The organism is Salinimicrobium soli, assembly GCF_048323655.1.
Lineage (GTDB): Bacteria > Bacteroidota > Bacteroidia > Flavobacteriales > Flavobacteriaceae > Salinimicrobium > Salinimicrobium soli.
Genome location: NZ_JBLUWW010000003.1, coordinates 57,672 through 171,848, shown reverse-complemented (window position 1 = coordinate 171,848; position 114,177 = coordinate 57,672). Strand labels below are relative to the sequence as shown.

Here is a 114,177-nt window from a genome sequence, read left to right as displayed (position 1 = left end):
AGCAAATATTCTGGAAGCAGCAGAGTATGGTCTCGATGGCTCCGAACATCTTTATTATGTTCTAAAATCCTGTTCGCCAAAAGCCGATAGCCTTACACAAGTGGATCCCGGCTACGGAATGATGTCCGAAATTCTGGCCACCTACGATCCTGAACTGGCCCGGCAGGTTTTTGATCAACTACAGAAAGAAAATGTATTTATAACCCCAACCCTTTTTATAGGTAAAACCCTTTCAGAAATTCTGGAGGTGGATCATTCCCAGGATACGCTTCTTCAATATGTGAGTTCCGGGATACAGGAAACGTATCGTGGCAGGATCGAAAGTGCGAAAAGAGCCAGGGATGCCGGAAGTACCATGAGACAGGAAATGGAGAAGCGTTCCATGCAGGTGATCAAACCCATGTATGATGCCGGAATTCCATTACTGGCAGGATCAGACACCGGCCCTTTCAATTCCTTCGTTTACCCCGGAAGCTCTTTGCTCGGGGAACTTGAAATGTTAGTGGAAGCAGGATTGACTCCACAGGAAGCCCTGCGAACTTCGGTGATCAACGGACCGCTTTTCTTCGATCTGGAAGATTTCTACGGAAGCATTGCACCCGGCAAAATGGCCCACTTACTGATCCTGGAAAAGGATCCGCTCAAGGATATTAAGAACCTTCGGGTACCTGTAGCCGTGATCAAAAATGGTAAAGTGTACGACCATAAAAAGATTCAGGAAATGATTAATAACTAGAGACATGAAAATACTCCTTACCGGCGCCACCGGCTATATCGGCAAAAGACTGCTCCCCGTCCTACTGGATGAGGGACATGAGGTGGTATGCTGTGTAAGGGATAAAGACCGATTTCCTACTGAAGGCATTTATACAGATCCAAAAATCAGCCTTTTTGAGGTAGATTTTTTGAAAGAGCTGCCTTCTTCCGAAGATATCCTGGAAATTGATGCCGCATATTACCTGATACATTCTATGAGTTCGGGGAAATCAGATTTCAGTACTCTGGAAGAGACCTCAGCCCGGAATTTTATCAAACTCATTAAACCGACTTCTGCACAACAGATCATTTATCTTACCGGAATTGCTAACGAAAAAGACCTTTCCAAGCACCTTGCTTCCAGGAAGAATGTAGAGGAAGTCCTGGGAGAAAGCGAAATTCCCCTCACTTCGATTCGGGCGGGAATAATTGTTGGTTCGGGCAGTGCATCTTTCGAGATCATAAGGGACCTGGTAGAAAAACTCCCGGTCATGATCACTCCCAAATGGTTAAAGACCCGCGGGCAACCAATTGCGATCAGGGATATTCTGAAATACCTCTCCGGAGTCCTTCTTAGAAAAGAAACCTTCGGAAAGGCTTATGATGTAGGAGGACCTGACATTCTCACTTATAAAGAAATGCTGCTTCAGTTTGCTGAAGTGCGCGGGCTGAAACGTTACATTTTTACAGTACCGGTAATGACACCTCGCCTTTCCTCCTATTGGCTGTATTTTGTGACATCCACCTCCTATAGGTTGGCGGTCAACCTCGTCGACAGCATGAAAGTGGAAGTCATTCCTGAACAAAATGATCTGGATGAGATGTTGGGAATAAAACCCATTCCGTATAAAAAAGCGGTAGAACTGGCATTTCAGAAGATCGAGCAGAACAATGTGATCTCCAGCTGGAAAGATTCACTTGCCTCCAGTTATGCTGACAACTCCTTACTGGAACATATCACCGTTCCTACAGACGGATGCTTTTCAGACAAACGCTTAAAGAAAATCAAAGGAGATCCTGAAAAGGTATTCCAGAATATTTGGTCCATTGGCGGGACCAAAGGCTGGTACTATGGTAACTGGATGTGGAAAATTCGTGGTTACCTGGACAAACTGGTGGGCGGCGTTGGTTTGAGACGTGGCCGCACCAATCCGAATACCATCAATACCGGCGACACCCTTGATTTTTGGAGGGTATTGGCGGCCGACCGTAAGAACAAAAGACTGCTGCTGTACGCCGAAATGAAATTGCCGGGAGAAGCCTGGCTGGAATTTAAGATCCTGGAAAAGGATGGCGAAAACTACCTGCAGCAGATAGCCACTTTCCGGCCCGTTGGTCTGGCAGGAAGGCTTTACTGGTATGCAGTCCTTCCATTTCATTTTTTTGTCTTCGACGGAATGGCTGAAAACCTGACACTTGAACATCCAAAGCCCTGAACTTTGATTTCAGAAGCAATAAAAGTCTTTTAGGTAAGGCTTATTGTAATATTTTCGTGCAGCATTTAAAACAATCCTGATGAGCACAAGCATTAGCCTTTCCAAAAATGGCAATTCTCCCTTTGAAAAATTATTGGGTCACAACGATGAAATTCTTCAAAAATGGAACGAGCTCGAAAATGCCTTTTTTGAAACCTCAGGGTTGGACTCTCATTTGCTGGAACAGGTAAGAAGAACCTTGGCCTTTGGCAATGGCTGTGAGTATTGCATGGCCAAGGCGGGAAAACCCGATTTCGATGAAAACAACCAGCGAATAAAGGCTGCTACTGCCTTTGCCGAGCTCTTTGCTATAGATCATAAGGCAATTGCGGCACCACACTTCGACTATCTTCGGGAGTATTTTTCAGAGAAAGAGATCTCTGTCCTATGTTCTTTTATCTCCTTTTTGACCGCTTCCCAGCGCTTTGGTAAGATCATGAATCTTACAGAAGACCTGCAGCCAGAAAAAGGAGCTATCCAGAATTGATCTAGCCTCCCTGCTTTCCTTGAAAAACCGCGGATTTTTTCTTAACTTAAAGAATAGCAGAAAAATTTTCTGCCTTTATAAGTTGAATAAAAAAATCCAACCAATGAAAGAGAATGTAGGTAAAAAAGATCAGTTAATTCGAAGTTTTATTGGCCCGGGGTTAATGGTGCTGGGTTATTTTTTTCTGAACGGAAAAAATGGAAACCTTGGTGGCCTTACCTCTATTGTTGCCGGCACTTTGATCACTGAAAGCGCTATTACCAAAGTTTGTCCTGTAAATGAATTCTTTGGTATAGATACCCGTAAGAAAAAGAAAAGTCCTGTCAAGAGGATAAAAGAAGCACTCATCTAAAAGATTTCGTTTCTTAGCTGTAGATTATTTCCAAAAATGGCAAAATCGCGGCTAATTTTACCGGTAATTGTAGTGGCACAGTTTTGCTGTACCTCCCTCTGGTTTGCCGGAAATGCGGTGATGAGCGACCTGCTTACCACTTTTGATCTGGATCCCGAAGCCCTGGGTCATCTTACTTCTGCTGTACAATTCGGGTTCATTTCCGGAACACTCTTGTTTGCATTCTTAAGTGTTGCCGATCGCTTTTCCCCCTCAAAAGTCTTTTTCGTTTCTGCCCTTTTTGGAGCAGCTTTTAACCTCGCTTTTCTACTGGAACAAAACACCTTTGAAACTTTGCTTCTGCTAAGGTTCCTGACCGGATTTTCGCTTGCAGGAATTTATCCCGTAGGCATGAAGATCGCGGCTGATTACTTTGATAAAGGTCTGGGAACTTCCCTCGGCTACCTCGTAGGAGCTTTGGTGTTGGGAACCGCTTTTCCGCACCTGCTCAAGGCTTTTACCTCTACCCAGCTACCATGGAAACTGGTATTGATCTCCACTTCTACACTTTCAGCTGTAGGTGGTTTCTTGATAATATTCCTGGTTCCCGATGGTCCTTTTAGGAGTCCGAAACTCAAGAAAGATTTCACTTCCTTTTTAAGCGTGTTCAAAAATCCCCCTTTTCGGGCCGCTGCGTTCGGCTATTTCGGTCATATGTGGGAACTGTATGCCTTCTGGGCCTTTGTGCCGGTCATTTTAATGGCCTTTCAGAAGTTTCATGCAACAGCTGAAATTCCCGTTTCACTTTATTCCTTTTTGGTCATTGGTGCAGGCGGCCTGGCCTGTGTCATTGGCGGGTATATTTCACAGACCGCAGGCACAAAAAAGACCGCGGCCACTGCCCTATTCCTTTCGGGCTGCTGCTGCCTCTTATCCCCTTTTGTTTTCTTTTATGCTTCGGAAACTATTTTGCTCCTGTTCCTTATTTTCTGGGGCCTTGCCGTGGTAGCCGATTCTCCATTGTTCTCAACTTTGGTAGCCCAGAATGCTCCCGCCGAAAATCGGGGCACAGCACTGACTATTGTAAATTCTGTCGGCTTCGCGATCACTATCTTCAGTATCCAATTGCTCAACGTCCTGTTTCTGGAGATCACTCCTTTTTACCTGTTCGTTGTTCTGGCGCTGGGTCCGGCTTTTGGTCTGTGGTCGCTCTACAAAAAAAGAATTCCTGTTTCTGTCAAAAAACAGTAGTTTTAGGTTCAGATCTTCCTCCTCATGAAATTCGATTACGACTATATTATAATTGGCAGCGGCTTTGGCGGCTCGGTGAGCGCACTTCGGCTTTCTGAAAAAGGCTATAAGGTGCTGGTCATTGAGAAAGGAAAATGGTTTAAGGCCAAAGATTTTCCGAAGACCAACTGGAACCTCAAAAAATGGTTGTGGATCCCGGCACTACGCTTCTTCGGAATCATGAAACTCAGCATCTTCAGGCATGTAGCCGTGATCTCGGGCACCGGCGTGGGCGGCGGATCTTTGGTCTACGCCAACACACTTCCCATTCCAAAAAAGGCTTTTTATACCTCCGGTAGCTGGAAACAGCTGGCCGATTGGGAGAAGGAACTGAAACCATTTTACCTTGAAGCACTCAGAATGCTTGGAGCCGCACCCAATCCAAAACTGTTTGACGGTGACCTTGCCCTGAAAGAACTGGCCTCAGAAATGGGCAGGAGTGAATATTTTGAACGGCCGAATGTCGCGGTCTACTTCGGAAAGGAAGGCGAAACAGTTAAAGATCCTTATTTTGATGGTAAAGGTCCGGACAGGACCGGGTGCAGGTTTTGCGGAGGCTGTATGACCGGATGCAGGTATAATGCGAAAAATACGCTGGACAAAAATTACCTGTGGCTGGCACAGCTGCAAGGTGCAGAAATACTTGCCGAAAATGAGGTTTTTGATGTGCAGGTTTCCGGGGAAGGATACAGGGTCCTCACAAAATCCAGTTCTTCTTTTTTTCCGAAGAAAAAGGAATTCACAACCAAAGGAGTGATCTTTTCCGGCGGAGTTCTGGGAACTGTCAAATTACTGCTGAAGCTGAAAAAGTCGAGCCTGCCAAATCTTTCCGACAAAGTTGGAGACGAGATCCGCACCAATAATGAAACTCTCATTAGTGTCTCCACAAAAGATCATCAAAAAGACCTTTCCAAAGGGGTCGCTATCGGTAGTCTGTTGCACACTGATGATAACAGTCATTTAGAGATCGTTCGCTACTCGAAAGGCTCCGGATTTTGGAAACTGCTTCACCTTCCCATGACCTCAGGGCAAAATGTAGTGACGCGCGTTTTTCACATTTTTGGGCAACTAATTTCTTCTCCCCTTAGCTGGTTCAGGACGTATTTTATCAACAGTTGGTCACGAAGTACGGCCGTGTTGCTCTTTATGCAATCTGTCGACAGTACTTTAAAGCTGAAGCGAAATATCTTTGGTTGGCTGAGCACCGGCGTGAGCACAGGAAAAAAACCAACTTCAGATATTCCGGAGTCAAAAGAACTCACTAAAAGGTACAGTAAGATCATCAATGGCAAAGCCACTTCCTTTGCCCTGGAAAGCCTGGCTGGAATTCCTACTACGGCTCATATCCTTGGCGGAGCGGTAATGGGAAGTGATGCTTCAACAGGTGTGATCAACAGCAAAAACGAGGTTTTCAACTACCAAGGTCTTTACGTGATCGACGGGGCCATGATCTCCAGCAATCCCGGCGTGAATCCCAGTCTTTCCATTACCGCCATTGCAGAAAGGGCAATGAGCTTTATACCTGGAAAACAAGAGGTGTCAAAAATGTCATTTTCGGAACCTCTTCAAAAAAGCAGCTGACCTGCAGTTTTGGCGCTTCCTCAAAAAAGGGCGCGGATTTTGCATTTTACCTGGCAAAACTTAAAATCATGACAGTAGATATTTGGTCAGACGTGCGCTGCCCGTTTTGTTATATAGGAAAACATAAATTCGAGAACGCTTTAAAGAAATTTGAACACGGCGGGAAAGTAAAAGTGAACTGGCATAGTTTTCAGCTGGACCCTAACCTGGAAACTCAACCGGATATTAGTACCATGGACTATTTCGTGGAAGCTAAAAATGTTTCAAAGGAACAGGCCCAACAGATGTTTGAGAATGTCGAGAAAATGGCCGCTGAAACAGGTCTGGAAATGGATCCTAATTCTTCGGTAGTGGCCAACTCATTTAGGGCCCATCTCCTGCTCCAGCTTGCCAAGGAAAAAGGTAAGGCCAATGAGTTAAAAGAAGAGCTCTTTAAAGCCCATTTTTCAGAAGGAAAGAATATAGACGATCACGAAACGTTACTGCAAATAGCAGCTTCAGCAGGCTTGGATTCCGAAGAAGCCGAAAAAGCACTGACTTCAGAAGATTTCGCTTATGCCGTTAAACAGGATGAGATGCAGGCACAGCAAATTGGCGTGCGCGGGGTGCCGTTCTTTGTTTTTGAAAATAAGTATGGCGTCTCCGGAGCTCAGCCTTCCGAAACCTTTTTGGAGGTCCTGCAGAAGGTATGGGAAGAACAGAACTAAAAATCTCTTAGCTGTTAAATAGTAAAAATCTATTACGATTTAAAACTTAATAGATTTTACCAAAGTATTTTTACATCAGAAACCTATCGGAATTGAGAAGCCCCCCTACACTCTCGTCCTTTAGGTTTTTTTTATGCTTTATTGTAACATCTGTCACTGAAAAAGCCTTTTTATATTTCCATTTTAGCAGTACCTTATTAATCCTTTAAAAACCAACATTATGAGTTACTACTATACCAAAAAATTAGACACCGATTTTGATTCGGCGATTGAAAAAGCCACTGAAGAATTGAAGAAAGAAGGATTCGGAATTCTCACAGAGATCGATGTGAAAGAGACCCTGAAGAAAAAATTGGACGTAGACTTCAGGAAATACAGGATCCTGGGCGCCTGTAATCCTGCAATGGCACATAAGGCTCTTCAGGCTGAAGGTCATATTGGTACCATGTTGCCCTGTAACGTGATCGTGCAAGAACTGGAAGATGGAAAAACAGAAGTTTCGGCAGTTGATCCTGTAGCTTCCATGAAGGCGGTAGAAAATGATAAACTTGAACCTATCGCTTCAGAAGTGAGGGACAAACTTCGAAAAGCCATCGATAATCTTTAAACTTATTAAGAATGCCAATGAAGATCCGGGGACAAATTCCCGGATCTTTTTTGTGTAACAAATGTAACTGTGCAAAGGATGTAAGCAGCCTATTTTTGCCTTCATAAATTTTAAACAACACCTATGGAAATAAATAATGCAATAAAAGAGAATAAAGCAAGTATAATAGATGTGCGTACCCGCGGTGAATTCAGCGGAGGGCACGTTGCCGGCTCCATAAATATACCATTGAACGAGATTCCGCAGCGAATGGAGGAATTAAAAGAAATGCAGACCCCGCTTATCTTTTGTTGTGCTTCGGGAATGCGCAGCGGGCAGGCCACAGACTTTGCACAAAGACAGGGAATTGATTGTTATAACGGCGGTTCCTGGCTGCAGGTAAATTATCTTCAATCTCAATCTGCTTAACCAATGATGAAATTATTTAAGGCCCTTTTTGGCATGGGCGAATCCCCCGATTATTCAGAATTAGTAAAAAACGGCGGCGTTATCGTGGATGTACGAACAAAAAGTGAATTTTTGAGCGGCCATATTAAAGGTTCTAAAAACATTCCGTTGAACAGTTTAGGCAGTAATCTCAAACAGATAAAGAACAAAGACCTCGCGGTGATCACCTGCTGTGCTTCGGGAATGAGAAGTGCGTCGGCCAAAAACCTGCTGGAATCTTATGGCTACACAAAAGTGTACAACGGGGGCGGATGGCGCAGCCTGCAAAATAAAATTTAATATGAAAGAAAGATTGCTGACCGGTTGGAGCTGGGTAAGATTTATTTACCTGTTGATGGGCCTGCTTGTGCTTGCCCAGGCCATTTCTGAAACCCAATGGTGGGGCGTAGGCGTGGGTGCCTATGTATTCCTGATGGGACTCTTTGGATTTGGCTGTGCAGTAGGAAATTGTGCCGGCGGAAGCTGTGAAGCTAAACCTGACAGGGATCAGAAAATATAAGAACAATCTACCATAACTTTAAAACACAACTAATCGCACTACTCATGGAACATTATTATAAAGTAGATCTTGAATGGAAGTCAGACCGTAAAGGAGAGATATCTTCCCCCGAACTGGATCAAAAAATAGAAGTGGCCACTCCCCCGGAATTTCCGAAGGGAATGGAGGGAATATGGTCTCCGGAACATTTATTTACGGCGGCAGTTAACAGCTGTTTTATGACCACTTTTCTCGCCATTGCTGAAAATTCGAAACTGGAATTCCAAAACCTTAGCTGTCCTGCAACAGGAAAACTGAGCAAAGTTGACGGAAAATTTGCCATGTCTGAAGTAACTCTGGAACCAGTTCTAACCATTGTGAATGAAGAAGACCGTGAGAAAGCTTTGAAGATCCTTGAAAAGGCTGAAAAAGCATGCCTTATCACCAATTCATTAAAAGCTGAAGTATTTTTAAAACCGGAGATCGAATTGGCAGGCTCTTTGGTGTAAAATAAAATCCCTACATGTGAATCCCGTATGAAGATCTTTCTTCTGCGGGATTTTTTTTTGAAATTATTTTGCGTCTTTTCTGCACTCCTGCTGTCCTGAAAGTGTAAACCTTAAAACACACAAAAGATGAAAACATTTCATGTACACGTAAGAGTAAAGAATCTTGAAGAAAGTATAGAATTCTATAACAATCTGTTCAACATGCAACCTACACTGGTAAAGCCAGATTATGCAAAATGGATGCTACAAGACCCGCGCGTGAATTTCGCGATTTCCAACGGACATCAAGAAAACGGAATTGAACACCTGGGACTGCAAACAGACAATGAAACAGAACTAAAAGAACTGTATGGGCAACTTCAAAAAGCCAAGGGTACAGTTCGGGAAGAAGGACAATGCACCTGCTGCTACTCGAAATCTCAAAAAAGCTGGATCACAGATCCGCAGGGAGTGGATTGGGAAGTATTCTACACTTTTGGGAATGCAACTGTGTATGGCGAGGGAATAAACGCTCGTCCGGCTCCCGAAGCAATGGAACAGTGGAACGGAAATGACGGCAAAGCAGTAGAGATCTAGTATTGAAAAATAATTTAAAACTCACTGTAACAAAAAGACTGTTGAAAAGTCTTCTTTTTAAATACTCTGAAAAAGAATAATTGTTTGACCTGAAACTGTCCCCGGCCTGTGCCGGGGCGTTTCTATTTTAAATCAATACGCACGGAATGAAAAAATTCTTTCTTTTGGCAGCTCTTCTTTTTATTTCTATTGCCCTAAAGGCAGAGGAGAAAAAGATCATGACCTCAGACGGGGTCGAATTGTACGTAAAAATTCAGGGCAAGGGAACTCCGCTTTTATACCTTCATGGCGGACCGGGCTCAGGTAGTTACTGGTTAGAACAGTTCTTCGGAAAATTCATGGAAGAACACTTCACCGTGATTTACCTGGATCAAAGAGGAGTGGGACGTTCCGCGAGTGCACAAGACGGGAACTATTCAATGGACAGAATGGTGCAGGATTTTGAGGAGATCCGTGAATCCCTGGGGATCAAAAGCTGGCTTACCCTTGGTCATTCCTTCGGCGGACTGCTGCAAATGGGTTATGCTGAGCGGCATCCCGAAGCTATAAAAGGAATGCTGATGATCAACTGCACACTCAATATCACGGAGACCTGCTGTGAAAGCTGGTTTCCAAAAGCAGCCGAATTTTTAGGAGAAAATTATGTTTCCTGTGCTCAGGATAGTATCCCTGTAATGGAACGTATAGGATATTTTGGGAACAGACTTCGGGAAGAAGGGGTTTTCTGGAAAATGGGGTATCTCGATCCAGGCAATGAAGAGGTCATGAATAAAACTTATGAGCCGTTCGAAAACTGGAACTATGACTTCGGAAATGCCGCCATGAGCAATCCTGAATTCTGGCAGAATTTCAAGCCTCTCTCCTCAAAAATGCAAATGCCGGTACTCTTTTTCTACGGAAGCCGGGATTGGATGATTGGTCCTGAGCATTACAAAGGAGTGAATTTTCCGAATATGATGCTGTGGGAAAGTGAAGTGGGCCACATGCCATTTTTGGAAGCGAAAGAAGATCTGGGAAAAGCCATTTTGGCCTTTACTGAAAAATACAAGCTTTAAAAAATGCCCCGTTTATCGGGGCATTTTATTTATCTAACTGTTTCTAATCCTTCTTCCGGAGGCATCGCAAGCATCTGCTGATCAAGATTTTGGGAAGGTGCAAAATTTCGATTATCCTTTCGGTATTCAGTCACATATTTTCTCAAGGTTTCCTTTTCTTCACCGGTTAAGTCAGTAGCATCAGGATCACTGGCCAATGACAACCACGGGCGTGGCTTTTCGTGATCATAATCACCAAAGACCATGAACGGGGTTCCGTTCCTTTTGATCACCTGTTCCCGGGAATCAAGTTCCCACTGGTCTGCCCAGTTATAGATGGTAACGGCCTCTTCTTTTCTCAGCCTCACACAACCATGACTGGCCGGATATCCGGGTAAGGTATATTCATGGGTTCCAATCCCCTCGTAATTCATGAAATTAAAATAAAAGGGCATTATCCAGTCTTTGTCGATCGTACTGATCTTTCTCTTCGACTTATAATTTCCATAATATATTCCCTTTGGTGTGGGTGTAGACTGTTTCCCGGTACTCGCCGGGCCCCAGGTTTTCAACTTTCCGTTCTCATAGAGCCCCACCCCCTGAACTCTTATGGAGATAAGAACAACTTTAGGAATGGAGTCCAAAATATCCAACCTCTTCGGAAATGGGGAATAGTCCAGAAAATCATTTGTGAGAGTATCTGGCACTACCAGTTCATTACCAATCCGCAGCCGTCGTGCATCCATACGGTTCAACGCGTAGATCAGTTCTTCTTCGGCGTCAGAATACTTAGTTTTGAAGCTATCTACTTCTTTTTTTGTTCTCAGGGTATCACGGTGATAAGTAATGTATAGCTCGGGTTCTTCTTCCTTGATCTCGTTCGAAACTTCTAAAGAATCATCATTTTTAATATCGAAAGTCTCGGGTTGTTCTTTCACCGGTGCCGGTGAAGAATTGTCTACACATGACACTACCGAAGAAAACAGTAGTCCAAGAAAAATTGGTTTTATAAGAATCTGTAACCCTTCTTTAGGCTTCATTTTGGGGACTTTAATAATGTACTTCATAGCGTGTACTAAAATGGGAATTTTCGGCCTTTCAGTAAGTTAAGGTACCGCCAAAGCTTTTATAATCTTATCTAATAATTTTGTCGATGAATTACCTCTTACACTATACAATACCTGACATTCCCTAGACGTTATACCAGTCGAGAAGGAATTTTATACTTGAAGAACCAATTTTTTCTTCCTAAAGTTTTCTAAAAATTCCTACCTTGTAACCTCTAACAGATTGATCTATGAGACTCTTTATCCTTATGTTATTTGTCCTGATGGGAACAGGTGCTATGGCACAACAAGCTCCCGTTAGCTTTCAGAACAATGATATTTCCTTTTCAGGAGACAGGAATATTGCTACTGAAGACAAACAGGTAATAGAGCTGACCGGGAATGTAAAGTTTTCCACCGCTATAGTCGAAATTGAAAAGGCTGATAAGATCATCTATGATCGAAAGACGAAAACCTTTACCATTAGCGGATTTAAGGAATTGCGGTTGAATGGAAAGACCAAACTGGCTTCAGATCTTGGTGAGACCACCCTTAAAGTTGAATTAGGTGACTGTGTAGCATATCTTGTAGCTAACGTGAAGGCCTGCAACGGTAAGGACTGCTAATAATTTTTCAGAATCTTTTTAATGAACCTTTGCCTTGACGAAAGTTTTAAGGCTGTTGATTTTTCTACGGAAAAACTTCCGGCCCGGGAATTTGAGAATTGCAATTTTATAAACTGTAATTTTGCAGGTACCAATCTACAGGGCTTTAACTTTGCAGAATGCAGCTTTGAAGGCTGTGATCTTAGCAATGCCCTAACTTCAGGAACCATTTTTAGAGAAGCCGAATTTACCGACTGTAAAATGTTAGGATTGAGACTGGATCTTTGCGATCCTTTTTTACTTTCCTTCAGGTTTAGTAAATGCCAGCTAAATTTTTCATCCTTTTATAGATTAAAACTGAAAGGCACCCGGTTTTCCGGATGCAATCTGCAACAGTTAGATCTTTCAGAGGCAGATCTCAAAAATGCCATTTTTGACACCTGTGATCTCAGCGGAGCCATCTTCAGCAACACCAACCTTGAAGCAGCTGATCTTAGCACCTCCCACGGATTTTCTATAGACCCCGAAAAGAACAGGATCCAAAAAGCCGTTTTTTCGAGCACTAATGTTTCCGGCCTGCTGGACAAATACCACATTGACATCAAATAAGCTCTTCGCGGCCCGCTTTTTGACTAATGTAATACCAAAGGTAAAAAGCTTATCTTTGTCCTCTTCTTTACACAAAAACACGGCAGGTTGTAAGCCGGTTTAGAATGAAAAAACCCACGCTGATTCAGAAAATGCAACGTCTTTTCCAGCATTTCACATAAACATATTGAATGTCATTTAAAAATTTAGAATTAACTCAGCCTATCCTGAGGGCTATAGATGCTCAGGGCTATACCACTCCTACTCCTATTCAAAAACAAGCTATTCCCCTGGTATTACAGGGAAAAGACCTGTTGGGAGTTGCCCAGACCGGAACCGGTAAAACTGCCGCTTTCGGAATTCCGCTCTTGCAGCTGCTGGACGAAAAGAACAATCCAAAAAGGGGAATCAAAGCCCTTATTTTAACACCTACCCGCGAACTTGCTATCCAGATCGATGAAAGCCTCGCGGCCTACGGAAAATATACCAAACTTTCGCACTCTGTGATCTTTGGGGGAGTTTCTCAGGTGAACCAGGTTTCGAAACTTAAAAGAGGAGTCGACATTTTGGTCGCTACTCCCGGTAGGTTACTGGATCTCATGAACCAAGGATTTATTAACCTTAGTCAGCTTGAGATCTTTGTACTTGATGAAGCGGACAGGATGCTCGACATGGGCTTTATTCACGATGTAAAAAAGGTCATTAAAGTATTGCCTGAAAAGCGACAGACCCTCTTCTTCTCGGCTACTATGCCCGAAGAGATCCAGAGCCTCGCCAAAATAATGCTGAAGAATCCGGCTAAGGTGGAGGTAACTCCTCCTTCGTCAACGGTTGATAAGATACAGCAACGTATTTATTTTACCAATAAACCCGACAAGCGAAAACTGTTACTGCACCTTTTGGAAACCAACGGAATTTCTACCGCCCTGGTATTTACACGAACCAAGCACGGGGCTGATAAAGTAGCCAGGTTCCTCGATAAAGCCAGGATCAAATCGGCAGCTATTCACGGAAACAAGAGTCAGAACTCGAGGCAGAACGCTTTAAAGAACTTCAAGAACGGAAATCTCAGTGTACTGGTTGCTACTGATATCGCTGCAAGAGGAATTGATATTGACGAACTTAAACACGTTTTCAACTTCGACCTTCCGAATGTACCGGAAACCTATGTTCACAGAATTGGACGTACCGGACGTGCAGGAAATGAAGGAATGGCAATTTCTTTTTGTGCGGCAGACGAACGCCAGGAATTAAAGGATATCGAAAAACTGGCAGCCATTAAGATCCCGGTTGTAGATGAACATCCTTTCCCAATGGACCTAAACGCACATCCTGCTCAGGCAGCGGCCCCAAAAGGCAGAAACCGGAATAACTCTCAAAGAAGAAGACGCTAAAATGTCATTTTAGAGACCGCTTCTAAAATATACTCCAAAACAAAAAGAGCCCTTCAGTATTGAAGAGGCTCTTTTTTATATGCACTACTTCGTCCTTCTAACTTCGTACTTCTAACTTCCCTTTATTTGGAAAGATAACCACCATCTATGGAATAATAAGCTCCGGTGGCGAACGAAGATTTATCGCTACCCAGCCAGAAGATTAGTTCGGCTACTTCTTCGCTTTTTCCGAATCTTCCAATAGGATGCAGCCCCACAAGTTGTTGTTTAAGCTCGTCATCCAACTGGTCCAGCAACGGAGTGTCGATAAAGGCTGGTCCAACACAATTGATGCGGATATTCTCTGCGGAATACTCCAAAGCAGCAGTTTTGGTGATTCCGAGTATGGCGTGCTTGGAAGCCACATAGGCCGCAGAGCCCATAAAACCAACTTTTCCCAGAATGGAAGAAATATTGACAATACTGCCTTTCCCATTCTTTTGCATCGCGGCCAATTGATATTTCATTCCGTAGAAGATACTGTGGAGGTTCACATCGATCACCTGATGCCATCCTTCCAAGCTCATATCGACGATCTTGTTTGCCTCTCCTCCAATTCCGGCGTTATTTACAGCGATATCCAGTTTTCCGAAGGTTTTGACGGCAAAATCTACCAGCGCCTTATTGTCTTCCGCTTTGGAAACATCGGCTTTGAAGAATTCTGCTTTTCCGCCGGCTCCTGTGATCTTATCTACCACCGCACGTCCGTTCTCTTCCTGTATATCGGAAACCACTACTTTGGCTCCCTCTTTTGCAAAAAGTATTGCTGCCGCCTCTCCTATCCCCGAAGCTGCTCCGGTTACGATGACTACATTATCTTTCATTTGTTTCAAATTTCCTCTGAAAGTACATTGAAAAATGCCATTTTTCAATGACATTTCTCATCCGGAAAAATGCCGCAGATTTTTCTTATTTTTAAGTAAAACCGAAGCAGCTATGGAAAAAAAGATCTCAGGAGTGCAGATAGAATGCCGGCATGGCGATATTACGAACCAGGACGATTGTGACGCCGTTGTGAATGCGGCCAATGCCCGGCTGGAAACGGGTGGCGGAGTAGCCGGTGCTATTCACAGGGCAGCCGGACCCGAACTGGCAAAAGAAGCCAGGCCATTGGCGCCGATCAAACCGGGTGATGCAGTCATTACCAAAGCTTACCGCCTGCCAAATAAATACGTGATCCATTGCCTTGGGCCTGTTTATGGAAATGACAAACCTGAAGACAAATTACTCGCTGACTGTTATTCGAACGCTCTAAACCTGGCTGAGGGAAATCAAGTTAAAAGCATCGCTTTTCCTGCCATTTCTACAGGTGTTTTTGGATATCCTATTCAGGAAGCAGCCTCTGTGGCCTTTGATACGATCCTCAAAATGGCACCCACTCTAAAAAGCGTAAAAAAGATTGTGTTTGTGCTGCACAGCATTCAGGATCTTGAAGTTCATGAAAAGGTGTTGGAAGAAGAATTCAAGAACTTCAGCTGAAAAACTTCTTCTAAACCTTAACAACCATTTTCCCAGTGTTCTTTCCTTCAAAAAGGCCAATAAAGGCTTCCGGAAGTTTCTCAAAACCTTCCACCACAGTTTCGTCGTATTTCAGTTTTCCTTCCTGTAGCCAGGCTCCGAGTTGCTTTAAGGCAGTTCCAAAGTCCTTTGCGTGATCTCTTATCAGGAAGCCCTGCATCAAAGCCGTTTTCTTGATGAGGATACCTTCGGGCCTTGGTCCTGTAGGCACTTCAGTTTCATTATAAAGGGAAATCGCCCCGCAATTGATAATACGTGCGTCTTTGTTGACATTCTGCAGCACGGCATCCAAGATCTCCCCACCTACATTGTCAAAGTAAACATCCACTCCGTCGGGACAGGCTTCAGAAATGGCCTTTTTCATGCTCTTTGTCGTGTTGTAGTTAATGCCTTCATCAAAACCGAACTTCTCCTTAATATGATCGACTTTTTCATCACTGCCGGCAATTCCTACCACCCTGCAACCTTTGATCTTACCTATCTGCCCCACGATGCTTCCTACTGCTCCTGCAGCTCCTGAAACCACCAGGGTCTCTCCTTCTTTGAGCTTCCCGATCTTATCGAGCCCGAGGTATGCAGTTAGACCGGTCAATCCCAACACACCTAAAAATGCGGAAGGCGGGGCCAGTTCTTTGTGCACTTTGTTCAAGCCTTGTCCATTGCTGGTTTGCAGTTGCTTCCACTGTAGCATCCCGCTTACATATTCACCTTTTTCAAAGTTTGAATTATTGGATTCCACAACTTCGGCCACCACCATAGATTCCAGCGGTTTCCCAAGTTCGAAAGGTGGGATATAAGATTTCTCGTCGCGCATTCTTCCGCGGAGATACGGATCTACGGAAATGTATTTTGCCTCAAGCAATATTTCTCCTTCGGCGGGTTTTGGATCTTCTTCGGAAATTATCTCGAAATCGGAAGTGGCAGGCTTTCCTTTGGGCCTGTTTTTAAAAAGAATAGTTTTTGACATTTTTGGAAAGTTTCCTTTGAAGATACGGCTTCCGAAGAACATCTGCAAAACCGGAAATGATAAAACTTTTTTAAATCACGGGTAATAAAAAAACCTCCCCGGTTGCCCGGAGAGGTTTTTAATATTTAAAAATGTTCAGGAATTACTTCTTCCCTTCCATTTTATCTTTCAACGCTTGAAGTTCTGCGTTCACATCACCCATAGTGGTGCTGTTTTGAGCTTGCTGCTGAGCGGCTTTTTTCTGAGCCTGCTTAACAATTTGTTGCTCTTCTTCCTTGTGAATAGCGGTGTGAGATGCTACCACTCTCTTGAATTCTTTGTTGAACTCAATGATCTGGAATTCTGCAGTTTCTCCCTGCTTCAATTTGCTTCCGTCTTCTTTTTCAAGGTGACGTTGCGGTACGAATGCAGTGATATCTTCATTAAAGTCTACAGTTGCTCCTTTATCTACGATCTCTGTAACTGCAGCTGTGTGAGTAGTACCTACAGCGAATTCAGTTTCGTATTTATCCCAAGGGTTAGCCTCTGTTTGTTTGTGACCTAAGCTCAATTTACGTCCTTCCACATCAAGCTCAAGAACTACAACGTCAAGTTTATCACCTACGTTAGTAAATTCTGATGGATGCTTGATCTTCTTAGTCCATGAAAGGTCAGAGATATAGATCAATCCGTCGATTCCTTCTTCAAGTTCTACGAACACTCCGAAGTTAGTAAAGTTACGAACGATACCAGTGTGTCTTGAACCTACAGGATATTTAGAAGTGATGTCAGTCCATGGATCTGGAGTCAATTGCTTGATACCAAGAGACATTTTTCTGTCTTCACGATCTAAAGTAAGGATCTGTGCTTCTACCTCATCTCCAACGTTCACGAAGTCCTGAGCTGAGCGCAGGTGAGTACTCCATGACATTTCAGAAACGTGGATAAGACCTTCAACACCTTCAGCAACTTCGATAAATGCACCGTAATCTGCGATCACAACTACTTTACCTTTTACTTTGTCACCAACTTTAAGGTTCTCGTCAAGAGCTTCCCATGGGTGTTTGCTAAGTTGTTTAAGACCTAACTGGATTCTTGTTTTAGCCTCATCAAAGTCAAGGATAACAACGTTCAGTTTTTGATCAAGTTCAACGATCTCATTTGGATGGTTGATACGTGACCAGCTAAGATCAGTGATGTGGATAAGTCCATCAACACCTCCAAGGTCAACGAATACACCGTAAGAAGTAATGTTCTTAACAGTACCTTCAAGTACCTGACCTTTTTCAAGCTGCCCAATGATCTCTTTTTTCTGCTCTTCGATATCTGCTTCGATAAGCGCTTTGTGAGATACAACAACGTTTTTGAATTCGTGGTTGATCTTAACCACTTTGAATTCCATTGTTTTACCTACGTATGCATCGTAATCCCTGATTGGTTTCACATCGATCTGTGAACCAGGAAGGAAAGCTTCAATACCAAATACGTCAACGATCATACCTCCTTTGGTACGACATTTAACGTAACCATTCACGATAAGACCTTCGTCATGCGCTTTGTTCACACGGTCCCAAGCCATGATAACACGGGCCTTACGGTGAGAAAGGATCAACTGACCTGTAGCATCTTCACGAACGTCGATCAACACCTCAACTTCATCTCCTACTTTAAGATCCGGGTTGTAACGGAACTCGTTCAAAGAAATAACACCTTCACTCTTCGCGTTGATGTCAATGATCGCGTCACGATCTGTAATGTTGATCACTTTTCCTGTAGTAACCTCGTCATCTAAAGTGTCAACGAAATTCTCTGCTACAAGTTTCTCAAATTCTTCCAGCTTTTGATCGTCGATAGGATCAATTCCTTCTTCGTAGTTGTGCCAGTTGAATTCCTTTAAGAATTGCTCAGGGTTTTGCTGTTGTTCTACAGCCTCAGGTTGAGACGCAGTATCCATCCCAGCTACTTCCTGAACTTCTTTGTTTTTGTTTTCTTCAGCCATTGCTGATAATTAATTTGTATCCTGTATTCTTCGGAAGAAATTCTGCAATAAAAGAACACAGAAGTGTTTATAATATTGATTTTCAACCCTTTTACTCTTCCGGGTATTGCTAAAAGGAGTGCAAAAATACAACTATTTATGACAATTAACAATGGGCAGTTAACAATTATCAAAATTTTGGTTCTGAAGGGGTTGCAGGTTGTCGGTTGCGGGTTGCGAGTGGCGAGTTGCGGATTGCGGGTTGCGGGTTGCAGGTCTTTGTTCTTGGTTCTTTGCTCTCTGTTCTCAAAGGTATATGTCAGGCTGAGCCGGCGGCAGCCGAAAAGTCGAAGCCGGTTACCTGTTACGGGTTCCAGGTTGCAGGTTGCAGGTTACGAGTTGCTGGTTGCGGGTTGCGGGTTGCGGGTCGTGGGTTGCGAGTTGCGGGTTGAAGGTTCTTGGCTTTTGGCTCTTGGCTCTTGGTTCTCAAAGCTACATGTCAGCCTTAGCCGGCGACAGCCGAATAGTCGAAGCCGTTTACCTGTTGCGGGTTGGGCGTTGCGAGTTGCGGGTTGCGAGTTGCGGGTTGCGGGTTGCGGGGAATTGTCTCCCCGAGCGGTTTTTTGCCACGAACCCGCCTACCGGCGGGCAGATGCACTAATAGTTCTTCTTTTGACAAAAGGTTTTGAATTTGGAATTTGGAACTTGGTGCTTGGAATTTTTATGGACTTCGACTTTTCCTCCCTTTGGTCGGGCTCAGTCTGACAATCGCTGTTTATTGTTAATTGCTTATTGCAGCATTGTACAATTCAAGGATCTTCTCGAATTGTCCCGATAAAGTAAGGTGGGAATTATCGATCTCCTTTGCGTCGGAAGCTTTTACCAGCGGCGAATCTTTTCGGGTGGTATCCAAATGATCCCTTTCCTGCACATTTTCGAGCACCTCTTTATAAGTGACCTCTTCTCCCCTTTCTGAAAGTTCTTTGAACCTTCGCTGGGCGCGTTCTTCGGCAGAAGCTGTCATAAAGATCTTAAGCTCGGCATCTGGGAAAACAACGGTTCCAATGTCGCGGCCGTCCATGACAATACCTTTTTCCTTACCCATTTCCTGCTGCTGGGCTACCAGCATCTCACGAACTTCAGGAACAGCAGCGATCTTGCTCACATACTGGGAAACTTCCATTTGCCTGATCTCTTTTTCTACATTCTCGCCGTTCAGGTACATTTCGGCAAAACCACGATCTGGGTTGAAGATAAATTTTAGCTTCACAGCCGGCAGGGAAGCCACAAGGGCCTTACTGTCAAAACTGTTTTCAGAGATAAAATTCTTCCGCAGGGCGTAAAGGGTGACCGCGCGGTACATAGCCCCGGTATCTACATAAACATAACCCAACTCCTTTGCCAGTTGCTTTGCAACGGTACTTTTACCGGTTGATGAAAATCCGTCTATCGCAATGGTGATCTTTTTGGTCATTAGGAATGGCTTAAGCTTTGTTTATTTTTGCAAAAATAGAAAATAGGTCGGGATACCCCAGCTTTATTAGTATCTATTCCCAATGAGTTTGAACTACATCATTTGGTTTTATTATCTTCAATAAAAATCCATTTTTGAAAAAAATAATTTCTTACCTCCTTCTTGCCTGCGTCCTTATTGTAGTTGTCATTGGCAGCGTCAAAGCCTGGGGTATCTTCGAAAGCAAGTTTCCAAATTTTTTTGTGAGTAACAAGATCGAAAAAGAGGTGAAGCAGGAAGTACTGGCAGTCTATGACCCCGGGGGTGGAATTCCCGTAGTACCTCAACATTACCGGCTTCAAATAAAAAGTTATTCGGACTGGCAGCTAGATAAGAACGAATTAAAAGATGCGCCTGCAGAACAACCCGTTCTGCTCACAGTGGAGATCTGGGGCCATAGAGTTCTCGACAGTATTGCTGGAGGCAATTATAATGAGGAATTGGTCGCGATGCTCAAACCTCTTGCTCACCGCCAAGACTTGTTATTACGTTTTAATCCGGAAATGGAGATCCCGCAGAACGATAACGCCTGGAGCAATTGGGGAGAGATCTACAACCATGCATTTTTAAAGTTTTCTGAAACCGCCCGAAGGATCCTCCCTGAAGCAAAAATTGTCTGGGGACCGGCAGGAGCTTTAGGCAATATGGAATATTTCCCCGGAAAAGACAATTTTGAAGTGGCCAGTATAAGTCTCGATAAGAAAGATAAAACCGATCTTTTCCTGGAAAACAAAGAACTGTCAGAATTACTGGAACGAAAGCTTTCCAGGATGCGTTTTTTGGATACTCCGATAATTATTCTTGGTCAGAGAAGGGCTTCCCAAGCAGTCAAAAATGAAGTATTTGAAGAGGCCTTCAGAAAGTATGAGGAAGTAAAAAGATTCACGAACCTCGACGATCTTCAGCCAAAGGCAAAAATCGAAAGGAAAACTACGCCGGGAATTGGTCTTTACGATCCTCAAAAGCTACTGGTAAATAATGACGCCGTCTCGATCGAACATATTTTTATAGGATTAGATGACATTCAGGACGGATCCTTTAAAAAGCAATTTTTGGATATCCTTTCCAGGAAGCATGATGTAATAATAACCGTTGAGCCGGTAAATTTGAAAGACAATCCTGTTGAACCCAATGTTCTAAAAGGAATAATTAACGGAAATTTTGATGAGCTGCTTCAGAAATTTTACCAGCTTATACCTGAAGATGGCCCTGTAGTATATCTTCGTTTTGCTCACGAAATGGAGGTCCCGGTGGATCGCTATCCGTGGCAAAAACAGGATCCTTCCCTCTACATTAAAGCCTTCCGGTATTTTATGAAATTTCCGGGAAGTGAGAAGTCCAATATCAAAAAAGTATGGGCTCCGGCCGGAGATCGTGGTTCGGTGGAATGGTGGCCAGGGAGTGATGTAGTGGACTTTATCAGCATGTCCATTTACGGCCTACCCGATAAAAATATTACCGATTACAAAGAACAGGACTCCTTCGGAAAGATCTACCTGAGAAAAAGAAGAAGACTTGACCTTTTTGGGAAGCCTTTTCTAATAGCGGAGTTTGGAGTAACCGGCCATGAGGAATACCAAAAACGGTGGATGCTCGATGCCGCCGAAGTTATCAATAAGCATAAGGAGATCTTTGGTGTCAACTACTTTAATTACCAGGACCTACCCAATGCCTGGGGTGAGATCGAACCTCCGGACTGGAGCATTAAAAAAGAGGTTTTCGAAGAATTTACCGGAGCCGTTAGCAACCAACCATAAAAAAACCCCGGCTTTTACCGGGGCTTTGTATTTAGTTCCTTAAAGATTACAATTTCTTCGGATTCTTTACTTTCTCTTTTAGAATAGCTATATCAATCACTTCTTTCATTTCCTTCACATAATGGAAAGTAAGACCTTTGAGATAGTCCGGCTTGATCTCCTCAATATCTTTTCGGTTCTCTTCGCAAAGAATGATCTCGGTAATATGCGCTCTCTTTGCGGCAAGGATCTTCTCTTTGATTCCACCAACGGGAAGGACTTTTCCACGCAGCGTGATCTCCCCGGTCATGGCCAGGCTCTTCTTCACTTTGCGCTGAGTGTACAGAGAAACCAGAGATGTGAGCATGGTAATACCGGCACTTGGTCCATCTTTAGGAGTTGCTCCTTCAGGCACGTGAATGTGAACATTGTATTTCTCGATCACCTCGGGATCAATTCCAAGTTCTTCCGCGTTTCCTTTGATATATTCCAGGGCAATAGTAGCAGATTCCTTCATTACCTTCCCAAGGTTCCCGGTAATGTTCAACGCTCCTTTTCCTTTTGACAGGATAGACTCTATAAATAAGATATCACCACCAACCTGGGTCCAGGCAAGTCCTGTCACTACTCCTGCAGTTTCATTATCTTCATACTTATCTCGCTCCATTTTTGGACTTCCCAGCACTTCCTCAATGTCAGCATCAGTTATTTTTACATTGTATTCAGTCTCCATCGCAATATTCTTGGCCGCAAAACGCACCATTTTCGCGATCTTCTTTTCAAGACTTCTTACCCCCGATTCCCGGGTATAACCTTCTACGATCTTCTCAAGTTGTTTCTTGCCTATCTTCAGGTTTTCTTTAGTAAGACCGTGTTCTTTCAATTGCTTCGGAAGCAAATGCTGCTTGGCAATTTCTACCTTCTCTTCAATAGTATACCCTGTTACATTGATCATTTCCATACGGTCACGCAGGGCAGGTTGTATGTTGGAAAGATTATTAGCCGTAGCAATGAACATCACTTTTGAAAGATCGAACGGCATCTCCAGGAAGTTATCGTGGAATTCACTGTTCTGTTCTGGATCCAATACCTCCAGCAAAGCTGAAGATGGATCACCGCTGTGGCCAACACTCAATTTATCAACCTCATCCAGCACGAACACAGGGTTACTGGTTCCTGCCTTTCTCAAACTCTGAATAATTCTACCCGGCATAGCACCAATGTAGGTCTTTCTGTGTCCGCGTATTTCAGCTTCATCTCTCAAGCCTCCAAGCGACACTCTCACGTATTCACGTCCAAGCGCTTCAGCAATTGATTTACCAAGGCTGGTCTTACCTACTCCAGGAGGTCCGTAAAGACACAGAATAGGTGATTTCATATCATTCCTGATCTTTAAAACAGCCAGGTACTCAATGATTCGCTCCTTCACATCTTCAAGGCCGTAGTGGTCCCTGTCAAGAATGCGCTGAGCTCTCTTAAGATCGAATTTATCTTTACTGAATTCATTCCATGGCAATTCAAGGAAAAGATCCAGGTAATTGCGCTGAATGGAATATTCAGCAACCTGCGGATTCATACGCTGCATTTTCGCAAGCTCCTTCTCAAAATGCTTCTGGATATTTTTCGGCCACTTTTTCTTTTTAGCACGGGCCCTCATTTCTTCAAGCTCCCCTTCATGAGAAACACCACCCAACTCTTCCTGGATGGTCTTCATTTGCTGTTGCAGGAAGTACTCCCGCTGCTGCTGGCTCATGTCACTTTGTACCTTTGACTGGATGTCATTGCGCAATTCCAGTTTTTGGTATTCCATGTTCATGAACTTGAGTGTGGAAAGGGCACGCTCTTTAAGATCATTTGTCTCCAGTAATTTCTGCTTTTCTGCAACAGAAAGGTTCATGTTTGAAGACACGAAATTGATGAGGAAGGAAGGACTCTCAATATTCTGAATGGCAAAAGAAGCTTCTGTCGGAATATTTGGACTGTTCTTGATGATCTGTAGCGCAAGCTCCTTAATAGAGTCGATAATTGCAGAAAATTCCTCATTATCCTGGGCAGGACGAGCTTCGGGTACTTCTGTGATCTTTGCCTTCATGTAAGGCTTTTCAGAAATGATCTCCGAAACCTCGAATCTCTTCTTACCCTGAATGATCACCGTAGTGTTTCCATCAGGCATCTTCAACACCCTCAGGATACGGGCTACCACTCCTATTTTATTAATGTCTTTAGCAGTAGGGTTCTCAACTTTTTCATCCTTTTGAGAAACCACTCCAATTACTTTATTGCCATTATTGGCTTCATTAATAAGCTTTATAGAAGTGTCCCTTCCGGCAGTAATAGGTATTACAACTCCGGGGAACAGTACAGTATTGCGTAGCGGCAGGATGGGAAGCACCTCGGGGAGGTCTTCCTTATTTATTTCTTCTTCATCTTCAGGAGTCATTAAGGGAATTAATTCTGCATCCTCATCGATTCCCTGTAATGACAGACTGTCAAGATTTGTAAATTTTGTTCTGGCCATATCTATAATTAAGTCAAACTGTCATTGCAGTTATTATTTTCTATTTATCAGGTTATGCTTTTATACCTTTACAATTGCTGTATAACAGGCGGTTAAGGCAGATAACTCCTGCATTATTTCAATTGTTATGCCAACGATTTAAAAAATTTTAAAGAAAATTCTCCAAAACTGTAACAATCGGGTTTCAAACCTATCTTTATTATAAAGCTTGATATTTTGACACTAACCACACAACATATTGATGAGCTTTTGGATAAATGCCGTCGTGGAGACGGCCGAGCCCAAATGGAAATTTACAATAAATACAGCAAAGCTATGTATAACACTGCTTTACGTATTGTAAAACATTCTGCGGAAGCTGAAGACATCATACAGGAGTGCTTTTTAAAAGCCTTTGATAAACTGGATACATACGAAGGGACTTCCACTTTTGGAGCCTGGCTCAAAAAGATCGTTGTGAACTACAGTATCAATGTTTACAACAAGAATGTAAAATACCAGGAGGTGTCCTACAACGATCAGTTCAGGAATGCAGCTGATGAAGGTACAGGGATCACTTCCGAAGAGGAAGAAGGAAATCCGAAGGTGAAAATGATCCTGAAGACGCTGGATTCCTTAAAAGAAAATTACAGGGTTGCCCTCACCCTGCATTTGATCGAGGGATATGATTATGAAGAAATTTGCGAAATACTCAATATTTCCTACGCTAACTGTAGAACAACCATTTCGCGGGCCAAAGAAAGCCTTCGGAATAAATTGATGAGCTATGAAAACTGATAATTTAAAAGACCTTTTTGACGGACTGGACTTTGACGTTGCCGAACCGGCAGCGGGACATGAAGGGCGGTTTCGTGATAAGCTGAAAGAGCACAAAAAGGAAAAGACAAATCATTCAGGAGTTATTTCTCTATGGCTCCCCATTATGTCTGTGGCTGCCAGTTTGCTGGTCGCATTCCTTCTCTTCCAGGGTCTGGGCAATCCATTCTCCTCAGAACAGGAACTGGCAAATGTCTCACCAGAGATGAAGCAGACCCAGAACTTTTATGCCTCTGTCATTAAAACTGAGTTGGAGAACCTGGAAGAAATGAAGACTCCGGAGACTGAAGCGGTTATAAACGATGCGCTTCAACAGCTGGACATCCTGGAAAAGGATTATGAAAAACTAAAAAAAGACCTCAATAAAAGCGGTCAGGATCAACGGGTGATCTACGCTATGATCACCAATTTCCAAAAACGAATAGATCTATTAAAATCAGTCCTCGAAAAAGTAAACACAATCAAAACCCTAAAAAACACACCCCATGAAAACAATATTATATAAGGTACTATTTGCACTCGTCCTGGTGCCGGCAATTAGCTGTGCAAACAATGGGTATAAAGGAAAATATACCAAACAGAAAAAACTCAAAAAAGAGTATACTGTTTCTGCTAAGGATCTTCTAAAGATCGATAACAGCTATGGAAATGTCGATGTCACTACCTGGGACCAAAACCGGGTTGTCATTGAAGTATTCATTGAGACCAACGGAAACAATGAAGAGAAAGTGGAAGAACGCCTAAAGGAGATCGATGTAAGATTTCAGCAATCAAATGGAACCGTTAGCGCCAGAACCCTTTTTGAGAAGGAAAATAATTCCTTCTGGAACAGCCTTTTTGGAGGAAGCAGTAATGTAAATATGGAGATCAACTATAGAGTTAAAGCTCCTGTGACCAACAATGTAGATCTAAGCAATGATTACGGAAGCATTAACCTGGACAGGCTTGAGGGTAACGCCAAAATTTCCTGTGACTATGGAAGAATAATGGTGGGCGAACTGCTTGGAGATGACAATATGCTTAGCTTCGACTACACCAGGAACAGTTCCATCCATTATGTGAAAAGAGCTAAGATCAGTGCAGACTATTCTGAATTCAGCATTGATGAGGCTGGAACGGTTAACCTGAATGCCGACTATACGGATTCCTATTTTGAGAAAGTGGAAAACCTGGGCTTTAGCTGTGACTATGGTTCTCTAAAAGTTGAAAAACTGAGGAATATTAAAGGAAGTGGAGATTACCTGGGAGTAAAACTGGGATTGATCTACGGTAGTGCAAACCTGGGAATGGACTATGGTTCCCTCGCTATCGAAAAATTGATGGGCAGTCTTAAAGAACTGGACCTAAGTACAGATTATACCTCAGTGAAAATAGGGTATGACAGGGATGCACCTTTTAGTTTTGAAGTAAGAACTTCGTACGGAGGAATCAAGGGATTGGATAATTCCGGATTTACACTGAATAAAAAAAATCAGTCTTCTACAGACAGGCATTATGAAGGCTACTACAAATCAGCAAACGCTGGTGGAAAAGTAAGAATAAATTCCAGCTACGGTAGCGTTTCTTTTGAAGACTAAACAAACCGATTCATTAATCAGTCAAAAATTTCAAACATGAAAAAATCAATTTTACTACTTGCCCTTCTTGCATTTTCTTATAACTCAGCAAATGCACAATGGTGGCAAGGCAATAAAGAGATCGACGGAAACGGCAAAATGACAAAGGAAACCCGAAACGTGGGCAGTTATGATGAAGTATCTCTTCTTGGATCGATGGACGTGGAACTGGTAGCAGGCAAAGAGGGAAGACTCGAGATTGAAGCCGAAGAAAATCTTCTTGAATATATTGTTACCGAGGTCAAAGGAGATCAATTAAAGATATCTACCAAAAAAGGATATAACCTTGACCCTTCCCGAAACATGAAACTGAAGGTGACTGTTCCTGTAGAAGAGATCAGCTCTGTTTCCCTTGTGGGATCGGGTGACATATACTCTACCAGAACTTTGAAAGCTGAGAATTTTGAAGCCAGCCTTACCGGATCAGGAAATATTAAACTTCCCGTGGAAGCTGCTAACGCCAGGGCTAACGTCACCGGCTCAGGTGATATAGAACTCAAAGGAAGTGCAACAGACTTTCAGTGTAACGTAACCGGATCTGGAGATATTGCAGCTTTTGAGTTCAAGTGTCAGAATGTTAAAGCAACTTTGATCGGTTCCGGAGATATTCAGGTCTATGCTTCCGAAGTATTAAAAGCTACCATTCCCGGTGCAGGAGATATAGAATACAAGGGGAATCCTAAAAAAGAAGATTTTAAAACTATGGGAATTGGTTCTATTTCCAAAAGATAAACTTGTTCCTTTCATTATACGAGACGGCTTTAGGCCGTCTCTTTTTTTGGCTCCAATTTTTCTTTAGGGACTCTGAGTAAAAGGACTACTCCTACTAAGAAAAAGGCCGTTAAAAACAGTATAGAAAACCTGATACTACCAAAGACTTCAGCAACGACCCCGTAAAGAACCATTCCTATCACTATTCCAATTTTTTCAGAAACATCATAAAAACTGAAATAACTGGCGGTATCAAGAGTGTTCTCTGGAAGCATTTTTGAATAGGTAGACCGGGAAAGCGTTTGAATTCCTCCCATCACCAGACCTACTAATCCAGCCGCAATATAGAATTGAACAGGAGTCTTAACGAAAAAGGCATAGACACAGATCATGATCCAAATGATATTCACCATAATGAGGGTCGGAATATTTCCCATGCGTGCAGATAAACGGGAAGTAATAGTCGCTCCGGCCACCGCTACCAGCTGGATAAGGAGAATGCTCACTATTAATCCGGTGGTTGCATCCTGTCCTGACCAATTGACCTCTTCGATCCCGAAATAAGTCGCGATCAACATTACGGTCTGCACCGCCATACTGTAAACAAAAAAGGCTCTGAGGTATTTCTTCAACTGCGGATTGTGTTGCAGGCTTTTCCATATCAGTTTGAGTTCTTTAAAACCGTTGAACATCACATCCCTGGTGAGGGTCTGCTTTTTATTTCCCTTCGGAAGATAATAATAGGTGATCTGGCTGAAACCTATCCACCAGATTCCGGTCAAAACAAATGACAATCGCGTTGGAAAACTTTCACTTTCAAAACCAAACCATTCATAGTTCATGATCATTCCGAGGCAAAGGATCAACAGGATCACACTCCCTATATAGCCCATAGAAAAACCTCGTGCACTCACTTTATCCTGTTGATCAGGAAAAGCGATATCGGGCAGATAAGAATTATAGAAGACCAGGCTGGACCAGAACCCTATAAGGGCCAGAAAGTAGCAAAGGAGTCCAAAAAGAAGGTTTTCAAGATTGAACCAGAAAAGGCCTATACACGACACAGCACCCAGGTAACAGAAAAATTTCAGGAAGTTCTTTTTATTCCCCACGTAATCTGCAATCCCTGATAAAAAAGGACTCATGATCGCCACCACCAGGAAGGCCAGAGCCGTCACATAGCTGATTAACGAATCATTATTAAAATTAAATCCCAGAAGGTAAACAGAATCATCAATAATATCTCCCTGCTCATTTTTCACGATCGTTAGGGCGGCATAAAAGATCGGAAATATGGTAGATGCTATTACGAGGCTGTAAACAGAATTCGCCCAGTCGTAAAAAGCCCAGGCATTCAAAAGCTTTTTGCTTCCTTTTGGGAGGTGTTTCATAAAGGCTGAAATTAAAAGAGCTGCCAATTGGCAGCTCCTAAAGTACAGTTTTTATAAAACTTTCTATGATTGGAAATTGGTCACCCCGAATTTTTTGGCTTCGGCTTTTGCCTGAGGGGCCCATTTTTCAATATTTCTAATTCGCGTATCAGAGGACGGGTGAGTACTCAGAAATTCAGGTGGTGCCTGTCCACCCTGAGCTTTCATTCTTCTCCACAGGTCAGCTGCCACCATAGGATCATAACCTGCAATCGCCATCAACGTTAATCCAATTCTGTCTGCTTCAGACTCATGCCCACGGCTAAAAGGAAGCATCACTCCCACAGTGGTACCCAGACCGTACGCCTGACTGATGATCTGTTGGGTGCTTTCGCTCTTACTTCCCACTGCAGCTCCCACTACGGCGCCACCAACCTGTTGAAGTTGTGCTGCACTCATACGTTGCGCACCGTGATCTGCAAGAGCGTGAGCCACCTCGTGAGCCATAATTGCTGCTACCCCGGGTTCATCCTTTGCAATAGGCATTATTCCGGTATAGAAAGCGATCTTACCTCCGGGCATAGCCCAGGCGTTTACCTGGTCATCCTGTATAAGGTTATACTCCCATTTATAATCGTCAAGATATCCCTGATATCCATTTGCGTCAAGGTAGCGCTCTGCGGCAGTCGCAATTTTGCTTCCTACCTTTTTGATCATTCTTGAATCTTCAGTTCCCGTTACTACCTTATTCTCAGCCATTATCTGGTTGTACTGCTGAAAAGCAGCAGGAAAGATCTGGGAATTGGGGTAAAAATTTAAATTTTTCTCTCCTGTAAAAGGATTGGTCTTACAGGCCACCACTAGGAGAAAAAAACTTACTACTATCGTTATTTGTTTAAGTTTCATAATAATGGTTTTTGTTAAAGTTACTAAATAGGTGCCTCTCCTCTGACGCCTTTAAATTAGGTTTAACAAAATACCTGCCAAAATTGTAAATCCTTTTAAACATGCGGCTTAAAAGCTTGTGGAATTCGTAAATTGCGGTTTTCAATAAGTTATGACCCAGCAAAAAAAAGATAAAACCCCGGTACAGAGGCTATTAGTGCCAAAGTATATTCTCGTCACCGGAAAGATCCTTACCGCACTTTCTCCTTTTCTCGCCAGCCGTTTTGCAGCGAAGCTTTTTCTAACCCCTTTTAAATATGAATTACCGGAGCGTGAGAAAGAAATGGATGAGAAAAGTAAGCAGCACAGAGTCAAAGTGCCTTCCATAAATCGGGAGATCGTGGTTTACGAGTATGGTGATTCCCCTAAAAAGATCCTGCTGGCCCACGGCTGGAGCGGCAGGGGTACTCAAATGTCGGTCATGGCAGAGGAACTGGTAAAGAACGGGTATAGCGTGGTAAGTTTTGATGCTCCGGCGCATGGCAAAGCCCCGGGAAAAATGAGCATGATGCCATTTTTCATTGACTCCATTCACTATCTGGATAAACATTATGGCCCTTTTACAGCTGCCATAGGCCATTCCCTGGGAGGGATGTCTTCGCTTAGAGCAGTCAAAGAAGGACTACAGATCGACAAACTCGTCATAATCGGAACAGCGAACAGTGTCACCAGGATCACCCGTGAATTCGCCTACAATATGAACATGAACGTCAAAGTTGCTAAGAAGATGAAACACTACTTTGATGAAAAATTTGGCGCTGATATGGACACCTACTCCGGAGCTGTTTCAGCAAAACATGTTAAAATTCCTACATTAATTATCCATGATGAATACGACGTGGATGTACATGTAGGCGCTGCCCACGAGATCCATGAAAGTATGGAAAACAGTGAGATCTTCATTACCAAAGACCTTGGCCACCGCCGTATTCTGGGAGACAACAAAGTAATCCGGAAGATCCTGGATTTTCTTACGGTATAGTTCTTGAGATAACATGGAAAAGCATCATCATGAAAAGATTCCTTTTCCTTGCCGGTATATTTCTTTTCCTAAGCTGCGATAGCACTGCTCAACAGGAAAAGAGGGAATTCCCTGTGACTAAGACGGAAGCTGAATGGAAAGCCGAGCTTTCCCCGGCCGAATTTATGGTGCTGCGAGGCAAGGGCACAGAAAGAGCCTTTAGCAGTGAACTCCTAAAAGTTGAAGAACCCGGGATCTTTATTTGCGCGGCCTGCGGAAACCCATTATACAGAACAAAGGACAAATTTAATAGCGGAACCGGCTGGCCCAGTTTTGACCGGCCAATAGACGAAGATAATGTTGTTTACAGACCCGACCGAACAGGAGGTTTTCCGGCCACCGAAGTGGTTTGCGCAAGATGCGGTGGACATTTAGGACACGTCTTTAATGATGGCCCAAAAGAAACCACCGGGAAAAGACATTGCATCAACGGCGTTGCCCTTGACTTTGCAGCGGGTAACAAGTAGAGAAAGTTTACCAATAGTTTAAGATAAAATAGAGGTCCGTTTTTTTATTTTTAGTTGAAACCAGCAAATGAGAAAGAAATATCCCATAGAATATTCAGAGCAGGAATGGCGTGAAAAGCTTTCAGAAGAGCAGTATCGCGTTCTTCGACAAAAAGGAACGGAAGCTCCCCATTCAGGAAAATACAACCTTCATTTTCAGAATGGAGAGTATCATTGTGCCGCCTGTAACGCCAAACTTTTTGAAAGTGATCAAAAGTTTGAAAGCGGTTGTGGTTGGCCCAGCTTTGATGATGCGATTGAAGGCAGTATCGAATATGTGCAGGACCGCAGCTTTGGAATGTTGCGTACAGAAATATTGTGCGCCAACTGCGGTAGCCACCTGGGACATATCTTTGACGACGGCCCCACCGAAACAGGGCAACGCTATTGCGTAAACTCTGCCAGTATAGAATTTGAACCAAAATCCAAATAGATATGAAAAAAATATTCTACTTACTCACGCTAGTTTCATTCACTCTCGCCTCCTGTTCTGATGAAGGCCCTCCGGGACCTCCAGGTGAACCCGGAGTCAACATTGTAGGCCAGACCTTTGAATTTGAAAATGTAGATTTTAATTACGACGGAGATTTCAATCTTTATAGCTATTTCATTACAATACCTGCCGAAATCGAAGTACTCCCTTCAGACGCTATTCTCGTTTACAGAAGAGAAATATTAGACGGTGCCGAAACCTGGAGCCTTATTCCTCAGAACTTCTTTTTGGATGAGGGAATCATTCAGTACGTGTATAACCACACCGATGCCGATATAGAACTCATCATTGACGGAAATTTTGACCTCAGCACCCTGAGTACAGCCTGGACAGATGATCAATTCTTCAGGTTCATAGTCATTCCTTCAGATTTTGCTTTAGACACCGGAGTTGATGTATCTGACATGAATGCCGTACTTTCGGAACTTGAGAATTAGGCCTTTTTAGCTGTTAATCAAATAACAGCGAACCTAAAACTTTAGAAAAAATCCCTTTTCCCAACCGGAAAAGGGATTTTTTTTGGATTTTCTCTTCTACAAATCAGGTTTCGCTGAATTTAAATCAGTGCATTAGCTACTGATTGCTTTCTGTTTATATTGAAATTCCGTAAATTCGCTGTCTTTAAATCCAGTTACAAAAATTTCCAAATATGAGTAAATACGATATCATTGTTTTAGGAAGTGGCCCGGGAGGTTACGTCACCGCTATCAGGGCTTCCCAGTTAGGTTTTAAGACCGCAATTGTTGAAAAGGAAAACCTTGGAGGCGTTTGTCTTAACTGGGGATGTATCCCAACCAAAGCCCTTCTTAAAAGTGCGCAGGTATTTGACTACCTCAACCATGCTGCAGACTACGGTTTGAAAGTAGAAAAGGCAGAGAAAGATTTCGGAGCTGTCATTAAACGCAGCCGCGGAGTTGCCGACAGTATGAACAAAGGGGTGCAGTTCCTTATGAAAAAGAATAAGATCGATGTGATCGAAGGCTTCGGAAAACTGAAGGCCGGAAAGAAAATCGATGTTACCGATAAAGACAATAAGACAACAGAATATTCAGCAGACCATATCATTATCGCTACCGGGGCGCGCTCCAGAGAATTGCCAAATCTTCCGCAGGACGGTAAGAAGGTAATTGGATACCGCGAGGCGATGACCCTTGAAAAACAACCAAAATCTATGATCGTAGTTGGTTCGGGAGCCATTGGAGTTGAGTTTGCTCATTTCTACAACAGCATGGGAACAGAAGTTACCATCGTGGAATTCCTTCCCAACTTGGTGCCGTTGGAAGACGAAGAGGTTTCAAAACAATTTGAACGCAGCTTTAAGAAAGCCGGCATCAAAGTGATGACCAGCTCTTCTGTAGAAAGCGTTGATACTTCAGGAAAAAGTGTGAAAGCTAAGGTGAAAACCAAAAAAGGGGAAGAGACCCTCGAGGCAGACGTCGTGCTTTCAGCAGTAGGTATCAAGAGTAACCTTGAGAATATCGGACTGGAAGAACTAGGTATCAAGACTGACCGTGATAAGATCCTTGTGAACGATTGGTATCAAACCAACGTGCAGGGAATTTATGCCATCGGGGACGTTGTTCCGGGTCCTGCGCTTGCCCACGTTGCTTCTGCGGAAGGGATCACCTGCGTTGAAAAGATCAAAGGTCTTCATGTAGAGCCGATCGACTACGGAAATATCCCGGGTTGTACGTATGCCACTCCTGAAATTGCTTCTGTTGGAATGACCGAGAAGCAGGCCAAAGAAGCCGGATATGAACTGAAGATCGGGAAATTCCCGTTCTCAGCTTCCGGAAAAGCGAAAGCTGCCGGTACTCCTGACGGATTCGTTAAAGTGATCTTTGATGCGAAGTATGGAGAATGGCTGGGATGCCATATGATTGGCGCCGGAGTGACTGATATGATCGCCGAAGCCGTTCTTGGCCGTAAACTTGAAACTACAGGACATGAGGTTTTGAAAGCGATCCACCCACACCCAACTATGAGTGAGGCTGTGATGGAAGCTGTGGCAGATGCCTATGGAGAAGTGATTCATATCTAATAAGACACCTCAATACTAAAAGACCCTCCAAAAATGCCTTTTTTGGAGGATCTTTCTTTTCCCAGCTCCAAAATTACAGTCCGCTGATGTAACTGCCGTAGATGTCTTTGAACTGCACACCTTCTGCAAATCTGTACTTGTTGAGCTTCTTGTACTCCACCAGACCCCACAGAACGAATTCCTTTAGAAAATAACGATCCTTATCTGCTGTTTTAGGCTGGTATTTATTAATCAGCCTGTCCAGCGCCGGAATGGAATCAAGAGCCTGTTTGTATTCTTCATCTGTAGTCTCATCCAGCAATTCAAATCCGGATTCGGAGAAGAACCACTCAACAATTTCCGCGTATGGATCTTCGTCCCCCTCTTTCGTTAGTTTTTCTATCTTGGGGAACAACTTCGGAAAAAGTGTTTTTACAGCCTCTCCAATAAGTTGCTGTGCCACCGCAGCACTTCCCTCCTGCTCACCTTCGTAAACCAATTCTATCTTTCCGGTAATACTCGGTATCACTCCCAAAAAGTCACCAAACCTCAATAAGGTTTTATCTTCCCCATTTTTTATAGCCCTGCGCTCTGCAGTACTTAAAAGGTTCTCGTAAGCTGTAATACTTAATCTGGCACTTATTCCACTGCGCGCGTCAATGTATTCATTATCCCGGGCTTCAAAACTTATCTGCTCCAGCAGGTCTTTTGCCAGTTCGGGCACGTGAACCATTTCCACCTGTTGTTCATCCAGCTTGGCCTCTTGCTTAGTTATTGCCTTGGCGGTCTCCAGGTTCAGCGGATAATGGGTGAGTATCTGAGAACCTATCCGGTCCTTTAAAGGAGTTACTATACTACCCCTGTTGGTATAATCCTCAGGGTTTGCCGTAAAGACAAACTGCATGTCCAGCGGCAGTCGCAGTTTGAATCCGCGGATCTGGATATCCCCTTCCTGCAGAATATTAAAAAGTGCGACCTGGATGCGCGCCTGCAGATCGGGAAGCTCATTGATTACAAAGATACTGCGGTTGGCCCGGGGGATCATTCCGAAGTGGATCACCCGGTCATCGGCATAGCTCAATTTTAGATTGGCTGCTTTAATGGGATCTACATCTCCAATAATATCGGCTACGGTGACATCGGGTGTGGCGAGTTTCTCGAAAAAACGTTCCTCCCGGTGCACCCAATCAATGGGAGTATCATCTCCTTTTACGGCAATAAGTTCTTTTGCGAACCTGGAGATTGGATGAAAAGGATCATCATTGATCTCAGAACCTTTTACAACAGGCATCCATTCATCCAGCAGGTTGACCATCATCCTGGCAAGGCGTGTCTTGGCCTGCCCCCGCAGTCCCAGCAGGTTAATATTATGCCTTGACAGGATCGCCCGCTCCAGTTCGGGGATCACGGTATTCTCATACCCGTGAATACCTTCAAAAGCAGGTTCATTCTTCCTGATCTTCTCCAGCAGATTCTGCCGAAGTTCTTCTTTGATGCTCTTACTCTGGTAGCCTGATTTTTTTAATCCTCCAAACGTCTTTATATCTTCTCTCTTCATTCTTCTGATTTTATTACTATTCAAAAATGGCATTTTAGCCCTTGATCCTTTTTTTCCTGTTGGTCTCGTAATCTTCGAATATCATTTCTCCCAGACCTTTTAATCCTGTAAAAAATGCTTTCCCCTGGTTGGCCTGGGTGAATTCCCGAACAAACCTTTCCAGATATGGATCCCTCGCGATCATAAAAGTGGTGATGGGAATGTGCAGCTTCCTTGCCTGCCTGGCGGCATTGTAACACTGCTCCACAATAAAGGGGTCCAGTCCCACACTATTCTTATAGTATGTTCCGTCACGCTCTCTAACACAGCTGGGTTTACCATCGGTGATCATAAAGATCTGTTTGTTGGTATTCCTTTTTCTGCGCAGCAGGTCCATGGCTAGTTGCAGGCCGGCCACTGTATTTGTATGATAAGGCCCTACCCTCAAATAAGGCAGGTCGCCAATACTGATGGCCCAGGCGTCATTTCCAAAGACCAGTATATCGAGTGTATCTTTCGGGTACCGCGTTGTAATGAGCTCTGCCAGCGCCATAGCCACTTTTTTGGCCGGGGTTATCCGGTCTTCGCCATACAGTATCATACTATGGCTAATATCGATCATGAGCACCGTGCTCATCTGGCTTTTGTGATGTGTTTCCTCTACAACTAGATCATCTTCGGTCATCCTAAAGTCATCAGCGCCATGGTGGATCTGTGCATTTCTGAGAGATTCGGTCATAGAGATCTTTTCCAGCGGATCCCCGTAATTGAAATTCCGGAATTCTCCCGTATGCTCATCCCCAAGTCCCTGGTGTTTGGTTGAATGACTGCCGGAACGGCTTTTCCGAAGCTTTCCGAAGATCTGGTTCAATGCCTGTTGTCTTATGGCACGTTCGGTCTTGGCAGTAATAGCCATACCTCCATTCCCGTCAGGATCGATCTCCTCGCGGATGTAGCCTTTCTTCTTCAGGTCTTCAATAAAATCGTCTATGCTGTAATTCTCGTCGGTAAGGTTGTACTCCTCATCCAGTTGCCGAAGCCAGTCAATAGCCTCCTCAAAGTCGCCCGAGGTGTGGGTAATCAGTTCCTTGAAGATCTCAAAAAGCTTATCAAAGGGAGTAATATTCTCGTCTTCGTACTTTTTAAAAACAAAACCTCTTCTCACTTCATTCTTCTTTTTCATTTTCTAAAGTTAAGGGATTCGGCACATAAACTAAAGTAAGTTACCGCCGTGAAGGAATAAAGTTATGTTAAGGAACCAGGTTTTTAGCCTTTCTGATGCTTCGGAAGCAGATCACAATACCAGAACCGGGTGTCCCAGGACGGTTGTTTTCCAAGACTTTTCTGCTTTTTGTCCTTTTTGGGAGCTCCGGAAATTTTTTCTGAGACCTCTCCTCTTCGGAAAGCAACCGGTTCCTTAAAATAAGGTCCGTCATAAACGAAACTGTGGTATTCTCCATTTTCTCCTGCAGGATCCACTCCTTCCGGAAGGTCGGCAAGAAAAGTTTCATTTATGATCCTTCCGCAGAAAGATCTGTCCAGGTCTTTTGCATTGACGCTCACTGTGATCGCTTTAAAACCGGCTTTCAGAAAATCGCGCATCAGAGTTTGAGTATCCATCTTCCAGAGCGGAAAAACCGCGGTTAAACCCGCTTTTTTAAGCTGCTCCTCCCGAAATTCCCTCAGATCTTCCAAAAAAATATCCCCGAAAACGCTGTGAGTGAAGCCTTCTGCTTTTAACGAATCCATTTCTCTTTTCATGATCCTGTTATATTCCTCAACCGGAACAAAACCATCCAGAGAAATGAGATGCAACGGAATTCCAACAGCGTTTACTTGCTGCAAAAGCAGCTCCTTCCGCAGGCCGTGCATTGAAACCGTGGAAGAAGTGGCATCTATAGTGGTGACCAGTTTTTCCACAGAAAAGTCGTTTCCCTGTTGCAGCTCAAAAAGGGCAAAAGCCGCATCCTTTCCAGAACTCCAGTTTAAAAAGGCCTTTTTCATACCGGTATTTGATTAGTCATTTTTAGACACCCTTGTTTAGATTAGTAAATGGCACCACTCTTTATTTAAGATTTAAAAAGGAATTTGAACCACTGCCCGAAATTCTTTTGGGCAAGAAAAAAGGAAGAGGGTTTCAAGTTTTTCTTTGAAAGGTCCGTCATACATTCCTTTAATGAACCTCCTTTTACGAAGTCCAACGATTTCCACTTTTCAGGTTCCAGATAAAAGAAATCTTTATAGGTTTTATAGTTCGTTCCATCCACCATTTTCCATTTTTCCAAAAATTCCTGAATGTTAACCTGGTGAGCATGGCCCCAGTTCGAAAGCTTTGTCTTGATTTCATTTTCGCTACGAGACATGCATTCGTGAACGACGATATTGGACACAAAGATTACCCGTTCCCTGGTGTTTCTTCCAACCTTATAATTAGGATAATTAGTCGCAAATTTTTGATTTCTCAGCTTTGACACATACAATAACCCGTCATCTGTGTATTTGTACAGATTCACATAAAAGCCTGCTATTTGAATCTTATTTTTTTCAGGATTAATTAAATAGTGGTTCCTTCTTTTTAACTGCTGAGTAAATTCTTTAAAATTGACAAAATATTCATCACTATCAAGTTGAATTATCCAATTCCCGATTCCCATAGAGTTGGCTAACATCTTTCTTTCTCTGACCTCGTTCTCCATAGGATCCAAACCGGAATCGTAAAAATTGTCTTTATACAATTTGATCTTATTCTCGGTATCAAATTTTTTTAACCATTCAAAAAAATCATTATCAACCTTAAATTTTTCACCTGTCCAGGTTCTAAAGTTCTCGTCAAGGGCAATTGTTATAGCATCGGAATGATCATACACAAAAGGAATAGAGTTTTTCAACAACTTATAATCGTAAGACATTAAAAATCCAACTTGAATTTTACTCATCATATTTCTTTTACCTGTTCAATTTTGACCTCCAAAAATTGGATTGAAATGCCTTAACTGATTTAGGCCTTAAAATAAAAAAAGCGGGAGAAATCTCCCGCTTTTGAATATCTATTTTAAATTCTGTTTATAGTCCGAATTCAACTCCAACATTTACTGAGGAAACTGTTCCCCCATCCATACTGTAATTCTCGAAAGAACCAACAACTCCAACTCCCATGAAGTCAAATCCTAATTTGGGTCTCCATAAGAATCCGCCATCATTGCCGTCGTTCACTCCAATCCCGTAACCAAGATCAAGACCTACAAAAACAGCATCTCCTAAAGAGGCTCTACCTGTGGCGGCTATTGGCAGAAACTGGGCATCAGGATAATCAAATTGAATTCCTCCTTCATCAACCGAATCGCCAAAGTAGTGAGAGTACCCCACCATACCTCCAAATTGGAAGACTCCCATAGGATTGAACATATAGGAAACATGTCCTCCAATGTCAAAATTATGGGTATCAGAAACGTCACCTACAGGCACTCCTCCATGCACTCCAATTCGGAAGCTCTGAGCAGAAGCTGTGGTTAGACCAACTGAAAGTACAAAGACTAATGCAATCAGTAATTTTTTCATAATCAAAAGTTTAGGTTGTTAATAGATTAAAACTAAAAAAAAATACTTGAACTCTTACTTAAACGCCAGTATATCGGACAAAATTGTCGCTATTATCGACGAAAAGCACATTTTTATAGTTAAAGTTCTGTTATTTTGAATAAAAAAGAAGCAATCTATCTCAGTTTCAGGAGGATTTTATAAAAATCAGGGATTACAGGAAACTAGAAAGTGCGAGTTCATAACCTTTAAGTCCGAAGCCCAGAATAACGCCCTTTGCATGTGGAGCAATGAACGAATTATGACGAAATTCTTCCCGGGCCGTGACATTGGAAATATGAACTTCCACAACCGGAGTGTTGATAGCTTTAACGGCATCACCAATTCCTATAGAAGTATGGGTGTATGCGGCGGCATTAAGGATGATTCCATCTACCTTCCGCTCTGCCCACTGTAGCTTATCGACCAATTCTCCTTCTATGTTCGACTGGAAGTAAGAAATTTCAACATCTTTGAATTTTTCCCGAAGCTTAGAAAGATAGTCTTCAAAGCTCGAGTTTCCATAAGTGTCCGGTTCTCTCTTTCCAAGAAGATTTAAGTTTGGACCGTTGATGATGAGTATTTTCATAAGGATAAAGATATTCAAAAAAGCAGGAAAAATCCTGCTTTTTTGAATAACCGTCTTCTTCTATAGTTTTAGTTCCACCCCGAGATTCAAAGAAGACAGGGTGTAATTGTCATCTGTAATTCCTGAATACGACACCAGGATCGCAAACTTGAAAAAGTTATAGCCAATTTGAGGGCGGTAGTAGAAACCACCATCGACATTGTCATCAAGGCCAAAAGCATACCCCAGGTCTACTCCCACGAAGAACAGCTGCGGCAGACTTACCCGCCCGGAAGCTGCCACCGGAATGAATTGCAGGTCATCATAACCATCTTCTCCAAAGAACTGCGAAAAACCTATCAGAGGTCCTACTTCAAGGATACCGATGGGGTCAAAGATATAAGCAATGTCACCTCCCAGTTCAAAGCTGCTTATATCATCTGCATCTCCTAACGGAGCACCACCATGTATCCCCAGTTTAATGTCACTCTGGGCAATAGAATAAGTCATTCCCAGAAAGATAAACAGTACTGTAAAAAGTAATTTTTTCATCATACCTTTCTTTTAAAATTAAACGTAAAAAGGTACAACAAAACACATAAGTCCTTTATTATAAGTTAGTTAAATAAAAAGGTGGAGCCGAAGCTCCACCTTAACATTTCAAAATTCGCGGCTACTAGAATTTATAACCTACAGAAAGTTGAAATACGTTATTCCTGATATCTGAATCTGTATACACATCGCTGAAGCCCATGGTATATCTTCCCTGGAAGAAGACTCCAACAGGTAGATCGTAGCCTACGCCTACTGCTCCTCCAAATTCGAAGGATTCGGTCTCATCCTCCACGCCTATGGTTATACTGTCAGAACCGTCGCTGAATTCCATTTCAGATTTGGTGTTGAAGGATAACTGCGGTCCTGCCTGCAGGGAAAACCCCTGTGCCACATAATACTTAAGCATTATGGGGATCTCGATATAATCAAGCTTCACGTCAATTTCTCCACTCATATCGTCTCCAAATTCATCTTCAAAGAAAAAATCAGAGTTTTTCGCACCCCTGGTAGAATACAATACTTCCGGCTGCACAGAGAACCGGCTGGAGAAAGCTATTTCAGCAATTACTCCAAGGTGAAATCCTGTTTTCCCATCAAATTCAGCATCGTCAGCATCATCTCCAGAGAAGGAAGCGAAATTGACACCTGCTTTAGCCCCGAAGTTAACCTCCTGAGCCTGCGCTCCTGTTACCATTCCAAAGGCAACAATAGCAAAAACTAAAAGTTTTTTCATTAATTGATCAATGTTTAAGTTAGACCATCAAATTTATATAATTTTAATACTCACAAAACGTTAAATTTTATAAACCTGCAAAAATTTTATTGATTTTATAGGTTGATAATTTCTATTTATCAAAAAATGCCATTATAAATTCAACTTCTTGCAGCTTGCTTTTCTAATTATCGGTTTATATTTAGGCAATGGAATGGTCAAAAGCACTGGAACAATACCGGCAGTATCTCAAGATCGAACGCGGCTTGAGTGACAATACCATCACCAACTATTCTTTTGACGTTCAAAAACTCATTTTACATCTGGAAGAAAATGAGATCGCCTCCTCCCCTTTGACAATTACTGAGGAGGAAGTGCAGCATTTTGTATATTCCCTCGCGAAAAAAGTGAACGCCCGATCCCAGTCGAGAATAATTTCGGGACTAAAAGGTTTTTTTAACTTCCTGGTATTTGAAGATTACCGGAAACAAAATCCGCTGGACCTGGTTGAGTCGCCAAGGACCGGACGAAAATTACCGGACACCCTTTCTACCGAAGAGATCGATTCGCTTATCGCGGCAATTGATCTTAGTACAGCCGAAGGAGAACGCAACCGGGCAATACTGGAAACGCTATACGGCTGCGGACTTCGGGTTTCGGAAGTTACCGATCTTCGCCTCTCAGACCTGTTCTTTAAAGAAGGTTTCATCAGGGTGACTGGGAAAGGCAGCAAGCAGCGATTCGTTCCCATTGCAAAGGCTACTCAAAAATACATTGACCTTTACCGGGAACAGGTCCGTTCTCATATAGACATCCAAAAAGGGCATGAAGACACCTTATTTCTGAACAGAAGAGGTAAAAAACTTACCCGCGCCATGATCTTTACCATCATCAAGAGGTTATGCGTAAAAACAGGAATGGAAAAAAAGGTGAGTCCCCACACCTTTAGGCATTCTTTCGCCACACACCTGTTGGAGAACGGAGCCGATCTGCGGGCAATCCAGCAGATGCTTGGACACGAGAGCATTACCACCACAGAGATCTATGTACACCTGGACCGCACGCACCTAAGGCAGGTAATTGAGAGCTTTCACCCCCGCCGCTAACTATTAAATTTCTGCTAAATTCCTCCTTAAGTTTTTGAAACGGCCCAATCCTTCTTAATTTCAGCAGAAACCAACATAAATAATGAAAACTTTAAAATTCAGGAACAATGATGAAATGCCGGCTATTGGGCTCGGCACCTGGAAATCTGACAAAGGTAAAGTAGAAGAAGCGGTAAAGATCGCCCTTAATGCAGGCTACCGGCATGTAGACTGTGCCGCCACTTATGGAAATGAGCCCGAAATTGGAAATGCTTTTTCCGAGGTCTTCAAAAACGGTAAAATAAAACGGGAAGAAGTGTGGGTGACCTCCAAGTTATGGAATGATTCTCACAGGAAGGAAGAGGTGATCCCGGCTCTAAAACAGACACTGAAAGATCTTCAGCTGGATTATCTTGATCTCTACCTCATGCACTGGCCTGTTGCCTTCAAACACGGCGTAGGTTTTCCTTCGGGAGACGATGATTATCTTTCTCTGGAAGAGGTTCCGATCATTGAGACCTGGAATGCCATGCTGGAAGCCAAAAAACAGGGGCTGGTAAAACATATTGGTGTATCCAACTTCAGTGAAAAAAAACTGAAGGACCTCATGAAGGAATCTGATGAAGTCCCGGAAATGAACCAGATAGAATTGCATCCATTCCTGCAACAACCTGAGATGCTGGAATATTGTAAGGAGAACAATATTCACGTCACCGCTTATTCCCCTCTTGGAAGCGGGGATCGCGTATCATCCATGAAAGCAGATAATGAACCTTCGCTTTTAGAAGATCCGGTTATCAAAAAAATTGCGGATAAACACAATGCGGCACCCGCACAGATCCTTATAAAATGGGCGGTAATGAGAGATACTGCCGTGATCCCGAAATCAACCAGTAAAAACCACATTGTTTCAAACCTGGAAAGCGAAAAGATCGATCTGGACGCAGATGACCTTAAGGAAATCGCAAAATTAGACCGACACTTCAGGTATGTGACCGGAGAGTTCTTTGTAACCCCGGGTAACCCTTATGAAAATATATATGATGAATAGACAAAATTTGCTCCCTTTAGTTTTAGTAACGATCCTTCTTATGACCAGCGTAAGCTGTAACGACAACGAGCGGGAACTTGAAGAATCCAAAATGCAGTTAGACTCCCTCACAAGGGAACTTGCCAATTACAAAAAAAGATCAGACTCCTTAAACCTGTTGCTCCAAAAAGGGGAATTAGCCAAAGGATATCCGGTGTATTTTAATTCGGGATTTGACACCATTGAAAATCCTAAAGAATTTGTGGCAACGCAATTAGAAAAACACCCGGATCTTATTCCGTTGAAAGCGGAACTGGGAGGCACTATGGCCTTCAGGGATATCCAGGTAATATCAGAAAACTGGGTACTGGCAACGTATGATGACGGCCATGTTCAGGGAAGGACAATTTACAGTTTCGAAATGCAGCCAAACGGAGAGCTAAAATTCTCGCCGATAGCTTCAAAACTTCCGAAATAAAAGAAGTTTCCCACGAACGTTATATTTTTGATAAACCCCGGGGGAATTCTATCATTTTTGGTAACTTCAGAATTAGAAATCAAACGAAAAAACACACGTATGAAGACCAACATTCAATTTGTACACGCAGACCCAAAACTTTCCGCTGAACAACTCGTGCAGAGAAAATTAGATAAACTGGAAAATAAATATGACTGGGTGATCTCCGCCGATGTAATGTTCAAGGAAGAAAAATCCACCAACGGAAAAGGAAAAGTCTGCGCTATTGAACTGAGTTTGCCAGGGCCAAAGATCCACGCTTCAACTAATGAAGATAGTTTTGAGGCCGCTGCCGCAGAAAGTGTAAAGGATATCGAAAAACAGTTGAAAAAACGAAAAGCTGAATTGCAAAGCCATTAACTGAGCTTTCTAAAAATAAAAATGCTGCCAATTGGCAGCATTTTTTTATGTCTAAGAATTTCCTGATCAAGCTACTCTTTCGATCTTCGCTCCAATCGCTCTTAAGCGTTCGTCGATATTCTCATATCCACGATCTATCTGCTCAATATTGTGGATCACCGAAGTTCCTTTGGCAGAAAGTGCAGCGATAAGCAACGAAATACCCGCCCTGATGTCTGGTGACACCATGGTGGTAGCCTTTAATTGTGATTTAAAATCGTGACCAATAACGGTAGCACGGTGAGGATCACATAAAATGATCTTCGCACCCATGTCTATAAGTTTATCCACGAAGAAAAGGCGGCTTTCGAACATCTTTTGATGGATAAGCACATCTCCTTTAGCCTGGGTCGCAACTACCAGCATAATACTCAAAAGATCGGGAGTAAAGCCCGGCCAGGGAGCATCACTAATGCTCATGATGGACCCGTCGATGAAACTCTGCACCTCGTATCCATCCTTGTGAGCAGGAATGTAGATATCGTCTCCTCTTCTCTCTAGTTGGATTCCCAGTTTCCTAAAGGTACTTGGGATCACTCCCAAATGCTCCCAGGAAACATTCTTGATGGTGATCTCACTCTTTGTCATGGCGGCAAGCCCGATCCAGGAACCAATCTCGATCATATCTGGCAGGACGGTATGAGTACAACCGCCAAGCGATTCTACTCCTTCTATCTCAAGAAGGTTAGATCCTACTCCGCTGATCTTCGCTCCCATCCTGTTCAGCATTTCACAAAGCTGTTGTAGATAAGGTTCACAGGCTGCATTATAAATAGTGGTCTTGCCTTTTGCAAGCACAGCTGCCATTACAATATTTGCCGTTCCGGTGACCGAGGCTTCCTCAAGTAGCATATAGGTTCCGGTAAGGCCGTTTGGAGCTTCCACCCCGTAAAAACGTTCTTCTTTGTTATAGCGGAAGTCTGCTCCCAGGTTTATAAAACCTTCAAAGTGAGTATCAAGTCTGCGACGCCCTATCTTATCTCCGCCGGGACGCGGAATATATCCGGTACCAAATCTTCCCAGCATTGGTCCCACGATCATGATAGAACCTCTTAACCCGCTTCCTTCTTCCTTGAATTTTTCGCTTTTGAGGTATTCCAGGTCCAGCCCATCACTTTGAAAGCTGTAACTGCCTTTCCCAAGTTTTTCGATCTTCACTCCCAATTGCTTCAGCAAATGGATGAGTTTGTTCACATCGAGAATATCTGGAATGTTATGAATTGTAACTTTTTCAGGGGTAAGCAATACGGCACACAAGATCTGTAAAGCTTCATTTTTTGCTCCCTGAGGATTGATCTCTCCCCGTAGGGAGTGTCCTCCTTCTATTTGAAAAGTGCCCATGAATAATTGGAATTAATAACGTTTGCGGCTTCTGGTGCGGTTCTTTTTGGCAGGCTTCTTAGCAGCATGTTTCTTATTGCTTTTAAGAAGTTCTGAAGCTTCACTCAGGTCTTCTTCAGACGCTTTAAGATCAATCTTCCCGCCACTCAGTTCTCTTAAATGTTCAAAGATCACCTTATCATCAACAGAATCTTTGTTCCAGCTGAGATATGATTTCTTCATGTGGTTGGCTATGGTGAAAATGAGTCCGTCTTTTTCCGGCCCGTCTTCCCATTTGTTTGCCTCATCGATCATTCGCTTGATGTTGTTTCCGTAGAAACGATACTTCGGAAAGTTTTGAGGATAGGTCATCCTGTCCGGTCTTTCTTCAAGCATTTCCCTGGAAGGTTTTGGAAAAGGGCTGTCCACATCAAGTTTAAAATCGCTGATGATGAACAATTGGTCCCAAAGTTTATGCTGAAAGTCGGGCACATCCCGAAGGTGTGGGTTCATATTACCCATTACCGAAATAATGGCCTTGGCCACTTTGTTTCGCTCCTTTTCATCTTCAATAGCAACGGCATATTCCACCATTTTTTGAAGATGCCTTCCATATTCAGGAATGATCAATTTACTCCTCTCGGAGTTATATTCTAATTCGTATGTCAAAATGCTAGTTTATAAGGTGATAATATACTGCAGAAGTTTCTTGCCTGCAAATTAAAAAATATAATCCGGTCGCGGCAACATTTTTTTCAATACTACCGGTTATAAGGAAATAACCCCTTCGATCTTGATCCCAACCTCCTTATATTTAGCAATTACGGCATCAGGATCCCGCATTTTCACATTAACAGAAACGCTGGTATACTTGCCATTTCTGGACTGTTTGGTCTTGATGACCGCGCCCATGTTGTCAAAAATGTCGTGGATAGCTTCTATTTTCAATTCGTTAGTAGGAACAATGAACTTGTACAAATATATGGTAGGCCACATATCTGTGTCGTGCAACTGGGCTTTTAATTTTTTATAAAATTCTTCCGGATCTTTAGCTTCGCTCATAACTTTCTTTCTTCATTAAAATACAAAGATACATTTAAAGATCCATTTTTTAAATCGAATGCAAATGCCGAAATTTGCCGCGTGAAGACCAGGAAAATAGTAATTACCGGCGGCCCCGGTACCGGAAAGACGTCTGTCATTGAAGCCCTTGAGAACAACGGCTATTTTTGTTTCCACGAGGTATCCCGTGAGGTGATCAGGGAGGCCCAAAAAAAGGGAATTGACCAGTTGTTCCTGGAAGAGCCGCTGCTCTTTAGTGAATTGCTCCTGGAGGGCCGCATCAGGCAACATGAACAGGCTGCAAATCTTTCCGCAGAACTTGTTTTTCTTGACCGTGGCGTACCCGATGTGGTCGCATATATGAACTACTTCGGAAATGATTACCCGCCTGTTTTCAACCGCGTGTGCCGGGAATACCTCTATGACAAGGTATTCATTCTGCCGCCATGGAAGGAGATCTACACCGGCGATAATGAACGCTACGAGACCTATGAGCAGGCCGTGGCCATTCATGACGAACTTGCCCGCAGCTATGCGCACCATGGTTATGAGCCTGTAGAGGTTCCCTGCGGAAGCATTCAGGAGCGCACCTCATTTATACTGGACCACCTTGAATAGTCCCGAAGAAATATTAAAAAAGTACTGGGGCTTTTCCTCTTTCAGGCCTTTACAAAAAGAGGTCATCAACGAAATTATTGCAGGCAGGGATGTACTCGCCCTGATGCCTACCGGAGGCGGAAAATCCCTTTGCTACCAGGTGCCCGGGCTCATGAAAGAAGGAATCTGCATGGTCATCTCTCCATTGGTTGCCCTTATGGAAGACCAGGTAAAAGCATTACAGGAAAAAGGCATCAAAGCGATGGCACTTACCGGCGGAATTCATTTCTCCGAAGTGGACAGCATGCTCGATAATTGTATCTACGGAAATTACAAGTTCCTATACCTCTCTCCCGAACGCCTGCAGCAGGACCTCGTAAGGGAACGGATCAAACAGATGCCGGTCAATCTTATTGCTATCGATGAGGCGCATTGTATCTCCCAGTGGGGCCATGATTTTAGACCGGCCTATTTGAATATTGCCGACCTGCGGAATTTGAAACCGGGAGTCCCTTTTATAGGACTTACCGCCACAGCTACTGCACCCGTAGTTAAAGATATTGCCAAACAATTGCAACTGCACGAGCCGGTTATCCACCAGCGCTCTTTTCACAGGGACAATCTGGCGTATGAGGTCAAGGAGGTACAGGACAAGAACTATTACCTTGAGCAGGCATTGAAGGAACATGAGGAGTCTGCCATTATATATGTAAGGAGTAGAAAAGCCACTGTAGAGATCTCTGAATTTCTCAAGAAAAAAGGCATTTCTGCCAGCTCTTTTCACGGCGGACTTACCCGCAAGGAGAAATCGGAGCGGCTGCAAGCCTGGTTACAGGATAGAGTACGGGTAATGGTTGGCACCAATGCCTTCGGAATGGGGATCGATAAGGCCAACGTGCGCACGGTAGTGCACATGAACCTGCCCGAGAGTTTGGAGAGTTATTTCCAGGAGGCCGGCCGCGCCGGAAGGAACGGAGCTTTTTCTCGCGCCATCATTCTCACCAACCAGAGCGATATTCCCCTGCTGAAAAATCAGTTTTTGGCAACTCTGCCTTCGGTGGAATTTGTAAAACTGGTGTATAAAAAACTGAATGCTTACTTCAGGATTGCCTACGGCGAAGGAGAAGGCAGCGTGCACCATTTCAATTTCTACGACTTCTGTAGCAAGTATGAACTCAATACCCTGCAGGCGTACAATACATTATTGTTACTGGACAGGACCAGTGTTTTAAACCTGTCGGAACAATTCCAGAAGAAGACCAAAGTTCGGTTTCTGGTTTCCAATAAACAGTTATCTTATTATCTGGAGGCGAATCCGCAGGCAGATGCGGTGGTAAAATCCATTTTGCGCACCTACGGCGGTGCCTTCGAAAACAACATTGAGATCAATATTTCGGTTATTGCCGGTAAAGCCGGGACTACCCAGGAAGAGGTGATCTCCATACTGAAGAGACTGCACAAGGAAGATATTGCAGAATTTGAACACGATCAACACGACACCAGGATCACCTTTTTGGTTCCCCGTGAAGATGAGACCACTATCAACCCATTGATCCCTACCATCAAATTGCAGATCTCCGGAAAGACCAAAAAGATCGCGCAGGTGCTGGAGTATGTGGAGAACAAGGAGCGATGCAGGAGCAGGCAATTGCTGGAGTATTTTGGAGAAGAGAATACCCGGGACTGTGGAATATGTTCGGTTTGTAAACCTTCCGCAGAAAAACTGACGCGGGATGGCATGCGCAAGATCTATTTTGAAATAATCGGCCTGCTTGAACAGGACGAACACAGCTCCCGTGAAATGACCGAAAAACTAAGTTTCCCGGAAGACCATGTGCTGCAGGTACTGCGTGTCCTGGTAGAAAAAGGAGCACTGACCGTTACAGGCGGCAATAAATATAAATTAAGTCACTTATGAGAAAGTTACGTATAGTCTTTATGGGCACCCCAGATTTCGCTGTTGAAACTTTGAAAGCCATTGTGGAAGCAGGCTATGATGTGGTGGGAGTGATCACCGCGCCCGACCGCCCTGCCGGGAGAGGAAGAAAGTTACAGGAATCGGCGGTGAAGAAGTTTGCTGTAGAACACAACCTGAAGGTATTGCAACCCACAAATTTAAAATCGGAAGACTTCCTGGAAGAGCTGAGAGGGCTGGAAGCTAACCTGCAGGTAGTGGTCGCTTTCAGAATGCTTCCCGAAGCGGTGTGGAAAATGCCGGAATATGGAACTTTCAACCTGCATGCTTCCCTCCTGCCACAATATCGTGGCGCCGCTCCTATTAACTGGGCGGTAATGAACGGGGAAACAGAGACCGGCGTCTCTACCTTTTTTATAGATGAGAAGATCGACACCGGCGAAATGATCCTGCAGGAAAAGGTACAGATCGACCCTGCAGAGGATGCCGGCAGCCTTCATGACAAATTAATGAACACCGGTTCTCAACTGGTTATCAAAACTTTAAGAACAATTGAAGAAGGCGACGTTAAGACCGTTCCGCAGCAGGAAACTTCTGAACTAAAGACCGCTCATAAATTGACCAAAGAGAATACCCGTATTGACTGGGAGCAACCTTTAGATGTCATCTACAACTTTATTCGTGGCCTTAGTCCGTATCCCGGGGCATGGACGATGCTCCAAAATGGCAATACCGAACAACTTTTCAAGATCTATGCTTCCGAAAAGGAAGAGCAGGAACATCAGCTGGAAATTGGTACAGTGACCGAAGAAGAAAAGCAGGTAAAAGTGGCTGTCAAAAATGGCTTTTTAAAGTTGAAAGAAATTCAGCTGCCGGGAAAAAGAAAAATGACTGTAAAAGATCTTTTGAACGGCTATAAATTTTTTCCAAACGCCAAAGTTCGCTAAACCCTTATGGTTACTGATTTGGACGGATTTCAGTAAAAATCAACAAAGGTTATTAACAATTTGCCGAAGTTATTAACAATATACCGCATTTCCCTTGCTATTACTTGCATGGCAAAGAATTCCATATAAATTTGTAGAGCAAATTAATAAAAGTTTAACCAACAATTATTTAAAAACTCGAATTATGAACAAAACAGATTTAATCGATGCAATGGCAGAAAACGCTGGAATTTCTAAAGCAGCCGCAAAAAAAGCTTTGGAATCTTTTCTAGAAAATGTAGAGAAGTCTCTTAAAAAAGGAGATCGCGTTTCTTTAGTAGGATTCGGATCCTGGTCAGTATCTAAAAGAGCTGCAAGAGAAGGAAGAAACCCACAGACTGGAAAAACTATTAAAATTGCTGCTAAAAACGTAGTGAAATTTAAAGCTGGAGCAGATCTACAGAAGGCTGTAAACTAATCCTTTCAAAAGCTAAAAAAATACTAAACTCTTCCTTCGGGAAGAGTTTTTTTGTTAAATAATGGTAATCTTCATGCTCGCATGAAGATTATTTTTTTAGATTTAAAAGAAAGATCCAATAATCTGTAAAAACATGACTACACTAAAACCCGCAAAAGGACATTTACTTGTTGCCGAGCCTTCGATTACGGGAGATCTTTCTTTCAACAGGTCTGTAGTGCTCATTGCCGATCACACCCCCAGTGGGTCCATCGGATTCATTTTAAACAAAGTTTTGGATTTCACCCTGCAGGACCTCCTCCCGGATATTAAAGGGGATTTCAAAGTTTACAACGGAGGACCGGTAGAACAGGACAATCTCTATTTCATCCACAAGGTCCCTGACCTTATTCCCGGAAGCATTGAAATTGCCAGCGGAATTTATTGGGGTGGAAATTTTGAAGTAGTGAAGGAATTAATTGCCCAGGAACTCATTACTGAAAATGAGATCAAGTTCTTTCTTGGATATTCCGGCTGGGATTGCGAGCAACTGAATGAAGAACTCAACGCCCACTCCTGGATCGTTACTGAAAATAAGGACAACAAGGAAATTCTGAACAGGCAACCGCGTACCTTCTGGAAAGACAAGATGCTGCAATTGGGTGGCAGTTACGTGATCTGGTCAAACGCGCCCGAAAATCCTTCTTACAACTAGCCCAGGCGGGCCATCATATTCAGTCGGCTCAACAAGGTCTTAGCCACCGTTGTGTTGTACTCCTTCTTGCGATATTTACTCACCGGTCTTATTCCGATTATCACATTCGTCACAAACATTTCATCTGCTTTTTGAAGCTCAAAGGCTGAAACAGATTCTTCCACCAGTTTATATTCAGGCAGTTTCTTTACGATCTCAATGATTTTTCCGCGTAGTACCCCTTTTAAACACCCGTCACTGAGAGGCGGTGTTTTTATCTCATTCCCCTTCACCAGGAAAATATTTCCATTAAGTGCTTCCACCACGCTCTTGTTCTCGTTAAGCAGTAAACAGTTATCGTAGTCATTCTCTTCAGCAAAGATACTTCCGAGGACATTGATCGCACGGTTATTGGATTTAATGGTAGAGAGCAAGCCGCTGTTGACGTAATGGTCTTTGAACAACTCCAGCTCATAACCACTTTCATCCAGCAGGTAGAATGGGTCCTGAAGCTGGGTCGCAGTGATCACATACCCTATTTCCCGGGTAGAAGGCCTGTAAAAACCTCCTTCTTTTCTATACACGGTGAATTTAACGCGGGCCGGTGAATCAATTAGATCTTCAGCCTCGAGCAATCCTTTTATTTCCTGCTCCAGAAAATCGGGTGAAAAGTTCTGCGGAATCTCCATTCTCATGATCCTCATGGAAGACATAAGCCTGAAGTAATGGTCTTCCCAGAACATCAGCTTTCCTTTGATCACTCTAATGGTCTCAAAGACTGCATCGCCATAGGCAAAGCCGCGGTTAAAGACCGAGAGGCTTGCCTGCTCGTTGTTCACTAATTCTCCGTTGGTATTGATCATGAAAAAACCCGTTTAAGAACGGGCAAAGGTACTATTTATATGGAGAAATATCAGACTGAACCCAGTACTTGTTTCAAATCTGACATCATGTTCTCCCACAGCATTTTTCCTTCTTCCACTTCATCTTCTTCCGCAAAATCGGTTACCATGATAGAAACATCCTTAGTGATCTCATCCACCTGAATTCGAAGTTCAAAATAATAAGGGGTGTCATCATCAGCTAACCAGCGAAATTTTACTCGCTCTCCAGATTTCTTACTCAAAAGCCTGGCTTTTTCTTCGCTTCCTTCCCAGATAAAAGTGAACATTTCGCCACGTGAATTCACGTTGTCGGCATACCATTCACTTAAGCCCGAAGGTGTTGCAATATAGTTGTATAAAAGGGAGGGGGAAGCCTGGATGGGAAATTCCATTTCGTACTTTATCTTGTCGTCCATTCTTCGGTTTTGATTAGTTGCGGGCAATATAATTATTAATTGCAAACCCTAAAAGAAATCAAAATAAATATTTCAGAAAAGATAATTTGTCACAAGACAATTTGTTTATATATTTGCACCCGCTAAAAGAAACCACCACAGGTTTTACAGCACATGGCGAGGTAGCTCAGTTGGTTAGAGCGTCGGATTCATAACCCGGAGGTCACGAGTTCAAATCTCGTTCTCGCTACAGTCCCCCGAAAAGAAGTCCCTTCCAAAAAGGGACTTTTTTTTATGCCTAATTTTTAAGTTTGATTTGCAAAGATTACGAGGTCATGAAGCTTCAAATCTCTCCCGAGACTTCGGGGCTCGCTACAGTCCCCCGAAAAGAAGTCCCTTCCAAAAAAGGGACTTTTTTTATACCTGATTTTTAAGTTTGATTTGAAATAATTACGAGGTCATGAAGTTTCAAATCTCTCCCGAAACTTCGGGGCTCGCTACAGTCCCCCGAAAAGAAGTCCCTTCCAAAAAGGGACTTTTTTTATACCTGATTTTTAAGTTTGATTTGAAAAGATTACGAGGTCATGAAGTTTCAAATCTCTCCCGGGACTTCGGGGCTCGCTACTCTAAAAGTCCTTATTGTAGGGACTTTTTTTATGGTAAATATTATTTAAAGAGGAAATTGTGGAAGACCTTCAAAAATGACATTTTTGAGTGCTCTTAAGAACAGCACTAGCCAGACAAATTCTATCCCGTTTACCTCAATTCCATTTTATCGATAAGGAGTTTGAATTTCTCTTTTTTCTTGTTCCCTATCAAAAAGGTGATCTCTTCAAAGTGGTCTGCTGAAAAATTGGGCTGCTCCAGCTTTCTTCCCCTGAAGGAAGGATACATATCCTTTAAAGGAATCTCTATTTCCTGCCATTCTCCCGAAGTCTGGAAAGGAGCAACATAAGAGTAATAATCGCCGGTGTCAGCTTTAATTCTGAACTGATATTCCTTGCTGTCCCCTTTTACGGTAAGTACCATCTTGGTATGATCTTTTACCGGAATCCGCCCCGTCCTGTATCGCACTGAGGAGAAGCCTCCGTTGTTCTCCAGGGATATTTCCCCTTCAAATACGCCGTGGCCTTCGGCATTGAGGCCGAAAGTACCCGAAGATCGTCCTCCCATCACTACATCATCAATGATCACCCATTCCCTGACATCAGAATCTTTATTAAAATCGAAAATGACCTGGGATGCCATGGAAGAAAACAGGACCATACAAAGGATTAGCATCATAGCGAAAGTTTTTATGAGTTACACTGTGCTTTGGACAGTCCTCCTAAGTTACTAATTAAAAATCTGTCCTTTAGAAAAGGTCTCAAAAATAGCATTTTTGACCCGGATATTTTTCCCTGTTTAAAAACCTCAGTCGCCATCATCTTTGCGAGCGCACCGACCGGGAGGGAGGTAAGCGAAGAAATCTTAACCCAAAAAAGGACCGTCTTTGCGAGCGCACAGACCAGCAGGGAGGTGAAAGCGAAGCAATCTCACTCTTTAATTTCTCCCCTCAATATTTTACCGGTTTCTCCAAATTTTAAGAAAATATTAATAAATTTACTGCTGAACGAGCTGCAGCTTCTCTTCTGCCCTACCGGAACTAATTTTTGCAGCTCCAATGCCGGTATTCTGTAAGTACTAAAGAACAGCTTTAATTCGCTTTATCCCAATTTGAGAAGGGGATAAAGGAAATTAACTAGTATTGTAAAACACGTTGGCCCTAATATTTAAAAATGATTGATAATATTAATTTACTCCGACTAGCCTGCTTAATACAAGATCGCGATAACCAAGATTTCAAACGAGTTGTATTATCTATTATTTTCGAATTACTATATGAGAATAACAATGAAGACCTAAAAGCGGATGAATTATTTAAGGCAACAATTACGAAGTGTAAAGAACCAATTGAAAGAGATTTTTTCGATGAATTAATCAGTAATTCGAAATCCTTTGTGCAAACTACAACAGGTGATGAACCACTGATTAAATTAACTCCAGTAAAGTTTCAAGATGTAGAAAAGAACATTTCAGAATTTTCAATAGAGCCATCAATAAACAGTTTTCTTTCAGTAAATGGATATGACAAGAAATATAAAAAGGTAATTCTTAAAATTTTGTACCAATCCATTTATGAAAACATTTATGCTTTTAACCCATCAAATATAGATTCACTTGTTCCAGATGTAATCAAGGAGAAATTCACCCAAGAAGAATTAAATCTTTTTAACGAGTTTCTTGAGCATGATGATCCTCAAAAGAACAGAAGATTATATAATCAATTTGTAAAGGCAATAGAATTTGCCATCCTTACTTCGGGTAAGGGAGTCAAGGAGTTTTCGGATCAAATTTACTCTGATAAAACATATATTCTTGATACTAACATTATCTTCAGGATGTTGGGTGTTGGTGGGGTAGAAAGAAAAGAAACAATTCTAGCATTAATAAAATCGTGCATAAAACAAGGTGTAAATTTTGAATATACAATAAACACTTATCAAGAACTCAATAATACTTTAGATGCGAGTATAAATAAAATATCAGTAGCCGAGAGAACGAAGAAAATAGAAATAATTCAAGAATTAGTAGCAGAGGAACCGCATTTTTTCAATGATGATTTTATTGTACAATACAGTAGACTAAAAAATCAAAAAATCGCAAATAGTCCGGAGCAATATGGGCTGGAAATGCGAACAAGATTCAAACAACTTTGTGAAGATTTAAACATCAAGCAATCAAATCACAAAATTAAACTTGAGCATTATGAGATAAATTTATTTGCTAAAAAATTAATTTCGGAAAGAAAAAAAATCACATCATATAGATATTCAAATAAACAGGCATTCACAGATGCATACAATGTTTTATATGTAAGAAAGGTAAGAGGAAATAACAATTATAATTATTCTGAAGTAAAATCTTTTTATTTAACCACAGATAGGGGCCTCAATAAAATCCTCTCAGATAATGACAAAATTATAATTCCAGCTACAATACTACCATCTCAATTATTTGCCATACATAATCCTCTTTCAGATGATAAAGATGGTGTTGATTATGAAAACTTCTTCAGCTTTATAAAAAGAAGAACTTCAGAGTTTAAACATCGAGGAAGAGACGTCTTTAGTTATATTCAACAAGCCAGAGTTTACACAACGGATAAAGAGGAAATTAAAAAGCTTATAAAAACCTTTTCTGATGAGAGGTACAAAAACAAAGAGGATCGTACCCAAGAAAATGTAATTGTAAGTTTTAAAGATTTTACTAAAACATATTTTGATGGAAGATTAAATGAAATTGAAGAAACTGAAAAGAATCTTGAACAAATTGAGATCCAAGGAAAAAGGAATATTTTACCTGCAATGTCTAAATCGAAGAATTATACCAGAGGGATAGAGCTTTCCATTTACGTTATTATTATACCCTTAATTTCATTTGGAATTGGAAAAATAACCAATTGGCAATATGGTTTAATATCCTTAGTAATTTTAGAAGGAATTAAATTTTTGATTACAGTTAAAGGAAATTATTCTAAACAAATTTGGGAGTATTTATTCATTAAACAAATGAAAAAAACTCCATATTATCAGTTAACCAATAACAGTCAGTACATAGAAGAAGGTCTGAAAGTTATTTCTCAAGAAAACGGGAAAGTTTGGTGATAAAAAACTAGGGCCAACATCGTATATCGCAAATAATGAAACACCTCCCAAAATGCCATTTTTGACCCTCATTAAAATCACAGCTTAACCCAATAAATTAAAATCCCCGAAACCAACCCGTTCATGAAAAAATACCTTTGCCTCCTCCTGTTCCTTTTCCTAAATGTTTTCGCCTATTCCCAAAGCTCCCTTTTCAGTTACGAGCAATACGTGAATGCCGAAGGTGACACCTTAAAGTACCGGCAGCTGATGAGTGATTATGCTCCCAACACTAAATATCCGCTAGTGATCTTTTTGCACGGGTCGGGCGAGCGCGGTGATGACAATGAAGCCCAGTTAAAATGGGGCGTGAAGAATTTTGCTTCAAGCGAGGTCATGAAAATGCATCCTTCCATTGTTATTGCACCACAATGCCCCAAAAATATGAGCTGGGCTGTACTTTCTGAAAATGGTTCTTTTCAGCCTTCTCCAACCAAACCCATGGAACTCCTAAAGGGACTTATTGACCAGACACTGGCGAATTTACCGGTTGACCCCGACCGGGTTTACATCACCGGACTCTCTATGGGAGGCTTCGGTACCTTTGACGCCATCACCCGATATCCCGACCTGTTTGCCGCGGCAGTGCCGGTTTGCGGAGGCGGGGACGTTACCAAAGCGCCCCTCATTGCAGGAATTCCCATGTGGATCTTTCACGGGGCTCTGGATGAGGCCGTAAGCCCTGTTCTGTCACGGAATATGGTGGAAGCTTTGACAAAGGCCGGAGCACATCCCGGCTACACCCAATATCCCGAGGCAGGGCATTTCTCCTGGATCGCCGCCTATAGTGACCCTATGATGATGGAATGGTTGTACAGCCAAAAAAAGTAGATCAATAGAACATGAAATTGTAAAATGAAAAATAGCATCCCCCTTTTATTCCTGCTGTTAAGCCTTACCGCCTTTTCACAAAGCTTCACCACCAAAGACAATATTGAGATCGAGATCAAAAAGTCAAGAACCGCTTTGAACAACAGCCCTTTCCAAGCGAGCCTGTTGAAGGTAAAAGGAGAGGATTTTCAAAAGGTGCTGGTCAGGACCCGGATAAAGTCGGACAAGAACAACAAGACCCAACTCAGTGGCTTTTCGCTGGTAGATCCGCAAAACCAAATCAGGTACCGGCTAGCGGATTACAAGGGTTACAACGGCATCATTGGAGCTCCGGAATTTATTCCTTTCCGAAAAACGCAATTCTTTAACAAGTCCGGTCGACCTGCAAGCCTGCACGTTCCATTTGATATAGAGGAAAAAGACCTTTTTGAAGAGTACAATATGCCCGGATACACCAACTTTGAAGTGCCCATAAACTTCGGAAAAGACCGGCTGAGCGTGGTGTACTTCGGTCAAACCGATCTCAAAAAACTCACGGCAGAACTCTTTTTCACCATTCCGCAGAAATATTTAGGGCTGCCCTATCACCTTTACTACAGGGACGAGAAGGTGGCAGAGGTGTATTTTTAATTTTATACCTTAAGTTTGTTATAACTCTAACCTGTAACCCAACCTGCAATGTCCGGAGAGAAAATGAACTTCAACGCAACCTGGTCAATGGCTGTTGGCGGAATGGTGGGCGGGGGAATCTTTTCTGTCCTGGGAGTCATCGTCCACACCGCCGGGCAATGGGCTTGGCTAAGTTTTCTTATTGCCGGACTCATCGCGTTGATCTCAGCACATAGTTACAGCCAGCTATCCATTAAGTACAATGAAGGCGGGGGTGCCTTCACCTTTTTAAGAGAGATCAATCACAAAGGTTTCGCGGGAAGCCTGTCCTGGATCCTTATCCTGGGATACATCCTCACCTTATCTGTGTATGCTTTCACTTTCGGCCATTATGTGGCTCACGTGTTTAATGCCGGAAGCTGGCTGCCGCGGGTATTGGCTTTGATCATTATCGCCATCCTTGCCGGAGTCAATCTGAAAGGGATCGGGAACGCTTCAAAAGTTGAGATCATCACTGTCTACGGAAAGCTGTTAGTGCTATTGGGATTAGCCATCTTCGGACTCGTGGAATGGAATCCCGAACAACTTACCCAAGGCATCGATCCGAAGCCCTGGCACATGGCTATCATTGGCGCAGGAACCATTTTCATGGCTTATGAAGGTTTCCAGCTGCTATCCTATGACTACAGTGACCTAACAAACCCCGATAAGACCTTACCGGGTGCGACCCGTTGGGCGGTGATCTCGGTGATCATCATCTATATACTTGTGGCGATCGGCACCACCATGATAGTAGGCGCCGAATCTTTGGTAGAGAATAAAGAGATCGCTCTGTCTATAGCCGGAAAAAAGGCATTAGGGACCACCGGACTCGTCATTGTCACCATTGCCGCTGCATTTTCTACCGGTTCGGCTGTAAATGCAACCCTGTTCTCCACGGCAAGGCTCATGGAAAGCGTTGCAGAAAAAAAGGATCTGCCTCAATTATTCGCCATAGAGAACAGGAACAAAATTCCTTTTTACGCGGTCCTGGGTATTGCAGGAATTTCAGCTTTTCTGGCAATAATCGGGAGCCTTTCAAGCCTTGTAGACGCGGCGAGTATCATCTTCCTGTTCACTTTTGGTATTGTCAACCTCATCGCGTTCCGTCAAAAAATTAAGCGAAGATGGATCTCACTGGCCGGCGCTATAGGTTGCGGTTTGGCCATGATAGCCGATATTATAGTCCAGCTCGAAAATACTCCTTACGCGATCATCGGGTTATTTTTAATTTCAACCGCGATCTTTGTCTTCAGGCCCTACCTTCTAAAAAGAATAAATTGAGAATGACCTTTTTGAAACGGAAGGGCTGCTTTGGTGGACTGATCCTGAAAAATGCATTAAATTGAACCTATGAAAGATGAATTTTTGAAGGTAGCCATAGAAGAGGCTAAAAAAGGATACCGCGAAGGCGGCATTCCCATAGGGTCTGTCCTGGTGCACAATAAGGAGATCATAGGAAGGGGTCACAACCGAAGGGTGCAAAAAGGCAGCGCCATCCTGCACGGGGAAATGGATGCCTTGGAAAATGCCGGAAGACTTCCGGCATCGGTATACAGGGAATCCACCTTGTATACTACTCTTTCCCCCTGCTCTATGTGTTCGGGCACTATTTTACTTTATGGGATCCCACGGGTGGTCATCGCCGAAAACAAGACCTTTCTCGGGGAGGAAGAACTTCTGAGATCCCGCGGTGTTGAGGTAACCGTGCTGGATGACACGGAATGTATCGACCTAATGCGTACTTTTATTGAAGAAAAACCGGAATTGTGGAACGAAGATATTGGGGAAGAAAATGAAGAAAGGCCCTTTTGATCCCTCGTTTTAAACTTCTGAATGTTAAACCCCTTAATAGTATTATCATGAAAAGATCTTTTTTAGCTGCAGTTATTGTTTTAACCACTCTCTTTTTCAGCAGTTGTGCTGAAGTATCTGGCAGCATTCAGTATATGAAGGAATTGAATGAAGCAATTACTGAAAAATATGATTTTAAAGATGTGAATCTCACCATGGACCTCAATTCGCTTACGGTCTCCCTGGTAGATGACCGCTTTGACAGTTACAGTCCTCAACGGAAAAAGGAGCTGGCGATAGAAATAGGACGCCTGGCACGCAGCATTAAAAAGAATCAGCCGGACCTGGAAGATGCAAATGTGACCTTTGTCAATGAGACAACAGTGGGGCCGGTAAAAATGAGTGATTCAGAGAGCTATCCCATGTTTCCGAAGGATGAGGAAAAGTAAGATCTTCCATATATAGATATTCAAAAACCGGATCTTCCGGTTTTTTTTATTTCCATTTAAACGCTAAAGGAAGAGGTACCGGGATCCGGAAAAAGAAAAGGTCTCCGGCAATTTATCGCCGAAGACCTTGTAAATATTTATGTGCCCAAATCTGACTTAGGAATTTTTGGTTGTTTGGGCTGCAACTTCATCAGTATCCTTTCGGTATTTAAGCATGGAAAAACCGGCAACAAAGAAAATAAATCCCAGTATGGCCAGGGCCCAGGGGCTTAACATCAGGGCAACACTTCCGAAGATACCCAGAACACCCATAATTAGTGCTATGGCACCTCCAATTAACATGATAATTGCTAAGATCTTGATCATGACTTTATAATTTGGTTAATGATATAAAGTTAGTGATCCTGTCAATCTGATAATCATTATTAACATTTAATAAGGAAATTATTCAAAAAAATACCTAATAAATTAAATATTTCATATAGCAGGTTCTCAATTCACTACTAGTATTCGATTAATAATATTGGATCCTCAACTTTCCATGGCAGATTGGTTCCCTGTACTTTTTTATTTTGCCGAATTGCTCTTATCTTAATAGAAAAATACAACCGATGAAAACAAGACATTTAGGAAAGACCGGAATTGAGATACCTCCCATCGTTTTTGGGGGCAATGTTTTTGGCTGGACGCTGGATGAAAAAGAATCTTTTCAAATACTGGATGAGGCCTTCGAAAAGGGGTTTACAGCCATTGATACTGCGGACTCTTACTCCCACTGGGCGCAAGGCAATGTTGGCGGGGAATCGGAAACCATACTTGGAAAATGGATGAAGGAACGCGGCAACCGGGAAAAGATCATGTTAGCCACCAAGGTAGGCTCCAATCCGGGTCACGAAGGCCGAGACGTATCCCGAAATTATATTTTAAAAGCCGCCGAAGATTCACTCCGCCGCCTGCAGACAGATCATATCGACCTCTACTTCACTCACTGGGACAACGAGTACACTCCGGTGGAAGAGACCCTGGAAGCTTATCAGCAGCTTATTAAGGACGGAAAAGTCAGGCATATTGGAGCTTCCAATCTTTCTGCGAACCGTATAAGGGAATCCCTTGCCGCTGCGGAAGAAAACGGACTCCCAAAATACGAGGTCCTTCAACCGGAATACAGCCTTATGGAACGAAAAAAATTCGAAGACAATTACTGGGAAATCGCGAAGGAATACGAGCTGGGGGTGATCTCTTATTTCTCACTGGCCAGCGGCTTCCTTACCGGAAAGTACCGCACGAAAGAAGACATTCAGGGCTCCCGAAGCGAGATCGTGGAGAAATACTTCAGCGAGAAAGGCCTGAAAATTTTAAACACTCTTGATGAGATCTCAAAAGCACACGGAGTTTCTGATGCTGCTGTTGCCATTCACTGGCTCATGGATCGCCCTGACATTAGCGCGCCTATTGTAAGCGCTACAAAAAGCAGTCAGTTAAAAGCTTTTGAAGAAGCCGTCGAGCTAAAGCTCTCGGGAGAGGAGATGGCGAGGTTGAACGACGTAAGTCGTTAGTCGAGAGTCGTTAGACAGTAGTTAGGAGTTCTGAGTTCCAATCGTGTCACACTGAGCCTGACCAGCGGGAGGATCAGTCGAAGTGGTTAGGTAGTCGAGAGTCGTTAGACGATAGTCGAGAGTTCTGAGTTATGAGTTGAGAGTTCCCCCCTGTCACACTGAGCCCGACCAGAGGGAGGATCAGTCGAAGTGCTTAGGTAGTCGAGAGTCGTTAGACGATAGTCGAGAGTTCAGAGTTATGAGTTCAGAGTTGTGAGTTCAGAGTTATAAGTTCAGAAATCTGATTTTACCTGAACATTTGCCTGTACTCGTAAACGATCTTAAACTTTTTCTCACCCAAAAATTGTACTTTTTCTCCTAATGATTTTTTGAGCTCCCAATAATTGGAATGGTAGAATTCAGATATGCAGGCAATTCTTCTTTCTTCTTTCATCAAGAAGATATATTCTTTAGTTCCCAATTTGCCAGGCTGTTTGGAAGTTTGGAAACCATCGAAGCAAGAGTAGCTGTAGGAGCGTGACTTTCCTAAACCAAAATAGGGTCGCAACCACAGTTCATTTTCCTTCAGGATCACCCGGTGCGCCCTTGTTCTAAATTCGGTCATCCAGAAATATCCCATAAACAGCAACAGAAAGATCAAAAAAGAAGTCCCCATTTCTTGTGACTTTATCCACATGAATATTAAGAACAGAGGCATCAAAGTCACGACAGATGCGACAAAAAAAGGCAGGAAATTAAATTTACTCTTCATTCCGCAGAACAGCTGAAAGTTCTTCCATAGAAACACTACTTTGCTCCCCGGACCTCATATTCTTCAGGGTGAACTTTTGATTGCTTATTTCCTCAGCTCCTGCCAGCACCACGAAAGGAATATCCCGTTTGTTGGCGTGGTTCATCTGCTTTTTCATCTTGGCTTCATCAGGATACAATTCCGCAGCGATTCCTTTATTCCTCAGGTTCTTTATAGCCTTCAGGCAGTACAAGCTTTCGTTCTCGCCGAAGTTGATGAAGAGCACTTCAATATTTCTGGAAACGGTTTCAGGAAAGAGATCCAGTTCTTCCAGTACCAGGTAAATGCGGTCGAGTCCGAAAGAGATACCTACTCCGCTCACATCGCTCATTCCAAAGATACCGGTTAGGTCATCATAGCGACCACCACCGCCAATGGAGCCCATCTGCACCTTTTCGGGGGCTGAGACTTCAAAAATGGCTCCTGTGTAATAGTTTAGTCCGCGAGCCAGGGTGACATCCAGGTCAAGCTTTGCGGTTTCCAGACCAAGCGCTTCAATGGAATTGTTGATGAATTCCAACTCTTCAATTCCTTTTTTCCCGACTTCAGAAGTGGAAAGAATGGTCTTGAGCACATTTATCTTTTCGGAAAAATCCCCTTTCAGGTCAAACACCCTCTGGATCTTCTGGATAGCTTCCGCAGAAATACCTTTTTCCTGCATCTCCTTTTTCACGCCCTCCTCACCGATTTTATCCAGCTTATCCAGCGCTACCGTAAAATCTATAAGCTTGTCTGATTCGCCAATGACTTCGGCAAAACCGGAAAGCACTTTTCTATTGTTGATCTTGATGGTCACACCCTGCAGCCCCAGCGCGGTGAAAACAGCATCGTACAGCTGCACAAACTCCACCTCCTGCCACAAACTGGTACTTCCCACCACATCTGCATCGCACTGGAAGAACTCTCTAAAACGCCCTTTTTGAGGCCTGTCTGCCCGCCATACCGGTTGGATCTGGTAACGCTTGAACGGAAATTCAAGTTCATTCCTGTGCTGCACCACAAAACGCGCGAATGGCACGGTGAGATCATAACGCAGGGCCTTTTCACTAATGGAAGCAGTAAGTTTCTGACTGTCCTGCTCTTCGTATGCCTGCTTGTCTGCCTTCCGAAGAAAATCTCCCGAATTCAGGATCTTAAAGATAAGCCGGTCTCCTTCTTCCCCATACTTTCCCATCAGGGTCTCACTGTTCTCAAAGCTCGGTGTTTCAATAGGCTGAAATCCGAATTTTTGGAACTGCTCCTGTATCTTCTGAATGATGTAATTCCTTTTTGCTACTTCAGCGGGTGAAAAATCACGGGTACCTTTTGGAATGGAAGGTTTTTGGGCCATCTTTTTATTTTATCTTTAAAGCGCAAATATCAGAAAAAAATAACTGAAAAGCCCAAGGGAGCGACACAAGCCTCTCCCGATTTTAAAGCAGCTGCCTGTAACAAGTGAAGAGGAACTGCGTCTAATGAATAAATTACAGTATCACGAATGTTCCCACTCTTCAAAGAAAACATACGTATTGCGTTCTATTCGATCAAAAGTCAGCTCTTAAGGACCATACTTACCGTATTGATCATCGCCATCGGGATCACCGCCCTGGTTGGGATCTTAAGTGCCGTCACAGCTCTTGAGAATACCATTAGCAGCGATTTCGCTTCCATGGGTGCCAACACCTTCAACCTGCAGCGATATGAGTCTCAGGTGCGCCGAAACGGCGGAGAGAACGAAAAAGTAAATCCCATTATAGGTTACCGGGAAGTGAAAGAGTTCAAAGACAAATTCCTTTTTCCGAAGACCCAGACCTCGATCTCCTTCACCGGAACTTCTAATGCAGAAGTGAAATACGAAAACGAAAAGACCGATCCTGAAGTGAGCGTGCTGGGGGTGAATGAGAATTTCATCACCAATGCCGGACTCAAAGTAGAGGAAGGAAGGGACCTGAACGTATTCGATATTGAGAACAACAACCATGTGGCAGTGCTGGGTTCTGACTTCAAGGAAGGATTATTCAAAGGACTGAACCCGATCGGGCAGACCATTTCCATACGCGGAGCAAAATTCCGCGTGGTTGGTATTTTGGAATCCAAAGGTTCTACCTTCGGAAACAACCAAGATCTTCGCGTTCTAATTCCGGTACAAATTGCCCGCTCTATTTTTACAGCGCCCAATATCAATTACAATATCAGTGTTCGGGTAGAAGACAAGGAAATGCTGGAGGGAGCGCAGAGTGAAGCCATAATTACCTTCAGGAACATTCGCGGACTGAATCCGGTGGAAGAGAACAACTTCGGGATCGCCAAGAGCGATGATCTCATCAACCGAATCTTTTCTATCACACAATACCTTAACATCGCCGCCTGGGTGATTTCCATAATTACCATTTTTGGATCCTCCATCGCCTTGATGAACATAATGCTGGTCTCTGTGAGCGAACGCACTCGCGAGATCGGGGTGCGTAAAGCCCTTGGCGCAAAGAACAACACCATCGCCACCCAATTCTTTATGGAAACACTGATAATTGGTCAGTTGGGAGGGATCCTTGGAATTATCCTGGGAATTCTTATAGGTTACGCAGTATCTTCTGCCGCCGACTTTAAGTTCGTCACTCCGTGGGTAGCGATGCTATGGGCAACGGCCATCACTATTGTAGTCGCAATCCTCGCCGGAAGTTATCCCGCAGCGAAAGCTGCGAAGCAGGACCCAATTGAGTCGTTGAGATACGAGTAGAAAAATTCCAAAGACGGGAGTCTTTGGTCGAGAGTCGCGGAGACGGGAGTTTTTAGTCTTTAGTCGGTAGTCGTTAGAAGTTAGTCTGAAGTATTTGTCCAAGGATCTAATGTCACACTGAGCCCGACCAAAGGGAGGATTAGTCGAATTGTGCTTTGAAAGACGATAGTCGTTAGACAATAGTCTGAAGTATTTGTCCAAAGATCTAATGTCATACTGAGCCCGACCGAAGGGAGGATCAGTCGAAGTGGGTTTTAAAAGACGATAGTCGTTAGTCGTTAGTCTTTAGTCCAAAACAACTCAGAACTCCTAACTAAGATTCAAGTGTTTCTCGAAAAACCCGTAAAGATCCCCTTTTGTGATAACAGCACCCTGTTGTACAAGCGCGAAAATATCTTTGTTACGGTCATCGCTGATAAGCTTTGAAGAAGTATAAAGGGAAACGCGATCGTCCATTAGATTTGCCTGCAACCAGGCGTAGCCTTGAGGAGTGGTCACATCTATTTCTTTGTTCTCCACTTCTATCGCAATGAGATTCAGGGTAAGCTCGGTGATCTTGAAAAGATAGATCTGGTTAGGAGAAAAATGCTCCAGGAACTTGGCCTGGTTCAATACCCCTTCCCACACAAGATCGCTGAAGACATCCAGTTCTTCTTCCGCCACATCGGGTTTATTCTGTTTGATTTCCTCCCATTCATCGGCAGTAATAGATTGGGTAGCCAAAAAGTTTATAAATTCCTGGTGCAATTCTTCAAATTGCTCCTTTGTTAGTCTGGCGTATTTCATTCCTTTAATCTTTTGATCATCAGTTTCAGGTAATTTTACCCGGCCTGAAGTTTATTTTATTCTTTTTCCGGAGAAATAAAAAAGCCCACTCCAAAAGAAGCAGGCTTTATTTTATATTTTGAAGCAATTAAGCTTCGGCAACCACGTCAAAGTTGAAAGTAGAAACAACTTCACGGTGGAAACGCAAGGTAGCTTCGTACTGACCTAGACGTTTGATGTTACCACCTGCAATTGAAATGTATTTCTTGTCGATCTCAACACCTTCTTTTGCCAAAGCATCAGCAAGGTCAGCGTTAGTAACAGAACCGTAGATCTTATCTCCGGCACCTGCTTTAGCTGTAAGTTTGATCTCCAGATCATTCAATTTGGCAGCCTGAGCTTTCGCTTCTTCGATCTGTTTTTGTTCTTTGTAGGAACGTTGCTTTATAGTTTCTTCCAAAACCTTTTTTGCAGAAGGGGTTGCCAGTACAGCAAAACCTTGAGGTATCAAAAAGTTTCTTCCGTAACCGGGTTTTACGGTCACAAGGTCATCTTTAAAACCTAAGTTCTCTACGTCTTTTCTTAATATCAATTCCATAATTAGCCCCTTTTTATTTTAATAAATCGCCAACATAAGGCATTAATGCTAAGTGACGTGCACGCTTAACGGCAACAGCCACTTTTCTCTGATACTTCAAAGAAGTACCGGTCAATCGACGAGGCAATAATTTTCCCTGCTCATTTACAAAGCTCATTAAGAAATCTGGATCTTTGTAATCAATATACTTGATACCTGATCTCTTAAAGCGGCAATATTTTTTGGTCTTGCTAGTCTCAATATTCAATGGAGTAAGATACCTGATCTCTCCATCTTTCTTTCCTTTCGCTTGTTGTTCTATAGATGACATACTTACGCTTTTTCTTTGTTTCTGTTTCTTCTTTTCTCAGCCCATGCGATCGCGTGCTTATCAAGTCTTACAGTAAGGTAACGCATGATACGCTCATCTCTACGGAATTCTAATTCCAACGGAGAGATCACTTCACCAGGAACGGTGTACTCAAACAAGTGATAAAAACCACTTTTCTTGTGTTGAATTGGGTAAGCTAGTTTTTTAAGCCCCCAGTTCTCTTTTGATATCATCTTGGCACCGTTAGAAACAAGAAAATCTTCGTATTTCTTAACTGTTTCCTTTATCTGGTCATCAGATAAAACGGGATTCAAGATGAAAACAGTTTCATAATGATTCATAAAAATTTTACTTTAAATTAAATTGGCTGCAAAAGTAGCATTCTTTTTTCTTTTTTCAAAGCAATTTCTATTAGGTAAAAAGGGCCATTTTATCGCTGAAATTCCTTTTTTCTTTCATTTGTAAGATTTTTTCTTTATTATTGCTATTGCTAACATTTTTATCCAGTGGAAGACGTTTTACTTAAATGTGCCGTGGTTGATGACTCCAGCTTACAACGTTTGTCGATTGTAAAGCTGATAAAAGACCATCCCTCACTTAAGCTCGTTGCTGAATACAATAACGCTATTGAGACCAAAAACGGACTTCTCGATACCGAAGTAGACCTTATTTTCCTGGATATTGAAATGCCTATTCTCTCCGGATTTGATCTCCTGGACGATCTTCCAAATAAACCACAGATCATATTTGTTACCGGAAAAACCAAGTACGCTTTTAAAGCTTTTGACTACGACGCGGTAGATTACCTTCACAAACCAATTTCAAAAGAACGTTTTCTGAATGCCGTTTCCAAAGCCATTAACCTATACAGGCTGAAGCACGAAGGCGTTCCTGTAGAAGATGATAATTACATCTTTGTAAAGAGCAACCTCAAGAACCGAAAAGTATTCCTAAACAAGCTTAAATATATTGAAGCTTTGGGAGATTACGTAAAGTTCGTGACCGAAAAAGACAGTTTTGTAGTTCTTGCTACTATGAAATCTTTTGAGAGTCAGCTGCCTTCTAATAAATTCCTTCGTATCCACAAGTCTTATATTGTGAACCTGGATAAGATAGAAAGGTATAACAGCCGCAATATTGAGATAGACAAGCAACAGATCCCTTTGAGTCGCCATAAGAAATCGAATCTTATCGAAGCTTTGGCTGCCAATCAATAAGGATCCACATTCACCACTACTTTCACGCTGCGGTATGGAGCTATAGCCTTAAAGCTCTGTAAGATCTTACTTACTACTTTTTTTGTTTTTGATAAAGATTGCTGCTGCGGAATCTTCAGTAAAATATTTTTGTAGTACTCATTTCTGATCCTTGCAACCGGAGGAAACTCAGGTCCCAACACATTTTCAGCAAAGGAATTCTTTAGAGAAGTAGCCAGCCATTCCGCGCCTTCATTGACACGAGAGTAATCCCTTCCTTTAAGGGTGATCCTTACCAACCGGTAGAACGGCGGATATTTATACTGCCTGCGCTCCTCCAGCTGCTCCTTATACATTTCCTCATAACTGTTAGTGGAAACCTGCTGCACGATCTGGTGGTGCGGATTATAGGTCTGAATAAGCACTTTTCCCCTCTTCTCTGTTCTTCCCGCGCGGCCCGCTACCTGCAGCATCAACTGGAAGCTGCGTTCGTGGGCTCTGAAATCGGGGAAATTCAAAAGTGTGTCTGCATTCATGATCCCCACCAGCCTCACATTACGGAAATCCAATCCTTTGGTGAGCATCTGCGTTCCTACTAATATGTCTATCTCTCCCTGTTCAAAGGCATTGATGATCTTCTCATAGCCGTGTTTCCCACGGGTAGTATCCAGGTCCATTCGGCCTATCTTGTTTCCCGGAAAAAGGGCTTTCAATTCGGTTTCCACTTTTTCGGTCCCAAAACCTTTAGTAGATAACTCGACACTTCCGCAGGCCATACACTTGTTCTGCATGGCAATGTGGTATCCGCAGTAGTGACATCGAAGCTGATTATTATGACTGTGATAAGTGAGACTCACATCACAGTTAGGGCACTGCGGGGAATGTCCGCAGGTATTACATTCCAGTATCGGACTAAATCCCCTTCGGTTCTGGAAAAGGATCACTTGCTCTTTATTACTCAGGGTTTCCCTGATCTCCTCGAGCAGGCGATCAGAAAAATGTCCTGTCATTCGCTTTTTTCGATGCTTATCCTTGATATCGACGATCTCGATCTCTGGCAATAGTACATTTCCGAAGCGACGGTTGAGATTGACCAGCGAATATTTGGAATGTTCAGCATTGAAATAGGATTCCAGCGCAGGAGTTGCCGAACCCAGCAGCACTTTTGCCTTGTGCATCAGGCCCAGAACCACAGCTGCGTCACGTGCGTTATACCGCGGCGCAGGATCGTATTGCTTAAAGGTAGACTCGTGCTCTTCATCCACCACGATCAAACCAAGGTCGTGAAACGGCAAAAAGATACTGGACCTTACTCCCACTACAATTCGCGCCTTTTCGCTGTTTTGAAGCACCTGCTGATATACTTCTACCCTTTCATTGACGGAATATTTACTGTGGTATACAATAACCTTTTCCCCAAAATAATTCTGAAGCCGGGCGATCAACTGCGCCGTAAGGGCGATCTCCGGAAGCAGGTATAACACCTGTTTCCCTTCAGAAATGGCTTTTTCAATAAGCTCTACATAGATCTCGGTCTTTCCGGAGGAAGTGATCCCGTGCAACAGGCAAACATCTTCAGTTTTAAAAGAATCCTCAATTTCTTCCAGGGCCTTCTGCTGAAACTCATTCAGCTGTACCAGCTCATCCAGGTCACCTTCTTCAAATTGGTTCCTGTCTATTTGCAAATGATATTCTTCCAGGACGCCTTTATCAATGAGGGATTTTATAGTTCCGGAGGAGGCTCCGCTCTTTTTAGCAAGCTCCTTAGCTTTTAATGGGTCTGAAGACCTGGCAGTATGAGAAAATAAGGTGAAGATCACCTGCCGTTGTTTGGGGGCACGATTGAGGTCATCCAGCAGCTCATGCATGGCTGCCTCTTCCGAATACCGTTGGTGTAATTTTATGTAACGCTCCAGTTTGGGCTTGTACTGCTCGTAGATCTCCTGGTTCACCACCACTACCTTCTTTTCCACCAGGGAATTGATCACCGGCAGGACGGTTTTTTTATCCAGCACCTGGATGATTTCAGCGATCTTCATGGCCGACTGCCTTTGCAGCGCCTCGAATAGCAGAAATTCATCATCAGACAGGGCCATTTCATCCACCTCAGCATCCTTCAGCAGCTGTACAATGGTCTCACTCTCTAAAAGAAAAGCACTGGGAATTGCAGCTCGCAGTACCTCCCCTTCGGTACACATATAATAGGACGCGAGCCACTGCCAGAATTTTAACTGTTGAGTTGTAACAACCGGCGTCTTATCAAGGATCTGCTCTATTGGCTTGGCTTCATAAACATCAGGAGCATTTTGATGAACACCGGAAACAATGCCCGTATAGACCTTTGACTTTCCGAAGGGAACTGCCACTCTCATCCCGGGTTTCAAAAATGCAGCCTCGGGCTCAGAGATACTGTAAGTGAAGTGGTTCTCCAGCGGTAAAGGCAAAATGACGTTAATGAAATGAGGCATAGGTGAAGCAAAAATAAACTTGTTTCTACTACAAAAAAATAAACCATCCTAAAAAGAATGGTTTATTTACGGTTCAAGTCATTTTTTATTTACCTGCCAGCAGGTCTTCTTTAAGTCCGCTGTCTGCAGGATCTCCGGAAAGCCAGATCCCAAAAAGGGCTTTTTTGAATTCCCTTCCTTTGATCACTCCTTTTTCAGTTCCGTTCTTATAAGCTACCACTCCTTTTCCCGGAAGATATACCAGGTCAAAAATGTCATTTTTATGAATGTCTTCTTTGAAGAAGCCTAGCAACTTATTTATCTCGGCCTGAATTGGAGCCGTATTCCCTTTTGTGGATTTTTCAAAACCTTCAGTCACCGCTTCTACCATCTTATCACTCGAAATGAGCTTTGAAACGATGTGAAGCTTAATAGACATTGGTTTATCTGCATTCAGAACGGTATTAGCATCTTTTGTCTTCTCGTTCAGGTAAAGTCCGGCGGCATACAGGTCGATCCATAATTTCTCACGCACTCCGGCGCCATTGAGAACTAAGGTTTGACCTTCATAAGTTTCGGTAGTAGGCAAAGTAGCATCACCCACCTTCTTTTGGGCATTCACTGTCGTAGAGAGTACAACAGCCATCAATAATAACACAAGTTTTTTCATAGTTTAAGTTTAGGTATGTAAAATTAAAATTATCGCCTTCTGAGTTTTATCAGGGAAGCATTGAGTTCAAAACCGAGCAACAATATATTAGAATTTATCCAAATGTACACCATTAGAATAAGTAGTGCTCCAATAGAACCATACAGCTCATTATATGCTGAAAAATTCTCAATATAGATCCCAAACAAAAAGGTGGTCGCAATGATCAAAAAAGTACTAAAAAAAGCTCCGATCGAGAAAAAACGGCTCAATCTTCCCTGTTTGGTACCAAAATAATACAGTGTTGCCACTATCAGGTAGATCATAATTGTAAAGATCGCGTACCGGCCAATATCTGCCCAGATCACAGCGTCACTCACTACTCCAAGTGTTTTAAGATCTTCTGTGAGGTATGTCAAATAAACCCATACCACTACTGTAGTAAGCAACAATAAGGCCAAGATCAGCGAAACACCTACGGCTATCACATATTGCCTGATAATGGAGCGGTTTATTTTGGTGTGGTAAGAAAATTCAAAGCCTGTAAACACCGCATTTACGCCGTTAGCCATCAGGAAAATGGAAAGCAGGAACACTACAGAAAGTAGGCCTCCCCTTTTTCTGGCAGCAATATCATAAAAGATTGGATCAAAGAATCCGCTTGTTTCCGGCGGAAGCAGGGAATCAATAAAGTCCAGGAACTGGATCTGAAAATCGTCTATAAAGTTGATGAAGGGAATCAGGTTCAGAATAAACAGCAGGAAAGGAAACAGCGCCATAAAAAAGCTGAAGGAAATAGCACTGGCCCTGGCCGAAAAAGTCCCTTTTACGATACCTGCATAAAAAATGATAAGCAAATCATACAGAGACAGTCCTTCCAGGCCCGGTAAAATTACCGTTTTGGCATGGCTGGTCCACCAGCGAATCCACTGCTCCCGTCTTGTAGGTTTTGCTTTTTCTTTGTTCATTGGCTATACCGCCTTGAGGCTGAGATCGAGGTTGTAAACAGAATGTGTGAGCGCACCACTTGAAATAAAGTCCACTCCACATTCGGCATATTTACGCGCAGTCTCTAAAGTAATTCCGCCACTGGATTCTGTCTGGCATTTTCCATTGATCATCTTCACAGCCTCACGCGTCTGCTCATAGTTGAAATTGTCAAGAAGGATACGATCCACCCCTCCTGCATTTAGAATTTCCTTTATCTCGTTGAGGTCCCGTGCCTCAACAATTATCTTGAGGTCCAGGTTGTTGTTCTTTAAATAGGTATGCGTCTTCTCAATGGCAGTTTTTATTCCGCCGGCAAAGTCGATATGATTATCCTTGAGCATGATCATATCATACAGGGCAAAGCGGTGATTTTCGCCTCCGCCTATTTTGACCGCCCATTTTTCCAGGGCCCTTATTCCGGGGGTAGTTTTTCGGGTGTCAAGAATGCGGGTATTAGTGCCTTCCAGTTTATCAACGAAGGTCCGGGTCTTAGTGGCCACGGCGCTCATACGCTGCATAGCATTCAGGACAAGACGTTCGGCTTTAAGGATGGACTGTGACGACCCGTCGACATAAAAAGCGATGTCTCCATTTTTTACCGTACTGCCGTCTTCAATAAGCACTTCAAGGTTCAACTTGGGATCAACCTCCTTAAAAACCCGCTTTGCGAATTCCACTCCGGCCAGTATTCCCTTATCTTTTACAAGTAGTTTTGCTTTTCCGGTTGCTGAAGCCGGAATACAGGCGAGGGAACTGTGGTCACCGGAACCTATATCTTCCCTGAGGGAATTCTCAATAATTATTTCAATTTCCTTTTCAAATTGTTCTTTTGAAATCATTGCAGTGCCTATTTTTGCTAAAGTTACAAAGTAAACACAAATTTGACACCATGACCATTAAATTGCTGGCCATTGGAAAAACCGATGATCCCTCACTTCAGAAGCTTATTACCACTTATGTGAACCGGTTGGGGCACTACAATAAATTTGAGCTCGAGATCATCCCCGATCTAAAGAAGACAAAGAACCTCACCGTAGACCAGCAAAAGGCCCTGGAAGGAAAGCTGATCCTCGACAAGACCAGTAATTCTGATTTCCTGGTACTGCTGGATGAGAACGGAAAGCAATTTTCTTCGGAAGGTTTTTCGGAATACATTCAAAAAAGGCTTAACAGTGGTATGAAGCAATTGATCTTTGTAATTGGTGGGCCCTATGGATTTTCCGAAGAAGTTTACGCAAGGGCCAATGGGAAAGTTTCCCTTTCAAAAATGACCTTTTCACACCAGATGGTGCGACTGTTCTTTGTGGAGCAGCTATACCGCGCCTTTACCATACTCAAGAACGAACCATATCACCACAAATAGCCTGTAATGATTCCACAAAAACCCATCAAGCTGGTCTTTGCCACCAACAATGAGAACAAGATCAAAGAGATCGCGGCCATGATGCCTGCACATATTGAATTACTGTCATTAAAGGACATTGGCTGTGAGGAAGACATTCCTGAAACTTCGGAAACTATTGAAGGCAATGCTCTCCAAAAATCCAGCTATGTAAAGGAAAAGTACGGGTACGATTGTTTTGCCGATGACACGGGATTGGAAGTAACAGCGCTGGATGGTGCTCCCGGAGTATATTCTGCCCGTTACGCCGGTGATGAAAAAGACAATCAGGCCAATATGGCGAAGCTTTTACAGGAACTGCAGGGAAAAACCGATCGCAGCGCCCGCTTTAAAACAGTGATCGCCCTGGAATTGGAAGGTCGCCAATATACCTTCACCGGAATCTGTGACGGAAAGATCATTTTTGAGCAGCGGGGAGAGAAAGGATTTGGCTATGATCCTGTGTTTCAACCGGAAGGATATTCGAAGACTTTTGCCGAACTGGATCTTCAGGAAAAGTCGGAAATCAGTCACCGCGGACGCGCAACCCGCAAATTGATTGACTTTTTGAGCCAAAATAATAATATCCCTGCCCGCGATTAAATCTTAAATAAAACTGTATCTTTGCCGCTCGAAATTCCTCAGGGTGAGGATGTGTTGCTGGAAGTTTAGGTTTAAGTATGTCGATTCGCTTCTTATGTAACACCCACATATCATAATCGAATACTTACACTTACGAATGAAATCATTCCAACAACTTGGACTTGACGCGCAGTTGCTTCAAGCCATCACTGACATGGGTTTTGAAACTCCCAGCGAAGTTCAGGAAAAAGCAATCCCAATTTTATTAGAAAAAGAGACTGACATAGTCGCTCTTGCTCAAACCGGAACCGGTAAAACGGCAGCCTTTGGCTTTCCGCTTATTCAGAAAATTGATCCCAACAGCAAAAAGACGCAGGGATTGATCCTTTCCCCAACCCGGGAATTGTGTTTGCAGATCACCAATGAGCTAAAGAACTACTCAAAATATTATAAAGGTCTTAATACAGTAGCTATCTACGGAGGTGCCAGTATTACTGACCAGGCCAGCCAGATTAGAAAAGGAGCCCAGATCATTGTAGCTACCCCGGGTAGGATGCAGGATATGGTGAACCGTAAACTGGTTGACATTTCTCATATTGATTACTGTATTCTTGATGAGGCTGATGAAATGCTGAACATGGGCTTCTTTGAAGACATTACAGCCATACTTTCACACACGCCTGAAGAAAAGAATACCTGGCTTTTCTCTGCAACCATGCCTAAAGAGGTTGCTATCATTGCCAAGAAATTCATGCATACCCCGGTGGAGATAACCGTTGGTACCAAGAATACCGGTACTTCAAGTGTATCTCACGAATATTACGTGGTGAGCGCCCGTGACCGTTATGCTGCTCTTAAGAGACTTGCAGATGCAAATCCCGATATTTTCTCGGTGATCTTTTGCCGAACCAAGCGCGATACTCAAAAAGTTGCCGAGCAGTTGATCGAAGACGGATATAACGCTGCTGCACTACACGGAGACCTGAGCCAGAACCAGCGAGACCTGGTAATGAAAAGTTTCAGGTCAAGACAGATCCAGATGCTGGTAGCTACTGACGTTGCTGCCCGCGGAATTGATGTTGATGACATTACACATGTTATCAACTACCAGTTGCCAGATGAGATCGAGACCTACACCCACCGAAGCGGACGTACAGGAAGAGCCGGAAAAAGCGGGGTTTCCATGGTGATCGTTTCCAAGAGTGAGGTGCGAAAAATCAAAAATATCGAACGCATTATCGGGCAGTCTTTTGAAAGAAAAGATATTCCTGACGGAATGGAGATCTGCGAAGTGCAGTTGTTCCATTTGGCGAACGATATAAAAGACACAAAGATCAACCATGAGATCGACCGCTACCTGCCAAGCATTAATGAGATGTTTGAAGGCCTGAGCAAGGAAGAACTTCTTAAAAAGTTCTTTTCGGTTGAGTTCACAAGATTCTTCAACTATTACAACAACGCGCAGGACCTGAACGCTAAGGCTGCCGGAGAGACTTACCAGGACGATGGAGATAGTACCCGTTTCTTCATTAACGTGGGAGCCAAAGACGACTTTGACTGGATGAGCTTGAAGGACTTTTTGAAGGCGACTTTAGATCTTGGACGCGATGATGTGAACCGGGTGGAAGTAAAAGACAGCTTCTCCTTCTTCAACGTTGACAGTTCCAAAACAAATGAAGTACTGGCCATTTTCCAGGACTTCCAGTTGCACGGGCGTCACATCAATGTGGAAGTGACCAAGCAAAGTGCCGGAAAGGACCGCGGAAAAAGAGGACCGAGAAAAGATAAAGGCGGACGTAGTTTCGAAAAATCTGCATCTGGTGCCGGAAAAGGCCGCAGAAGATCTACCGAAAGCTCCGGAAAAAGAAGGTCATCAGACTTTATTCCGGGAGAAAGAAAAAGCAAGAGAAGCGGTGGAAAAAGTAACAGCATAGAAAGTTCTATCAAAAGAAGAAGATCGAAAAAATAATCTTTCTGAAAATTTGGTATAGTTTTTAAGGCGTTATCTTTACACGAATGGAAAGCATGAAGAAATTTTTAGCCCCCCTTTTTTTATTGATCGGTTTAGTGGCTTTTGGTCAGGACACCACAGTAGTTTCAGGAAAAGTTTTAAATGCAGCCAATGATAAGGCTATCGAGAACGCCCACGTGATCAACCTCAACCAGGTAAAAGGTACGGTTACCTCACCTGAGGGAGATTTTGAGATCGCGGCGGCCGTCAACGATACGCTTTACTTTTCCTATTTAGGATTTAAGTCTATTCGCGTAAGAGTCACCAATGACTGGTTGAAATACGGTGCGGTAAAGGTCAAAATGACCGAACTGGGGATCGCCCTTGAAGAAGTAGTGGTGCGCCCGGTGCAGTTGACCGGATACCTGGAGATAGACGCCAAAAATATTCCTATCTACGAGAATTACCGCTACAGCATTAGCGGCCTCGATAAAGGATATGAAGGCGGAGACCGCAGTCCAAATGCAGTTAGCAAAGTGCTGGGGGCTATTTTTAACCCCGCTGATGCCCTTTATAATATCTTCGGAAAACAGCCAAAGCAAATGCGGAAGCTGCGGGAAATGAAGCAGGATGACGAAATAAGGAACCTGTTGCAGAAGAAATTCGACCGGCAGACCTTAATGGCGGTACTGCAAATAGATCGCCCTGATATTGATGAGATCTTAAGGAGGTGTAATTATTCCAAGGATTTTATTGAATCGGCTAATGACTTGCAGATCCTCGATGCGATGAGCGGTTGTTACGAAGAGTACAAAGTTCTGAACAGATAAGAAATAGACCAAAATATAAGAGGGGCGAAAAATTGCATTTTTCGCCCCTCTTTTTTATTTCCGTTCGAGTTGTGTTTTCAGATTTTGCAGCCCGACCTCAAAGTCTTTTCCAATGGCACGGTCCATTCCGTAGAAGAGCATCATAACCGAAGCAGGGAATTTATGAACTCCCTTCACTCCCCAAACCATCTTGGTGCGATCGGGCTCCAGTTCCTTTACTGCCATATAATTTAATGAAAGTGACTTGTAGGGACTCAGAAAAAGCAACTGCGTCTCCAGCACTTTTCCTTCCCTGACCTTTACTATCTTTTGGATCCCCTCCACCTTATTATGGCCTTTCCAGTAAGAAGCGGCTCCAACCTTACCGTCTTCGCCCTTGAATTTTATTACATGCTTTGGATCATTGAGGAACCAGGGCATCCATAAAGGCTGTTTTTTAAGTTGTCTTATGTAAGCATAAACCTCGGCTTTAGGCCGGTTGATCACGACGGTACGACTAAGGTCATATTCTTTTCGTGCCCACGCATGCAGAAATGCCACAAAGGTGATAAGGCCAATAACTACATAAAAGAATAAGGTCATGTTCGGTGCTAAATGGGTTCTAAATGTATATAATTATTGTGATGCCTGAAAGCGTTCTATAATTTCAGTTGCGCTTTTCAGCGTCTTTTTTGTCCAGTCCAACCTTTTCTCCAGTTTTTCTTCTTCAGAAAGGTGCCAGTTTAATTCACTTTTTCGTAACCTGTCTGTAAGCTCCTGCAGGATTATAGCTGCGGAAACCGAAATATTAAAACTTTCAGTAAACCCGTACATGGGAATGTGAATAAATTCGTCGGCCTCTTCCAATACTTCTTCTGAAAGACCGGTTGATTCGGTCCCAAAGAACAGGGCTGCCGGTTTACTGATGTCAAAATCCTGAGGACTCTTTCCTTTATGAGGTGAAGTTGCAACTATGTTGTAGCCTTTTTTCCGAAGTTCCCTGATACAGTCTTCTGTGGAAGTATAGCGGTTGACATCTACCCATTTCTGGGCGCCCATAGCTATCTCACGATCGATCTTCTTCAGGTTCACCTCCTCTACCACATGCACGTTCTGAATTCCAAAAATATCACAGCTTCTAATCACCGCACTGGTGTTGTGCAATTGGTAGACATCCTGAGTGGTCACGGTAAAATAATTGGTACGTTGATCGAGAACCCGATCGAAAAGTTCTCTTCTTCGGGGCGTAAGAAAAGATTCGAGGTATTCCAGAAGTTTAGGGTTTACTTCCATGGATGCGAAAATAGAAAATCTGCCGTAATTTTTCCGAAGAAATTCGGGTTCCCGGCAAATAAAATCTATGATTTTCCAGAAAAGATACTTAATTTTTAGACCCAAAAATTTCCAATAAAATGAAAAAGGTGGTAGTACTTACCGGTGCAGGAGTAAGCGCAGAAAGCGGAATAAAAACATTCCGCGATGCAAATGGTCTATGGGAAGGCCATGATGTAATGGATGTGGCTACTCCGCAGGGCTGGGAAAGAAATATGGAACTGGTGCTGGATTTTTATAATCAGCGAAGAAGACAGCTGCGGGAAGTAGAACCGAATGCTGCACACAAAGCTCTAAAAGACCTGGAGAGCAGCTATGACGTACATATCATCACTCAAAATGTGGACGATCTGCACGAGCGGGCAGGTAGTACTAATGTCATTCATTTACATGGAGAGCTAAAAAAAGCCCGCAGCACCTTTGACGAAGACCTAATCATGGACTGGGAAGGAGATATCAATGTCGGGGATTTTTGTGACCACAACCACCAGCTGCGGCCTCATGTGGTGTGGTTTGGAGAGGCTGTACCTATGATGGAAAAAGCCATTGACACCACTATGGAAGCTGATATTTTGATCATTATTGGAACATCCATGCAGGTTTACCCGGCAGCAGGACTCATTGATTTCATTTCAGATGATACGCCGGTGTATTTCATCGATCCAAAACCGGCAATTGACAGCCAGCGAAATCTTACAGTCTATGCCGAAAAGGCTTCCGAAGGCGTCCCAAGAGTAGTTGAAGATCTTTTGAAAAATGCTAAATAAAAAATACTTTTCGCAGGTAAACCTGAAGCTGTATCTTTAGCCCTTAATTTTAAACACGATCCATGACTTCTCTGCAAGCCATTTCACCAATTGACGGAAGATATTTCGGAAAGACCAAAGAACTCGTTTCTTTTTTCAGCGAACAGGCCCTCATCAAGTACCGGGTCAAGGTTGAAGTTGAATATTTCATCGCCCTCTGCAAAGCAGGCTTACCTCAGCTGAAAGGAGTTGAACCTGCAGTTTTCCCAAAACTACAGGACCTGTACAAAAATTTCTCCCTGGAGGATGCCGAAGGAATTAAAGAGATCGAAAAAGTCACCAATCACGACGTAAAGGCAGTTGAATATTTCATCAAGAAAAAGTTCGATGAACTGGATCTTGCCGCTTATAAAGAATTCATCCACTTTGGGCTCACTTCCCAGGATATCAATAATACCGCAGTGCCTCTTAGTATTAAGGATGCGATGGAAAACGTATATTTTCCGCAGCTTAATGAGCTAATAGGCAGACTCGAGGAAATGGCGGCCGACTGGAAAGATATTCCCATGTTAGCCCGCACTCATGGTCAGCCGGCCTCTCCTACCCGACTTGGGAAGGAAATTGAAGTTTTTGTTCAGCGGCTGAAGGAGCAGGTAAGTTTTCTGAAAAAGATTCCTTTTGCTGCCAAATTTGGTGGTGCTACCGGAAATTATAATGCTCATAAAGTTGCCTATCCCAATGTGGACTGGAAAGCTTTTGGAACCGGGTTTGTTGAAAACGACCTCGGGTTGCATCATTCATTTCCCACTACCCAGATAGAGCATTATGACCACCTGGCTTCGCTTTTTGATGCATTAAAGCGTATTAATACCATAATCCTGGACCTGGATAAAGATATCTGGACCTATGTTTCCATGGATTATTTTAAACAGAAGATCAAAAAAGGGGAAGTAGGATCCTCAGCCATGCCGCACAAGGTAAATCCTATTGATTTTGAGAACAGCGAAGGAAATTTAGGAATTGCAAATGCCCTTTTTGAGCACCTCTCCGGAAAGTTACCAATCAGCCGACTGCAGCGCGACCTTACCGACAGTACCGTGCTTCGAACCATTGGCGTTCCTTTTGGGCATACCCTCATCGGATTTTCGTCTACCCTGAAAGGGCTGAACAAACTCCTGCTGAATGAAGCAAAATTAGACGCTGATCTCGAAAATAACTGGGCAGTGGTAGCCGAAGCTATTCAAACGATCCTGAGAAGGGAGGGATATCCCAATCCATACGAAGCCCTTAAGGGTCTTACCCGTACCAACGAGACCATAAACAAACAGAGTATCTCAAGGTTTATTGATGAACTGGATGTATCTGAAGATATCAAGAAAGAACTGAAACAAATAAGTCCGCAAAACTACACCGGAATATAAAAACCAAAGAGGCCTGAAAAATTGAATTTTCAGGCCTCTTTAGTTGTGTCGATTTTTTTAGTCCTTGAACATTCCTCCCAGCGGGGGTAGTCCGCCCAGTTCCACCTCTCCTTTATCGAATGACTTCAACAAACGGATCAATGCTTCAGGGTTCATATCGTTTCCGGTTACGCGGGCAATTCCGAAGCCTTTCTCTTCATCAGAGCCAAAAACAATGAATTCGTCAATGGCATCTTCCTCTCCCATATAGTAGAGTTCAGCCTTTTTGTCTCCTCCGCCATAGCGCATTAACTGCTTATATTTATCATTTTTAAGGATCTTGATAAGCTTCTCTTTTTCCTGTTCATAGACAGTTGAATTGGTATCTTTTTTAGGGAAACCAAGAATATTTACCTTTTTGATGGTTTCCAGGGTCGCACGTTGTTCCGCATCGAGACGGGAATTTTCTCCGGTTAGCAGGCTCGCAGGAATGTCGAAAGCCAGGAACTGGTTGTTGGCCTGATTTTCAACGTAATATTCCTGAAGGCTGGTTTCATTGTCACATGAAACCAACCCCAGGACTGCTACTGCTAGAAGCAATATTACTTTTTTCATTTTAATGAGTTTCAACATTTTTGAGTTCATTTCCTCCGGGGATCTTAAAATCATTGGCCAGTTTAGAAACCTGGGCAAGATTGATCTCTCCGGTAATGTTCAGGATCACAGAGACAGGTTTGTTTTTCTCTTTCCCTTCCATGAACATGAACAACTGACTTACGTAATCGTCATTTTTCCCTGGCTTGTAGTAGAATTTCACTGTTTTTCCGTCTTCAGAAACACGCATCAATTCTTCCAGACCACCTTTTTTAAGGAAGGCAGACACATCACTGGCCATTTGCTGCCGCACTTTTTCTTCTCGTGTTGAGAAAACTTTCATTTCCTGAAGGTTCTCAATAAGGTCAATATATGCCTGAGTTTCAGGATCGTCAGCATTCAGGTCGATCTTGGTGAGTAATTTAAACATTTTGCTTGTAATTACTACGGCGTCCACTTCCTTCATATCCTCGTACTTATCCAAATTTTGAGCACCCGATATAAAAGGCAGGAACATTAGGGCCAATAGGGCAAAGGTTAACTTTTTCATTTTATTTTTTTTAAGGGTTTTGAACAATTTTATCTGTAGTAGTATTAAATTCCTGTAGGTAACTTAGATCTTCGGTTCCATCATTCATATACATGGAAACCATTTGTAGTGCTTCCCGGGTCTTTTGCATTGCAAGTTCGGGATCTTCATAGGTGCCAAATTCGCTTACCTGGCTCTCCTTTTGGGCTACCACACCCAGCAGGATCATGATAGAGGCTGCAACGGCTACCCATGAATACACTTTCCTTTTACCAGGTTTGTAGGCAACCTTTCCGGAATATTTTTCCTCTTTTGCCCTGCTGAAATAGCTGAACATGGGTGAGTATTCCTGTAGATGGGGAGCCACCTGGCCAGAAGAGAAATAAGCTCTAAGCTTTTCTTCTTCTTTAAGAGAGGTCTCTGCATTGAGATACTTCTCCAGTAAGCTTTCAATTACTTTTAAGTCCATAGCGGTGTCTTTTTATCATTTCTTCTTTAATCTTTTTTCGGGCCCGGCTAAGAGCAACTCTTATGGCCGTTTCCTTCATATCTGTCATTTTCGCAATCTCTTCGTATTCATACTGTTCCACTTCACGCAACTGGATCAGTATCTTTTGCTGCTCAGGAAGCTCTTCAATAATTTTCTGTACCCAATTAAGATCATCCTGAACTTCTACTTTTCGCTGGAGAGAAGTCTCGCCACTGTCATAATTGCTGTGAACGATCCTCAAATTATTGTTCTGTTTCAACTTTAGCTGGTCCAGACAGTAATTCTTAGTGACTGTCATTGCAAAAGCTTCCAGGTTGTTATAAGAACTTAAGGTTTTCTTCCGGCTCCAGAGTTTCAACATCACTTCCTGAGTTGCATCCTCTGCTGCTTCTTTAGAGACCAGTAACCTCAGTGCCAGGCGGTACATTTTATCCTGAACGGGTTTCATAAGATCTATGAAAGTATGCTGTTTCATTCCTTGGTTAGTGTTAGGCTTTTTAAGGCCTCTTTACATTACGACGGTTAACAAACAAATTTGTTACCAATTAATTTCAAATTTTCTTCAGAAGGACTATTTTTAATGAATCTTCACAAAAGATAAAGCTATGAAATCTTTGAAACCCCTCTTTTTAAGCCTGGTCATTTCTGCATTTTTGGTGGGTTGTTATGATGATCTTGATGACGTCATTCGCCCGGCAAGTTCGTTAGAAATAAAGAATTTTATATGGAGGGGGATGAATAATATCTATTTATACAAAGCGGAAGTTCCCGAATTAGCTGATGACGCCTTCAGCTCTCAAGAGGATCTGAACGATTTTCTGAAAACTTTTTCCAGTCCTGAAGATCTTTTTTACAACGGATTAGTAGCCCGGGAAGAAGATGAATTCAGTTTCCTGGTGACCGATTATGTAGAACTGGAAAAATCTCTGGACGGAATAAGGGTTTCTAACGGAATGGAGTACGGTCTGCGAAGATATACTGAAACCTCTGAAGATGTTTTGGGCTATGTGCGTTATGTGCTTCCAAATACTTCCGCAGAAGCTGAAGGAGTGCAAAGAGGAATGCTTTTCAATACTGTTGACGGCGTACAATTAAACGTCGAAAATTTTTCCCGTTTGCTCGAACCCAATACTTACACTATTGGCCTTGCGGAATTAAACGGAAGTGAAATTGTGTCAACAGGAGAGACTATCACCCTTGTAAAAGAAGAGTACACCAAAAATCCGGTATTCCTTGCAAAAACGATCCCAACGGACCAAGGCAAAGTGGGTTATCTTTTTTATACCGGATTCACAGGTACTTTTGATGCCGTACTTAATGAGACCTTTGCCATGTTCAAAGCTGAAGGTATTTCTCACCTCGTGGTCGACCTGAGGTATAATCCGGGCGGCTCAGTAGAAACAGCAGTAGATCTCGGCAGTATGATCACCGGCCAGTTCAACGGGCAGGTTTTCTTTACCGAACAATGGAATGACCAATACCAGAACTATCTTCAGGAAAATGCCCCGGGATCCCTGGTCCATAACTTTAACAACACTATCAGTAATGGCAATACCATTAATAGTTTGGGCCTAAATGAAGTGTATGTGATCACTACGTTGAGAACCGCCTCTGCCAGCGAGCTTTTGATCAACGGGCTTAATCCTTACATCAATGTAATACAGGTAGGAGAAAATACCACCGGGAAATTCCAGGCCTCCAGAACCCTTTATGATTCTCCTGATTTTGGTCGAAGAGGAGCTTCCCTCGCTCACAGATATGCTATTCAACCGTTGATCTATAAGACCCTTAATAAAGTAGGCTTTACAGATTACCAGGACGGGTTGACGCCAGACATCGAGATCGCTGAAAGCCTGCAAGATCTTGGCATAATTGGTGATATTAATGAACCACTGTTGCATGCCGCACTGAATGATATACTTGGCGCCCCTCAGGATTTTCAGCCAAGTTCAGCTATGTTTAAAAAACTGATTGGAGAAAGCGGAATGCACGATAAAATGTATCAAAGAATGTATACCTCTCAGCCCCTACCTGAGATTTTTCTTAACCCGGTAGAATGAGGCGTGGGGTATTCTAAAAAACCCTACATAAATGAAGAAATTTTTTATCCATTTTCTGTTTGTCAGCCTCTTACTTGGATCCTGCTCCAAAGAGGATGATACAGTTCTTAATCCTTCCACAGGAGGAGAGACCGGCAATAATGAAACTTCTAATCTTGAAATTGAGAAGTTCATTTATGGAGCCATGAATGAAATTTACCTTTATAAAGCCGATGTGCCTCAATTGGCAGATGCATATTTTGCAAGTAAAGCGGCTAAAGAGACCTATTTAGCTTCCTTTGATACTCCCGAAGGCCTTTTTTACGACCTGGTTTCAGATCAAGATCGCTTTAGCCTTATTATTGATAATTACGAAAGACTGGAGAATCTCCTGGTTGGAATCGATGAATCCAACGGTATGAATTACGGGTTAGGAAGGATTAGCGGAACCAATGACCGTTTTGGCTTTATCAGGTACGTGCTACCAGGCACTTCTGCGGAAGCACAGGGACTAAAAAGAGGCGATATTTTCACCGAGGTTAACGGAGTCCAGATCTCAGATAGTAATTACCGGGACCTATTGTTTTCAGGAGAAAGCTATACAATAAATGTCGGCCGGATTGTCAACGGAAATATTGAAATGACGGAACAAACCGTTTCCCTCACCGGACAGGAATATTCAGAAAATCCCATTTTCACCACCAATGTCATCCAAAGAGAAGGCCGCACCATAGGATATTTAAAATACAATGGTTTTTATGGGACCCCGGAATATGACACCCAGTTAAATGCCGTGTTCGGCGACTTCAAAGCCCAGGGGGTAACAGACCTTGTATTAGACCTTCGTTACAATGGCGGAGGATATGTGGAAACAGCCATAGATCTTGCAAGCATGATCACCGGGCAGTTTGAGGGCCAGGTCGCTCTACGGGAACAATGGAATGAAAAGTACCAGAATGCATGGCCCGAAGAAAGTTATATTACCAGGTTTGATAACAGAATAAGAACCGGCGAACAGATAAACAGCCTTAATCTTTCACAAGTATATGTTCTGGCAACCTATAGTTCTGCCTCGGCCAGTGAGCTGGTGATGAATACCCTTGAAGCTTATATTGATGTTATTCATATCGGAGAAAATACGCATGGAAAATTCCAGGCATCCGCTCCTATTTACGACTCTCCTAATTTGAGTAAAACCAATGATCAGGGGCAGGTGCATGTAAATCCAAACCATAAATACGCACTCCTGCCACTCATATTCAAATATGCCAATGCCAATGGAAGATCAGATTTCGTTGACGGACTTACACCCGATATTTATGTGGAGGAAGATCTTGGTAACTATGGTGTTCTGGGCGATCCTGAAGAAAGATTCTTTAAAGCTGCCATTAATAATATTTTAGGTTATAGCCAGGGGGAATTATCTACAGCTACAAAACAAGCCGCGAGCGAATTTAAGTTCCTTGGAGAAAGTAAAATGTTTGATCCTACCTTTAACAAAATGTATCTGGAGAAACTTCCGGAAGAAATAAAGATCAAAGATTAATTTCTTAAGTTCATAAAACTAAAAAATCCCGCAGCTGCGGGATTTTTTGTGCCTCCATTTTTGCTCTTATTGGAAGAAGATACCATTCGGATTAATTCCTGTGGTGAACGTTTGTAGCTCAAAATTTTTGAGGCTGTTATAAATTAAAAGTTTACCATCTCCTGTAAAATCGGCGTTTGCTGAAGTAGCATAGATCAGGTTATCCTTCACCGAAAAACCGTACAAAACACTCACTTCCTCTAGTTCCAAAAAAGGTGTTTCTGACAGACTTTCTCCAGCAGGTGAAAAAGAAAATACACTATTGTCAACGGTGTAGTAGAGTATTCCTCCGCCATTCACCAAATAAGATGGATGACCCTGCACTTCAAATTCTGTTGCCACTTCAAGACTTGTCAAATTTATTTTGGAAATCTTTCCATTAGTTTCTCCTCCTTCAGCATAAAATGGCAGTCCCGATGAAACAACCCATAAAAAGCCATTTTCGACCACCATAGAATTGGGGAGATCTCCTACTTCTATTGTTTTTTCGAGCTCATTAGTGGCCGTATTGATGACCGTTATTATATTGTTGAAACCCCAGCCGCCGAGGTGTACAATAAAAAGCCTTGAATTTTCAACCAACATATTCTCAGGGCCTTCCGCCACGGGCACTATCTGGCTCTGCTGAAAAGTTTCGGCATCAAAGACAGTGATAAAATCATCCCCCGGATCTGAAGCATCTCCCCAATTGGTCACATAAGCAGTGCCATTGGAAAAGCTGATCTTCCGCGGATTTGCCAGCCCATTATCAATGGTTGCGACGCTCTCAAATGTATAGCGGTCAACTACCTCGATCTTATTCGAAACATTGACCACAATAAAAGCGTAATCCTCATAGAACTGAAGATCTGTTGCAGTATCTCCCAAATCTGCTCCGGAATTGGCATTTTTGAAGATCGAGTGGCTAACTTCTCCGGAATTTTCAATAAAGCTCACAGAAGCATTTCCGGAAAGAAAGTTTCCCTCATTTAAGACAAAAAATCCATCAGCATAAGCCCCGTCTGGCGCCGGCTCTTTAATAATTTCTTCAGAGGAACAGGAAGCAAGAAAGGCTCCCAAAACAAGAAGTACCGGTAAAAATTTAATTTTCATAATCACAGTTTATAGGTTAGAGAGGTATAAATAGCCCTTCCCGGCATAGGTCGCCCGGGCAGACTTTGATAGTTGGTATTCCAAATATTTCTTAGCTCAACGCCCAGGTTAAGTTCCCGGTTCTTCAAAAGATCGTACTCCAATCCAAGGTTCGAAACAGTATAGTCACTCAAAGAATAATTATTGTCTGAAGAGGTATACACACTTCCATTGTAGAGAAACTGATACCAGGCAGAAAATCTTCTTATTCCATAACCTGCAGCCGCTGTAACTTTGTGCCGGGGCACATAGATCAATTGATTTTTGGTCTCCAGATCCTGTGACCGGGTAAAGGCATAGGTTCCTGAAATATTTAGATGGTGCTCACCAAAACTTTGCTGCCATTCGGCCAGAGCCTCTGCGCCATAGCTCCTGGCACTCTTCGTATTTTCAGGTCTCCATTGGCCGTTTTGTTGTGGCACCCATCGCAGCAGGTCATCAATTTTGATCCAATAAACTGTTATTCCCAGATCAACATCAAATAAGTGGAAATTTTGGCCAAATTCTGCTTGCAGGGAAGTTTCTGGTCTTAGCCGGTCATTGCCGCCTGCATACCAAAAAAGGTCATTTAGAGTTGGGATCCTGTAGTTGCGGGAGAAGTTAAAGACCATTCCGTAGTGGTCGTTCACCTCATACCCACTGCTTACTGAAAAAAGAATCGGAGAATTGTATTTTTCACTGAATTCCTTCCGCAAGCTGAGTTCATAATTGAAACGTTCGAGTTCATGTGAGAACAACACGCCTGCTGAACCCGTTCTTCGGAATTTGTCGCCAATGCTCGTCCCTTCTCCTTCCGAAAAATTGAAATCGGCAAGTCCGGTCAGGCTCATCTCATCGTTGAGACTGTATTTCAGATCGATCTTAGCAATTCCTGTTTTTGCCCTTCCGAAGGTATGATCGTCAGAATTTCGGTTTTCGTAATAACGGTAGGTTTCGTCCAGGTAAGCCAGTCGTAAATTACTGGTCACATTTCCGAAGAAGCCCTGCCATTCCAAAAGATTCCGGCTGTTCACATCCTGATACTTACTGCTCGAAAGAGCGGTCAAGGTCCCGGAAAAACCTCTGTCTCCGAAATAGTAATCGGTAAAGAGTTTGATGATATTCCGGCTGTTAATAATTTGGGCAACAGCGGCGCTGACTCCTGTGTTTCTATAATCCCCGTTAATATTTTCCTTTCCGGTTCCTAAATACGGATAATCATTTTCACTGCTTTGCCTGCTGATATTGAGCTGAAGACTGATGTTTTCTGAAGAAAATTCAGACCGAAAATTCCCGAAGAAGGTTTCAAAACTGCCATACTTGAATTGCAACTTATGGTCAAAACCTTTATCAAATTGAAACCTGTTATTGAGGTGAACACTGCCTCCTATGGCTCCGCTTCCGTAAAGTACGCTTCCTCCTCCAGACCTCACCACCACATTATTATAGCCCGAAGTGAGCAGGGTATTAAAATCTGTCTGGCCGGTAAATTGGGAATTTATATTGATCCCATTCCAGATCACAGCGGTCTGGGAGGCCGAAGTGCCCCGAAAACTTGCCGAAGACACCATACCGGGACCATTTTCCCTGAAATAAATAGGTGAATTGAACTTGAGTACCGAACCTAAGAAGGGTTCATTCTTTTCCAATACGGAATCCTGTAGCACTTGCAGGCGGTTGCCACGGGAATTCTGGTACAGGCGTACATCGCCAAGCACCACTTCATCGAGTTGATGGATAGAATCCTGCTGCCCAAATAATGGGGCATTCAGCAGAAATAGGAACAGAAAGTAGAAACCAGCTTTTTTCATCTTCCGCCGGCTTTTTTCCCGAAAGCCAAAGGTTTTAATAGTTGCTTTTGGCAGGTCTCCTGGCTCGCGTCCTTTTGTTTACCTTCCCATCCCGAAGGACAGTGGTTTGAAGTGTACAAAGGCATCCTGATATACATCAGGACTAAGCTTACAGTTGCGGGAACAGCTCAGGCTTATAAAAGTTAGATCTAAGAAGGACGAAGTAAAAAGTTTCCTCTTACTGCACTACTAACTAACTTCTGTTGAAAGATCTAATACTTTGTACTTCTAACTTCGCACTCAGCATTTCAGATCTTTCCCTGATTCCCTTTTAATCGGCGTCTTGTGTTGCTGAAATTATCAACTAACGGCCGAACCAAAATTTCAGGACGAAAATAAACATTTCAATTTATCCGGCTTCAGAAAATCTAAATAATCTTACTTTTGATGCACAAATGAGACAATATTCCTACATATTCCTATTTCTTTTCTGCTCTTTAATGGGTTGTAAGACCGAAAACCAGGAGAAAAAATCGTCCCCTTCTGCTGAATTTTCTGAGGTGGAAATTAAATACGCTTCCGGATTATCCATTACGGAATATGATGGTTACAAGCTGATAACAGTTGAAAATCCCTGGCCGAATGCTGAAAAGGCCTATCGCTATCTTTTGGCCGAAGAGAACGCTGAAGTTCCTGTGGATCTGGAGTACGATCAAAAAGTTGAAATTCCGGTAAAAAAGATCGTGGTGACCTCTACCACTCACATCCCTTCTCTGGAAGTCTTAAACGAGGTAAATGCCCTCATTGGCTTTCCTGGTCTCGATTATATCTCTTCGGAAGCCGTTCGGGAAAGGATCTCTGAAGGTAAGGTGCAGGAAATAGGAAAAAATGAAGCTCTTAATACCGAAACACTTTTGGCTCTTCAGCCCGATGTAATTATCGGTTTTTCTATTGACGGAAGTAATAAAAGCCTCACTACCATTCAAAAAAGCGGAATTCCGGTAGTCTTTAATGCCGACTGGACTGAAAGTTCACCTTTGGGAAAAGCTGAATGGATAAAATTCTTTGGTGCCTTCTTCGGAAAAACAAAACAGGCAATTGCCTTTTTTGAGCAGGTAGAAACTGACTATCTGGAGGCAAAGGAACTTGCCAGGCAAGCTTCCGAAAAACCAACCGTACTTGCAGGCGCTATGTATAAAGACCAGTGGTATCTGCCCGCGGGAGAGAGTTGGCAGGCCAGATTTATTGACGATGCCAATGCTCAATTTGTGTTTGCTGACTCTGAGGGTACCGGAAGTCTTTCCCTTTCTTTGGAATCGGTTCTGGCTGAGGCAGCCAATGCTGACTATTGGGTCGGTCCCGCGCAATTCGTCTCTTATGCAGATATGAAGAGTGCTTCCCCACATTACGAGGAATTCAAAGCATTTAAAAACGGGAATGTCTTTACCTTCAGTAGTGAAAAAGGGGAAACCGGAGGAGTTATCTTTTACGAACTCGCTCCTAACCGGCCAGATCTGGTGCTAAAGGACCTGATCTCCATTTTTCACCCTGACCTTCTTGCTGATTACCAAACGACCTTTTATAAACCACTCGAATAATTGCAAAGCCACGGCACCTATAGAATCAGCCTTCTGATACTGTTTATCATAACAGTTGGGATCTGGTTTTTAAATATTAGCCTTGGTTCTGTTGACATACCATTCAGGGAAGTGGTTGCCGCCATCTTTACTTCGGAAGGCAGCCGCGAAAGCTGGCAATATATTATCATGAACTATCGCATTCCGAAGGCGCTTACAGCCGTTTTGGCCGGATCGGGTTTGGCAGTTAGCGGTATGCTTATGCAAACCATGTTCAGAAATCCTTTGGCAGGCCCTTACGTGCTGGGTTTGAGCAGTGGCGCAAGTTTGGGTGTTGCCCTTGTGTTAATGGGTGCCGGGCTTTTTGGAGGAATGGTATCTTCAGTCGTTTTTTCCAGTTGGGGACTGGTAATTGCCTCCAGCCTGGGAAGTTTACTGGTGCTACTGGCAGTGATCCTGGCTTCTATAAGGCTTAAGGATACTATGGCTATCCTGATCATCGGGCTTATGTTCGCCAGCCTTACCTCAGCAGTGGTCAGCGTGCTGGCATATTTTAGCCCGGCCGCGCAGTTGCAACAATTTGTTTTCTGGTCCTACGGAAGCGTGGGAGATCTCACCTGGAGCGAACTGGGCATACTGTTCATCTTCTGGCTCCTCGGTACTGCCATTGCAGTCTTCAGCATTAAAAATTTAAATTCCCTGCTGCTGGGAGAACAATACGCCAAAAGTTTAGGAATGCATATTGGCAGGAACCGAACTCTATTGATAGTCGCCACCAGCCTGCTTGCCGGAAGCATAACGGCCTTTGCAGGTCCTATTGCATTTGTTGGTCTGGCGGTTCCGCATTTAATACGGCAAGTGATCCCTGTGAACGACCACCGCGTACTTTTACCCGCAGTGATCCTGGGAGGAGCCTTGCTTATGTTGCTATGTGATATTGTGGCACAACTACCCGGAAGCGAATTCACCTTACCCATTAACGCGATCACTTCGCTCATTGGTGCACCGGTGGTGATCTGGTTGCTGGTACGAAAACGAAAATTCCTTTTTTAACTATAGAAACTAAAGATCCACATATCATTATTCGCACCGAAGATCTTGAGATCGGATACAGGAAAAAGCAGCACGAAACGCTGATCGCTTCAGGTATCAATATTGAAGTCAAAGAAGGGGAATTGCTAGCCGTGATAGGAGTAAACGGGGTGGGAAAATCTACTTTCCTGAGAACGCTCAGCGGAGTGCAGCCACAGCTTTCCGGAAAGATCTTTATTAATTCTATAGACCGAAACAATATACCTTCAGAAAAACTGGCGGAATTGATCAGTTTGGTGCTCACGGAACAACCGCTCTCCAAGAACCTCAGCGTAGCCGAGTTGGTAGCGCTTGGCCGCCAACCCTATACCAATTGGATAGGTACGCTGACTCCTGAAGACCGAAAAAAAGTAAAACAAGCACTGGAACTGGTAAATATCCAGGAGCTACAGCATAAAAAATGCTACGAATTAAGTGACGGACAACTTCAAAAAACGCTTATCGCAAGGGCACTTGCACAAGACACTCCGATCATGATCCTCGATGAACCTACCTCCCATTTGGACATGTACCACAAGGCACAGGTATTGAAGTTGCTGAAGCAATTAAGCCAGCAGACTAAAAAAGCAATTGTTTTTGCGACACATGAGATCAACCTTGCCCTCCAACTTTGTGACAAACTGGTGCTCATGAAAAAGGGTCAATTGGTACAGGGAAGTCCGCAGGAGCTGATCCAAAAAGGGGCTTTTGACGACATCTTCCCTTCTGATCTTATTGTTTTTGATTCCGCTACTCAATCCTTTAGAATAAAATCCTGAAAAGAGTATCTTTGAGAAAATCCTTCTTCTATGAATGAATTTACTCTGCTGGGAATAGCATTCGCAGCTGCCATTTTTGGAGCTATTCTGGGATATCTCTTCTCAAATTTTAAAAGTAAGGGAGTAAAAAATACCCTTGAGGAACGAAACCATCAGCTAAACCTTCAATTTGAAGATTTCCGGGAAAATACAAAGCAACTAATGTTTGAGCTGAAACAGGATGCAGAAAAACAGTATAAAGCAGCTTGCGAAGAACGGGAAACTATCAGAAAGGAAAAGGACAGTTTGCGAACCGAGCTTACCCGCAAGGCTTCCGAAAATGAAAATCTGCAGGAAAAGCTGACAGAGCAGAAAGCTGAGCTTGAAAAACTTCAGGAGAAGTTCAGCAAAGAATTCGAGAACCTGGCGAACAAGATCCTGGAGCAGAAATCAGAAAAATTCACCAGCCTTAATAAAGAGAACATTCAGAATATACTGGATCCGCTTCAGCAAAAGATCAAAAGCTTCGAAGAAAAAGTAGAGAAAAATTCCAATGACTTTATTGAAAGAAATGCAGAGTTAGGTAAGCAATTGCAGATGCTGAGCGAACAGAACATCAAAATAAGCGAGGAAGCCACTAACCTCACCCGGGCTTTAAAGGGAGATACTCAAAAACAGGGAAATTGGGGAGAAATGATCCTGGAAAGTGTGCTGGAAAAAAGTGGACTTCGAAAGGATCACGAATATTTCACTCAACAAAGTTTCACTTCGGAAGAAGGGAAAAGAGTGCGTCCCGATGTGATCATACATCTGCCGGGAGAGAAACGACTGATAGTAGACTCAAAAGTTTCGCTGAATGCTTATGAACGTTATTGCAATGCAGAAGAGGAAGCCGAAAAGGATCAGCTCCTGAAGCTGCACCTGAGGGCGGTAAAAGATCGGGTTGAGGAACTGAGCAACAAGAACTATCATTCTCTTTACCAGATGGATAGCCCTGATTTCGTTCTGTTGTTCATCCCAATTGAAGCGGCTTTCGCCAGCGCTTCCCAAAAACATCCGGCCCTGTATTCTGATGCGTTTGAAAAGAATATCATTATAGTCACTCCTACTACTCTGCTCGCTGTCCTCAAGACCATCGACAGTATGTGGCAGAATGAAAAACAAAAACAGAATGCCATCGACATTGCCACACAGGCCGGTGCTCTGTACGATGCTTTTACAAACCTAACAGAAGAACTTCTGAAGGTGGGCCGGCAACTGGGAACTGTTCAAAACAGCTATGAGGGTGCCATGAAAAAATTAACCGGAAAAGGTAATTTGCTAAGAAGAGTTGAAAAACTGAAGAAACTAGGTGCCAAAGCAAGCAAACAACTGGACCAAAAACTGCTTTCCAGAGCAGAATCTGACGAAGAAATACTTGAAGATCAAATTTCAGAATAACATGAAAAAAGTTTCCACTCCATTTTTAAGCCTGCTCCTCTTTTGTTTTACACTTCAGATTTCTGCGCAAAAGATCTATTTTCCTTCGGAAGACAAATGGCAGGAAAAGCCGGCTGCTGAATTCAACCTGGACCTTTCGGAAGCCATTGAGTTTACAAAGAATAATGAATATTCTGAATCACGAGACCTGCGACAGGCCATCCTCAAAGGTTTCATACAGGAACCCTACCACGAACTTCAGGGACCTACCAAACGCCGGGGCGGCCCTGCCGGAATGATCTTAAAGAACGGATATATTGTGGCAAAATGGGGTGACATAGATCGGGTGGATATGACCTTCAGCGTTACCAAAAGTTTTCTTTCCACTACTGCTCTGCTTGCGCTTGACAAGGGACTGATAAATGATGTGGATGACAGGGTGGAAAAGTATGTCTGGGATGACACTTTTGAAGGGGAACACAACAGCCAGATCACCTGGAAGCACCTGCTGCAACAGAATTCTGACTGGAGCGGACAACTTTGGGGCGGCTTTGACTGGGCAGATCGTCCTTCTTCAGAACAAAACATAGATGAATGGCGGGCGAGAAAATTGTATGTGCCCGGTTCCCATTTCAAATACAACGATGTGCGGGTGAATGTACTGGCATATTCGCTTTTGAATGTCTTTAGAAAACCCCTTCCGCAGGTATTAAAAGAGAACATCATGGACCCTATTGGCGCTTCCACGACCTGGCGCTGGTATGGCTATGAGAATTCGTGGGTCACTATCGACGGACTTACAATGCAGTCGGTAAGTGGCGGCGGACATTCAGGCGGGGGAATGTTCATCAATACCCGGGATATGGCCCGCTTTGGGCTCCTGTTCATGAACAACGGAAACTGGAACGGGAAACAGTTACTTTCCGAAGAAGTTATTAAGGATGCATTGGTTCCATCACAACCTAATCCAAACTACGGTTTTATGTGGTGGTTAAATTCAAAAGGGGACCGTAACTGGAAGAATATTCCGGAAGATGTATTTTATGCCGCAGGATTTGGTGGGAATTTCATCATTATTGACCGCAAAAAGAATTTGGTCGTGGTGACGCGTTGGCTGGAACCATCAAAAGTTGAAGAATTCATGAACACTCTCTACAAGAATCTATAATCTCCAGAACTCAAAAATAAATTTTATGCAAAAGGATTTTAAAGCCATAGCCGAATCACAGGTAACTATTTCTGAACTTATGCTTCCCTCCCATTCCAATTTCAACGGAAAGATACATGGAGGTTATGTGCTTTCGCTTTTGGACCAGATCGCTTTTGCCTGCGCTTCGAAACATTCCGGAGTTTATTGCGTGACAGCCAGCGTCGATACAGTCGATTTCCTGAACCCAATTGAGATAGGAGAATTGGTGACTATGAAAGCCTCCGTGAATTTTGTGGGGAAGAGCTCCATGTTGATCGGAATTCGCGTGGAGGCCGAAAATATTCAGACGGGGGAGGTCAAACATTGTAATTCTTCCTATTTTACAATGGTAGCCAAGGACAGTGATGGAAATTCAGTTAAAGTCCCGGGCCTCATTCTTAAAACCAAAGATGACATTCGACGCTTTGCCAAAAGCATAAAACGCTACGATAATAAAAAGGTGCGTAGCCGGGAATTCCATGAAACCGACTTTGTTTCTGAAGAGCACCTGTATATCGTGGAAACCTACAACGTCAAAATTGAGCAGTAATTGAAGTTTAACGGATTTATTGCCGCCCTGCTTTTCGCCATTCTACTGGCCTGGTTCCTGCCGAATGGGCCTGAATTATTTCCTCTTAAAACCATCACCGATATTGGTATCGGACTCATTTTTTTCTTTTACGGTCTAAAGTTGTCCCCCGCAGAATTCAAGCTGGGGATCTACAACTATAAGGCCCATATCCTCATTCAGTTAAGCACCTTTGTGCTATTCCCGCTTCTTGTCCTCGCCTGCCTTCCTTTATTCGAGGGTGGTAGTGGATCAGATCTTTGGATAGCATTGTTCTTCCTTGGCGCCCTGCCTTCTACGGTAAGTTCGTCGGTAGTTATGGTTTCATTGGCCAAAGGAAATATTCCCACAGCGATCTTCAATGCCAGTCTCTCAGGCCTTGTCGGGATCGTGGTGACTCCGCTCTGGATGAGTATTTTTCTGAAAGCTTCTGATGATTTTCAACTGGGGAATGTGGTTCAAAAACTGGTAGTACAGGTCTTTTTACCTTTGATCATCGGATTATTCCTGCAGAAGTTTTTTGGGGAGTTGGCAAGAAAGAATAAATCAAAGATCAGCTTTTTCGATAAGACTGTGATCGTGTTGATCGTTTATTCCAGCTTTTGCGGCGCCTTCACCGCTCAACTATTTTCTACAGTTTCCTTACAGGACTTAGTGAAGCTGGCTCTCATCGTGATCACGCTCTTTTTCATTGTTTACTTCGGAATAGGAAAGATCTCTCAACTTTTAGGTTTTTCAACCGAAGATGAGATCACTGCTAAATTCGCAGGAACTAAAAAATCACTCGTACATGGTTCGGTAATGGTGAAGATCATCTTCGGAAATAGTGCCACAAATGCCATTTTTCTGCTTCCTATAATGCTTTACCACATTCTGCAACTTCTGGTGATCGCAGTTTTTGCTGAAAAATACAGCAAGCGACAAAAAGTTGTGGAAGAAAGAGCTTAAAAAGGAATACTGGAATTTCCGCCAATAATATTGACGGTAAAAAGAACCCAGGCCATTACCAGCAAAAGGCCTCCTAAGGGAGTAACAGGTCCTAAAAATGCCATTTTTGAACCCTTTGCAGAGCTCAGCACGAGTCCATAGATACTGAAGGAAAAGAAAAAAGTTCCAAGCATGAAGAACCAGGCCATCAGGTTTTGAGAATATCCTGAAACGGGAAAGATCACTCCGACAAGGATGAGCATCAAAGCGTGATACATTTGATATTTCACTCCTGTCTCAAAGCTTTTCAGCAATTCCGGATGAACCAGCTTTTTGAGTCCATGCGCGCCAAAAGCCCCAAATATTACAGCTAAAGCTCCATACACTCCGCCACAGATCATTACGATTTCTTTCATTCCTCAAAATAAAAAAGGCTGTTTTCAGCAAAACAAACTTCTGAAAAGATCCAGAATAGTAAGTTCCGATAAAAACAGCCTATTAATTCTATTTGGTCAAATACATTTTTCTCCTTGAGTACAACTCGTAAAAGACATCATCTCTTAAACTATCAATAAAGAGAATGCTTTCACCCGTACTTTTCATTTCAGGTCCCAGTTGTTTGTTCACATGTGGGAATTTATTGAAAGAAAAAACAGGTTGCTTGATGGCATAACCATTCAAGTCAGTTTTATACTCAAAATCGGTCACTTTATTGGCACCCAACATCACCTTCGTTGCGTAGTTCACATAAGGTTGCCCGTATGCTTTAGCGATAAAAGGAACAGTTCTCGAAGCCCTTGGGTTGGCCTCAATAATATATACCTTATCGTCCTTGATCGCAAACTGGATGTTGATCAACCCTACTGTATTCAGAGCCAGCGCGATCTTTTTAGTATGGTCTTTTATCTGTTGGATAACAAGGTCTCCCAGGTTGAATGGAGGTAATAACGCATTAGAGTCTCCGGAATGGATTCCGCAAGGCTCAATGTGTTCCATGATACCAATGATCTGCACAGTTTCTCCATCACAGATAGCATCGGCTTCAGCCTCGATCGCTCCATCCAAATAATGATCTAAAAGGAGTTTGTTATTAGGTATTTTACGAAGCAGATCTACTACCGTCTCTTCCAGATCTTTTTTATTGATCACGATCTTCATTCCCTGTCCACCCAACACGTACGATGGCCTTACAAGGATCGGAAAATCCAGTTCATCAGCCAGCGCCAATGCTTCGTCTGCCGTTTCGGCCACTCCAAACTCAGGATATGGAATATCATTTTCCTGAAGTAATGTTGAGAAAGACCCCCTGTCCTCGGCAAGGTCAAGTGATTGGAAACTGGTTCCCATGATCTTGATTCCGTAGCGGTCCAGCTTTTCAGCCAGCTTAAGAGCTGTTTGCCCTCCCAACTGTACGATCACCCCTTCAGGTTTTTCGTGGCGAATAATGTCATAGATGTGTTCCCAGAAAACCGGCTCAAAATATAGTTTATCAGCCACATCAAAGTCAGTTGAAACCGTTTCAGGGTTACAGTTGATCATGATGGTCTCATACCCACATTCCGAAGCAGCCAATACCCCGTGAACACAACAGTAATCGAACTCGATTCCCTGGCCAATTCGGTTTGGACCGGAACCAAGAACAATGATCTTTTTCTTGTCTGTAGTCTTACTGTCGTTCTCGACATATCGCTTGCCGTCCTTTTCAATTTCCGCTTCAAAAGTGGAATAATAATAAGGAGTTTCGGCTTTGAATTCTGCAGCACAGGTATCTACCAGTTTATAGACTCTGTTAATGTTCATTTCTTCCCTTTTCTTATGCACCTGGCTCTCAAGGCACTTCAGCATATAAGCGATCTGTCTGTCTGCAAATCCTTTTTGCTTGGCCTCCAGCAACAGGTCTCTTGGAAGGGTGTCTAAGGTATATTTTGATATCTCGGTTTCGAGAGCGTATAGTTCTTCGTATTGTTTGAGGAACCACATATCGATCTTCGTGATTTCGTGGATCCTGTTAAGGGTAATCCCAAGTTGAATCGCATCATAGATCACAAAAACGCGATCCCAGCTAGGATTTTTCAACTTCTCCAGGATCTGGTCGTAATTGGTATAACCTTTCCCGTCAGCCCCGAGTCCGTTTCTCTTGATCTCCAGTGATTGAGTGGCCTTATGAAGGGCCTCCTGGAAGGAACGTCCAATTCCCATCACCTCTCCTACAGATTTCATTTGCAGACCTAAAGTACGATCACTGCCTTCGAATTTATCAAAGTTCCAGCGAGGTATCTTTACGATCACATAATCCAGAGTAGGCTCAAATAAAGCCGAAGTTGATTTGGTGATCTGGTTGTCGAGCTCATCAAGCGTATAACCTATGGCAAGCTTGGCCGCGATCTTGGCAATAGGATATCCCGTCGCCTTGGATGCCAGGGCTGACGACCTCGAAACCCTCGGGTTGATCTCAACAGCAATGATATCTTCCTTCTCATCTGGGCTAACGGCAAACTGCACGTTACAACCACCTGCAAAGTCTCCGATACTCCTCATCATTTTGATGGCGAGGTCACGCATCTTCTGGAAGGTGACATCGCTTAAGGTCATTGCCGGAGCCACTGTAATAGAATCTCCGGTGTGGATTCCCATTGGATCCATGTTCTCAATGGAACAAATGATCACCACATTGTCATTTTTATCCCTCAATAATTCAAGCTCATACTCTTTCCAGCCTAAGAGGGCTTTATCAATCATGACCTCGTGTATAGGGGATACCTCAAGACCGTAGGTGAGCATTTCATCAAACTGGTCTTCAGTATGTACAAAGGAAGCACCTGATCCTCCCAGTGTAAAGGAAGCCCTGATCACCAGGGGAAATCCGAATTCCTGTGCGATCTCTTTTCCCTGAAGGAAAGAAGTAGCGGTACTGGCCGGTGCCACTGGCACCCCTATTCTGCCCATGAGCTGCTTGAACTTCTCCCTGTCTTCAGTAATGTTTATGGCGTCAATATCAACTCCAATGATCTTTACTCCAAAATCTTCCCATATTCCTTTTTCATCTGCTTCGATACAAAGGTTAAGGGCAGTTTGCCCTCCCATTGTAGGCAGTACAGCATCAATTTGCGGGTGTTCTTTTAGAATTTCGACAAGAGATTTTGTGGTAAGCGGTTTCAGGTACACATGATCGGCCATGGAAGGGTCGGTCATGATGGTCGCGGGATTGGAATTAATAAGAACGGTCTCTATCCCGTCTTCCCGAAGGGACCTGAGGGCCTGGGTTCCTGAATAATCGAATTCACACGCCTGACCGATGATGATCGGACCAGAACCGATAATTAAAATACTCTTGAGATCTTTGTTTTTAGGCATCTGGAAATTTTATGAATTGAATGTAAAAATATGAACCAATAGGGTATAAAAAAAGGCGTTACTCTTAAAAGTAACACCTTTATTATTTTCGAAGCTAATTATCATTTAGTGCTTATGCCTGTTCTCTGAGGAAACCGATAATTTCTTTCTGCCCTTCGCTCTTCTTCGAGCAAGCACTTTTCTCCCGTTAACACTTGCCATACGTTCTCTGAAACCGTGCTTATTTTTTCTTTTCCTCTTTGATGGTTGAAACGTTCTTTTCATGATAATTATCTTTAATCTTCTTTGAAATCGCTTAAAAATCAGCTCCAGGACCTTTCCCCAAAACTGCGGGCAAATATACAAAGAGTTTTTACTCCCGCAAACCCTATTTTGAAATAATTTTCAATTGTTTTTGTTACCTTTGCGGCCTTCAAAACTACAATAAAAATGTTCAATAAGATTTATAAACTCATCATAGCCGGCATTCTTTTAATTGTTTCAATTTGGCAATTTGCCGAAGGAAATATTGGAAACGGCATCTTTGTGCTACTCCTGGTAGGAATTTTTATATTCCTATATTACAAGAACGAAATGATCCTCCTGGCATTTCTAAAACTTCGGAAGCAGGATTTTGAAGGAGCCAAAAAGTGGCTCGACAAGATCAAGGATCCGGAAAAAGCCCTTACCCAAAAGCAGCAGGGTTATTACTGGTACCTGCACGGACTAATGGTTTCTCAAACCAACATCAGTCAGGCTGAAAAATTCTTTAAGAGAGCCGTAAAGCTGGGACTATCTATGGATCAGGATCTGGCAATGGCCAAACTTAATCTTGCAGGTATTGCCATGACCAAACGCAGAAAACGTGAAGCACAAATGCTGCTGCAGGAAGCAAAAAAGCTGGATAAACACAATATGCTGGAAGACCAGATAAGAATGATGAAACAACAGATGAAAAAGATCTAGGATCTTAACATTTTCTTCTGTTTTTATTATAATAATTCCATTTGATTTTAACGTTGTGCAGTTCAACAAGTATTTGTGTTGTTGACCGATAATATTTGAGCTGAACAATGGTTTTGTTTAAATTTGCAGGGAATTTGCACCCCTAGTAAATGCGTAAATTACTACTGTTATTTAACATTTTATTTGTAGTATCAACTTACGGTCAGGACGACCCCGTCTCCTTCTCACAGGCCATCGCCACCCACCTTCCGAAATACAAAGAAAAAGCCGACAAAGCTTATCGCCTTAGAAATACCGAAAGAGCAGAATTCTTATTCGACTCCCTGGTGAATTACTGCCTTAAAGGCAGCCACATGGATGACTTCAAGGTGAGAGATCTTAAAGACGAGGTAGTAGCTCTGGATGAGTTCAAAAAGCCGGTATACCTTATGACCAATTCCTCCTGGGTAGTTTCTACCGACGGAGAAATTTCTGCGCTCAATAAACTGGCTGAAAAATATCATGAGCAGGTTGATTTTGTAATGCTTTTCTGGGATAAACGAAGTACGGTAAAAGACCTGTCGAAACAATACCACAAGAACATCAAGATCTTCTATGTTGATGAGCTTAAGAACAACAGTCCGTATGTAGTGAAAACCATGAAACACTCCCTGGGACTTCCAACCAGCTTTCTTCTTAATAAGGATAAAGAAATTATAGATATTCGCCGAAAGGTGTCGCATCCTTACGGGATCGAGTTTGAGAAATCGTTCAACCTGAACTTTGATTCCTTTTCACAGGCAATTTCCCTGCTACTTATTAAAGATAGCAGCCAGTACTCTACTGCTTCTGAATAGAAGCAATATTCAAATTAAATTTTCAGAAATTACAGCAGTGGAGCCCAAAGCCTCCAGAAGGATTCTTTTATCTTCCGGAAAGGAGAACGGTGCCTCCATTGTTCCAGGGAATTAGGGGAACACTCTTCCAGATCGGCTAAATATTGCTTTAGCATTTCAGCCGCTATGCCTTCATCATAGATCAAAGCGTTAATCTCAAAGTTTAGCAGAAAGCTCCTGTGGTCCATATTACACGTGCCCACGGTAGCAAAACAATCATCAATTACCATGGTCTTGGCATGGACCATTCCTTTTTCGTAGTGAAAGATCTCCACCCCGCTTTCCAACACTTGTTCTACAAATGAATTGGTGGCATGCCTTGCGACCCAGGAATCTCCTTTGCGCGGAATAATGATCTTCACCTCCACTCCACTTCGGCTGGCGGTACAAAGAGCGGTGAGTATCTCCTCATTAGGGATAAAATAAGGGGTGGTTATATAGATGTATTTGTCGGCCGTATTAATGGCCATAAGCACCGCCTCCATAATATTCGGATAGTCGGTATCAGGCCCACTGGCGGCAATCTGTACCGCAACATTAGCATCAATCTCAACCTCAGGATAGTATTCATCCTTCACCTCGATCTCTTCTTCCGTCAGGAAATTCCAGGTATATAAGAACTGGGTTTGTAAGGCCTTCACCGCTTCTCCTTCTATTCTGGAATGGGTATCTCTCCAAAAGAAATCGGAATCTTCTTTATTGAGGTAGAAATCACAGATGTTTATTCCCCCCACGTAACCAACCTTTCCATCGATCACCACAATTTTGCGGTGGTTTCTATAATTTACCTTTCGGTGAAGGTTTTTGAACCACACCGGCTGAAAAGAACACACCTCCACTCCGGCCTCTTTCATCTTCTTGAGACCTTTATTACTCATTTCGCTACCCAGATAGTCATAGCTTACCTTGACTGATACTCCCTCTCTGCTTTTATCACATAGAATATCGATCAACTGTGTCCCGATCTCATCACTATTAAAAATGTAATATTCGAGATGAATATGGTCTTCGGCTTTTTTTAGGTCCTCAAAAAGGGATTTGAACTTATTGTTTCCGTTCCAAAGGATCTTAACTTTATTATTGACGGTAACCGGTGTCTTCTGATTATTCTGAAGCAGATTAATTATTTTGGACTTTTTCGTGAAAATTGGATTATCGGTCCCATTAAGTTTATCCCTCTCAAGAAGGAACTTTTTTTCCCATTTTTTAATGCGATCATGAGAATAGATCTCCTCCCTTTTATAAAATTTTGTTTTCCGGTATTCCTGCCCAAAGAAGATGTAAATAAGAATACCAATAAACGGCAAAGCCACCAGGGCCAGAATGAAGGCAATCGTTTTTGTTGGATTCCGGTTGTGCATCACAATGAACATTATTATGCCCAGAGCGATCAAATAGTTTAAGACCAGTAGGGAAATCCAGATGTTTTCTTCGAGGTATTCCAGCATTAATTGGGAGCCGTGTAATAGCCTTTTTCAGGCAATTCTATTAAATATTCTTTTTTTGATTTATTATTCAAATGAGTTTCCCGAAGCCATGGATTGTGGATCTTCAGGATCTTGTAATTAATTCCGAACTTCTTGGCAAAATCAGCAAAATCGGTCACTGCCGTATCCACTTTCACCTTGTAAGACGGCACATCTTTATACAGATCTTTTTGCCTGTAGTTGAACCCGTATTTTTTCGGATTATTCATTATTTCTTTCAGAGCCATAATTCTGAACACATACCGGCCGGTCTCTTCGCCCAGTAAAAGATCATAATAATTATTGGCATCCTGCCTCTCCTGTTGCTTATCAATTCCATAGTTACCGGCGTTGTATGCAGCGGCAGCCAATGTCCAGGAGCCAAGTCTTTCTTTTGATTTCTTCAGGTAATCAGCAGCTACTCTTGTCGATTTTTCAAGATTATAACGCTCATCAACATTATCATTTATTTCAAGGCCATACTCCTTTCCGGTAGCTTCCATGATCTGCCAGAAACCCCGTGCTCCAGCCGGAGAAACAGCATTAGTCAAACCGCTTTCAATAACAGCAAGATATTTGAAATCATCCGGCACCCCTTTTTCCTTTAAAATAGGTTCTATAACCGGAAAGTATTTGTTCGCCCTCTTTAAAAGCAACAAAGTATTAGACTGCCAATATGTGTTTACTAGTAGTTCCCTATCCATACGCTCATAAATATCGGGGATCTCCACCGGCACCGGTTCTCCCGCAAATTCCAGGTCCTCAGGCATTGGCAGGGCATAGACGTTATAGTCATTTATCAGCTTTCCTTCCTGGTTCTCGTCACTGGGAGCATCCTGCACCGCATTGATACTCAACCCACATATAGCCAGTAATCCAGCAACCAAAAAAACATTCCTCATTTTCATTTTCCCAAGCTTTGTTATTAAAATTAGTCTTTCTTTTCTTCTTTATTAATTTTTCCTGTTAAAATTATCTCTTCCAGGTGTTCGTTGAACCAACGAAACCTATTGATGATCATGATATGAGTACCTCCCGGAACGGTGATACAGCCGTCAATATATTTATACGGAAAGATCTCATCTTTATCTCCATGTATATGTACGATCCCGGGAATAGGCTCTTTCCTGTCCCAGCACACCATTTTTTCGATAGCCCAATCCAAATACCGGGTATCTGTAATAGAAAGGTATTTTTTGTACAGTTTCACACGTTTCTTCGCGAAATCACCGACCACTATATTTTCAAATACATCGACGTGTCTCGCCAGGGAAGTCGGCAGAATTTTAAACAAACCTGTAAACCTGGCCAATCGCATCCTTCGCGGAAGTTCTTTTTCAGTTTTGACACTGGAAATTATGATGACCCTTTTGACTTTGATGCACTGCGCCATCTCCTCTACTACCACTCCTCCAAAAGACACTCCTATTAAAACAGGGTCTTTATGTTTTACCCTTTTACACATCCTGGAAGAATAGTCCCTCAGGCTTTCTTTGGGTTTGGGTAATATCCAGTCTAACCAGTGGATCTGGAACCGGTCCCCGGGAAGTTCAATTTTTTCGAAAATCGTGGGATTTGCTGCCAAACCTGGCATACAATACACATGAATAAGGGGCCTCTCTTCCATTTTTTACAGCTTCTTCAGCTGAAAATTCACTCAAAAACGTTAACTTTATGCTCAAATTTAAAGGAAAATTGAGGGCTTCCAATAAATTTTTCAGAAAAAATTTTCTCTTCAGAAATCCGAATCCACACGAGCTCTGGATATGGTGCTTCAAAAGTGAAGGTCAACTATGGCCGGTTTTTTGATTATGCTTTTTAGAAACAAATACCTGTAGTACCCATGAATACTCAATTATCTATTAACGACAATGAGTTCTTAAGACAGTTTGAAGCTGAAATTGACGGTGAACTTGTAAAGATCGAATACGCTCAACAAGACCGGAAGATCTTTCTTACCAAATTGATCATGAGTGACGAATTACGCGAGAAAGGTTACTTGGACCTGTTTATTGAGCAAGTACTGGAGATCATCAAGGACCGCAATATCAGCGTAATGCCAACCAGCCCAACAGTGGCAAAATTCATGCGGAAGCACCGCCGCAAATATAAGAGCATGCTTCCCGTAGGTATTAATATCTAAGCAGGTACTGCCGGTTCGTTTACATATTCAAACCGCACCAGGCCGTCTTCATCTATTTTCTTTAATTCCACCTGATGAAGGGTATTTACCAGTTCAGGGTTCCACGGAGTCTTAACTTTGACATAATTCTCGGTGAACCCATGGATATAACCTTCTTTATTTTCTCCTTCAAAGAGAACGGTTCTTGTCGTTCCCAATTGGGATTCATAAAAAGCCCTGCGTTTCTTGGCTGAAAGTCCCCGCAGCATTTTACTTCTTTTTTTCCTCACCTTCAGTGGAACAACCTCTCCCATTTCGGCAGCTATCGTATTATCCCTTTCTGAATAAGTAAACACGTGCAGGTATGAAACCTCCAGGTCATTCAGGAATTTATAGGTCTCCAGGAAATGCTCATCAGTTTCTCCCGGAAATCCAACGATCACATCCACCCCAATACAGGCATCTGGCATTACCTGTTTGATCCTGGCCACACGATCAACATAAAGTTCACGAAGGTAACGGCGGCGCATCGCCTTTAGAATATCATTACTACCGCTTTGCAACGGAATGTGAAAATGCGGCACAAAAGTCTCACTTTTGGATACGAAGTCGATCGTCTCATTCTTCAGAAGGTTCGGCTCTATGGATGAGATGCGGAGTCTTTCGATCCCTTCTACCCGGTCGAGAGCTTTTACAAGGTCCAGAAAAGTGTGCTCGTGTTTTTTGTTTCCGAACTCTCCTTTGCCGTAGTCCCCAATGTTTACTCCGGTAAGAACGATCTCCTTGATCCCTTTTTCACTGATGGTTCTGGCATTGTTCAGGACATTTTCCAAAGTATCACTTCTCGAGATTCCTCTTGCCAACGGGATGGTACAGTACGTACATTTGTAGTCACAGCCATCCTGGACTTTGAGAAAGGCGCGGGTACGATCCCCGAATGAATAAGAACCCACATAAAAGTCGGCTTCTTCTATTTCGCAGGAATGCACTTCCCCCATATCATTTTTGGAAAGATCATTCAGGTAATTAGTGATCTTGAATTTTTCTGTAGCGCCCAGCACGAGGTCTACCCCGTCTACTGCAGCAAGCTCTTCGGGCTTCAGTTGCGCGTAACAACCCACTGCTATAATAAAGGCATTCTCATTGGCCTTTTGAGCGTGTTTTACAATGGTTTTAAAACGCTTATCTGCATTATCGGTCACCGAACAGGTGTTGATCACGTAGATATCTGCTGCCTCTGAAAAATCTACCCGTTGAAATCCTTCATTTTTGAAGCTTCTGGCAATGGTAGAGGTCTCTGAAAAATTCAGTTTACAACCCAGCGTATAAAAAGCTACTTTCTTTTGATCTTGCATTGTATCTCCTTCCTGAAATCCACCACCTAAAAGCCCGAATTTCAAATTGTTAGTACTAGCCTCCAAAAATGACATTTTGAAGGCTGCAAAGATACCAACTATAATTTGTTTTATAAAACCGGAACCGGAATGTTAGGAAGGTCTTCAAAAATGCCATTTTTGAGTATCTTGTTCAGAAATCTTTTAAATAAATGAGCTTCGGAAGTGCTTTTGGTGCCCTTGTTAGTCTAAAAAACAACAGGCGCAATCACTCGGGAAGGACTGAAAAGCACCTTACCGGAAAAGAATCGATCAGCGGAGTTAAAAGTCATCGCACCCCTTCTCCTGAAGAATTGCAGCAAATACGAAACAGATTACAGTTAGAAAATAAGAAACGACAACAAAAACTATATGCGGTTGCAATTTTCCTACTTCTACTTTTTGTTGCCTTTTTCAGTTTTTTCATGTTCTAAAAAATAAGGTCTCATAAATGACATTTTTGAGACCTTATTTTTTGAATGGAAGTAGAATTAATCCCTTCTATATTTTTTGGTTGCCTCAAAGACATGTTCGAGAATAGCCTTGTCTTCTTCTGAAAATTCAATGTCACGCCGCGCCATTACTTTTTCGGCTACCTCAAAAGCTTTATCGGTCTTATAGGTGGTAGTTCCCCCGCTTCCGCCCCAACTAAAGCTGGGAATGAAATTCCGCGGAAAACCGGCGCCAAAGATATTGGCACTGACGCCTACTACTGTTCCGGTATTGAACATGGTATTGATCCCACATTTACTGTGATCGCCCATCATCAATCCGCAGAACTGAAGACCAGTGGCCGCGAATCTTTCCGAAGCATAATCCCAAAGGCGGACTTCGGCATAATTATTCTTGAGGTTGGAAGTATTGGTATCTGCTCCCAAATTACACCACTCACCCAAAACAGAATTTCCTAAAAAGCCATCATGACCTTTATTGGAGTATCCAAAAATGACAGAATTGTTGACTTCTCCCCCAACCTTACTATGAGGTCCCACGGTGGTTGGTCCATATATTTTTGCTCCCAGCTTGAGACTGGCATGCTCACAAAGTGCGAAAGGACCACGAACGATACTTCCTTCCATAACTTCGGCATCGGCAGCTATATAGATAGGACCTTCAGAAGCATTTAAAATAGCGCATTCTACCTTCGCCCCTTCTTCAATGAAGATATTTTCAGGTGCAATAAGGCTGTTAGTAGAAGATATTGGACGGCTTATCCTATCATGGGTGAGCAATTGAAAATCGGCTTCTATAGCCTCTCCGTTCAGTCGGAAAATATCCCAGGTATGCTCTACTCTAAAAGCCTTTCCTTCCAGCTCGATCGAAGTGCACGTGTCAAAATCAACATCCTGATCTTCGCAGGCGAAAAAAGCAACCACATCTTCATCATGAAAAATGGCCTCTCCTTCCTTTAACTCCCTCACCTGCTCCACCAATTCCGGAGTTGGCAAAAATGAGGCATTTATCATGACATTTTCCTCCATTTCAACCATTGGCCACTTTTCTGAAAGATAATCTTCGGTGATGGTAGAAGTGGTAGTATCGAGATATTTCTCCCATTTTTCGCGAATTGTGAGGATCCCGATCCTCATATCGGCGACCGGCCGGGTATAGGTAAAAGGCAGGAACTGGTTCCTTACAGAACCGTCAAAGAGTATGTAATTCATTAGTTAGAACTTTAAACCGTAAAGGTACAAGGAAAATCGGGAATTATTTAGAACAGGGATCTTGAAAAGCAGCGGTTCTAAAACAAAAAAGCCTCCACAAGGGAGGCTTTAGAATATAAGATCTTCGGGAAATTACTTTTTGAATTTCGCGTATTTGTTCTTGAATTTGTCGATACGTCCGGCAGTATCCAATAATTTGGCTTTACCGGTGTAGAAAGGGTGAGAAGTCCTGGAGATCTCCAACTTCACTAAAGGATATTCCTTACCTTCAACCTCAATGGTCTCTTTTGTATTTGCGGTAGATTTAGTTAAAAAAACTTCGTCGTTAGACATGTCTTTAAACGCTACCAGTCTATAATTTTCCGGATGGATTCCCTGCTTCATCTCTTTATTCTTTAAAATCTTGTAATTTTTTCGAGGTGCAAATTTAATTATTTTTTACATAACTCCAACTATCACTACTAATATTTTTAGTTCAATTAATAACTTTTCCCTTCACATGTAACGTTTTACTATATTTGTTTACTTATCCATTGAATATAACCAACCAAATAGAAAAAATGGAAAAATCTCCTAAGTCAATTGGCGCCACCTATGGTGTGTACCTGGGTGCGATCATGATCCTCCTCACAGCATTGGCCTACGCCTTCAGCCTTGATCTCTTCACCAAATGGTGGTTTGGCATTTTAAGTTTTTTAGTACTGCTGGTGGTATCTATCCTGGCAGTAAGAAATGCAAAAAAACACAAGATCAGTTACTTTTCTTTCAAGAACGCTTTTACGGCTTATTTTGTCACCGTTTTTGTAGGAATGCTTATAGCTACTGTTTTTAGTATTCTCCTGTTCACTGTTATTGATCCCGAGGCCGCCGAAGTAGTTGCCGAAAAGACCATGGAAGCCTCTCGCGCCATGATGGAAAACTTCGGTGCTCCAGAAGCCAGTATTGATGAAGCCCTTGCCGAAATGCAGAACAACAATCAGTTCTCTGTAGGGAACCAACTCAAAAGATTCGTCTATAGCCTTGGTTTTTACCTGATCATTGGCCTTATCATTGCCCTTATCTTTAAGGAAAGAAATCCGGAGAAGGTTTAAACTATGCAGTTATCTATCGTCATCCCCCTTCTTAACGAGGAAGAGTCTCTAAATGAACTATATAATTGGATCGCATCGGTGATGCGGTCCAATTCTTTTTCCTATGAGATCATTTTTATAGATGACGGCAGTACCGATGGCTCCTGGAAGATCATCAAAAAACTTTCTGCGGAAGACCCTATGGTCAAAGGGATCAAGTTCAACCGAAACTACGGAAAGTCCCAGGCCCTGCATGTAGGTTTTGATAAAGCCGAAGGCGATGTCATTATCACAATGGATGCAGACCTGCAGGACAACCCTGAAGAGATCCCCGAACTCTATGACCTCATAATCAAACAGGGATATGACCTCATTTCGGGCTGGAAAAAGAAGCGCTATGATTCGGTTCTTTCCAAGAACCTGCCATCCAAACTATTCAATGCCGCTGCCCGAAAGACTTCCGGACTTAAATTACACGATTTCAACTGCGGACTTAAAGCCTACCGAAGAGCTGTAGTCAAGAATATTGATGTGTACGGGGAAATGCACCGGTATATTCCTGTACTGGCAAAAAATGCCGGATATTCCAAAATAGACGAAAAAGTAGTGCAGCACCAGGCCCGAAAATACGGTAAAACTAAATTTGGAGCCGAAAGATTCATCAACGGATTTCTCGACCTTATTACCATCTGGTTCCTGTCAAAGTTTGGAAAACGGCCTATGCACCTCTTCGGAGCCCTGGGAATCCTGATGTTCTTCTTCGGATTTTTAGCTGCAGCCTGGATTGGTGGTTCCAAGTTGTACAAGCTATACCACGGAATGCCTAATATACTGGTGACTGACAACCCGTGGTTCTACATCTCCCTCACCACCATGGTAATAGGAACCCTTCTTTTCCTCGCCGGATTTCTGGGTGAACTCATCCTTAGAAGCAGCAGGGAAAAGGAAAGGTATCGTATTAGTGAAACTACCGGCCGCTTTTAATTCCCTTTCCCACATAAATCCTTATTTTTGTGGCTGGAAAAAATTGAATTTACATGAGCTATTACGACATAGAGAGCAGAGCAGAAGCCTGGTTAAAACCAACTTTTGACGAGAAAACACGTGCTGAAGTTAAAGAACTTCTAGAGAAGAACCCTGACGAACTAAAGGAAAGCTTTTATAAAGATCTTGAATTTGGTACCGGCGGAATGCGCGGTATCATGGGGGTAGGAACCAACAAGATCAACAAATATACCCTTGGAAAGAACACCCAGGGCCTGTCTAACTACCTAAAAAAGCAATTTCCGGGCGACGAACTAAAAGTGGTGATCGCTTATGACTGCAGGAACAACAGTAAAGAACTTGCTCAGGTGGTGGCTGATGTATTTTCGGCAAACGGGATCCAGGTTTACCTTTTTTCAAACCTGCGCCCCACTCCGGAACTTTCTTTCTCAGTAAAATATCTGAATTGTCACTGCGGAATTGTTTTAACCGCGAGCCATAATCCGCCGGAATATAACGGGTATAAGGTATATTGGAAAGACGGAGGCCAATTAGTGCCGCCTCAGGATTCTGAAATAGTTGCTGAAATCGCTGAACTACAATATGATGAGATCAACTTTGAAGCAAAACCTGAAAGGATCGTAATGATCGATGAGGAAGTTGATGAAGCTTTTGCAAAAGCCTCTGTTGCCAATGGCAGTTTTGACACTCCGAAGGAAGCTAAAGAAAACCTGAAGATCGTTTTCACCTCTCTCCACGGCACCTCTATCACCATGATACCAAAGGTGCTTAATGAAGCAGGATATATCAATCTAAGCATTGTTGAGGAACAAAAAGAACCTAACGGAAATTTCCCAACGGTAAAATCTCCAAACCCTGAAGAACCGGAAGCCCTGAAAATGGCGCTCGAAAAAGCGGAAAAAGAACAGGCAGATATCGTGATTGGTACCGATCCTGACTGTGATCGTCTTGGCGTAGCGGTAAGGAATACCCAGGGTGAAATGACACTTTTGAATGGTAACCAGACCATGCTCGTTATGACCTGGTTCTTGCTGGAACAATGGAAAAAAGAAGGTAAAATTAAAGGTAAAGAATTTGTAGGCTCCACCATTGTGTCGACCCCTATGCTGCGCATATTGGTTCAAGATTATGGAGTAGAATACAAGGAAGGCCTCACCGGATTCAAATGGATCGCAAAAATGATCAAAGATAATCCGGGTCTTGATTTTATTGGAGGTGGTGAAGAAAGCTTCGGATTTATGGTGGGCGATTTTGTTCGCGATAAAGATGCTGTGACCTCTACCCTGCTCGCCTGTGAAATTGCAGCGCAGATGAAAGCCGATGGGATCTCTTTCTATGAAAAAATGCTCGAGTTGTACGTGAAGTATGGCTTCTACAAAGAAGCTCTTATTTCCCTTGTCAAAAAAGGAATTGACGGGGCAGAGCAGATCCGGAATATGATGATCAGCCTCAGGGAAAATCCGCTAACTGAGATCAACGGTGAGAAAGTGGTACTTGTGGAAGATTACCAGAGTTCAAAATCTTTCAACTACGGGTTAACTGAAACAGAGATCACCGAGCTGAAAGTTCCAAAATCAAATGTATTAATTTACTACACCGAAAACGGAACCAAGATCGCTGCGCGTCCAAGTGGAACAGAACCTAAGATCAAATTCTATATAAGCGTCAATGCACCTCTTGATTCTGTAAAAGATCACGAAAAGGTGGAGCAGGAACTTTCAGAAAAGATCGCCGCAATTAAATCTGAGTTAAAACTGGCCTAGGCCACGCCCATGAATTACTTCAAGAAGATTATGATGTTTGCGATCCCATACAAAAGGTTCGCAATCCTCAATATTATTTGTAACATTCTGTTTGCGCTGTTCAGCACGCTTTCATTTCTCGCACTCATTCCAGTTATCAACGTACTCTTCGACAAAAGTAAAAGAGTGGTTGAGGCACCCGAATGGACCGGGTGGAGAGACGTGAAGGACTATGTGATTGGAAGTTTCAATTATGAGGTTTCTCAAAGAGTGAACGAAGATGAGTTATCGGCCCTCATCTTTATCTGCGGAATTGTTGTCTTATTGTTCTTCCTGAAGAACCTTTTTGGATACCTGGCCGCATTCTTTATCACCTTTCTTCGGAATGGAGTGTTGCGCGATGTGAGGAACGCCATTTATGACAAGATCCTTGAGCTTCCGGTCTCCTACTTTTCAGAAAAGCGAAAAGGAGACACCATTTCCAGAATTACGGCAGATGTAAATGAAGTGCAGGTCTCTTTCCTTTCGATACTGGAATTGGTGGTACGGGAACCGCTTACCATTATCTTCACGATTATTGCCATGCTCATAATGAGTGCGAAACTAACCCTGTTCGTATTTATCTTCTTACCTGTTTCCGGGTTTATAATCTCTGCTATTGGGAAAAAATTGAAACGAAGATCAGAACAGGCACAACAGGAGAACGGGTATTTCCTTTCCCTGGTTGAAGAGACCCTTTCCAGTCTCAAAATCGTGAAAGGTTTTACTGCGGAAGATAAATTCAGAGCCCGTTTCAGAGAATCTACAGATCGTTTAAAAAGGATCCTGGACAGTTTGCTGAACAGGCAGAACCTTGCTTCTCCCACCAGTGAATTCCTGGGGATCTTTGTTATTGTGATCATCCTTTGGTTTGGCGGGAATATGGTATTGGTAGATGAAACCCTGGCTCCTGCTACTTTTATTGCTTTTTTGGGCCTCGCTTATAACATCCTGACTCCTGCAAAGCAGATTAGTAAAGCGTCCTACAGTGTCAAAAAAGGGAATGCAGCAGCCGAAAGGATCTTTCAGGTCCTGGAAACAGAAACAAATATCAAGGATGCTCCCGATGCCATTGAGAAAAAGGATTTTGAGCATTCAGTAGAGATCGAGGACATCACTTTCAAATATGAAGATGAGAACGTTCTTCATGATTTCAGTATCAAAGTCCCTAAAGGAGCTACCGTAGCCCTGGTGGGACAATCGGGTAGCGGAAAATCTACAATTGCCAACCTTGTTACCCGCTTTTATGACGTGAACCAGGGTGGGATCAAGATCGACGGAATTGACATTAGACAGATCTCGAAAAAATCGCTTCGCGGATTAATGGGGTTGGTGACCCAGGATTCCATTTTGTTCAATGATAGTATCAGGAACAATGTGGGGCTAGGAAAAGACAATGCGACAGATGAGGAGATCATTGAGGCTTTAAAGATCGCCAACGCCTGGGAATTCGTAAAAGACCTTCCAAAAGGACTTGACACGAACATTGGAGACAGCGGAAATAAATTAAGTGGAGGACAAAAACAACGCCTTTCCATTGCCAGGGCAGTTTTAAAGAATCCCCCTATTATGATCCTCGACGAGGCCACTTCGGCTTTAGATACCGAGAGTGAACGTTTGGTACAAAAAGCTCTTGAAAACATGATGAGGAACCGGACTTCAATAGTCATTGCTCACAGGCTTTCCACCATTCAAAACGCCGACAATATTGTGGTGATGCAAAAAGGTAGGATTGTGGAACAGGGACGTCATGAAGAATTGCTCAGCCGCAGGTCTACTTACCAAAAATTGGTGGAAATGCAGTCTTTTGAATAGGCAGACTACAAAACTTCTCGAAAAACATATTGGTATAAACGAAAAAAATGGATGAAGTAGGTTCACCCATTTTTCTTAATCTTACCCCCATCTTGGGGCTAACGGAGATAAGATCTCCTTAATTTGGAGCAAAAAAGATTACTTTTTCACAATGTGAAGATACTACAAAAAACGATACAACAAAATTTTTTGTGTATTTTATCTACATTTTGTGTATTTCATCGATGTTTTTCCTGTTTTTCAGCGTTTACGGAGCAGGGAGAATTAAAGAAATCCTGTTATCTTTAACGGCCGGAAAAATCCGGATTAAAGTGAAACTTTGAATACTTCCGAAGAAAAACTTGTACGCGAACTACAGGATCCCGAGACCAGAAATGAGGCTTTCAGGGATCTACTGCAGCAGTATCAGGAACGCCTGTACTGGCAAATACGGAATATTGTAAAGAATCACGAAGATGCAGATGATGTACTGCAGAACACTTTTATCAAGATCTTTAATAATATTATTAAATTTAAAGGGGAGAGTCAGTTATTCTCCTGGATGTATCGAATTGCCACAAATGAAGCCATCACTCACGTGAATAAACAGGCGAAGAAAAAACACATTAGTTCTGAAGAGTTACAGCAACAGGTGATTGATAATCTTCAAAATGACGTATATTTTGAAGGGGATGAGATACAGCTTAAACTGCAAAAAGCAATTGCAACCCTGCCTGAAAAGCAACAGCAGGTGTTCAATATGAAGTATTTTCAGGAATTGAAGTACAAAGAGATATCGGCGATCGTTGGAACTTCTGAAGGAGCTTTAAAGACCTCCTATCATATTGCATCAAAAAAAATCGAAGAATTTTTAAAACACAATTAAACCTTGGCACGAAATTTCAGTCAAATAAACAAATGAAAGAGAAACAGTTACCATATCATCAAAAAACAGGATTTAAAGTCCCGGAAAATTATTTCCAGGATTTTGAGGCCCGTATGATGCAGAAGGTCACTGCTGAAAACACTGAGACCAAACTCACTAACAATCCATTTAAAGTCCCCGAAAATTATTTTGAAGAGTTTGAGTCCCGACTAATGAATAAGGTACAGGAAGAACCACGGCAGGTAAAAGTGGTTTCGCTGTTTAGCCGAAAACATCTTTCGTTCGTGTCCGGGATCGCAGCCGTGCTCGCTATATTGTTCTACACCACCGTTTTGAACAGCCCAAGCGACTCCGGTTATGAAGATATAGACATGGTTGCCCTTGAAAATTACCTTTTAGAGACCCTGGAATTGGAAAATCCTGAAGAAACTCCTATGATCAATGGTAGGGAATTCAGCTTTGCTTCCTCGGCAAATTCTAACCTGGACAATGAGGCTGTCCTGCAGTATCTCCAGGAAAATATTGATGAACCTTCTATCCTACTTAATGAAGAATAATATGAAAAAGTTACTACTATCTGTCCTGTTCCTAAGCTTTTCCCTCGGCATATCTGCCCAGGAAAAA

The 114,177-nt window shown here is 42.8% G+C and carries 122 protein-coding genes, 1 tRNA gene and 1 riboswitch (2 of these 124 running past the window's edge); of the genes, 73 read left to right on the top strand and 50 right to left on the bottom strand.

Annotated features, from left to right (window positions below; all coding sequences use genetic code 11):
- The 14 genes from ACNORC_RS10290 to ACNORC_RS10225 form a co-directional block, all read left to right on the top strand.
- Positions 1-736, top strand: the 3' portion of a protein-coding gene (locus ACNORC_RS10290) for an amidohydrolase family protein (RefSeq protein WP_418335555.1). Its footprint begins 662 nt before the window's first position; only the last 736 of its 1,398 coding nucleotides appear in the window; its start codon lies beyond the left edge, outside the window; it ends in the stop codon at positions 734-736.
- A gap of 4 nt (positions 737-740) precedes the next feature.
- The gene (locus ACNORC_RS10285; RefSeq protein ID WP_418335554.1) at positions 741-2,192 is read left to right on the top strand and encodes an SDR family oxidoreductase; all 1,452 of its coding nucleotides are present in this window, start codon (positions 741-743) and stop codon (positions 2,190-2,192) included.
- Between the two features lie 79 nt (positions 2,193-2,271).
- A complete protein-coding gene (locus ACNORC_RS10280; RefSeq protein WP_418335553.1) occupies positions 2,272-2,718 on the top strand; it encodes a carboxymuconolactone decarboxylase family protein in 447 nt (148 codons plus the stop codon).
- 103 nt (positions 2,719-2,821) lie between these two features.
- Entirely contained in the window at positions 2,822-3,070 is a 249-nt protein-coding gene (locus ACNORC_RS10275) for a YgaP family membrane protein (RefSeq protein WP_418335552.1), read from the top strand.
- Between the two features lie 36 nt (positions 3,071-3,106).
- The gene (locus ACNORC_RS10270) at positions 3,107-4,300 is read left to right on the top strand and encodes an MFS transporter (protein WP_418335551.1); all 1,194 of its coding nucleotides are present in this window, start codon (positions 3,107-3,109) and stop codon (positions 4,298-4,300) included.
- Between the two features lie 24 nt (positions 4,301-4,324).
- Complete coding sequence (locus tag ACNORC_RS10265) at positions 4,325-5,920, top strand: GMC oxidoreductase (protein ID WP_418335550.1); 1,596 nt, start codon at positions 4,325-4,327, stop codon at positions 5,918-5,920.
- Between the two features lie 68 nt (positions 5,921-5,988).
- On the top strand, positions 5,989-6,627 hold the full coding sequence (locus ACNORC_RS10260; protein WP_418335549.1) for a DsbA family oxidoreductase: 639 nt from the start codon (positions 5,989-5,991) through the stop codon (positions 6,625-6,627).
- A gap of 220 nt (positions 6,628-6,847) precedes the next feature.
- Positions 6,848-7,234 carry a DUF302 domain-containing protein gene (locus ACNORC_RS10255; RefSeq protein WP_418335548.1) on the top strand — a complete coding sequence of 129 codons (387 nt, stop codon included), beginning with the start codon at positions 6,848-6,850 and terminating at the stop codon, positions 7,232-7,234.
- 123 nt (positions 7,235-7,357) lie between these two features.
- On the top strand, positions 7,358-7,642 hold the full coding sequence (locus ACNORC_RS10250; RefSeq protein ID WP_418335547.1) for a rhodanese-like domain-containing protein: 285 nt from the start codon (positions 7,358-7,360) through the stop codon (positions 7,640-7,642).
- Positions 7,643-7,645: 3 nt separating this feature from the next.
- Positions 7,646-7,960, top strand: coding sequence for a rhodanese-like domain-containing protein (locus ACNORC_RS10245; RefSeq protein WP_418335546.1), 315 nt, complete (start codon positions 7,646-7,648; stop codon positions 7,958-7,960).
- Position 7,961: 1 nt separating this feature from the next.
- Entirely contained in the window at positions 7,962-8,180 is a 219-nt protein-coding gene (locus ACNORC_RS10240; protein ID WP_418335545.1) for a hypothetical protein, read from the top strand.
- A gap of 44 nt (positions 8,181-8,224) precedes the next feature.
- A complete protein-coding gene (locus tag ACNORC_RS10235) occupies positions 8,225-8,668 on the top strand; it encodes an OsmC family protein (protein ID WP_418335544.1) in 444 nt (147 codons plus the stop codon).
- Between the two features lie 126 nt (positions 8,669-8,794).
- The gene (locus tag ACNORC_RS10230) at positions 8,795-9,244 is read left to right on the top strand and encodes an ArsI/CadI family heavy metal resistance metalloenzyme (protein ID WP_418335543.1); all 450 of its coding nucleotides are present in this window, start codon (positions 8,795-8,797) and stop codon (positions 9,242-9,244) included.
- A 146-nt stretch (positions 9,245-9,390) separates the two neighbouring features.
- On the top strand, positions 9,391-10,299 hold the full coding sequence (locus ACNORC_RS10225) for an alpha/beta fold hydrolase (RefSeq protein ID WP_418335542.1): 909 nt from the start codon (positions 9,391-9,393) through the stop codon (positions 10,297-10,299).
- 29 nt (positions 10,300-10,328) lie between these two features.
- Here the strand turns inward: ACNORC_RS10225 and ACNORC_RS10220 are convergent, their stop codons facing one another.
- Positions 10,329-11,318 carry a L,D-transpeptidase gene (locus tag ACNORC_RS10220; RefSeq protein WP_418335541.1) on the bottom strand — a complete coding sequence of 330 codons (990 nt, stop codon included), beginning with the start codon at positions 11,316-11,318 and terminating at the stop codon, positions 10,329-10,331.
- 257 nt (positions 11,319-11,575) lie between these two features.
- On the opposite strand from ACNORC_RS10220, the gene ACNORC_RS10215 reads away from it, so the two are divergent.
- From ACNORC_RS10215 to ACNORC_RS10205, 3 genes are all read left to right on the top strand, one after another.
- Entirely contained in the window at positions 11,576-11,950 is a 375-nt protein-coding gene (locus tag ACNORC_RS10215) for a hypothetical protein (RefSeq protein WP_418335540.1), read from the top strand.
- Positions 11,951-11,971: 21 nt separating this feature from the next.
- Positions 11,972-12,538, top strand: coding sequence for a pentapeptide repeat-containing protein (locus ACNORC_RS10210; protein ID WP_418335539.1), 567 nt, complete (start codon positions 11,972-11,974; stop codon positions 12,536-12,538).
- Positions 12,539-12,708: 170 nt separating this feature from the next.
- A complete protein-coding gene (locus ACNORC_RS10205; protein ID WP_418335538.1) occupies positions 12,709-13,911 on the top strand; it encodes a DEAD/DEAH box helicase in 1,203 nt (400 codons plus the stop codon).
- 122 nt (positions 13,912-14,033) lie between these two features.
- Here the strand turns inward: ACNORC_RS10205 and ACNORC_RS10200 are convergent, their stop codons facing one another.
- Positions 14,034-14,774 (bottom strand): SDR family NAD(P)-dependent oxidoreductase, encoded by a 741-nt coding sequence (locus ACNORC_RS10200; RefSeq protein ID WP_418335537.1) that lies wholly within the window; start codon positions 14,772-14,774, stop codon positions 14,034-14,036.
- A gap of 112 nt (positions 14,775-14,886) precedes the next feature.
- Here ACNORC_RS10200 and ACNORC_RS10195 point away from each other — a divergent pair, with 112 nt between their 5' ends.
- Complete coding sequence (locus ACNORC_RS10195) at positions 14,887-15,429, top strand: macro domain-containing protein (protein ID WP_418335536.1); 543 nt, start codon at positions 14,887-14,889, stop codon at positions 15,427-15,429.
- 10 nt (positions 15,430-15,439) lie between these two features.
- On the opposite strand, the gene ACNORC_RS10190 is transcribed toward ACNORC_RS10195, so the two are convergent.
- From ACNORC_RS10190 to cmk, 3 genes are all read right to left on the bottom strand, one after another.
- Entirely contained in the window at positions 15,440-16,435 is a 996-nt protein-coding gene (locus ACNORC_RS10190; RefSeq protein WP_418335535.1) for an NADP-dependent oxidoreductase, read from the bottom strand.
- A gap of 142 nt (positions 16,436-16,577) precedes the next feature.
- The gene (rpsA, locus tag ACNORC_RS10185) at positions 16,578-18,413 is read right to left on the bottom strand and encodes a 30S ribosomal protein S1 (RefSeq protein ID WP_418335534.1); all 1,836 of its coding nucleotides are present in this window, start codon (positions 18,411-18,413) and stop codon (positions 16,578-16,580) included.
- Between the two features lie 760 nt (positions 18,414-19,173).
- Positions 19,174-19,866 (bottom strand): (d)CMP kinase, encoded by a 693-nt coding sequence (gene cmk / locus ACNORC_RS10180; protein ID WP_418335533.1) that lies wholly within the window; start codon positions 19,864-19,866, stop codon positions 19,174-19,176.
- 134 nt (positions 19,867-20,000) lie between these two features.
- Here cmk and ACNORC_RS10175 point away from each other — a divergent pair, with 134 nt between their 5' ends.
- Positions 20,001-21,662 carry a glycoside hydrolase family 26 protein gene (locus tag ACNORC_RS10175; RefSeq protein WP_418335532.1) on the top strand — a complete coding sequence of 554 codons (1,662 nt, stop codon included), beginning with the start codon at positions 20,001-20,003 and terminating at the stop codon, positions 21,660-21,662.
- Positions 21,663-21,708: 46 nt separating this feature from the next.
- Here the strand turns inward: ACNORC_RS10175 and lon are convergent, their stop codons facing one another.
- The gene (lon, locus tag ACNORC_RS10170; RefSeq protein ID WP_418335531.1) at positions 21,709-24,159 is read right to left on the bottom strand and encodes an endopeptidase La; all 2,451 of its coding nucleotides are present in this window, start codon (positions 24,157-24,159) and stop codon (positions 21,709-21,711) included.
- A gap of 216 nt (positions 24,160-24,375) precedes the next feature.
- On the opposite strand from lon, the gene ACNORC_RS10165 reads away from it, so the two are divergent.
- The 4 genes from ACNORC_RS10165 to ACNORC_RS10150 are packed head-to-tail and all read left to right on the top strand — an operon-like array spanning position 24,376 to position 27,323.
- Entirely contained in the window at positions 24,376-24,936 is a 561-nt protein-coding gene (locus ACNORC_RS10165) for an RNA polymerase sigma factor (RefSeq protein WP_418335530.1), read from the top strand.
- On the top strand, positions 24,926-25,480 hold the full coding sequence (locus ACNORC_RS10160) for a DUF4179 domain-containing protein (RefSeq protein ID WP_418335529.1): 555 nt from the start codon (positions 24,926-24,928) through the stop codon (positions 25,478-25,480). The genes ACNORC_RS10165 and ACNORC_RS10160 overlap by 11 nt, the downstream gene beginning before the upstream one ends.
- Positions 25,461-26,552, top strand: a complete 1,092-nt coding sequence (locus tag ACNORC_RS10155) for a DUF4097 family beta strand repeat-containing protein (protein WP_418335528.1) — start codon at positions 25,461-25,463, stop codon at positions 26,550-26,552. The genes ACNORC_RS10160 and ACNORC_RS10155 overlap by 20 nt, the downstream gene beginning before the upstream one ends.
- Before the next feature lie 36 nt (positions 26,553-26,588).
- A complete protein-coding gene (locus ACNORC_RS10150) occupies positions 26,589-27,323 on the top strand; it encodes a head GIN domain-containing protein (RefSeq protein WP_418335527.1) in 735 nt (244 codons plus the stop codon).
- 29 nt (positions 27,324-27,352) lie between these two features.
- On the opposite strand, the gene ACNORC_RS10145 is transcribed toward ACNORC_RS10150, so the two are convergent.
- Together ACNORC_RS10145 and ACNORC_RS10140 are read right to left on the bottom strand one after the other, a co-directional pair.
- The gene (locus ACNORC_RS10145) at positions 27,353-28,693 is read right to left on the bottom strand and encodes an MFS transporter (protein ID WP_418335526.1); all 1,341 of its coding nucleotides are present in this window, start codon (positions 28,691-28,693) and stop codon (positions 27,353-27,355) included.
- 63 nt (positions 28,694-28,756) lie between these two features.
- Positions 28,757-29,578, bottom strand: coding sequence for a M48 family metallopeptidase (locus tag ACNORC_RS10140; protein WP_418335525.1), 822 nt, complete (start codon positions 29,576-29,578; stop codon positions 28,757-28,759).
- A gap of 151 nt (positions 29,579-29,729) precedes the next feature.
- Between ACNORC_RS10140 and ACNORC_RS10135 the strand changes: the two genes are divergently transcribed.
- The 5 genes from ACNORC_RS10135 (at position 29,730) to lpdA (ending at position 33,678) form a co-directional block, all read left to right on the top strand.
- Complete coding sequence (locus ACNORC_RS10135; RefSeq protein WP_418335524.1) at positions 29,730-30,599, top strand: alpha/beta hydrolase; 870 nt, start codon at positions 29,730-29,732, stop codon at positions 30,597-30,599.
- Positions 30,600-30,628: 29 nt separating this feature from the next.
- A complete protein-coding gene (gene msrB / locus ACNORC_RS10130) occupies positions 30,629-31,105 on the top strand; it encodes a peptide-methionine (R)-S-oxide reductase MsrB (RefSeq protein ID WP_418335523.1) in 477 nt (158 codons plus the stop codon).
- A gap of 67 nt (positions 31,106-31,172) precedes the next feature.
- Complete coding sequence (msrB, locus tag ACNORC_RS10125; RefSeq protein ID WP_418335522.1) at positions 31,173-31,577, top strand: peptide-methionine (R)-S-oxide reductase MsrB; 405 nt, start codon at positions 31,173-31,175, stop codon at positions 31,575-31,577.
- Positions 31,578-31,579: 2 nt separating this feature from the next.
- Positions 31,580-32,074, top strand: coding sequence for a collagen-like protein (locus ACNORC_RS10120; protein ID WP_418335521.1), 495 nt, complete (start codon positions 31,580-31,582; stop codon positions 32,072-32,074).
- 212 nt (positions 32,075-32,286) lie between these two features.
- Positions 32,287-33,678: a dihydrolipoyl dehydrogenase gene (lpdA, locus tag ACNORC_RS10115; protein ID WP_418335520.1), complete on the top strand. Its 1,392-nt coding sequence runs from the start codon at positions 32,287-32,289 to the stop codon at positions 33,676-33,678.
- Positions 33,679-33,751: 73 nt separating this feature from the next.
- Here lpdA and ACNORC_RS10110 read toward each other — a convergent pair whose 3' ends face one another.
- The 8 genes from ACNORC_RS10110 to ACNORC_RS10075 all read right to left on the bottom strand — a co-directional run bounded on the left by ACNORC_RS10110 (position 33,752) and on the right by ACNORC_RS10075 (position 40,626).
- Positions 33,752-35,215 (bottom strand): MoxR family ATPase, encoded by a 1,464-nt coding sequence (locus tag ACNORC_RS10110; RefSeq protein ID WP_418335519.1) that lies wholly within the window; start codon positions 35,213-35,215, stop codon positions 33,752-33,754.
- Between the two features lie 34 nt (positions 35,216-35,249).
- A complete protein-coding gene (locus tag ACNORC_RS10105; protein WP_418335518.1) occupies positions 35,250-36,377 on the bottom strand; it encodes a vWA domain-containing protein in 1,128 nt (375 codons plus the stop codon).
- Positions 36,378-36,460: 83 nt separating this feature from the next.
- On the bottom strand, positions 36,461-37,198 hold the full coding sequence (locus tag ACNORC_RS10100; RefSeq protein WP_418335517.1) for a Dph6-related ATP pyrophosphatase: 738 nt from the start codon (positions 37,196-37,198) through the stop codon (positions 36,461-36,463).
- A gap of 65 nt (positions 37,199-37,263) precedes the next feature.
- Positions 37,264-38,130: a hypothetical protein gene (locus ACNORC_RS10095; protein ID WP_418335516.1), complete on the bottom strand. Its 867-nt coding sequence runs from the start codon at positions 38,128-38,130 to the stop codon at positions 37,264-37,266.
- Between the two features lie 127 nt (positions 38,131-38,257).
- Positions 38,258-38,752, bottom strand: a complete 495-nt coding sequence (locus ACNORC_RS10090; protein ID WP_418335515.1) for a hypothetical protein — start codon at positions 38,750-38,752, stop codon at positions 38,258-38,260.
- 193 nt (positions 38,753-38,945) lie between these two features.
- Positions 38,946-39,359 (bottom strand): type II 3-dehydroquinate dehydratase, encoded by a 414-nt coding sequence (gene aroQ, locus ACNORC_RS10085; protein WP_418335514.1) that lies wholly within the window; start codon positions 39,357-39,359, stop codon positions 38,946-38,948.
- A 60-nt stretch (positions 39,360-39,419) separates the two neighbouring features.
- Positions 39,420-39,893, bottom strand: a complete 474-nt coding sequence (locus ACNORC_RS10080; RefSeq protein WP_418335513.1) for a hypothetical protein — start codon at positions 39,891-39,893, stop codon at positions 39,420-39,422.
- Between the two features lie 121 nt (positions 39,894-40,014).
- The gene (locus ACNORC_RS10075) at positions 40,015-40,626 is read right to left on the bottom strand and encodes a porin family protein (protein ID WP_418335512.1); all 612 of its coding nucleotides are present in this window, start codon (positions 40,624-40,626) and stop codon (positions 40,015-40,017) included.
- Positions 40,627-40,814: 188 nt separating this feature from the next.
- Here ACNORC_RS10075 and xerD point away from each other — a divergent pair, with 188 nt between their 5' ends.
- The 4 genes from xerD (at position 40,815) to ACNORC_RS10055 (ending at position 43,597) form a co-directional block, all read left to right on the top strand.
- Positions 40,815-41,711, top strand: a complete 897-nt coding sequence (xerD, locus tag ACNORC_RS10070; protein ID WP_418335511.1) for a site-specific tyrosine recombinase XerD — start codon at positions 40,815-40,817, stop codon at positions 41,709-41,711.
- An 82-nt stretch (positions 41,712-41,793) separates the two neighbouring features.
- Positions 41,794-42,741, top strand: a complete 948-nt coding sequence (locus ACNORC_RS10065) for an aldo/keto reductase (RefSeq protein ID WP_418335510.1) — start codon at positions 41,794-41,796, stop codon at positions 42,739-42,741.
- A gap of 40 nt (positions 42,742-42,781) precedes the next feature.
- A complete protein-coding gene (locus ACNORC_RS10060; RefSeq protein ID WP_418335509.1) occupies positions 42,782-43,198 on the top strand; it encodes a hypothetical protein in 417 nt (138 codons plus the stop codon).
- A gap of 99 nt (positions 43,199-43,297) precedes the next feature.
- Complete coding sequence (locus ACNORC_RS10055) at positions 43,298-43,597, top strand: HPF/RaiA family ribosome-associated protein (RefSeq protein ID WP_418335508.1); 300 nt, start codon at positions 43,298-43,300, stop codon at positions 43,595-43,597.
- Positions 43,598-43,663: 66 nt separating this feature from the next.
- Here the strand turns inward: ACNORC_RS10055 and murA are convergent, their stop codons facing one another.
- The 3 genes from murA to ACNORC_RS10040 form a co-directional block, all read right to left on the bottom strand.
- Positions 43,664-44,977, bottom strand: a complete 1,314-nt coding sequence (gene murA, locus ACNORC_RS10050) for a UDP-N-acetylglucosamine 1-carboxyvinyltransferase (RefSeq protein ID WP_418335507.1) — start codon at positions 44,975-44,977, stop codon at positions 43,664-43,666.
- A 12-nt stretch (positions 44,978-44,989) separates the two neighbouring features.
- The gene (locus ACNORC_RS10045) at positions 44,990-45,625 is read right to left on the bottom strand and encodes a DUF4290 domain-containing protein (protein ID WP_418335506.1); all 636 of its coding nucleotides are present in this window, start codon (positions 45,623-45,625) and stop codon (positions 44,990-44,992) included.
- 99 nt (positions 45,626-45,724) lie between these two features.
- On the bottom strand, positions 45,725-46,018 hold the full coding sequence (locus tag ACNORC_RS10040) for a DUF493 family protein (protein WP_418335505.1): 294 nt from the start codon (positions 46,016-46,018) through the stop codon (positions 45,725-45,727).
- 81 nt (positions 46,019-46,099) lie between these two features.
- Between ACNORC_RS10040 and ACNORC_RS10035 the strand changes: the two genes are divergently transcribed.
- The 5 genes from ACNORC_RS10035 (at position 46,100) to ACNORC_RS10015 (ending at position 50,628) form a co-directional block, all read left to right on the top strand.
- Complete coding sequence (locus tag ACNORC_RS10035; protein ID WP_418335504.1) at positions 46,100-46,636, top strand: AAA family ATPase; 537 nt, start codon at positions 46,100-46,102, stop codon at positions 46,634-46,636.
- Complete coding sequence (locus ACNORC_RS10030) at positions 46,629-48,533, top strand: RecQ family ATP-dependent DNA helicase (protein WP_418335503.1); 1,905 nt, start codon at positions 46,629-46,631, stop codon at positions 48,531-48,533. The genes ACNORC_RS10035 and ACNORC_RS10030 overlap by 8 nt, the downstream gene beginning before the upstream one ends.
- Positions 48,530-49,477, top strand: coding sequence for a methionyl-tRNA formyltransferase (gene fmt / locus ACNORC_RS10025; RefSeq protein WP_418335502.1), 948 nt, complete (start codon positions 48,530-48,532; stop codon positions 49,475-49,477). The genes ACNORC_RS10030 and fmt overlap by 4 nt, the downstream gene beginning before the upstream one ends.
- Positions 49,478-49,619: 142 nt before the next feature.
- Positions 49,620-49,934 carry an HU family DNA-binding protein gene (locus ACNORC_RS10020; RefSeq protein ID WP_380736372.1) on the top strand — a complete coding sequence of 105 codons (315 nt, stop codon included), beginning with the start codon at positions 49,620-49,622 and terminating at the stop codon, positions 49,932-49,934.
- 133 nt (positions 49,935-50,067) lie between these two features.
- A complete protein-coding gene (locus tag ACNORC_RS10015) occupies positions 50,068-50,628 on the top strand; it encodes a YqgE/AlgH family protein (RefSeq protein WP_418335501.1) in 561 nt (186 codons plus the stop codon).
- Here the strand turns inward: ACNORC_RS10015 and ACNORC_RS10010 are convergent.
- Both ACNORC_RS10010 and ACNORC_RS10005 read right to left on the bottom strand, forming a co-directional pair.
- A complete protein-coding gene (locus ACNORC_RS10010) occupies positions 50,625-51,470 on the bottom strand; it encodes an aminotransferase class IV (protein ID WP_418335500.1) in 846 nt (281 codons plus the stop codon). The two genes, ACNORC_RS10015 and ACNORC_RS10010, sit on opposite strands and share 4 nt — an antisense overlap.
- 50 nt (positions 51,471-51,520) lie before the next feature.
- On the bottom strand, positions 51,521-51,907 hold the full coding sequence (locus ACNORC_RS10005; RefSeq protein ID WP_418335499.1) for an START-like domain-containing protein: 387 nt from the start codon (positions 51,905-51,907) through the stop codon (positions 51,521-51,523).
- Positions 51,908-52,062: 155 nt separating this feature from the next.
- On the opposite strand from ACNORC_RS10005, the gene ACNORC_RS10000 reads away from it, so the two are divergent.
- A tRNA-Met gene (locus tag ACNORC_RS10000) sits at positions 52,063-52,136 on the top strand.
- Between the two features lie 506 nt (positions 52,137-52,642).
- On the opposite strand, the gene ACNORC_RS09995 is transcribed toward ACNORC_RS10000, so the two are convergent.
- Entirely contained in the window at positions 52,643-53,170 is a 528-nt protein-coding gene (locus ACNORC_RS09995) for a CIA30 family protein (RefSeq protein ID WP_418335498.1), read from the bottom strand.
- A 494-nt stretch (positions 53,171-53,664) separates the two neighbouring features.
- Between ACNORC_RS09995 and ACNORC_RS09990 the strand changes: the two genes are divergently transcribed.
- The 6 genes from ACNORC_RS09990 to ACNORC_RS09965 all read left to right on the top strand — a co-directional run bounded on the left by ACNORC_RS09990 (position 53,665) and on the right by ACNORC_RS09965 (position 59,354).
- On the top strand, positions 53,665-55,593 hold the full coding sequence (locus ACNORC_RS09990; protein WP_418335497.1) for a hypothetical protein: 1,929 nt from the start codon (positions 53,665-53,667) through the stop codon (positions 55,591-55,593).
- A 123-nt stretch (positions 55,594-55,716) separates the two neighbouring features.
- Complete coding sequence (locus ACNORC_RS09985) at positions 55,717-56,463, top strand: carboxylesterase family protein (protein ID WP_418335496.1); 747 nt, start codon at positions 55,717-55,719, stop codon at positions 56,461-56,463.
- 24 nt (positions 56,464-56,487) lie between these two features.
- Positions 56,488-57,093, top strand: coding sequence for a hypothetical protein (locus ACNORC_RS09980; protein ID WP_418335495.1), 606 nt, complete (start codon positions 56,488-56,490; stop codon positions 57,091-57,093).
- Between the two features lie 48 nt (positions 57,094-57,141).
- Positions 57,142-58,395 (top strand): APC family permease, encoded by a 1,254-nt coding sequence (locus ACNORC_RS09975; protein ID WP_418335494.1) that lies wholly within the window; start codon positions 57,142-57,144, stop codon positions 58,393-58,395.
- 69 nt (positions 58,396-58,464) lie between these two features.
- Positions 58,465-58,926: a nucleoside deaminase gene (locus ACNORC_RS09970; RefSeq protein ID WP_418335493.1), complete on the top strand. Its 462-nt coding sequence runs from the start codon at positions 58,465-58,467 to the stop codon at positions 58,924-58,926.
- A gap of 47 nt (positions 58,927-58,973) precedes the next feature.
- Complete coding sequence (locus ACNORC_RS09965) at positions 58,974-59,354, top strand: hypothetical protein (protein WP_418335492.1); 381 nt, start codon at positions 58,974-58,976, stop codon at positions 59,352-59,354.
- 156 nt (positions 59,355-59,510) lie between these two features.
- Here the strand turns inward: ACNORC_RS09965 and ACNORC_RS09960 are convergent, their stop codons facing one another.
- The gene (locus ACNORC_RS09960) at positions 59,511-59,720 is read right to left on the bottom strand and encodes a hypothetical protein (RefSeq protein ID WP_418335491.1); all 210 of its coding nucleotides are present in this window, start codon (positions 59,718-59,720) and stop codon (positions 59,511-59,513) included.
- 245 nt (positions 59,721-59,965) lie between these two features.
- Here ACNORC_RS09960 and ACNORC_RS09955 point away from each other — a divergent pair, with 245 nt between their 5' ends.
- Positions 59,966-60,910, top strand: a complete 945-nt coding sequence (locus ACNORC_RS09955) for an aldo/keto reductase (protein WP_418335490.1) — start codon at positions 59,966-59,968, stop codon at positions 60,908-60,910.
- A 286-nt stretch (positions 60,911-61,196) separates the two neighbouring features.
- Here ACNORC_RS09955 and ACNORC_RS09950 read toward each other — a convergent pair whose 3' ends face one another.
- On the bottom strand, positions 61,197-61,565 hold the full coding sequence (locus tag ACNORC_RS09950) for a hypothetical protein (RefSeq protein WP_418335489.1): 369 nt from the start codon (positions 61,563-61,565) through the stop codon (positions 61,197-61,199).
- An 85-nt stretch (positions 61,566-61,650) separates the two neighbouring features.
- Positions 61,651-63,030, bottom strand: a complete 1,380-nt coding sequence (gene hisS / locus ACNORC_RS09945) for a histidine--tRNA ligase (protein WP_418335488.1) — start codon at positions 63,028-63,030, stop codon at positions 61,651-61,653.
- A 147-nt stretch (positions 63,031-63,177) separates the two neighbouring features.
- Here hisS and ACNORC_RS09940 point away from each other — a divergent pair, with 147 nt between their 5' ends.
- The gene (locus ACNORC_RS09940) at positions 63,178-64,416 is read left to right on the top strand and encodes an ABC transporter permease (RefSeq protein WP_418335487.1); all 1,239 of its coding nucleotides are present in this window, start codon (positions 63,178-63,180) and stop codon (positions 64,414-64,416) included.
- Between the two features lie 309 nt (positions 64,417-64,725).
- Here ACNORC_RS09940 and ACNORC_RS09935 read toward each other — a convergent pair whose 3' ends face one another.
- From ACNORC_RS09935 to rpsF, 4 genes are all read right to left on the bottom strand, one after another.
- Positions 64,726-65,202, bottom strand: a complete 477-nt coding sequence (locus tag ACNORC_RS09935; RefSeq protein ID WP_418335486.1) for a DUF6495 family protein — start codon at positions 65,200-65,202, stop codon at positions 64,726-64,728.
- A gap of 127 nt (positions 65,203-65,329) precedes the next feature.
- Positions 65,330-65,779, bottom strand: a complete 450-nt coding sequence (gene rplI / locus ACNORC_RS09930; RefSeq protein WP_418335485.1) for a 50S ribosomal protein L9 — start codon at positions 65,777-65,779, stop codon at positions 65,330-65,332.
- 13 nt (positions 65,780-65,792) lie between these two features.
- Positions 65,793-66,089 carry a 30S ribosomal protein S18 gene (rpsR, locus tag ACNORC_RS09925; protein ID WP_037324607.1) on the bottom strand — a complete coding sequence of 99 codons (297 nt, stop codon included), beginning with the start codon at positions 66,087-66,089 and terminating at the stop codon, positions 65,793-65,795.
- Between the two features lie 2 nt (positions 66,090-66,091).
- Positions 66,092-66,430, bottom strand: coding sequence for a 30S ribosomal protein S6 (rpsF, locus tag ACNORC_RS09920; protein ID WP_418335484.1), 339 nt, complete (start codon positions 66,428-66,430; stop codon positions 66,092-66,094).
- Between the two features lie 165 nt (positions 66,431-66,595).
- On the opposite strand from rpsF, the gene ACNORC_RS09915 reads away from it, so the two are divergent.
- Positions 66,596-67,306: a LytR/AlgR family response regulator transcription factor gene (locus ACNORC_RS09915; RefSeq protein ID WP_418335483.1), complete on the top strand. Its 711-nt coding sequence runs from the start codon at positions 66,596-66,598 to the stop codon at positions 67,304-67,306.
- On the opposite strand, the gene priA is transcribed toward ACNORC_RS09915, so the two are convergent.
- The 4 genes from priA to nadC all read right to left on the bottom strand — a co-directional run bounded on the left by priA (position 67,300) and on the right by nadC (position 72,210).
- Positions 67,300-69,753: a replication restart helicase PriA gene (gene priA / locus ACNORC_RS09910; RefSeq protein WP_418335482.1), complete on the bottom strand. Its 2,454-nt coding sequence runs from the start codon at positions 69,751-69,753 to the stop codon at positions 67,300-67,302. The two genes, ACNORC_RS09915 and priA, sit on opposite strands and share 7 nt — an antisense overlap.
- A gap of 85 nt (positions 69,754-69,838) precedes the next feature.
- Positions 69,839-70,402 carry a chalcone isomerase family protein gene (locus ACNORC_RS09905; protein ID WP_418335481.1) on the bottom strand — a complete coding sequence of 188 codons (564 nt, stop codon included), beginning with the start codon at positions 70,400-70,402 and terminating at the stop codon, positions 69,839-69,841.
- A gap of 29 nt (positions 70,403-70,431) precedes the next feature.
- Complete coding sequence (locus tag ACNORC_RS09900) at positions 70,432-71,349, bottom strand: YihY/virulence factor BrkB family protein (protein ID WP_418335480.1); 918 nt, start codon at positions 71,347-71,349, stop codon at positions 70,432-70,434.
- Positions 71,350-71,352: 3 nt separating this feature from the next.
- Positions 71,353-72,210: a carboxylating nicotinate-nucleotide diphosphorylase gene (nadC, locus tag ACNORC_RS09895; protein ID WP_418335479.1), complete on the bottom strand. Its 858-nt coding sequence runs from the start codon at positions 72,208-72,210 to the stop codon at positions 71,353-71,355.
- Between the two features lie 50 nt (positions 72,211-72,260).
- Between nadC and rlmH the strand changes: the two genes are divergently transcribed.
- The 4 genes from rlmH (at position 72,261) to ACNORC_RS09875 (ending at position 76,115) form a co-directional block, all read left to right on the top strand.
- A complete protein-coding gene (rlmH, locus tag ACNORC_RS09890; protein ID WP_418335478.1) occupies positions 72,261-72,734 on the top strand; it encodes a 23S rRNA (pseudouridine(1915)-N(3))-methyltransferase RlmH in 474 nt (157 codons plus the stop codon).
- Between the two features lie 24 nt (positions 72,735-72,758).
- Positions 72,759-73,355, top strand: coding sequence for a non-canonical purine NTP diphosphatase (locus ACNORC_RS09885; protein WP_418336159.1), 597 nt, complete (start codon positions 72,759-72,761; stop codon positions 73,353-73,355).
- Between the two features lie 136 nt (positions 73,356-73,491).
- Positions 73,492-75,303 carry a DEAD/DEAH box helicase gene (locus tag ACNORC_RS09880; protein WP_418335477.1) on the top strand — a complete coding sequence of 604 codons (1,812 nt, stop codon included), beginning with the start codon at positions 73,492-73,494 and terminating at the stop codon, positions 75,301-75,303.
- A 56-nt stretch (positions 75,304-75,359) separates the two neighbouring features.
- The gene (locus ACNORC_RS09875; RefSeq protein WP_418335476.1) at positions 75,360-76,115 is read left to right on the top strand and encodes a carboxypeptidase-like regulatory domain-containing protein; all 756 of its coding nucleotides are present in this window, start codon (positions 75,360-75,362) and stop codon (positions 76,113-76,115) included.
- 54 nt (positions 76,116-76,169) lie between these two features.
- Here ACNORC_RS09875 and ACNORC_RS09870 read toward each other — a convergent pair whose 3' ends face one another.
- A complete protein-coding gene (locus ACNORC_RS09870; protein ID WP_418335475.1) occupies positions 76,170-76,697 on the bottom strand; it encodes an SRPBCC family protein in 528 nt (175 codons plus the stop codon).
- A gap of 33 nt (positions 76,698-76,730) precedes the next feature.
- A complete protein-coding gene (locus ACNORC_RS09865) occupies positions 76,731-77,387 on the bottom strand; it encodes a TrmH family RNA methyltransferase (protein WP_418335474.1) in 657 nt (218 codons plus the stop codon).
- A 119-nt stretch (positions 77,388-77,506) separates the two neighbouring features.
- Here ACNORC_RS09865 and ACNORC_RS09860 point away from each other — a divergent pair, with 119 nt between their 5' ends.
- Together ACNORC_RS09860 and purB are read left to right on the top strand one after the other, a co-directional pair.
- On the top strand, positions 77,507-78,193 hold the full coding sequence (locus ACNORC_RS09860; protein ID WP_418335473.1) for an SIR2 family NAD-dependent protein deacylase: 687 nt from the start codon (positions 77,507-77,509) through the stop codon (positions 78,191-78,193).
- 62 nt (positions 78,194-78,255) lie between these two features.
- Positions 78,256-79,593 carry an adenylosuccinate lyase gene (purB, locus tag ACNORC_RS09855; RefSeq protein ID WP_418335472.1) on the top strand — a complete coding sequence of 446 codons (1,338 nt, stop codon included), beginning with the start codon at positions 78,256-78,258 and terminating at the stop codon, positions 79,591-79,593.
- Positions 79,594-79,650: 57 nt separating this feature from the next.
- On the opposite strand, the gene ACNORC_RS09850 is transcribed toward purB, so the two are convergent.
- Genes ACNORC_RS09850 through ACNORC_RS09835 form a run of 4 tightly spaced genes read right to left on the bottom strand, consistent with a single transcriptional unit; the run spans position 79,651 to position 81,660 of the window.
- Positions 79,651-80,187 (bottom strand): GFO_1091 family lipoprotein, encoded by a 537-nt coding sequence (locus ACNORC_RS09850; protein ID WP_418335471.1) that lies wholly within the window; start codon positions 80,185-80,187, stop codon positions 79,651-79,653.
- Position 80,188: 1 nt separating this feature from the next.
- The gene (locus ACNORC_RS09845) at positions 80,189-80,716 is read right to left on the bottom strand and encodes a GFO_1090 family protein (RefSeq protein WP_418335470.1); all 528 of its coding nucleotides are present in this window, start codon (positions 80,714-80,716) and stop codon (positions 80,189-80,191) included.
- Positions 80,717-80,726: 10 nt separating this feature from the next.
- Positions 80,727-81,164 (bottom strand): PG0215 family putative anti-sigma factor, encoded by a 438-nt coding sequence (locus ACNORC_RS09840; protein WP_418335469.1) that lies wholly within the window; start codon positions 81,162-81,164, stop codon positions 80,727-80,729.
- Positions 81,145-81,660 carry a GFO_1088 family ECF-type sigma factor gene (locus ACNORC_RS09835; RefSeq protein WP_418335468.1) on the bottom strand — a complete coding sequence of 172 codons (516 nt, stop codon included), beginning with the start codon at positions 81,658-81,660 and terminating at the stop codon, positions 81,145-81,147. Before ACNORC_RS09835 ends, ACNORC_RS09840 begins: the two co-directional genes overlap by 20 nt.
- 130 nt (positions 81,661-81,790) lie before the next feature.
- Here ACNORC_RS09835 and ACNORC_RS09830 point away from each other — a divergent pair, with 130 nt between their 5' ends.
- On the top strand, positions 81,791-83,245 hold the full coding sequence (locus ACNORC_RS09830) for a GFO_1087 family putative carboxy terminal peptidase (protein ID WP_418335467.1): 1,455 nt from the start codon (positions 81,791-81,793) through the stop codon (positions 83,243-83,245).
- A gap of 31 nt (positions 83,246-83,276) precedes the next feature.
- Positions 83,277-84,770 (top strand): GFO_1087 family putative carboxy terminal peptidase, encoded by a 1,494-nt coding sequence (locus ACNORC_RS09825; protein ID WP_418335466.1) that lies wholly within the window; start codon positions 83,277-83,279, stop codon positions 84,768-84,770.
- 66 nt (positions 84,771-84,836) lie between these two features.
- Here the strand turns inward: ACNORC_RS09825 and ACNORC_RS09820 are convergent, their stop codons facing one another.
- Positions 84,837-85,901, bottom strand: coding sequence for a YncE family protein (locus ACNORC_RS09820; protein ID WP_418335465.1), 1,065 nt, complete (start codon positions 85,899-85,901; stop codon positions 84,837-84,839).
- 2 nt (positions 85,902-85,903) lie between these two features.
- Positions 85,904-87,730, bottom strand: coding sequence for a TonB-dependent receptor plug domain-containing protein (locus ACNORC_RS09815; protein ID WP_418335464.1), 1,827 nt, complete (start codon positions 87,728-87,730; stop codon positions 85,904-85,906).
- Positions 87,731-87,762: 32 nt separating this feature from the next.
- Positions 87,763-88,105: riboswitch (cobalamin riboswitch) on the bottom strand.
- Between the two features lie 164 nt (positions 88,106-88,269).
- Between ACNORC_RS09815 and ACNORC_RS09810 the strand changes: the two genes are divergently transcribed.
- The 7 genes from ACNORC_RS09810 to ACNORC_RS09780 are packed head-to-tail and all read left to right on the top strand — an operon-like array spanning position 88,270 to position 95,239.
- Entirely contained in the window at positions 88,270-89,307 is a 1,038-nt protein-coding gene (locus tag ACNORC_RS09810; RefSeq protein ID WP_418335463.1) for an ABC transporter substrate-binding protein, read from the top strand.
- Positions 89,308-90,339 (top strand): iron chelate uptake ABC transporter family permease subunit, encoded by a 1,032-nt coding sequence (locus ACNORC_RS09805; RefSeq protein WP_418335462.1) that lies wholly within the window; start codon positions 89,308-89,310, stop codon positions 90,337-90,339.
- A complete protein-coding gene (locus ACNORC_RS09800; RefSeq protein ID WP_418336158.1) occupies positions 90,303-91,136 on the top strand; it encodes an ABC transporter ATP-binding protein in 834 nt (277 codons plus the stop codon). Before ACNORC_RS09805 ends, ACNORC_RS09800 begins: the two co-directional genes overlap by 37 nt.
- 30 nt (positions 91,137-91,166) lie before the next feature.
- On the top strand, positions 91,167-92,555 hold the full coding sequence (locus tag ACNORC_RS09795) for a DNA recombination protein RmuC (protein ID WP_418335461.1): 1,389 nt from the start codon (positions 91,167-91,169) through the stop codon (positions 92,553-92,555).
- Position 92,556: 1 nt separating this feature from the next.
- Complete coding sequence (locus ACNORC_RS09790; protein WP_418335460.1) at positions 92,557-93,702, top strand: serine hydrolase domain-containing protein; 1,146 nt, start codon at positions 92,557-92,559, stop codon at positions 93,700-93,702.
- A 25-nt stretch (positions 93,703-93,727) separates the two neighbouring features.
- The gene (locus ACNORC_RS09785) at positions 93,728-94,273 is read left to right on the top strand and encodes an acyl-CoA thioesterase (RefSeq protein ID WP_418335459.1); all 546 of its coding nucleotides are present in this window, start codon (positions 93,728-93,730) and stop codon (positions 94,271-94,273) included.
- Positions 94,274-95,239, top strand: coding sequence for a bile acid:sodium symporter family protein (locus ACNORC_RS09780; RefSeq protein ID WP_418335458.1), 966 nt, complete (start codon positions 94,274-94,276; stop codon positions 95,237-95,239).
- Here ACNORC_RS09780 and ACNORC_RS09775 read toward each other — a convergent pair.
- From ACNORC_RS09775 to rpmH, 3 genes are all read right to left on the bottom strand, one after another.
- Positions 95,236-95,634: a DUF423 domain-containing protein gene (locus ACNORC_RS09775; RefSeq protein ID WP_418335457.1), complete on the bottom strand. Its 399-nt coding sequence runs from the start codon at positions 95,632-95,634 to the stop codon at positions 95,236-95,238. The two genes, ACNORC_RS09780 and ACNORC_RS09775, sit on opposite strands and share 4 nt — an antisense overlap.
- Positions 95,635-95,722: 88 nt before the next feature.
- Positions 95,723-98,572: a carbamoyl-phosphate synthase large subunit gene (gene carB, locus ACNORC_RS09770; protein WP_418335456.1), complete on the bottom strand. Its 2,850-nt coding sequence runs from the start codon at positions 98,570-98,572 to the stop codon at positions 95,723-95,725.
- Between the two features lie 105 nt (positions 98,573-98,677).
- Entirely contained in the window at positions 98,678-98,836 is a 159-nt protein-coding gene (gene rpmH, locus ACNORC_RS09765; RefSeq protein WP_013071475.1) for a 50S ribosomal protein L34, read from the bottom strand.
- Positions 98,837-99,001: 165 nt separating this feature from the next.
- Here rpmH and ACNORC_RS09760 point away from each other — a divergent pair, with 165 nt between their 5' ends.
- On the top strand, positions 99,002-99,517 hold the full coding sequence (locus tag ACNORC_RS09760) for a tetratricopeptide repeat protein (RefSeq protein WP_418335455.1): 516 nt from the start codon (positions 99,002-99,004) through the stop codon (positions 99,515-99,517).
- Between the two features lie 149 nt (positions 99,518-99,666).
- Positions 99,667-100,353: a thioredoxin domain-containing protein gene (locus ACNORC_RS09755; protein ID WP_418335454.1), complete on the top strand. Its 687-nt coding sequence runs from the start codon at positions 99,667-99,669 to the stop codon at positions 100,351-100,353.
- Positions 100,354-100,382: 29 nt separating this feature from the next.
- Here ACNORC_RS09755 and cls read toward each other — a convergent pair whose 3' ends face one another.
- Genes cls through ACNORC_RS09740 form a run of 3 tightly spaced genes read right to left on the bottom strand, consistent with a single transcriptional unit; the run spans position 100,383 to position 103,485 of the window.
- Positions 100,383-101,840 (bottom strand): cardiolipin synthase, encoded by a 1,458-nt coding sequence (gene cls, locus ACNORC_RS09750; RefSeq protein WP_418335453.1) that lies wholly within the window; start codon positions 101,838-101,840, stop codon positions 100,383-100,385.
- Entirely contained in the window at positions 101,840-102,766 is a 927-nt protein-coding gene (locus tag ACNORC_RS09745) for a lytic transglycosylase domain-containing protein (RefSeq protein WP_418335452.1), read from the bottom strand. Before ACNORC_RS09745 ends, cls begins: the two co-directional genes overlap by 1 nt.
- Positions 102,767-102,789: 23 nt before the next feature.
- Positions 102,790-103,485, bottom strand: a complete 696-nt coding sequence (locus ACNORC_RS09740) for an alpha/beta hydrolase (RefSeq protein ID WP_418335451.1) — start codon at positions 103,483-103,485, stop codon at positions 102,790-102,792.
- A 216-nt stretch (positions 103,486-103,701) separates the two neighbouring features.
- Here ACNORC_RS09740 and ACNORC_RS09735 point away from each other — a divergent pair, with 216 nt between their 5' ends.
- Positions 103,702-104,001: a GNAT family N-acetyltransferase gene (locus ACNORC_RS09735; RefSeq protein WP_418335450.1), complete on the top strand. Its 300-nt coding sequence runs from the start codon at positions 103,702-103,704 to the stop codon at positions 103,999-104,001.
- On the opposite strand, the gene mtaB is transcribed toward ACNORC_RS09735, so the two are convergent.
- A complete protein-coding gene (gene mtaB / locus ACNORC_RS09730; RefSeq protein WP_418336157.1) occupies positions 103,998-105,335 on the bottom strand; it encodes a tRNA (N(6)-L-threonylcarbamoyladenosine(37)-C(2))-methylthiotransferase MtaB in 1,338 nt (445 codons plus the stop codon). The two genes, ACNORC_RS09735 and mtaB, sit on opposite strands and share 4 nt — an antisense overlap.
- Positions 105,336-105,526: 191 nt before the next feature.
- Here mtaB and ACNORC_RS09725 point away from each other — a divergent pair, with 191 nt between their 5' ends.
- Positions 105,527-105,787 (top strand): hypothetical protein, encoded by a 261-nt coding sequence (locus ACNORC_RS09725; protein WP_418335449.1) that lies wholly within the window; start codon positions 105,527-105,529, stop codon positions 105,785-105,787.
- A gap of 57 nt (positions 105,788-105,844) precedes the next feature.
- Here the strand turns inward: ACNORC_RS09725 and ACNORC_RS09720 are convergent, their stop codons facing one another.
- Positions 105,845-107,017, bottom strand: a complete 1,173-nt coding sequence (locus tag ACNORC_RS09720; RefSeq protein WP_418335448.1) for a GlmU family protein — start codon at positions 107,015-107,017, stop codon at positions 105,845-105,847.
- A 132-nt stretch (positions 107,018-107,149) separates the two neighbouring features.
- A complete protein-coding gene (locus tag ACNORC_RS09715) occupies positions 107,150-107,401 on the bottom strand; it encodes a type B 50S ribosomal protein L31 (RefSeq protein ID WP_418335447.1) in 252 nt (83 codons plus the stop codon).
- A 176-nt stretch (positions 107,402-107,577) separates the two neighbouring features.
- Here ACNORC_RS09715 and ACNORC_RS09710 point away from each other — a divergent pair, with 176 nt between their 5' ends.
- The 7 genes from ACNORC_RS09710 to ACNORC_RS09680 all read left to right on the top strand — a co-directional run.
- Positions 107,578-108,108, top strand: coding sequence for a DUF4199 domain-containing protein (locus tag ACNORC_RS09710; protein ID WP_418335446.1), 531 nt, complete (start codon positions 107,578-107,580; stop codon positions 108,106-108,108).
- A gap of 3 nt (positions 108,109-108,111) precedes the next feature.
- Positions 108,112-109,071, top strand: coding sequence for a glycosyltransferase family 2 protein (locus ACNORC_RS09705; protein ID WP_418335445.1), 960 nt, complete (start codon positions 108,112-108,114; stop codon positions 109,069-109,071).
- A 53-nt stretch (positions 109,072-109,124) separates the two neighbouring features.
- The gene (locus tag ACNORC_RS09700; protein ID WP_418335444.1) at positions 109,125-110,855 is read left to right on the top strand and encodes a phospho-sugar mutase; all 1,731 of its coding nucleotides are present in this window, start codon (positions 109,125-109,127) and stop codon (positions 110,853-110,855) included.
- A gap of 9 nt (positions 110,856-110,864) precedes the next feature.
- Positions 110,865-112,688, top strand: coding sequence for an ABC transporter ATP-binding protein (locus ACNORC_RS09695; protein WP_418335443.1), 1,824 nt, complete (start codon positions 110,865-110,867; stop codon positions 112,686-112,688).
- Positions 112,689-113,007: 319 nt separating this feature from the next.
- Positions 113,008-113,553 (top strand): RNA polymerase sigma factor, encoded by a 546-nt coding sequence (locus tag ACNORC_RS09690; RefSeq protein ID WP_418335442.1) that lies wholly within the window; start codon positions 113,008-113,010, stop codon positions 113,551-113,553.
- Positions 113,554-113,585: 32 nt separating this feature from the next.
- Positions 113,586-114,110: a hypothetical protein gene (locus tag ACNORC_RS09685; RefSeq protein ID WP_418335441.1), complete on the top strand. Its 525-nt coding sequence runs from the start codon at positions 113,586-113,588 to the stop codon at positions 114,108-114,110.
- A 1-nt stretch (position 114,111) separates the two neighbouring features.
- Positions 114,112-114,177, top strand: the 5' end (the start) of a protein-coding gene (locus ACNORC_RS09680; protein ID WP_418335440.1) for a hypothetical protein. It continues 369 nt past the right edge of the window; 66 of the gene's 435 nt are visible here — the first part of the coding sequence; its start codon is at positions 114,112-114,114; its stop codon lies beyond the right edge, outside the window.

Coding starts and splice junctions, on each gene's coding strand:
- ACNORC_RS09835 (WP_418335468.1), bottom strand. CDS start 81,660: ATGAAACAGCATACTTTCATAGATCTTATGAAACCCGTTCAGGATAAA.
- carB (WP_418335456.1), bottom strand. CDS start 98,572: ATGCCTAAAAACAAAGATCTCAAGAGTATTTTAATTATCGGTTCTGGT.
- fmt (WP_418335502.1), top strand. CDS start 48,530: ATGAGAAAGTTACGTATAGTCTTTATGGGCACCCCAGATTTCGCTGTT.
- ACNORC_RS09970 (WP_418335493.1), top strand. CDS start 58,465: ATGAAAGATGAATTTTTGAAGGTAGCCATAGAAGAGGCTAAAAAAGGA.
- ACNORC_RS10150 (WP_418335527.1), top strand. CDS start 26,589: ATGAAAAAATCAATTTTACTACTTGCCCTTCTTGCATTTTCTTATAAC.
- ACNORC_RS09980 (WP_418335495.1), top strand. CDS start 56,488: ATGAAAAATAGCATCCCCCTTTTATTCCTGCTGTTAAGCCTTACCGCC.
- ACNORC_RS09935 (WP_418335486.1), bottom strand. CDS start 65,202: ATGAAATACGCCAGACTAACAAAGGAGCAATTTGAAGAATTGCACCAG.
- ACNORC_RS10065 (WP_418335510.1), top strand. CDS start 41,794: ATGAAAACTTTAAAATTCAGGAACAATGATGAAATGCCGGCTATTGGG.
- ACNORC_RS09840 (WP_418335469.1), bottom strand. CDS start 81,164: ATGGACTTAAAAGTAATTGAAAGCTTACTGGAGAAGTATCTCAATGCA.
- ACNORC_RS10235 (WP_418335544.1), top strand. CDS start 8,225: ATGGAACATTATTATAAAGTAGATCTTGAATGGAAGTCAGACCGTAAA.
- ACNORC_RS10080 (WP_418335513.1), bottom strand. CDS start 39,893: ATGATGAAAAAATTACTTTTTACAGTACTGTTTATCTTTCTGGGAATG.
- priA (WP_418335482.1), bottom strand. CDS start 69,753: ATGCCTCATTTCATTAACGTCATTTTGCCTTTACCGCTGGAGAACCAC.
- ACNORC_RS10260 (WP_418335549.1), top strand. CDS start 5,989: ATGACAGTAGATATTTGGTCAGACGTGCGCTGCCCGTTTTGTTATATA.
- ACNORC_RS10230 (WP_418335543.1), top strand. CDS start 8,795: ATGAAAACATTTCATGTACACGTAAGAGTAAAGAATCTTGAAGAAAGT.
- rpmH (WP_013071475.1), bottom strand. CDS start 98,836: ATGAAAAGAACGTTTCAACCATCAAAGAGGAAAAGAAAAAATAAGCAC.
- ACNORC_RS09735 (WP_418335450.1), top strand. CDS start 103,702: ATGAATACTCAATTATCTATTAACGACAATGAGTTCTTAAGACAGTTT.
- ACNORC_RS09740 (WP_418335451.1), bottom strand. CDS start 103,485: ATGGAAGAGAGGCCCCTTATTCATGTGTATTGTATGCCAGGTTTGGCA.
- ACNORC_RS09950 (WP_418335489.1), bottom strand. CDS start 61,565: ATGGGGACTTCTTTTTTGATCTTTCTGTTGCTGTTTATGGGATATTTC.
- cmk (WP_418335533.1), bottom strand. CDS start 19,866: ATGACCAAAAAGATCACCATTGCGATAGACGGATTTTCATCAACCGGT.
- ACNORC_RS10280 (WP_418335553.1), top strand. CDS start 2,272: ATGAGCACAAGCATTAGCCTTTCCAAAAATGGCAATTCTCCCTTTGAA.
- purB (WP_418335472.1), top strand. CDS start 78,256: ATGACTTCTCTGCAAGCCATTTCACCAATTGACGGAAGATATTTCGGA.
- ACNORC_RS10040 (WP_418335505.1), bottom strand. CDS start 46,018: ATGAGCGAAGCTAAAGATCCGGAAGAATTTTATAAAAAATTAAAAGCC.
- hisS (WP_418335488.1), bottom strand. CDS start 63,030: ATGGCCCAAAAACCTTCCATTCCAAAAGGTACCCGTGATTTTTCACCC.
- msrB (WP_418335522.1), top strand. CDS start 31,173: ATGAGAAAGAAATATCCCATAGAATATTCAGAGCAGGAATGGCGTGAA.
- rpsF (WP_418335484.1), bottom strand. CDS start 66,430: ATGAATCATTATGAAACTGTTTTCATCTTGAATCCCGTTTTATCTGAT.
- ACNORC_RS09870 (WP_418335475.1), bottom strand. CDS start 76,697: ATGACCTTATTCTTTTATGTAGTTATTGGCCTTATCACCTTTGTGGCA.
- ACNORC_RS10265 (WP_418335550.1), top strand. CDS start 4,325: ATGAAATTCGATTACGACTATATTATAATTGGCAGCGGCTTTGGCGGC.
- ACNORC_RS10195 (WP_418335536.1), top strand. CDS start 14,887: ATGGAAAAAAAGATCTCAGGAGTGCAGATAGAATGCCGGCATGGCGAT.
- ACNORC_RS09940 (WP_418335487.1), top strand. CDS start 63,178: ATGTTCCCACTCTTCAAAGAAAACATACGTATTGCGTTCTATTCGATC.
- ACNORC_RS09820 (WP_418335465.1), bottom strand. CDS start 85,901: ATGAAAATTAAATTTTTACCGGTACTTCTTGTTTTGGGAGCCTTTCTT.
- ACNORC_RS10240 (WP_418335545.1), top strand. CDS start 7,962: ATGAAAGAAAGATTGCTGACCGGTTGGAGCTGGGTAAGATTTATTTAC.
- ACNORC_RS09905 (WP_418335481.1), bottom strand. CDS start 70,402: ATGAAAAAACTTGTGTTATTATTGATGGCTGTTGTACTCTCTACGACA.
- ACNORC_RS09720 (WP_418335448.1), bottom strand. CDS start 107,017: ATGAATTACATACTCTTTGACGGTTCTGTAAGGAACCAGTTCCTGCCT.
- ACNORC_RS10270 (WP_418335551.1), top strand. CDS start 3,107: ATGGCAAAATCGCGGCTAATTTTACCGGTAATTGTAGTGGCACAGTTT.
- ACNORC_RS10245 (WP_418335546.1), top strand. CDS start 7,646: ATGATGAAATTATTTAAGGCCCTTTTTGGCATGGGCGAATCCCCCGAT.
- ACNORC_RS10100 (WP_418335517.1), bottom strand. CDS start 37,198: ATGAAAAAGGCCTTTTTAAACTGGAGTTCTGGAAAGGATGCGGCTTTT.
- aroQ (WP_418335514.1), bottom strand. CDS start 39,359: ATGAAAATACTCATCATCAACGGTCCAAACTTAAATCTTCTTGGAAAG.
- ACNORC_RS09760 (WP_418335455.1), top strand. CDS start 99,002: ATGTTCAATAAGATTTATAAACTCATCATAGCCGGCATTCTTTTAATT.
- ACNORC_RS09995 (WP_418335498.1), bottom strand. CDS start 53,170: ATGATGCTAATCCTTTGTATGGTCCTGTTTTCTTCCATGGCATCCCAG.
- ACNORC_RS09775 (WP_418335457.1), bottom strand. CDS start 95,634: ATGAAAGAAATCGTAATGATCTGTGGCGGAGTGTATGGAGCTTTAGCT.
- ACNORC_RS10210 (WP_418335539.1), top strand. CDS start 11,972: ATGAACCTTTGCCTTGACGAAAGTTTTAAGGCTGTTGATTTTTCTACG.
- ACNORC_RS10015 (WP_418335501.1), top strand. CDS start 50,068: ATGACTACACTAAAACCCGCAAAAGGACATTTACTTGTTGCCGAGCCT.
- ACNORC_RS09955 (WP_418335490.1), top strand. CDS start 59,966: ATGAAAACAAGACATTTAGGAAAGACCGGAATTGAGATACCTCCCATC.
- rplI (WP_418335485.1), bottom strand. CDS start 65,779: ATGGAATTGATATTAAGAAAAGACGTAGAGAACTTAGGTTTTAAAGAT.
- ACNORC_RS09965 (WP_418335492.1), top strand. CDS start 58,974: ATGAAAAGATCTTTTTTAGCTGCAGTTATTGTTTTAACCACTCTCTTT.
- ACNORC_RS10055 (WP_418335508.1), top strand. CDS start 43,298: ATGAAGACCAACATTCAATTTGTACACGCAGACCCAAAACTTTCCGCT.
- murA (WP_418335507.1), bottom strand. CDS start 44,977: ATGGGCACTTTTCAAATAGAAGGAGGACACTCCCTACGGGGAGAGATC.
- ACNORC_RS10095 (WP_418335516.1), bottom strand. CDS start 38,130: ATGAGTAAAATTCAAGTTGGATTTTTAATGTCTTACGATTATAAGTTG.
- ACNORC_RS09795 (WP_418335461.1), top strand. CDS start 91,167: ATGAATGAATTTACTCTGCTGGGAATAGCATTCGCAGCTGCCATTTTT.
- ACNORC_RS10155 (WP_418335528.1), top strand. CDS start 25,461: ATGAAAACAATATTATATAAGGTACTATTTGCACTCGTCCTGGTGCCG.
- ACNORC_RS10255 (WP_418335548.1), top strand. CDS start 6,848: ATGAGTTACTACTATACCAAAAAATTAGACACCGATTTTGATTCGGCG.
- ACNORC_RS09825 (WP_418335466.1), top strand. CDS start 83,277: ATGAAGAAATTTTTTATCCATTTTCTGTTTGTCAGCCTCTTACTTGGA.
- ACNORC_RS10250 (WP_418335547.1), top strand. CDS start 7,358: ATGGAAATAAATAATGCAATAAAAGAGAATAAAGCAAGTATAATAGAT.
- ACNORC_RS10120 (WP_418335521.1), top strand. CDS start 31,580: ATGAAAAAAATATTCTACTTACTCACGCTAGTTTCATTCACTCTCGCC.
- ACNORC_RS09725 (WP_418335449.1), top strand. CDS start 105,527: ATGAGCTTCGGAAGTGCTTTTGGTGCCCTTGTTAGTCTAAAAAACAAC.
- ACNORC_RS10145 (WP_418335526.1), bottom strand. CDS start 28,693: ATGAAACACCTCCCAAAAGGAAGCAAAAAGCTTTTGAATGCCTGGGCT.
- ACNORC_RS09790 (WP_418335460.1), top strand. CDS start 92,557: ATGAAAAAAGTTTCCACTCCATTTTTAAGCCTGCTCCTCTTTTGTTTT.
- ACNORC_RS10005 (WP_418335499.1), bottom strand. CDS start 51,907: ATGGACGACAAGATAAAGTACGAAATGGAATTTCCCATCCAGGCTTCC.
- ACNORC_RS10105 (WP_418335518.1), bottom strand. CDS start 36,377: ATGAAAAAGAAGAATGAAGTGAGAAGAGGTTTTGTTTTTAAAAAGTAC.
- ACNORC_RS09785 (WP_418335459.1), top strand. CDS start 93,728: ATGCAAAAGGATTTTAAAGCCATAGCCGAATCACAGGTAACTATTTCT.
- ACNORC_RS10215 (WP_418335540.1), top strand. CDS start 11,576: ATGAGACTCTTTATCCTTATGTTATTTGTCCTGATGGGAACAGGTGCT.
- ACNORC_RS09850 (WP_418335471.1), bottom strand. CDS start 80,187: ATGAAAAAAGTAATATTGCTTCTAGCAGTAGCAGTCCTGGGGTTGGTT.
- ACNORC_RS09755 (WP_418335454.1), top strand. CDS start 99,667: ATGCGTAAATTACTACTGTTATTTAACATTTTATTTGTAGTATCAACT.
- rpsA (WP_418335534.1), bottom strand. CDS start 18,413: ATGGCTGAAGAAAACAAAAACAAAGAAGTTCAGGAAGTAGCTGGGATG.
- ACNORC_RS10090 (WP_418335515.1), bottom strand. CDS start 38,752: ATGAAAAAATTACTGATTGCATTAGTCTTTGTACTTTCAGTTGGTCTA.
- ACNORC_RS10110 (WP_418335519.1), bottom strand. CDS start 35,215: ATGAAGAGAGAAGATATAAAGACGTTTGGAGGATTAAAAAAATCAGGC.
- ACNORC_RS10285 (WP_418335554.1), top strand. CDS start 741: ATGAAAATACTCCTTACCGGCGCCACCGGCTATATCGGCAAAAGACTG.
- ACNORC_RS09705 (WP_418335445.1), top strand. CDS start 108,112: ATGCAGTTATCTATCGTCATCCCCCTTCTTAACGAGGAAGAGTCTCTA.
- ACNORC_RS10225 (WP_418335542.1), top strand. CDS start 9,391: ATGAAAAAATTCTTTCTTTTGGCAGCTCTTCTTTTTATTTCTATTGCC.
- ACNORC_RS10140 (WP_418335525.1), bottom strand. CDS start 29,578: ATGAAACTTAAACAAATAACGATAGTAGTAAGTTTTTTTCTCCTAGTG.
- ACNORC_RS09685 (WP_418335441.1), top strand. CDS start 113,586: ATGAAAGAGAAACAGTTACCATATCATCAAAAAACAGGATTTAAAGTC.
- ACNORC_RS10200 (WP_418335537.1), bottom strand. CDS start 14,774: ATGAAAGATAATGTAGTCATCGTAACCGGAGCAGCTTCGGGGATAGGA.
- cls (WP_418335453.1), bottom strand. CDS start 101,840: ATGCTGGAATACCTCGAAGAAAACATCTGGATTTCCCTACTGGTCTTA.
- ACNORC_RS09700 (WP_418335444.1), top strand. CDS start 109,125: ATGAGCTATTACGACATAGAGAGCAGAGCAGAAGCCTGGTTAAAACCA.
- ACNORC_RS10275 (WP_418335552.1), top strand. CDS start 2,822: ATGAAAGAGAATGTAGGTAAAAAAGATCAGTTAATTCGAAGTTTTATT.
- ACNORC_RS10190 (WP_418335535.1), bottom strand. CDS start 16,435: ATGTCAAAAACTATTCTTTTTAAAAACAGGCCCAAAGGAAAGCCTGCC.
- ACNORC_RS10160 (WP_418335529.1), top strand. CDS start 24,926: ATGAAAACTGATAATTTAAAAGACCTTTTTGACGGACTGGACTTTGAC.
- ACNORC_RS09845 (WP_418335470.1), bottom strand. CDS start 80,716: ATGAAAAAGTTAACCTTTGCCCTATTGGCCCTAATGTTCCTGCCTTTT.
- rpsR (WP_037324607.1), bottom strand. CDS start 66,089: ATGTCATCTATAGAACAACAAGCGAAAGGAAAGAAAGATGGAGAGATC.
- ACNORC_RS10220 (WP_418335541.1), bottom strand. CDS start 11,318: ATGAAGCCTAAAGAAGGGTTACAGATTCTTATAAAACCAATTTTTCTT.
- ACNORC_RS09900 (WP_418335480.1), bottom strand. CDS start 71,349: ATGAACAAAGAAAAAGCAAAACCTACAAGACGGGAGCAGTGGATTCGC.
- ACNORC_RS09815 (WP_418335464.1), bottom strand. CDS start 87,730: ATGAAAAAAGCTGGTTTCTACTTTCTGTTCCTATTTCTGCTGAATGCC.
- ACNORC_RS09695 (WP_418335443.1), top strand. CDS start 110,865: ATGAATTACTTCAAGAAGATTATGATGTTTGCGATCCCATACAAAAGG.
- ACNORC_RS10010 (WP_418335500.1), bottom strand. CDS start 51,470: ATGATCAATACCAACGGAGAATTAGTGAACAACGAGCAGGCAAGCCTC.
- ACNORC_RS09875 (WP_418335476.1), top strand. CDS start 75,360: ATGAAGAAATTTTTAGCCCCCCTTTTTTTATTGATCGGTTTAGTGGCT.
- ACNORC_RS09830 (WP_418335467.1), top strand. CDS start 81,791: ATGAAATCTTTGAAACCCCTCTTTTTAAGCCTGGTCATTTCTGCATTT.
- xerD (WP_418335511.1), top strand. CDS start 40,815: ATGGAATGGTCAAAAGCACTGGAACAATACCGGCAGTATCTCAAGATC.
- ACNORC_RS09985 (WP_418335496.1), top strand. CDS start 55,717: ATGAAAAAATACCTTTGCCTCCTCCTGTTCCTTTTCCTAAATGTTTTC.
- ACNORC_RS09715 (WP_418335447.1), bottom strand. CDS start 107,401: ATGAAGCAGGGAATCCATCCGGAAAATTATAGACTGGTAGCGTTTAAA.
- msrB (WP_418335523.1), top strand. CDS start 30,629: ATGAAAAGATTCCTTTTCCTTGCCGGTATATTTCTTTTCCTAAGCTGC.
- mtaB (WP_418336157.1), bottom strand. CDS start 105,335: ATGCAAGATCAAAAGAAAGTAGCTTTTTATACGCTGGGTTGTAAACTG.
- ACNORC_RS09975 (WP_418335494.1), top strand. CDS start 57,142: ATGTCCGGAGAGAAAATGAACTTCAACGCAACCTGGTCAATGGCTGTT.
- nadC (WP_418335479.1), bottom strand. CDS start 72,210: ATGATTTCAAAAGAACAATTTGAAAAGGAAATTGAAATAATTATTGAG.
- ACNORC_RS10060 (WP_418335509.1), top strand. CDS start 42,782: ATGACCAGCGTAAGCTGTAACGACAACGAGCGGGAACTTGAAGAATCC.
- ACNORC_RS10075 (WP_418335512.1), bottom strand. CDS start 40,626: ATGAAAAAACTTTTAGTTTTTGCTATTGTTGCCTTTGGAATGGTAACA.
- ACNORC_RS09745 (WP_418335452.1), bottom strand. CDS start 102,766: ATGAAAATGAGGAATGTTTTTTTGGTTGCTGGATTACTGGCTATATGT.
- ACNORC_RS09710 (WP_418335446.1), top strand. CDS start 107,578: ATGGAAAAATCTCCTAAGTCAATTGGCGCCACCTATGGTGTGTACCTG.
- ACNORC_RS10205 (WP_418335538.1), top strand. CDS start 12,709: ATGTCATTTAAAAATTTAGAATTAACTCAGCCTATCCTGAGGGCTATA.
- rlmH (WP_418335478.1), top strand. CDS start 72,261: ATGACCATTAAATTGCTGGCCATTGGAAAAACCGATGATCCCTCACTT.
- lpdA (WP_418335520.1), top strand. CDS start 32,287: ATGAGTAAATACGATATCATTGTTTTAGGAAGTGGCCCGGGAGGTTAC.
- ACNORC_RS09865 (WP_418335474.1), bottom strand. CDS start 77,387: ATGGAAGTAAACCCTAAACTTCTGGAATACCTCGAATCTTTTCTTACG.
- ACNORC_RS09960 (WP_418335491.1), bottom strand. CDS start 59,720: ATGATCAAGATCTTAGCAATTATCATGTTAATTGGAGGTGCCATAGCA.
- lon (WP_418335531.1), bottom strand. CDS start 24,159: ATGGCCAGAACAAAATTTACAAATCTTGACAGTCTGTCATTACAGGGA.
- ACNORC_RS10135 (WP_418335524.1), top strand. CDS start 29,730: ATGACCCAGCAAAAAAAAGATAAAACCCCGGTACAGAGGCTATTAGTG.
- ACNORC_RS09860 (WP_418335473.1), top strand. CDS start 77,507: ATGAAAAAGGTGGTAGTACTTACCGGTGCAGGAGTAAGCGCAGAAAGC.
- ACNORC_RS09990 (WP_418335497.1), top strand. CDS start 53,665: ATGATTGATAATATTAATTTACTCCGACTAGCCTGCTTAATACAAGAT.
- ACNORC_RS09880 (WP_418335477.1), top strand. CDS start 73,492: ATGAAATCATTCCAACAACTTGGACTTGACGCGCAGTTGCTTCAAGCC.